Genomic DNA, 85,661 nt, shown 5'->3' with positions numbered 1-85,661 from the left:
GAGGTGCCGGGCGAGGCAAATGCGGTCATGCTGCTGATGCCTGCCTGGGTGCCGGGCGACCATATCGGCGTCAAGATCCTCAATCTGTTTCCGGACAACCATCTCCGGTCGCTTTCCACCATCTTCGGCAGCTATCTCCTGTCATCGGGCAGGACCGGCGAAATGCTGGCGATCGTCGAGGGCGGCGAGCTGACCGCACGGCGCACCGCCGCGACTTCCGCTCTCGCGGCAAGATATCTTGCGCGCGAGGATGCCCAGACCATGCTGATGGTCGGAACCGGGCGCCTGTCGCTCAACCTCATGCAGGCGCATGCGGTCACCCGGCCGCTCAAACATTTCCGCATCTGGGGGCGTCATAAAGAGAAGGCTGAGGAAACCGCACGCGAGGCACGCATGCTCGGGCTCGATGCGGTGGCCGTCGAGGATCTCGCCGATGCCGCCGGGCAGGCGGACATCATTTCCTGCGCGACGCTGTCGAGCGAGCCGCTGATCCGCGGCGAATGGCTGAAGCCGGGCACGCATCTCGATCTGGTCGGCGCCTTCAAGCCGAGCATGCGCGAGAGCGACGACGAGGCGGTGCGGCGCTCATCGGTGTTCGTCGATACGCGTGCGGGGGCGATGAAGGAGGGCGGCGATATCGTGCTGCCGCTGCAAAGCGGTGCGCTGGCGAAGGACGGGATCAAGGCGGAACTTGCCGAACTGGCGCATGGAAAACATCCCGGCCGCACCAGCCCTGAAGAGATCACGCTCTTCAAGTCAGTCGGCGCGGCGCTCGAGGATCTTGCCGGCGCCATACTTGCCTATCGCCATGCGACCGGGCAGGTTTCCAGCCGATGACCGGAACGCAGGAGGCGGGTCCGATCACCAGGAGCCTGCCGAGACTTCCCGTCACCGAAGTGCTGAGCAACATAATGGACGCGCTGGCCGAGGGCACGCGGGCCGTGCTCTCGGCGCCGCCGGGCGCCGGCAAGACGACGCTGGTGCCGCTGGCGCTGCTCGACCAGGCGTGGTGCGCGAGAAAGATCATCCTGCTCGAACCACGTCGGTTGGCGGCACGCGCGGCGGCCTCCCGCATGGCGTCGTTGCTCGGCGAACAGGTGGGCGAGCGGGTCGGATACCGGATGCGGCTCGACAACAGGGCCTCGGCGAGGACCCGGATCGAGGTGGTGACCGAGGGCGTGTTCGCGCGGATGATCCTTGACGATCCGGAGCTTTCCGGCGTCTCGGCCGTCATCTTCGACGAATTCCACGAGCGGTCGCTCGACGCGGATTTCGGCCTGGCGCTGGCGCTCGACGTGCAGTCGGCGCTGCGCGACAATCTGAGGGTCCTCGTCATGTCGGCGACATTGGATGTTGAGCGGGTGGCGGGGCTGCTCGGCGAGCCCCCGGTCATCAAGAGCGAAGGCCGAACATTCCCCATCGACATCCAACATCGCGACCGGGCGCCGAACGAACGGATCGAGGATGCCGTGACGCGGGCGATCGCCGAAGCGCATTCCAACGAAACCGGCTCGATCCTCGCCTTCCTGCCGGGACAGGCGGAAATCCTGCGGACCGCCGAGCGGCTTGCGGGCCGGTTCGGGCCGGAGACCGTGGTGGTGCCGCTTTACGGCAATCTTTCCCAGAAGGAACAGGACCTGGCGATCCGGCCGGCGCCTGCCGGTCAGCGCAAGATCGTGCTGGCCACGTCGATCGCCGAAACCTCGATCACCATAGATGGAGTGAGGATCGTCATCGACAGCGGGCAACAGCGCCTGCCGGTGTTCGAGCCCTCGACCGGGATCACCCGGCTGGAGACGGTGCGTGTTTCCCGCGCCTCGGCGGATCAGCGGGCGGGCCGCGCCGGACGAACCGAGCCGGGCATTGCGATCCGGCTCTGGCATCCAGGGCAGACGGCGGCGCTGCAGGCTTTCACCCCGCCGCAGATTCTGGCGAGCGATCTTTCCGGCCTGGTTCTCGATCTTGCCCATTGGGGCGTACAGGATCCGAGGGGGCTTGCCTTTCTCGATCCGCCGCCCGGGCCGGCCTTCAATGAGGCAAAGGTACTGCTCAGCCACCTCGGCGCGCTCGACCCGCAGGGCGGACTGACGGAAAAGGGCCGGCTGATGCGCGAACTGGCGCTTCCGCCCAGGTTGTCGGCCATGGCGATTTCGGCCGCGGAAGAGGGTTTCGGCAGGCAGGCAAGCCTGCTTGCGGTGCTCCTGACCGAGCAGGGGCTCGGCGGCAGCGACATCGATCTCGACGAGCGGCTGCGGCGGTTCCGCAACGAACGTGGCGACAGGGCCGACGCTGCAAGGAAGCTTGCAGACAGGATCGCGTCGAACCTGCCGAAAAGATCGCAATCGACCGAGACCGTCCCGGCAGGGCGCCTGCTTCTGCATGCCTATCCGGACCGGATCGCGCTGCAGCGCGGCGGGCGGGGGCGGTTCGTGATGGCGAACGGGCGCGGCGCCGAATTGCAGGAGACCGAGCGGCTGGCGGCAGCGCAGATGCTGGTCATCGCCGACCTCACCGGGCGGGCGGCGCAGGCGCGCATTCTCGCCGCTGCGGAAATCAGCCGGGCGGGTGTGGAAGCCGAGCTTTCCGGCGCGATCCGCGAGAGCGACGAATGTTTCTTCGACCGGGCGAGCCGGCAGGTGCGGGCCCGCAAGGTGACGCGGCTCGGCGCCATCATCTTCGAGGAAAGGCCGTTGCCCCGACCGAGCGGCGAACGGGCGGCGCAGGCATTGGCGGACGGCGTGCGGGAGCTGGGGCTCCAGGTCCTGCCGTTCTCCAAGGAAGGCGCGCAATTGCGCGACCGGATCGGCTTCCTGAACCGGTCGATCGGCGCGCCCTGGCCGGATATGAGCGACGAGGCGTTGCTCGCGCGGCTCGACGACTGGTTCGTTCCGTTCCAGGGCAGTGCGTCGGGTATCGACACCATCAATTCCGGCAGTCTTTCGGAAGGGCTGCGGTCGCTCATCCCGCACGAGGTTTCCCAGGACCTCAACAAGCTGGCGCCGACGCATTTCGAGGCGCCGACCGGCGAGCGGCATCCGATCCGCTACGACGGCGAGGAGCCGGTCCTGGCGATCCGGGTGCAGGAACTGTTCGGGCTGAAGAAACATCCGGCGATTGCCGGCGGAAAGCTGCCGCTGCTGCTCGAGCTCAACTCGCCGGCGCATCGGCCGATCCAGACGACACGGGACCTGCCCGGCTTCTGGGCCGGTTCATGGAAGGATGTGCGGGCGGAAATGCGCGGCCGCTATCCCAAACATCCCTGGCCGGAGGACCCGGCCGGAGCTGCGCCGACGACACGTGCCAAACCACGCGGGACGTGACAGAATGCCGCCTGCGACCTGAAGCCGGGCCGGTTTATGAAGGCGGCCTCGGGTCACTTATATAAGGCAAGGTAAAGAGCAGACGGTGAGCGTAGACAGTCCTTCAGTGCGTTTTGCGCAATTCGGCCCCTCCAGCCGGCGGATCCGACTTCAGACGCTGGTGCGGCTGCGCTGGCTCGCGGTCGCCGGCCAGACGATTACCGTGGTCATTGTCGGGCTGCTGCTGCAGTTTCCGTTGCCGCTTCAGGAAGCAGCCATACTGGTCGGCGCGCTTGCGGCCGCAAATCTTGTGTTGTCGGCCTGGTTTCCGCCGACCCACCGGCTTGGCCCGAAATCGGCGCTGGCGCTGCTCGGTTTCGACCTCTTGCAGATGGCCGCGCTCCTGTTCATCACCGGCGGCCTTGCCAATCCCTTTGCGCCGCTGATCTGCGTTCCGGTCATTATCGCGTTTGCTTCTCAGCCACTGCGCCATTCGCTTGTGCTGATCGTTTTTGCGCTGACCTGCACCACGATACTCGCCTTTTCCCCCTACGCGGTTCCCTGGTACGAAGGCGAACCGCTCCGGATCCAGCCGGTCATGCAGCTCGGCGTCTGGTGTTCGATCGCCTCGATGATGATGTTTGCCGCCTTCTATGCCTATCGCGTCAGCCACGAGGCCACGCTGCTCGCCGACGCGCTGGCGGCGACCGAACTGGTCCTGGAGCGGGAAAAGCATCTTTCGCAGCTCGACGGGCTGGCCGCCGCCGCCGCCCATGAGCTGGGCACCCCGCTTGCGACCATCAGCGTCGTCGCCAAGGAAATGGAGCGCGAGCTCGGTCCCGACGATCGATTCCGCGAGGATGTGATGCTGCTGCGAAGCCAGAGCGAGCGCTGCCGCGACATTCTTCGCCGGCTCACCTCGCTTTCCGCTGAGAGCGAGGAACATATGCGCCGGCTGCCTCTTTCCTCCCTGATCGAGGAGGTGATGGCGCCGCATCGGCAATTCGGCATCGAGATCGAACTCGTCGAGAAGAACGACCGAGCCAACGAACCGGTCGGCAACCGCAATGCCGCCATTCTATACGGGCTCGGCAACCTGATCGAAAATGCCGTCGATTACGCCAGGAGCAAGGTGATCGTCACGGTCGAGCATGATGTCGAGCGGGTGGCGATCACCATCGAGGACGACGGGCAGGGTTATGCGCCGGATATTCTTTCGCGGATCGGCGAACCCTATATGACGAAGAGGCCCAGGGAAGACGAGCGGGCCGGTGGACTTGGCCTCGGGCTGTTCATCGCCAAGACGCTGCTCGAACGGTCCGGCGCCTCGATCCGCTTCGGCAACCGCGACAGCGGCGAACCGGGCGCCCGCATCCATATCGAATGGCCCCGCTCGGTAATGGAAGCGCAGGACTTGAAGTGAGCCGGCCGGCCGGCCGATGATAATGAAAAGGCAAGCGGGCCTTTTGAAACCCGCGGAGAAAAAAGAGATGGAAACACACCCGGAACCGACCAAGGTTCATGCCGATCCCGAACTCGGGCCAGACCCGTCGCTGCTGATCGTCGATGACGACGGCCCTTTCCTGCGGCGGCTGGCCCGCGCGATGGAGACCCGCGGCTTCCTGGTCGATACGGCGGAGTCCGTCGCGGAAGGCATCGCCAAGACGAAGGCGCGGCCGCCGAAATATGCGGTGGTGGACCTGCGCCTCGGAGACGGCAACGGGCTCGACGTGATCGAGGCGATCCGCCAGAGCCGTGAAGATACCAAGGTGATCGTGCTGACCGGCTACGGCAATATCGCCACCGCTGTCACGGCCGTGAAGCTCGGTGCGCTCGACTATCTCGCCAAGCCTGCCGATGCCGACGACATTTTCGGGGCGCTGACGCAGCGGCCGGGCGAGCGGGCGGACGTGCCGGAAAACCCGATGTCGGCGGATCGCGTGCGCTGGGAACATATCCAGCGGGTCTATGAGATGTGCGAACGCAACGTGTCCGAGACGGCCCGCCGGCTCAACATGCATCGCCGCACGCTTCAGCGCATCCTCGCCAAGCGCGCCCCGAAATAGTTACAGCTCGTCGAAACTCTTGCCGGTCGCCCATTCCGCCAGCATCAGGCGCTGGGCGGCGGCGCGGGAAAAGTTCAGCGTCATCGCCTTGCGGGTGGCTGGCGGCAGCCTGTGTTCCGGTGCGTCTCGCAGCAGATGCCCGCCATAACCGTCCGAGAGGAATAGCCCGCAATCCTCCGGGAAGATGTCGAGCGGCACATCCTTGTGCGTGGCGAAAAACAGGCGGTCGCAAAAGTGGCGGTATTCCGGCCATTTGCGATCGACGCGGAAATCCTCGATCGACGTCTTGATCTCGACAATCCAGATCTCGCCCTTTTCCGAAATGGTCACCAGGTCGGCGCGCCTTCCGCTCGACAGCACGAGTTCCGGCAATATCGCATGCCGCATGTCATGCAGCAGGATCTGGACGCCCTTGCGCACCAGCATGGCGCGAGCCGACTGGCGGCCATCTATTAATGGATTATTACTGGCGAGGTTGAGTATAGTCATAGAATCCCGAAAACCGCTTCCATGATGTTGCAAAAACGCCATGGCCTTTTTCAATCATGCGCCGGCTCTGTTTTGATGCGCTGCAGCGCTTGCCAAGCGTAGTTTAATCGAAAATAACCCGTCATCAAAGGTGGGCCGGAGGCCCGTCTAAATCGATTCGTTTATCCAAGAGATCTCCATGCGCTTTCGCACTAGCATGCTCGCACTCGGCTTGTTGGCAACTGCTGCCTTGGCCGGTTGCGCCTCCACGGTTCCCGGCGGCGGCACCCAGGTTGCCACGACTTCCTATACCGAACAGATCTTCACCGACTCCTATGGCTCGGTGAGAGACGCGGGCTATACGCTTCCGGCGATCCCGATCAACAAGGTCGACAAGCAGTTCGTCCGCCAGATTGTCAGCTATCAGACCAGCGAAAAGCCGGGCACGATCGTCGTCAACACGCGCGAACGCCATCTCTACTACATCCTGCCGAACGGCAAGGCCATGCGCTACGGCATCGGCGTCGGCAAGCAGGGCTTTGCCTGGTCCGGAACGGCTTACGTCGCCTGGAAACAGGAATGGCCGACCTGGCATCCGCCGAAGGAAATGGCAGGCCGTCGTCCCGACGTTGCCAAATACGTCGAAGACGGCATGGGCCCCGGCCTCAGCAACCCGCTCGGTGCGCGCGCCATGTACCTCTTCAACGAAAAGGGCCAGGATACGCTCTTCCGCCTGCACGGCACGCCGGAATGGAACTCGATCGGCACCGCCGCGTCGTCGGGCTGCATCCGCCTGATCAACCAGGACGTCATCGACCTCTACAGCCGCGTCCGTCCGGGCCGCGAAACCAAGGTCGTCGTGATCCAGTAATCACGACATAGACGAGAATACGAAAAGGCCGCCGGGATATTCCCAGGCGGCCTTTTTCGTTTTGCTATTGGTTTGGCGTTTGCCCCTCACCCTAACCCTCTCCCCGCGCGCGGGGCGAGGGGACGTGGACCATGCAACATTGGGGAAAGATGGAGAGGTCGCGTCTTGCGTCCTTCTCCCCGCGTGCGGGGAGAAGGTGCCGGCAGGCGGATGAGGGGCAGAGGTTAGCTCGCGAGCTTCGCCTTCAGCTCGAGCCGGCGGCGGTGGAGCACCGGCTCGGTATAACCGTTCGGCTGCTCGCGGCCCTTCAGCACCAGGTCGAGCGCCGCCTGAAAGGCGATGGAGCCGTCGAAATCCCTGGCCATCGGCATGTAGAGCGGATCGCCGGCATTCTGGCCGTCGACGACGCCCGCCATGCGCTTCATCGTCTCGACGATCTGCTCCTCCGTAACCAGCTTGTGATAGAGCCAGTTCGCCATGTGCTGGGCGGAGATGCGCAGCGTCGCGCGGTCTTCCATCAGGCCGACATTGTTGATGTCCGGCACCTTGGAGCAGCCGACGCCCTGATCGATCCAGCGGACGACATAACCGAGGATGCCTTGAGCATTGTTGTCGAGCTCGCGCTGGATTTCCTCCGGCGTCCAGTTCGGCCGGACGGCGACCGGCACGGAGAGGATATCCGACAGTTTTGCGCGGGTGCGGCTCTTCAAACCGGCCTGTACGGCGGCAACATCGACCTTGTGATAGTGGGTGGCGTGCAGCGTGGCCGCCGTCGGAGAGGGAACCCAGGCGGTGTTGGCGCCGGCCTTCGGATGGGCGATCTTCTGCTCCAGCATCGCCGCCATCATGTCCGGCATGGCCCACATGCCCTTGCCGATCTGCGCATGGCCTGACAGGCCGCATTCGAGGCCGATATCGACATTCCAGTTCTCGTAGGCCGCGATCCAGGCCGCCTGCTTCATGTCGCCCTTTCGGATCATCGGGCCGGCTTCCATGGAGGTGTGGATCTCGTCGCCGGTGCGGTCGAGGAAGCCGGTATTGATGAACACGACGCGCTCGCGCGCCTCGCGAATGCAGGCCTTGAGGTTGATCGTGGTGCGGCGCTCCTCGTCCATGATGCCCATCTTCATGGAATTGGTCGGCAGGCCGAGCGCCTGTTCGACACGACTGAAGATCTCGCAGGCGAAGGCGACCTCTTCCGGCCCGTGCATCTTCGGCTTCACCACATACATGGAGCCGGCCCGCGAATTCTGGCGGCGTCCGTTGGAGCCGATGTCGTGGATGGCGATCAGCGCCGTCACCATGGCGTCCATGATGCCTTCCGGCACTTCCCTGCCCTCGCTGTCCAGCACCGCCGGATTGGCCATCAGGTGGCCGACATTGCGGATCAGCATCAGCGAGCGGCGCTTGACCGTCACGTCGCCGCCGGCATGCGACTTGAAGGTCGTGTCGGGGTTGAGCTTGCGGATGAAGGACTTGCCGCCCTTGCTCACCTCTTCCTGGAGGTCGCCGTTCATCAGGCCGAGCCAGTTGCGGTAGACGACGACCTTGTCCTCGGCATCGACGGCGGCGATCGAATCCTCGCAGTCCATGATCGCGGTGAGCGCCGATTCCAGCCAGACATCGGAAATCCGGGCCGGATCGTCCTTGCCAATCGCCGTCGTGGCATCGATGTGGATTTCGACATGCAGGCCGTTCTTCTTGAGAAGCAGCTGCGTCGGCGCTGCCGGTTCGCCGAGATAGCCGGCAAACTGGGCCGGATCGGCGAGATTGACCGTCCTGCCGTCCTGGGCCGCGGCCGTCAGCCTGCCATCGGTAACGACGAAGGAGGTGACGTCGGTCCAGCTCGCGCCGGACAGCGGCACCGACTGGTCGAGGAAGTCACGCGCCCAGGCGATGACCTTGGCGCCCCGAACCGGGTTGTAGCCTTTGCCCTTTTCGGCGCCGTCGGTCTCGGGAATGGCGTCGGTGCCGTAAAGCGCATCGTAAAGCGAACCCCACCGGGCATTGGCGGCATTCAGCGCATAACGGGCGTTCATGACCGGAACGACGAGCTGCGGCCCGGCAATCTCGGCAATTTCCGGATCGACCCGGTCGGTCGAGACCGTGAAGTCCGGCCCTTCCGGCAACAGGTAACCGATGTCGCGCAGGAAGGCTTCATAGACCGCCAGATCGCCGGGCGCGCCGTTCTCGCGGTACCAGCCGTCGAGCTTTGCCTGGAAGGCGTCGCGCTTGGCGAGCAGGTCGCGGTTCTTCGGGGCCAGGTCGTGGACGATCTTCGAAAACTCGGAGAAGAACCGGTCGGCATCGACACCCGTGCCCGGCAACGCTTCCTTCACCAGGAAGTCGTGGAGCTTCTCGTCGATCGCGAGACCATTTTTTTCGATTCGAGCCATCGGTTCCTCCGAATTTCCTATGTCGCCGACTGTCTTTGTTCGCGAGCGAAATTGCAATTGCACAGATATTGAATGACTTATGCCGTATTGGAAATAATCCCGGCCGTTAGCGCTATTTCCGGCCCGGATCGGGGGAATGCCGCTCCCAATAAGGTGTCGGCCCATAGAGTTCCGCCAGATATTCGATAAATGCACGGACCCTGGAGGGGAGATGCTGCCGGCTTGGATAGACCGCCGAGACCGAGACATTTCTGGAGCCTTCGTATCCGGGCATTACACTCACCAAACGCCCGTCCTTGAGCTCGTTGCCGATATCCCACGTCGATCGCAAGGCGATACCGAGCCCGGCGATCACCGCTTCGCGGATGACCTCGCTCGAATTGGTGTTCAGTCTCCCGGCCGGCCGATAGACCAATGGACCTTTCGGCCCTTCGAGCCTCCAGGGTTCACCATTATGGGCCGTCAGGCAGTGGTGATTCGCCAGTTCCTCGATGCTTGCCGGCGCGCCATGGCGGGCGACATAGGAGGGCGCGGCACAGAGGATGCGCCGGACCTGGACCAGCTTGCGGGCGACAAGGCTCGAATCCTTCAGTTCGGATATGCGGATCGCCACGTCGAAACCCTGGGCGATGATATCCGTGAACTCGTCCGAAAGGATCAGGTCTATCGACAGATGCGGGTTTGCCTGCATGAATGTCGGGAGATGCGGCGCGATGTGCATCCGCCCGAAAGAGGTCGGCGCTGATATGCGCAGATTGCCGGCGATCTCGGTCGACCGGCCGGAGACGAATTGCTCAGCATCCTCGATCCCGATCAGGACATTGGCGATCCTGTCGTAAAAGCCCTTGCCGGCATCGGTCATTCCGATCTGGCGGGTGGTGCGCTGCAGGAGGCGCGTGCCGAGCTGCTCCTCCAGTCGCTTGATACGCTTCGAAACCACCGCCGGGGAAATGCCAAGGCTCTTTGCCGCCGCCGACATGTTGCCGCTGGCCGCCACTTTGACGAAGATTTCCAGGTCGGCAAGATTGGTGATCACTGTAATTTTTTCCCGGCTGGAATAAATACCAGCCTGTTTACGCCTTTTTGAATAGTCCTTAAAGGTGGTCCACGCCAGGCGTCGAGGAACCCGGGATGGCTAAACCGCCTGGAAAACGGCGATCCTCGGCCTACCGACGGCAACGGCGGTGATCCGCGCCTCGACGAACTTTCGCGAGCCTTCGATTTCCGGCGCATCCAGTTCTTCCGACACCGTCACGATCGCGTCCCCGGCCCCATCCGCTTTCGCCTGAGCGAGCGCGGCGGTGATCGCACGCTCGCGGGCGATGGTCAGCGCTTCCGTTTCGCCGATAACCGAAACGCGCTCGCCCGCTCCGGACCCAATGAATCGACCCTCTTCCGGGGAAGTGACGACAATGGTGACGCTGGCCCGGACCTGGCCGACCACCGCGCCGACCGCGTTCGCGACGTCGGCATCGGCCGGAATGACCGACTGCGCGCCCAGCATATCCGCGACCGCCGGATAATAGACCGGTGCCGAGGCGCCGAGCCCGATCAGCGGGCGATCCAATGCGACAGAAAACCGGGCTATGCCGGGCACCCGTTTCAAAGCCCGATCGACGGCCAGCGAAACCGCTGGATCGATGGCTTCGGCACCGTCCTCGGCGAAACAGGCGGCGAGCACGGCCTCGGAGGACTGCCGTGTCAGCCGGCTCACGATCTTCTGAGCCAAGTCTTCCGGGGAAGCAGCGATCTCGCGCCCCGCCCCGTCCTTGCGCCGGGCGGCGAGTTCCAGTCCCAACCGTGCTGCATCTCCGCGCCATTGGTCTTGGTGGCCGAGCGCATGCAACGCATCGGAAGGGGTGATGCCGCAGAGATGCACCAGCCCTCTTGCGACCAGCCGGTCGAGAACCGCCCTTTGCGAATTCATCGTCAGGAGCTCGTTGAGCGAAACCGGCACCGCAGCGATGCGGGCGAAAAGCGCCTGTTCCGGCGGCTGCAGGCCCTGGGCCATGACATCCGGCACGCCGGTTCGCACCGCAAAGCGGCCGTCGTGTCGTCCGGCATGGCTGGCGCGCAGCTGCCTTTCCAGCATCGACAGAATGACCTCGCCATGCGCCATCGCGGCAAGGCTCAGCGGCAGAAGCCGGCGCGGACCGAGCGTGAGACGGGCTTCGAGGCCGCGGTCGTCGATATGGACCTCGGAATCGCCGCCGAGCCCGTAGGTGCGCAGTGCCACGGCCTCCACCATCGTTCGATGGCCGCCGACCACGGCGCCCTCTTCCGCCAGTTTTGGCCGCCCGCCATCGAGAACCGCGACGTCCGTGGTGGTGCCGCCAATATCGGAGACCACCGCCTGATCGAGCCCAGTCAGGAAATGCGCGCCGACGAGGCTTGCGGCGGGGCCGGACAAGATGGTCTCGATCGGCCGCAGCCGCGCCTCGGCAGCCGAGATCAGCGCACCATCGCCGCGCACCACCATCATCGGCGCCGTAATGCCGCGCGCCGCCAGAAAGCCCTCGCAGGAGCCGACCAGCCGGTCGATGATCGACACCAGCCGGGCGTTCAGAAGCGTGGTCAAGGCACGGCGAGGACCGCCGAGTTTCGACGAAAGCTCATGGCTGCAGGTGACGGGCAGATGCGAAAGCGCGCGGATACGGTCCCTCACCCGGATTTCATGAGCCGGATTCCGGACAGCGAAATAACCGGCGACCGCGAAGGACGAGACCGTTCCGGCGAGCGCCGGCATCGCCGTTTCCAGGGCCGCCATGTCGAGCGGCGTCTCGTTGCCGTGCACGTCATGCCCTCCGGGCAGGAAGACCACCGGATCATTTCCAAGCGCCTCGACAAGCCCGCCCCGCGTCAGATCCTCCGGGACAAAACCGACCATGATCAAGGCGGCACGTCCCCCCTGCCCCTCGACCAGCGCATTGGTGGCAAGCGTGGTCGAGAGCGAAACGAGGCCGATCGCGGAGGTGGGTGCCGCGCTTTTCTCCAGCACCGCATCGACGGCGCCGGCAATACCCACCGCCAGATCATGCCGCGTCGTCAGCGATTTCGCCTTGGCGACGACGCCTTCGCCTTCCCGGAACAGCACGGCATCCGTGTAGGTGCCACCGGTATCGATCCCGAGAAGGAGAGGGCCGGAAGGAGAGGAAAAAGCCACGCGAAAATCCTGAAGATCGGTCCATCGGATCCATAGCGATCAATAGCCTATGGCGGGCCAAGGTCAATTCGCCAGCGGAGACCTCTCATGTCGCGGAGTGACCCGCATCTGCAGGCCATCGCGCGGCTGGGTGGTCAGTTTCTGGACCGGCCAGACCCTGGTCTCCGGCGTAACGTCGAATCGATAGCGGCTCATCAGCACCGCAAGCGCGATCACCGCTTCCTGCAGGGCGAAGGTCGCGCCGATGCAGGTGCGCGGGCCGGCGCCGAAAGGCAGATACTGGAAACGGTTCAGCTTGCCGCGATTTTCGGGCAGAAAACGCTCGGGCATGAAGGCGCGCGGCTTGTCCCAATAAAGTTCGTGTCGGTGCAGCGTCCAGGGCATGACCAGCACGGTCACGCCGGCGTCGATCCTCACCGTCTTGCCTTCCGGACTCGTCCAGCTATCGTCGCTGATCGCTTCGCGGTTGATCGACGGCGCCGGCGGATAGAGCCGCAATGCCTCTTCGAACGCCGCCCGCACCCAGGGCATCAGCTCCAGCCATTCGACCGGATCGGCGCCGGTTGCCAGAACGCGGTCGATCTCTTCTTCCATGTTCTGTCGAACCGGCGGCGACTCCGCGACGCAATAGAGCGTCCAGGCGAGCGCCCGGGCCGTCGTTTCGTGGCCCGCACCAATGAAGGTGAGGATATTGTCCTCGATCTCGCCCATGGTCAGCCCATCGGGACCGGCAAGCTGCAGCAGCAGCGTCAGGAAATCCTGCGGCACATCGTCGGGATGCTTGCGCATCCGCTCCTGCCGCATGACCATGGTTTCGGCAACCACGCCCCGGAACTTGTCGAGGATCCGCCTGCCGCCGATGCGGGTGACGCGCGGCACCCAGGGCGGGGCCCGCAGCATGTCCATCGGGTCGATCCGGCCCATGCGATGCAGGAGCTGGTCGACATCGTCGGCAACGGTCTCCTTGTTCCCGGCAATCTCGCCGGAAAACAGGGTTTCGGCGAGGATGGCATAGGTCAGTTCGGTCATATCGACCGAAATATCGCGGACAGTGCCGGCGTCGCCGGCCTCGGCGTATTTCCTCGAGAACTCTTCGGTCTGGCTCAGCATCTGGCCGGCAAAACCGCGGGAATGCCTTGGCGTGAAAACTGGCGCCATCGCCTTGCGGCAGCGTTTCCAGACCTCGCCTTCCGCAGTCAGCAGGCCGTCCCGGAGGATCGGGCGAAGGACGAGCTGGCGGATCTCCGACATCTCGTAATTGCCGACATTATCCACCAGGACATGCCGGATAAGGCCCGGATGATTGACGATCAGCGTCCGTTCCTTGAAGAACTTCGTCTCGAACCAGGGCAGCGTATAGGAAATCTTGCCCCAGAGCTCCAGCGGATTGCGGAGCGCAGTCCAGATGACCTCGATCGGGTTCAGCAGCCGATCTCGATGCGGAGGTGCCGGCGGAACGAAGGGTTCGGGGCGGATGTCCATGGACAGCCCTCCTCAGGGGTTTCCTATGGAGGGAATATCAGCCGTCAGAGCAGGGATTTCAACTCGGCGAGCTTGTCGTTGACCAGCCAGCCGTAATAATTTTCCTCCGGCAGGCCGCCACGGGCGGCAAGCACTGCGGCGCGCTGCGCCGAACCACCGGTATTGTAGAGCGTCGCGGTGATGCCGGGATTACGGGAGATATCCATGCCGGCGATCGACTTGTAGTCGTCGATCGAGCGGCGGATGTTGGCCGCCATGTAGGCGAGCGACTTGTCCGGGTCCATGATCGCGTCATAGACAGCGGCAGCCTTGTTCTCGTCGAGCTTCGGATAACCGGAATTTTTGGCAACCATGTCCGACAGCATAAGGGCCGTCAGCGGGTTGACCTGGCCGAGGCCGAAAGTCTGGCCGGCATAAAAGGGCTGGAAGAAGACAGCGCTGAAGCGATTGTCCGGAAACGAGGTGCCGCCGACCGAACGGCCACGAAAATTCTTTTCCCAGACGCCTTCGCGGCAGGTCCAGAGCTTGTAGGAATCGGCAAAATCATCGCATTTGCCGAATTCCGGCCGGTCGAGAAACTGCTGGATGGTCTCGTCGCCGTAGCCGAAACGGAAATTGTTTCCGGCATAGGCGGCCGCCTTGACATAGTAGGTCTGCAGCCGGTCATAGGCATCGACATTGTAGGTATGCTCGCCGACGATCGCGCCGATCATGTGGATCGGATCGATGCCGTAATCGGCGGCCGTCGACCTGATCTTGGCAATCAGCTTCCTGTCGGAGGCAAGCAGGTCGCGGATCTTTTCGTATTTATCGTCGAAGGTCGTGCGGCCGGCCCGGGTCCGGCGCACGGAAGCGCCAGGGATCTTCGGCTGTTCCGCGTGCCGATTTCCCTCGGGAACCATCGTGAGGCCGCCTGCGAACGCGGAAGAGGCCGCGGACGTCGCGACAACGAGGATCAATGCCAGGAGGATGCGTTTCAAGATTTGCGTGTCCCAGGACTTCGACTATGCCGATCTCCGGCACCGGATGCTTAAAGCCATTCCAGACCGACTCACTGAAGCGCCGGACATTTCCATGAAAGCGCGCTTCCCTTACGCGAGGCGTAAGGACCGTGTCGAGACGTGGGCGTTCAAAATCCCGTCAGCGCCCGCAAATGAGCAGCCGGACGTTGCCCGGCTGCCACGATTGCCCGCTCAGAGAATGTAGCGGGACAGATCCGTATCGGCGGCGAGATCGCCGACATGCTTCTTGACGTATTCCGCGTCGATCATCACGGTCGTGCCGCCCTGATCCGGCGCGTTGAACGAGATTTCGTCGAGCACCCGTTCCATCACCGTCTGCAGCCGCCGGGCGCCGATATTCTCGACCGAGGAGTTGAGGTGCACGGCGACATCCGCCAGCGCGTCGATCGCATCCTCGGTGAAGTCGAGCACCAGTTCTTCCGTTTCCATCAGCGCCTTGTACTGGCGGATGAGGCTCGCCTCGGTTTCCGTCAGGATACGGCGGAAATCCTCCTTGGTGAGCGGCCGCAGCTCGACGCGGATTGGCAGGCGGCCCTGGAGCTCCGGCAGAAGGTCGGAGGGCTTGGAGACGTGGAAGGCGCCAGACGCGATGAACAGGATGTGATCCGTCTTCACCGGCCCGTATTTGGTCGAGACCGTCGTGCCTTCGACGAGCGGCAGCAGGTCGCGCTGCACGCCCTCGCGGGAAACACCGGCGCCGAGCCCGCCGTCACGCGCGGCGATCTTGTCGATCTCGTCGAGGAAGACGATGCCGTCGTTTTCGACCGAACGGACGGCTTCTCGCTGGATGACCTCGTTGTCGATCAGCTTGTCGGACTCATCGCGGATCAGTTCGCCATAGGATTTCTTGACGGTGGTGCGGACCTTTTTGGTGCGGCCGCCCATCGCCTTGCCGAACATTTCCGACAGGTTCAGCACGCCGATATTGGCGCCGGGCATGCCCGGGATCTCGAAACCGGGCATGCCGGAGCCGCTATCGGCAACCTCGATGTCGATTTCCTTGTCGTCCATTTCGCCGTTGCGCAGCTTCTTGCGGAAGCTTTCGCGGGTGGCCGGCGAAGCCGTCGCGCCGACCAGCGCATCGAGCACGCGTTCCTCGGCGCTCATATGAGCCTTTGCCTGCACGTCGGCGCGCATCTTGTCGCGCACCAGGCCGATGCCGATTTCCACGAGATCGCGGATGATCTGCTCGACGTCGCGGCCGACATAACCGACCTCGGTGAACTTGGTCGCCTCGACCTTGATGAAGGGCGCGCCGGCGAGCTTGGCAAGACGACGGGAGATTTCCGTCTTGCCGACGCCGGTCGGGCCGATCATCAGGATGTTCTTCGGCATCACTTCGTCGCGGAGCGTCTCGTCGAGCTGGTGGCGGCGCCAGCGATTGCGGAGCGCAATCGCCACCGCGCGCTTGGCATCATGCTGGCCGATGATGTGCCGATCCAGCTCGGAGACGATTTCCCGGGGTGAAAAGTTACTCATGTCAAATCCGTTTCTTCTGGTGCGTCCAGCGCCATGAAATGGGCCGGACCGTATATGGATGTCCTGGTGTCGACGTAGCGGAAGCCGGCTTTTTCGTAGGCGCGGATCGCTTGGGCGTTGTCCGGATCCGGATCGATGACGATCCTTTTCGCGCCCTTTTCGAAAAGCTCGGCGACCAGCTGCCTGATGATCGCGCTGCCATGGCCGATCCCGACAAGCCGAGGATTGCCGATCGAGATATCGATGCCAAGCGTGCCCTTCGGCTGATCCTGGTAGGGATGATCCTCTTCAAGATGCGGATCGTAATACTGGAGATAGGCGATCGGCCTGCCGTCCAGTTCCGCGATCAGCGGCCGGGTCTCGGCGCTGGTCATCGAGTACTCGATGCCTGCCAGTTCCTCATCGACCTCACCCCACCATTTCGCGATATGCGGCTCGGCGAGCCACGTCGCCAGAAGAGGAAAATCCTCTGCCGCGACATCACGAAACGTGTAGCGGGGGCCGCCGTCAGCCATCGGCGTCCAGCGTTTCGATGACCAGGTTGTGGTTGGTGTAGACGCAGATATCGGCGGCGATATCGAGCGCCTTGCGGGCGATTTCTTCGGCCGACTTGTCCGAATCCATCATCGCCCGGGCGGCAGCATAGGCGTAGTTGCCGCCGGAGCCGATCGCGATCGTTCCGTGTTCCGGTTCCAGCACGTCGCCATTGCCGGTGATCGCCAGCGTCGTCGATTTGTCGGCGACGAGCATCATCGCCTCGAGATTACGCAGGTACTTGTCCGTGCGCCAGTCCTTGGCGAGCTCGACGGCGGCGCGCATCAGCTGGCCCGGATATTGCTCCAGCTTCTTTTCGAGCCGGTCGAGCAGCGTGAAGGCATCGGCGGTCGCGCCGGCGAAACCGGCGATCACTTCGCCCTTGCCGATGCGGCGCACCTTGCGGGCGTTACCCTTCATCACGGTCTGGCCAAGGCTCACCTGGCCGTCGCCTGCCATGATCACCTTGCCGCCTTTGCGAACAGTAATAATCGTTGTCATAAGGCACCTGTTGGCCCGCCTGGCGGGCATTGGTTTCTGGAGCATTTCGGCCCCGTTCGGCATTTATGTAAGACAGGCCCGGGCGAATGCAATCTCATGACGCGATGCCTGAGCGAGACCCCTGCTTTTGCTGGATATTTGATGTCGTGCCTGATAAGGAGCGCAGATCGATCGCATGGAGCAGACCCAGATGGGTGAGACGACAACCGCACGCGTGGGCAGCATCGCCCGCAAGACCAACGAAACGTCCGTTTCCGTTTCCGTCAATCTCGACGGCACCGGCGCGGCCAGGATTTCGACGGGCGTCGGCTTTTTCGACCACATGCTGGACCAGCTTTCGCGACATTCGCTGATCGACATGGATATCGAGGTCACGGGCGACCTGCATATCGACGACCATCACACCGTGGAAGATACCGGCATCGCGATCGGCCAGGCGATCTCCAGGGCGCTTGGCGACCGTCGCGGCATCACCCGCTACGCCTCGCTCGACCTTGCCATGGACGAAACGATGACCAAGGCGGCGATCGACGTTTCCGGCCGGCCCTTCCTCGTCTGGAACGTCGCGTTCAGCGCCCCGAAGATCGGCACGTTCGACACCGAACTGGTGCGTGAATTTTTTCAGGCGCTGGCGCAGAATGCCGGGATCACCCTGCATATCCTGAACCATTACGGCGCCAACAACCATCATATCGCCGAGACCTGCTTCAAAGCCGTGGCGCGGACGCTTCGCGCCGCCATTGAAATCGATCCGCGGCAGGCCAATCGCGTTCCCTCGACGAAGGGCATGCTGGTCTGACTGCTTGAGGAGACAATCCTTGAGAAGCTATCTCGTTCTGACACCGCCCAACGATCCTCAAAGCGGATCCGACAGGGATCACCAGTCGACCCTCGTCCTGCGGGACGGAGTTTCCTGGCTTGCGCTGCTGTTTCCGTGGATCTGGCTTTTCTGGCACAGGTTGTGGATTGCCGGTATCGTCATTCTTTTCGCCCAGATCGGCAGCGGCATGCTGATGCAGGTACCCGGCTTCTGGGCTGCCGGCCTGCTGTTCGGCTTCGCCATCAGCGTGCTCGTCGCGCTCGAAGGCCGACATTATCACTCCGAAACACTGATCCGGCGCGGCTGGACACTGGAAACGGTGATCTCCGCTCACGACCTGCATACGGCCGAGGAGATCTATTTCTCCGGCCTGCCGCAGCCTGAACAACAACCGATGCCGGTCCCGGCCGAGTGGGCAAAACAGGCAAAGCCGCCCGCCGCCGGATGGCAGGCCCCGCACATGGGCCTTTTCGAACATGGAGGACGCTGATGCGCGTCGCAATCATCGACTACGGGTCCGGCAATCTGCGTTCCGCGACCAAGGCTTTTGAGCGGGCCGCCCGCGAAGCCGGCATCAATGCAGTCATCGACCTGACCGACAAGGCAGAGGCGGTGGCCACCGCCGACCGCATCGTGCTGCCGGGCGTCGGCGCCTATGCGGATTGTTCCGCCGGTCTCGATGCCGTGACAGGCATGCGGGAAGCCATCCTCGACGTCGTAGATCATAAGGGCCGCCCTTTCCTCGGCATCTGCGTCGGCATGCAGCTGATGTCGTCGCGCGGTCTTGAAAAGACGACCACCAACGGGTTCGGCTGGATCGAGGGCGACGTCGTCGAGATGACCCCGCACGATCCCCATCTCAAGATCCCCCAGATCGGCTGGAACACGCTCGATATCCATCACCCGCACCCGCTGTTCGACGGCATTCCGACCGGGCCGGACGGCCTACACGCCTATTTCGTGCATTCCTACCATCTGGCTGCCAAGCACCGCAGCGACGTGATCGCAACCACCGAATACGGTGGGTCGATGACCGCGTTCGTCGGCCGCGACAACGTGGCGGGCTCGCAGTTTCACCCTGAGAAAAGCCAGACACTGGGCCTTGCCCTCATCTCCAATTTCCTGCGCTGGAAGCCCTGAGCTCGCGCGAACGACCAAGGACCGACGACATGATCCTCTTTCCTGCAATCGACCTGAAGGACGGCCAGTGCGTGCGCCTCAAGCTCGGCGACATGGACCAGGCCACCGTCTACAATCCCGACCCGGCAGCCCAGGCCAAGGCCTTCGAGGACCAGGGCTTCGAATGGCTGCACGTGGTTGATCTCAACGGCGCCTTCGCGGGTGAAAGCGTCAACGGCGCTGCCGTCGATGCGATCCTCAAGGCCACGAAGAACCCGGTACAGCTCGGCGGCGGTATCCGCACGCTCGACCATATCGAAAACTGGCTTGCGCGCGGGCTGGCCCGCGTCATACTCGGCACGGTCGCGGTGCGCGATCCGGCTCTGGTCATCGAGGCCTGCAGGCAGTTTCCCGGCAAGGTCGCGGTCGGCATCGACGCCAAGGGCGGCAAGGTTGCGGTCGAAGGCTGGGCGGAAGCGTCCGAGCTTGGCGTGATCGAACTCGCGAAGAAATTCGAAGGTGCCGGCGTTTCGGCGATCATCTATACCGACATCGACCGCGACGGCATCCTGGCCGGCATCAACTGGGCATCGACGCTGGAACTCGCCAATGCCGTCTCCATCCCGGTCATCGCTTCGGGCGGGCTCGCCTCGCTGGATGACATCCGGCGGATGCTCGAGCCGGACGCCGCCCGGCTCGAAGGCGCGATTTCCGGCCGCGCGCTCTATGACGGCCGCATCGATCCCGGGCAAGCACTGGCCCTGATCCGCTCCACACAAGGACGTGCCGCATGACCCTCAAAGCCCGCGTCATTCCCTGCCTGGACGTCAAGGACGGCCGTGTGGTCAAGGGCGTCAACTTCGTCGATCTCATCGATGCCGGCGATCCGGTGGAGGCTGCCAGGGCCTATGACGCCGCCGGTGCCGACGAGCTCTGCTTCCTCGACATCACCGCCTCATCCGACAATCGCGAGACGATCTTCGACGTCGTCGCCCGCACGGCCGAACATTGCTTCATGCCGCTCACCGTCGGCGGCGGCGTGCGTGCCGTCGCCGACATCCGCAAGCTGCTGCTCGCCGGCGCCGACAAGGTGGCGATCAACTCGGCGGCGGTCGCCAATCCGGATTTCGTCGCGGAAGCTGCCGACAAGTTCGGCAACCAGTGCATCGTCGTGTCGATCGACGCCAAGCGGCGGCGCAGCCAGGCGGTCGGCGGCGACAATCTGAGCGCCTGGGAGATCTATACGCATGGCGGCCGCAACGCGACCGGCATCGATGCGGTCGATTTCGCCATCAGGATGGTGGAGCGGGGCGCCGGCGAACTGCTCGTCACCTCCATGGACAAGGACGGTACCAAGAGCGGCTATGATCTGGAACTGACGCGCATGATCGCCGACAGCGTCCGGGCGCCGGTCATCGCGTCGGGCGGCGTCGGCAATCTCGACGACATGGTCGCCGGCATCAAGCAGGGCCATGCGACGGCGGTGCTTGCCGCGTCGATTTTCCACTTCGGGACCTATACGGTCGGCCAGGCGAAGCATTATATGGCTGAGCACGGCATCGCCATGCGGCTCGATTGAGCCATCGGGAAGAATGTTATGAGTGAATTTTCCCTGAGCGATCTCGAAAAGATCGTCGCCGAGCGGGCCAAGGCTTCCCCGGAGGAATCCTGGACGGCGAAGCTTTTTGCCGCCGGCCAGGAAAAGGCCGCCAAGAAGCTCGGCGAGGAAGCGGTCGAAACGGTGATCGCTGCGATCAGCCAAGATCGGAACAATCTCACCGCGGAAAGCGCCGATCTCCTCTATCATCTTTTAGTCGTCTTGAATATTGCGGCGGTGCCGTTGCAGGATGTGCTCGACGAACTCCAGCGGAGGACCGGCCAGTCCGGTCTTCGAGAAAAGGCAAGCCGGCCGACATCATGAGCATCGCTTCCCAGCCCGCCGAGACGCCTGATCCCGATATCGGCCCGAACACGGAATATTACTCGCCCTATCACCGCTTTTCCGCGGAAGAATGGGCGAAATTCCGCGCAGACACACCGATGACCCTGACCGCAGACGAGGTGCAGAGGCTGCGCTCGCTGGACGACCCGATCGATCTCGACGAGGTCCGGCGCATCTATCTCTCGCTGTCGCGTCTTCTGTCGACGCATGTGGAGGCGACGCAAGGCCTCTTCCAGCAGCGCAACCGCTTCCTGAGCCTTTCGGACATCACCAAGACGCCTTTTATCATCGGCATCGCCGGATCGGTCGCAGTCGGCAAATCGACCACCGCACGTATCCTGAAGGAACTGCTCGCCCGCTGGCCGTCGAGCCCGAAAGTGGATCTCATCACCACCGATGGTTTCCTTTATCCGAACGCCGTACTGAGCCGCGAAAACCTGATGGAGCGCAAGGGTTTTCCGGAAAGCTACGACATCGGCACCATCCTGCGCTTTCTCTCGGCGATCAAGGCCGGCGAGCCGAATGTCAGGGCGCCGCGTTATTCGCATCTCACCTATGACGTGCTGCCGGACGAATATACGCTGGTCGACCGGCCGGACATCCTGATCTTCGAAGGCATCAACGTCCTCCAGTCACGGGCGCTGCCGGCCGACGGCAAGATCGTGCCGATCGTTTCCGACTTCTTCGACTTTTCGATCTATATCGATGCCGATGAAGAGCAGATCCACAACTGGTACGTCCAGCGCTTCATGAAGCTGCGCCAGACCGCGTTCCGCGATCCGACCTCCTTCTTCAAGAAATATGCGGCGATCGATGCGGACGCGGCCCGCGCCGTCGCCGAAGGGCTGTGGGAAAACATCAACCTCAAGAACCTCAGGCAGAACATCGTGCCCACCCGGCCACGGGCGGACCTCATCCTGCGCAAGGGCCGCAATCACCTGGTGGAAACGGTCGAACTGCGCAAACTGTAGGCTATCGATCGCCGGCTATTGAATCAAATCGTCATCTATTCACCCGACGAAGCGTCAGGTTGATGCGTCCGCCGTTCTTCAAGAGCGTCGAGGTGCCGGGGTAAATCCGGTCGACGCCGTGGAACGCGAGGCGCCCCTCTCCGCCGAGGACCACGACATCACCGCTCGCCAGCCGGAAAGAGCCGGTCGGATCCTTCCGGTTCACACCGCCGACCCGGAACAGGCAGCTGTTGCCGAGCGAGACGGACAGAACCGGGGCGGCGAGATCGTTCTCGTCCTTGTCCTGATGCAGGCCCATCCTGGCGTCGTCGGAATAGAAGTTGATGAGGCACGCTTCCGGCGGCTTCGGATAGTCGCCAAGCTTTTCCCAGAGATCGAGCAGGTCCTGCGGCATGGCGGGCCAGGGCTTTTTGGTGACCGGATGGAAAGGCTGGTAGCGATAGCCATGGTCCTTGTCCGTTACCCAGCCGAGCGGGCCGCAATTGGTCATCCGCACTGACATCGGTTTGCCGGTGCCCGGCATTTCCGGCGTGTAGAGCGGCGCCTCGGCCACGACCTCGCGGATCAGTTCGACCAGATGCTCCTGCGCCGGTCGGTCCAGATAGTCCGGAAAGTGCCTGATGCCGTTCGCCAGCGTCGCCACATCAATCTCCGCTGTCAGTCGCCGCTTGGCCGGCCGCGCATTTTCTTGACGTCCGAACGGCCGGACTTTTCCTTCAGCCGGCGTTCCACCGAACCCTTGGTGGGCTTGGTCTTCCTGCGCGGCGGCGGCGGTGGTTCGGCGGCCTTGAGGATCAGTTCCTTCAATCGCTCGCGAGCATCTTCCCGGTTACGTTCCTGGCTGCGGAACCGGTTCGCCTCTATCATCAGAACGCCATCTTTCGACACCCGTTTTCCGGCGAGTTTGATGGCGTTTTCCTTCACGCGCTCCGGCAGGGACGGGGTGTTGACGATGTCATAAAAAAGCTGGACGGCCGTCGAGACCTTGTTGACGTTCTGGCCGCCCGGACCGCCGGCCAGCACGAACTGTTCGGTCAGCTCCCATCCGGCGATGGTGATGCGATTGTTGATGACGAGGGGATTGCTGGCCATGACCGCCTGTTTCCCACAAAGCGCGACAAAAGAAAACCATCGGCAACGAGATCGGCGAGGAGCCCTGAACGTCATTCTCGGCCTTGAGCCGAGAAACTGCTGCCGGCTACCGTATCGATACGTAGCAGATCCTCGGCGCAAGGCCGAGGATGACGCCGAGACAGGGAGCTAGGCAAAAGGAAAACCGCCGGCCAGGGTGTTATCCCGGGCCGGCGGTTTCACGTGAATCCTTCTGGATTACTCGGCGGCGGCGAGCATGACCGGAGCGGCGCTTCTCACCTTGCTATCGACGTGGTCTTCATACTGTCCGAAGTTCTGGATGAACATCGAGACGAGTTTCTTGGCATAGGCGTCGAACGCGGCGCCGTCCGCCCAGGTCGAGCGGGGATCGAGGATCGCATTGTCGACGCCTTCAACGGCGACCGGCACCGCGAAACCGAAATTCGGGTCGGTACGGAACTCGGCGTTCTTGAGGCTGCCGTCGAGGGCAGCGCTGAGGAGCGCGCGGGTCGCCTTGATCGGCATGCGGCGGCCGACGCCGTAGGCGCCACCAGTCCAGCCCGTGTTGACGAGCCAGCAATCGACCCCATGACGGGCGATCAGCTCCTTGAGCAGGTTGCCGTATTCGGCCGGGTGGCGCGGCATGAACGGGCCGCCGAAGCAGGTCGAGAACGTTGCTTCCGGCTCTGTGACGCCCTTTTCCGTGCCGGCGACCTTGGCGGTGTAGCCGGAGAGGAAGTGGTACATGGCCTGTTCCGGCGTCAGCTTGGCGATCGGCGGCATGACGCCGAAGGCATCGGCGGTCAGCATGATGATCGACTTCGGCTGCGGCGCCATGCCGGTCTTCGATGCATTCAGGATGAAATGCAAAGGATAGGCACTGCGGGTGTTCTCGGTCAGCGAATCGTCGTTGAAGTCCGGAACCCGATTCTGGTCGAGCACGACGTTTTCGATCACCGTGCCGAAACGGCGGGTGGCGGCATAGATTTCGGGTTCCGCTTCGGCCGAAAGATTGATGGCCTTGGCATAGCAGCCGCCCTCGAAATTGAAGACGCCGTTTTTGCCCCAGCCATGCTCGTCGTCACCGATCAGCGTGCGGTTCGGATCGGCCGACAGCGTGGTCTTGCCGGTGCCGGACAGGCCGAAGAACAATGCGGTATCGCCGTCCGGGCCGACATTGGCCGAGCAGTGCATCGGCATGACGCCCTCTTCCGGCAGGAAGTAGTTGAGCACGGAGAAGACCGACTTCTTGTTCTCGCCGGCATAGGACGTGCCGCCGACCAGGATGAGGCCGTTGGTGAAATCGCAGGCGATCACCGTTTCCGTGCGGCAGCCGTGGCGGGCGGGATCCGCCTTGAAGCTCGGCAGGTTGATGATCGTCAGCTTTTCTTCGAAGCTTTCGAGTGTCGAACGATCCGGACGGATCAGTAGATTACGGATGAACAGGGCGTGCCAGGCGAACTCGCTGACGACGCGGGTCGGGAGGGCGTATTCGGCATCGGCGCCGCCGACCAGATCCTGGACGAACAGCGTCTTGCCCGCCGCATGGGCGAGCATGTCCTTCTTCAGGACTTCGAAGTGCTCGGGCTTCATGGGCTTGTTGTCGGCGCCCCACCAGACCCGGTTCTCGGTACCGGCATCGCGGACGATGAACTTGTCCTTGGGGGAGCGGCCGGTGTGCTGGCCGGTGACGGCGCGCAGAGCCCCATCGATGGTCAGATCGGCTTCACCGCGACGGATCGCTTCTTCGTAAAGCTCGACCTCGGACGAATTGTAATAAACACGCGATACACCGCCGAGACCGATCGCCGCCAAACCCTTGGACGGGTTGTGAAGTCCAAACTCCTCCATGCGCGCACTCCTTCAGCTTGCCGTGGGAACTGCCCGCGAAATTAATGACAGATTCCTAAAAGGGCAATAGGCGTCCTGAAAATTCTTTAATAATATCAATTATTTAATCGATTTAAAAAATTTTATTCCTCTTTAAATCGGTTATATAACTGTTTCAATCCGCGTCCGCCCTATCTTAAGCGTCATTGCCAAAACGCACGATCGTCATCGGCCCCTTTATCTTTGCCACAATTTGTTCCACCTTTATACTCAAGAAGCGCATCGGCTGACGCCGCCTGGCTGGGGTGAATTCCAGGAGATGCGCCTAGATGATGACGGAGATGGAGAGCATGCAGACAATCGCGCTCGTAGACGACGACCGCAATATCCTGACGTCGGTTTCGATTGCACTCGAGGCGGAAGGATACAAGGTCGAAACCTATACGGATGGCGCCTCCGCGCTCGACGGGCTGATCGCCCGCCCTCCGCAGCTGGCGATCTTCGATATCAAGATGCCGCGCATGGACGGCATGGAACTGTTGCGCCGCCTGCGGCAGAAGTCGGACCTGCCGGTGATCTTCCTCACCTCCAAGGATGAAGAGATCGACGAGCTGTTCGGGCTGAAGATGGGCGCCGACGACTTCATCACCAAGCCGTTCTCGCAGCGTCTGCTGGTGGAGCGTGTCAAGGCGATCCTGCGACGCGCCGGCAGCCGTGAGGCACAGGCGGCCGGCGGTGTCGGGGCCAAGACGGCAACCGACCAGCAGACGGCCCGAACGCTCGAACGCGGCCAGCTTGCCATGGACCAGGAACGCCATACCTGCACCTGGAAAGGCGAGCCGGTGACGCTGACGGTGACCGAGTTCCTGATCCTGCATTCCCTGGCCCAGCGGCCAGGCGTCGTCAAAAGCCGCGATGCGCTGATGGACGCCGCCTATGACGAGCAGGTCTATGTGGACGACCGCACCATCGACAGCCATATCAAGCGGCTGCGCAAGAAGTTCAAGATGGTCGACAACGACTTCGATATGATCGAAACGCTTTATGGCGTGGGTTATCGATTCCGCGAGGCGGCTTGATCCTTGCGAAAGGTTAACTTGAGGCCACGGCCGGACCAGCGCTAAGCTGGCCCGGTGGAAGGACTGCAGTGGCAGATCAAACATTCGACAACGATATTGCCCGAATGGAGAAGTCCGGGACACGCCGTGCGCCGCGGCGGTTCTGGTCGCGCCCCTTCACGCTCATTCGACGGGTGTTCGGCCACGCGGTGTTTTCGAGCCTTACCCGCCGCATCCTGTTCTTCAACATCGCCGCGACGGTCGTGCTGGTCGCGGGCATTCTCTATCTCAACCAGTTCCGCGAGGGGCTGATCGACGCACGCGTCGAGAGCCTGCTGACGCAGGGCGAGATCATCGCCGGCGCGATTTCCGCCTCGGCCTCGGTCGATACCAACTCGATCACCATCGATCCCCAGAAACTTCTCGAACTGCAGGCCGGACAGAGCATCACGCCGGTGCCGAACGACGAGGACCTCGATTTCCCGATCGACCCCGAACGCATCGCCCCGGTTCTGAGGCGGCTGATTTCGCCGACCCGCACCCGTGCCCGGATTTTCGATGCGGACGCCAACCTGCTGCTCGATTCACGCCATCTCTATTCGCGCGGACAGGTGCTGCGTTTCGACCTGCCGCCGGTGGAAAACGAATCGCAGACCTGGAGCGACTGGTTCGCTGGCCTCATCAACCGCCTGCTGCAGCCGGGCAACCTGCCGGTCTACAAGGAAGCGCCAGGCGGCGACGGCTCGATCTATCCGGAGGTGATGAATGCGCTGACCGGCGTGCGGGGCGCGCTCGTGCGGGTTACCGACCGCGGTGAGCTGATCGTTTCCGTCGCCGTGCCCGTCCAGCGTTTTCGCGCCGTGCTCGGCGTGCTTCTCCTGTCGACCCAGGCCGGCGACATCGACAAGATCGTGCATGCGGAGCGGCTGGCGATCATGCGCGTCTTCGGCGTCGCGACGCTGGTCAACATCCTGCTCTCGCTGCTGCTCTCCTCGACCATCGCCAATCCGCTGCGGCGGCTGGCGGCGGCGGCGATCCGCGTGCGGCGCGGCGCCAAGCAGCGCGAGGAAATTCCGGACTTCTCCTACCGCCAGGACGAAATCGGCAATCTTTCGATCGCGCTTCGCGAGATGACCAACGCGCTCTACGACCGCATCGATGCGATCGAGAGTTTCGCGGCGGATGTCAGCCACGAACTCAAGAACCCGCTGACCTCGCTTCGCAGCGCCGTCGAGACCCTGCCGCTGGCGAAATCCGAGGAGTCGAAACAGCGCCTGACGGAAATCATCTTCCACGATGTGCGCCGCCTGGACCGGCTGATCAGCGATATTTCCGACGCTTCGCGGCTGGATGCCGAGCTTGCCCGCTCCGATTCGACGCCCGTCGACATGGAAAACCTGCTCGGAAATCTCGTTGATATTTCCCGGCAGATCCGCAGCGGCCGCAAGCCGGTGGAAATCATTCTCACGGTGGACAACAAGGCCGGCAACCGGTCGGCCTTCCTGGTCAACGGCCACGATCTCCGCCTCGGCCAGATCATCACCAACCTCATCGAGAACGCCCGATCCTTCGTGCCCGAGAAGGGCGGCCGCATCAGCATCCGGCTGTCCCACGCCAGGGACCGCGTGATCGTCACGGTGGAGGACAACGGTCCCGGCATCCAGGCAGAGGATATCAACCGCATCTTCGAACGCTTCTATACGGACCGGCCGGACGGCGAAAGTTTCGGCCAGAATTCCGGCCTCGGCCTGTCCATCAGCCGGCAGATCGCCGAGGCTCATGGCGGCTCGCTGAAGGCGGAGAACGTACACGACGCCAAGACCGGTGCGATGACCGGGGCGCGCTTCACGCTGTCGCTGCCGGGCGGCGAAGACCAATGAGCCCGGCGCCGGTCAATATCCACGCGACCGCAATCGTCATCGGCACCAGGGGCCTCCTCTTCACCGGCCCGTCCGGCAGCGGCAAATCCATGCTCGCCTTCACCTGCATCGCCGCTGCCCGGCGCCAGGGCGCTTTCGCGGCCCTGGTGGCCGACGATCAGGTGCTCGTCTCGCGCCACGGCGACCACATGCTCGCCACCCGGCCGGAGCCGATCGCCGGTCTCCTCGAACTGCGCGGCAGCGGCATCGCCCGGGTTGAAAGCCTCTCCGCCGCGGCGCTGGACCTGGCGGTCGCAATCATCTCCCTGCCCGAGGATGAAAGGCTTCCGCCGGAAAACGAACGCTTCCGGATCCCCGGTCTCGGCGACCTTCCCCTCGTGCGGATATGGCGCGGCGCACCGGACCCTTTGGGCATCCTGGCGGCATTGGCGTCCGATTTTCACGGCGAAATGCCGTTTTGATCATCCTGAAGCCCGATTTTTTGACTTGAACTTCGAGTCTACTTGGAGAAGATGGCATCCCACCGCTGGACCGCCTTATTGCAATGCGATATTGGCGCCGAGTTTCCATAGCAGGGGGCAGTTTTCATGATCGGACTAGTGCTTGTCACCCATGGCAAGCTGGCTGAGGAATTTCGTCATGCGGTGGAGCATGTCGTCGGGCCTCAGAAATTCATCGAAACCGTATCGATCGGTCCCGAGGACGACATGGATCAGCGGCGGCAGGATATCGTCAATGCCGTCACCAATGCCGATGAAGGCCATGGCGTCATCATTCTGACCGACATGTTCGGCGGCACGCCCTCCAATCTTTCCATCTCCGTCATGGAAAGCGGCCGGATCGAAGTCATTGCCGGCATGAATCTTCCGATGCTGATCAAGCTTGCCGGTGTGCGCAGCGACAACAACATGGAAAAAGCGCTTGCCGAAGCCTCCGAAGCCGGTCGCAAATACATCAATGTCGCAAGCCGCGTCCTCAGCGGCAAATGAGAACCCAGACCGGATGTCATTGCCCCCTCCCCGTGAATTCCTGATCGTCAACAAGCGCGGACTGCATGCGCGCGCCTCCGCCAAGTTCGTGCAGATGGTGGAAAGCTTCGATGCGCGGATAACCGTTTCCAGGGACGGGACAACCGTCGGCGGCACTTCGATCATGGGCCTGATGATGCTCGCCGCCAGCACCGGCTGCACGATCGAAGTCTCGGCCGAGGGCCGCCAGGCCGAGGAAGCGCTGAACGCGCTGGAAGAACTGGTCGCCAACAAGTTCGGCGAAGAAGCCTGACGCGTCCGCGACTTAGCCTTCCGCTGACATAAACATATAAAGACTTCTTTATATCCCGTTGCCAGCCTGCAGGAAGCCTGCTAAACCGCTGGCCAGTTTCCGCTTGCCCAAAGCGGGTCTTGCCACCTCCGGCGGTACCCCCGCGGGAGAGGGCACCACCGAACATGGAGAGCTTTATGAGCACTGAGAAGGATTATGTCGTCGCGGATATCAATCTTGCCGCCTACGGCCGCAAGGAGCTCGACATCGCAGAAACCGAAATGCCGGGCCTGATGTCGTGCCGCGAAGAATTCGGCACGACGAAGCCGCTGAAGGGCGCCCGTATCTCGGGTTCGCTCCACATGACCATCCAGACGGCCGTTCTGATCGAGACCCTGCGGGAACTCGGCGCGGAAGTCCGTTGGGCGTCCTGCAACATCTTCTCGACCCAGGACCATGCTGCCGCGGCAATCGCCGCCGCCGGCATCCCGGTCTTCGCCGTCAAGGGCGAATCGCTGACCGAGTACTGGGACTATACCGACAAGATCTTCCAGTGGGCCGATGGCGGCCTCTCCAACATGATCCTCGATGACGGCGGCGACGCCACCATGTACATCCTGCTCGGCGCCCGTGCCGAAGCCGGCGAAGACGTTCTTTCGAACCCGACATCGGAAGAAGAAGAAATCCTCATCGCGCAGATCAAGAAGCGCCTCAAGGCATCGCCCGGCTGGTTCACCAAGCAGCGCGACGCGATCAAGGGCGTGACCGAAGAAACCACGACGGGCGTGCATCGTCTGTACGAACTGTCCAAGAAGGGCCTGCTGCCCTTCCCGGCGATCAACGTCAACGACTCGGTCACCAAGTCGAAGTTCGACAACAAGTACGGCTGCAAGGAATCGCTGGTCGACGGCATCCGCCGCGGCACCGACGTGATGATGGCCGGCAAGGTCGCCGTCGTCTGCGGTTACGGCGACGTGGGCAAGGGTTCGGCCGCTTCGCTCGCCGGCGCCGGCGCCCGCGTCAAGGTCACCGAAGTCGATCCGATCTGCGCGCTTCAGGCCGCCATGGACGGTTTCGAAGTCGTCGTCCTCGAGGACGTGGTCTCGTCCGCCGACATCTTCATCACCACGACCGGCAACAAGGACGTCATCCGCATCGACCATATGCGGGCGATGAAGGACATGGCGATCGTCGGCAATATCGGCCACTTCGACAACGAGATCCAGGTCGCGGCGCTCAAGAACCTCAAGTGGACCAACGTCAAGCCGCAGGTCGACATGATCGAGTTCCCGAAGGGCAACCGCATCATCCTTCTGTCGGAAGGCCGCCTGCTCAACCTCGGCAATGCCACCGGCCACCCGTCCTTCGTGATGTCGGCTTCGTTCACGAACCAGACGCTGGCCCAGATCGAGCTCTTCACCAAGCAGGGCGAGTACAAGAACGACGTCTACATCCTGCCGAAGCACCTCGACGAAAAGGTCGCCCGCCTGCATCTCGCCAAGCTCGGCGTGAAGCTGACGGAACTCTCCGACGAGCAGGCAGCCTATATCGGTGTCTCGCAGACGGGTCCGTTCAAGGCCGAACACTACCGCTATTAATCAATAGCCGGTTAATCCACAAGATATGGTAGCCGCAGCCTTGACAAAGGCTGCGGCTTCTTTTTTGGGCGCCGCCCTTCCCGGCGATTCCCTAAGCAAGTATTGTTTTAGAACTTGATTCGCGCCTTCCCTGGAGCGTGATGCCGAAAGCCGCCAGCGGGTTTCGGACATCGTCGCGCTCTCACCATGTGATTGGGAGCCGTCCGGCTACGGGCAAGGCATGATGTGGTATGTCTTGTCGATGAGCGGCAATTGGACGGAGACAGACCGGATATGTCGGTAAAAAAAATGAGCTCGTCAGAACGGGCCGATCCCCTTTGCGGCGGAGCGGACGCTCCGACTTTGCGTCCCGTGTCCGGGTTTCCGGAAGGGAACGTGATGGTTGCAAGGCTTCGCCGTCTGGCGCTGTTCGGCAGTGCTTTCCTCTCGGGTACCGCCCTTTCCGGGCTGGCGACCGCGGCGCTTGCGCAGCAGTCCGGCAATGCGGCCGTGCGCCTGTTTTCCTCCACGGAAGTCATCGTTTCGTCGCTGGTGATGGGCGCGCTCGGCGCCGCCCTGTTTTCCGCCATCTGGCTGGTGCGCCAGCGCGGCAATATGGAAGCCGAATCCCAGGAAATGCGCAGCGCCCTTTCCGACGCGCAGCAGAAGATTTCCAAGTTCGAAGCGCTGATCGCCGACAAGAACCGGCGGATCGTCGTGTGGGAAAGCGGTTCCTCGAAGCCGGAATTCCTCGGCCAGCTGCCGGCGGAAACCGGGGCGCCGCAGCAGGACCGCGAATTTCTCGCATTCGGCCGCTGGATGCGCGGCACGTCGGCCAGCGAACTCGAAAAATCGATCGAGCTGCTGCGGGTCGAAGCCCGTTCCTTCGACATGGTCGTCGAGACCAATCGTGACGAGATCCTGGAAGTGCAGGGCCGGGTTTCGGGCGGCAAGGCTTTTGTGCGCTTCATCGCGCTCAACAACCTGCGGGCCGAACTTGCCGAGCTCAAGATCGAGCGCGAGCGGCTTACCAACTCAATCATGATGTTCCATTCGCTGCTCGACGCCATCGAACACCCGGTCTGGCGACGCGATTCGCAGGGCAAGCTCACCTGGGTGAACCACGCCTATGGCGATGCCGTGGAGGCTCCGACGCCGGCGCAGGCCCTCGAGGACGGCCGCGAATTCCTGGGCTCGATCGCACGCGAGAAGATCAGGTCGGCGGCAACCTCCACCTCGCCTTTCCACGACCGGATATCCACGGTCGTGCATGGAAACAGGACAATGTTCGACGTCGTCGACGTCGTCGCACCCGGCGGTTCGGCAGGCCTGGCGGTCGATGTTTCCGAGGCGGAAGCGGTGCGCGAGGAACTGAAGCGGACGCTGAAGAGCCACGCCGAAACGCTCGACCACCTGGCAACACCTGTCGCCATCTTCGACGGCGAACGCCGGCTGCAGTTCTACAACCAGGCTTTCGTGCAGCTCTGGGGTTTCACTCTGCCCTTCCTGGATTCCAGGCCGGACAACAGCGAGCTGCTCGACAAGCTGCGCAGCGAAGGCAAGTTGCCGGAGCAGCTCAGCTGGCGGAGCTGGAAGGACGCGGCCCTGTCCGTCTATCAATCTCCCACCACCCAGACCGACCTCTGGCACCTGCCGAACGGCCAGACGCTGCGGGTGATCGCCACCGCGCATCCGCAGGGCGGCGCCACCTGGGTGTTCGAAAACCTCACCGAGCAGGTGGATCTGGAAACCCGCTACAACACGCTGGTCCAGGTTCAGGGCGAAACCATCGATCATCTGTCCGAAGGCGTCGCCGTCTTCGGGCCGGATGGGCGTATCCGCCTGTCCAACCCCGCCTTCCGGGCGCTCTGGGGCATCACAGCCGAAGAATCGAAGCCCGGCACCCATATCAAGGCGATCGAGACGGCCTGCGCGCCGTCCTACGACAAGCCGGACGGCTGGCGCCGCTTTGGCCAGATGCTGACCAATTTCGATGACGAGCGCCCCTCGCTGCAGGGAACGTTCGAACTCTATTCCGGCCTGATCCTCGACTACGCGGTGACGCCGCTGCCGAACGCCCAGACGATGCTGACCTTCGTCGACATGACGGCGAGCGCCAGGGCGGAACGGGCGCTCAAGGAGAAGAACGAAGCGCTGCAGAAGGCCGACGAGCTCAAGAACGATTTCGTCCAGCACGTTTCCTACGAACTGCGCTCGCCGCTGACCAATATCATCGGCTTCACCGACCTCCTGAAGACGCCGGGCATCGGCCCGTTGAACGAGCGGCAGTCGGAATATATCGACCATATCTCGACGTCCTCTTCGGTTCTGCTGACGATCGTCAACGACATCCTCGATCTGGCGACCGTCGATGCCGGCATCATGCAGCTCAACTATTCCGAAATGGCGATCGACGACCTGCTCGACGACGTGGCGATGCAGATCGCCGACCGCCTGCACGAAAACGGCGTGACGCTGGCGATCACCGCACCAGCCGGTCTCGGCACCATCGTCGCCGACCAGCAGCGGCTGAAGCAGATCCTCATCAAGCTGCTCACCAACGCCACGAACTTTGCACCGGACGGCTCCGCCATCACGCTCAACTGCTGGCGCACCCATAGCGACGTGTTCTTCTCGGTCACCGACAAGGGGCCGGGCATTCCGGAAGACGTCCTGAAGACCGTGTTCGACCGCTTCTCGGCCAATGCCAAGGGCGGCAAGCGCTCCGGCGCGGGCCTTGGCCTTTCGATCGTCGAGAGTTTCGTGACGCTGCATCACGGCGATGTGGCGATCGACAGCAAGCCCGGCCAGGGAACCACGGTTACGTGCCGCATTCCGAGCGGCACGACGGCGCGGTCCGTCGCCGCCGAATGAGTGGTGAGGCAGCTCTTACCCTGACACTTGCCGACGAGGCCGAAACGATCCGCCTCGGCGAAGACCTGGCATTGGCGCTGAACAAGGGTGACTGGATCGCCCTTTCCGGCGATCTCGGCGCCGGCAAATCGACCTTCGCCCGGGCTTTTTTGCGCGCGCTTGCGGATGATGGCGAGCTCGAGGTGCCGAGCCCGACCTTCACGCTGGTGCAGAGCTACGAGCTGCGCATTCCGGTCTCGCATTTCGATCTCTACCGGCTTGGGGATTCGTCGGAACTGGACGAACTGGGTTTCGACGAGGCGCTCTCCAACGGCATCTGCCTGGTGGAATGGCCGGAAATCGCGGACGACCTGCTGCCGCAGGCCCGCATCCAGCTCAGGCTCGAACAGAGCGGCAGCGGCCGGACAGCGACGATCACGGCGCCTGAAGCCCAGATGCACCGCATCCGCCGCGTGCTGGCGATCCGCGAATTTCTCGACAGGCATGGCTATGCTGGCGCCCGGCGGCGGTTCCTGACCGGCGACGCCTCGACCCGAGCCTACGAGAGCGTAACCATCGCCAACGGTGAAACGCTGATCCTGATGGACTGGCCGCGCCCGGCGGAAGGGCCGCCGGTCCTCGACGGAAAACCCTATCCCAAGGTCGCCCATCTCGCCGAGGATCCCTATCCCTTCGTGGCGATCGACGAATATCTGCGCGAACTGGGTCTGGCGGCACCGGAAGTGCTGCATGTGGATTATGACCAGGGCATCCTGCTGATCGAGAACCTTGGCGAGGAGGGCGCCGTCGATGAGGACGGTAAGCCCATCGAAGAACGCTACCGGGAAAGCATCGTCTGCCTCGCCTTCCTGCACAGCCACGGGATGCGCCAGGACCTGCCGGTCGGCGACGGCCATATCCACCACATCCCCGATTTCGACCCGACCGCGATGAAGATGGAAGCCCGGCTGCTGATCGACTGGCACCTGCCGTGGAAACGCGGCACGCCGGCGACGGTTGAGGAAAGGCAGGAATACCTGGCGATCTGGGACGACCTGATCCGCGAGCTCGACGGCGTCGAGAAGAACCTGCTGCTGCGCGATTTCCATTCGCCCAACATCATCTGGCGGCCGCATGAATCCGGCGTGCGGCGCGTTGGCCTGATCGACTTCCAGGATTCGATGATCGGCCCGACCGCCTATGACCTCGCCTCGATCGTCCAGGACGCGCGGGTGGACATTCCCAAAGCCCTCGCCGACCAGCTGATGCTGGATTACGTGACGCTTCGCCGCGCGCTCGGGGCCTTCGACGAGCCGACATTCCTGAAAGCCTGGGCGATCATGGCGGCGCAGCGCAACTGCAAGCTTGCCGGCCTCTGGGTGCGGCTCTTGCAGCGGGACGGCAAGCCGGGCTATCTGAAGCACATGCCGCGGACGCTCCGCCATCTCGCGACGGCGATGAGCCACGATGTGCTCAGCCCCTTGCGCGATTGGTGCCGTCGGGCTGGAATAGAGCTGCCCGAATCATAAATACGGTTTCCGATGACCACTAAACCAGCCGCCATCAAGCAGGCGATGGTGCTTGCCGCAGGGCTCGGCACCCGCATGCGGCCGATCACCAACACGATGCCGAAGCCGCTGGTGCCGGTCGCCGGCAAGCCGATGATCGATTACGTGCTGGATTCGCTCAGAGAAGCCGGTGTCGAGCGCGCCGTCGTCAACGTGCACCACTTCGCCGACCAGATGGAAGCGCATCTTGCAGCCTACAAGGGCCTCGAAATCCTCGTTTCCGACGAGCGTGACGCGCTGATGAACAATGGCGGCGGCATCGTGAAGGGGCTGAAGCTTCTCGACCGCGGCACTGTCTTCGTCATGAACGCCGACCTCTTCTGGATCGGCGAGACGCCCGGCAAGCCCACCAACCTGCAGCACCTGGCGAACTTCTTCGATCCGGAGCGCATGGACATGGCGATGCTCTGCGTCGATATCGACAACACGACGGGACATAACGGGGTCAACGATTTCGGCATGGATGCAGGTGGCCGCCTGAGGCGATACCGCGACGATCCGTCCAACCCGGTCGTCTACGCCGGCGCCTTCGCGATGAGCCCTTCCTTTCTCGATGACGCGCCGTCCGACGCCTTCAACATCAACACCTATTTCGACAAGGCGATCGCCCGCGGCCGTCTCTACGGCACGATGCTTACCGGCCACTGGATCACCGTCGGCACGCCAGAGGCGCTGCCGGAAGCCGAAGCGGTGATCGCGCGCTATCCGGTGGAGGCATGACCACGCCCCCCGGCCGGAAGCGGGTCTTCTCTATCCCCGCCGGAGCGCCGTTCCTCAAGACCGTGGCCGCCGCCCTCTGCGACGGCCGGCTCGACGAGACATTCCGCTACGATCCGGCCGATCCGCTTTCACTCGCCGACGTGACCATCTACGTGCCGACGCGGCGCTCCGCACGCGTGCTGCGCTCGGAATTCGTCGATCTGCTCGGCGGCCGTTCGGCGATCCTGCCGGTCATCCGCCCGCTTGGCGAAACGGATGACGACAGCGGTTATTTCGATCTCGTGGCGCCGGAGGAGATGGACCTGGCGCTGCCGATCGGCGGTACCGCGCGGCTGCTCGAACTCGGCCGGCTGATCCTCGCCTGGCGCAACCAGCTGCCGAAGATCGTGCTCGACGTGCATTCGGAATCGCCGCTCGTCGCGCCCGCCAGCCCGGCGGATGCCATCTGGCTCGCCCGCGCCCTGGCGGAACTCATCGATGCGGTCGAAACCGAAGAGCGCGATTGGGCCGATCTCAAGAAGCTCGATACCGGCGAACATGCGCTCTGGTGGCAGCTGACCGCCGAGTTCCTGTCGATCGCCAGCGCCTTCTGGCCGGTCCGGCTCGAAGAACTGCGCCGTTCCTCGCCGGCAAAACACCAGGCGGCGATCCTGCGAGGCGAGGCGAGGCGAATTGCATCCCGTGATCACAAGGGTCCGGTGATCGTTGCGGGTTCGACGGGATCCGTGCCGGCCGCCGCCGACCTGATCGCGGCGATCTCCGGCCTGCCGAACGGCACCGTCATCTTGCCGGGACTCGATCTTTCGATGCCGGCGGACCAGTGGGCGATGATCGGCGAAGAGGCTTTCGACGGCCGGCCCGAGCCCGCCAGCCGGAGCCATTCGCAATTCGGCCTGTCGCGGCTGCTCAAAAAGCTCGGCGTCACGCGGGACGACGTGGACGTGCTGGGTGAAGTTCCCGACGATCTCGCCTTCCGTGCCGAAGCACTCTCCCAGGCGCTGGTACCTGCCAGGGCGACCGACCGCTGGAGCACCTGGCGGGACAGCACCGATCCCGGCCAGCTTGCCAAGGCCTTTGCGGATGTCTCGCTGATCGAGACCTCGAACGAGCGCGAAGAGGCGGTCGCGATCGCCATCGCGCTCCGTCTGACGCTGGAACAACCGGGCAAGGACGGCGGCGAGGCTCAGGCGGCATTGATCACGCCCGATCGCGCGCTTGCCCGCCGGGTCACCGCCGAGCTTTCCCGTTTCGGCCTTCTCGCCGACGATTCCGCCGGTTCGCCCTTGTCCGGCACGCCACAGGGCACGTTGACCCAGCTCCTCCTCGAAGCGACGCTTCGGCCCGGCGATCCGGTGGCGATCGTCGCGCTGATCAAACATCCGCTCCTGCGCCTCGGCCTGCCGGCGGCGGACCTGCGTTCCGCCGTCGAAGCACTCGAAATCCTGGCGCTGCGCGGCGGTCTCGGCGACATGGACATTTCGGCGCTGGAGCCGCTGCTGGAGATCCAGCTTGCCGCGCAGCTCGAAGACCGGCATGCGCCGCACTGGCGGCTGGCGCTGCCACCGGATGCTGCGGACAGGGCGCGCGATCTCGCCCGGAGACTGGAGAAGGCCGTCGAGCCGCTCGCTTCCGCCCTTGTCCGCCGCCGGCCGGACGGACGCGGCCTTACCGCGAAGCTTCCGCTGTCCGATTGGGCCGAACGCACGGGTCGCGCCCTCGAAGCGCTCTGCGTGGACGAACGGGGAGACCTCGCCGCGCTCTGGTCCGGGGAAGCCGGCGAACGGCTGGCGGGATTGCTGTCCGAAGTCATGGAGACCGACGGGCAGATGGAGGCGGACGGTCCGCAGTGGATCGACATCGTCATGGCGCTGACGACCGGCGAAGCGGTCAAGCCCCGCTCGCTCAGCCATCCGCGCGTCTTCATCTTCGGCACGCTGGAAGCCCGGTTGCAGAGGGTCGATACGATGATCCTCGGCGGGCTCAATGAAGGTTCCTGGCCGGGCCAGACGGTCAACAACCCGTTCCTGTCCCGCACGATGAAGACCGACATGGGGCTGGAGCCGCCGGAGCGCCGGATCGGCCAGCTTGCCCACGATTTCGAGATGGCCTGCGGCACGCGGCATCTGATCCTGTCGCGCTCGATGCGGCAGGGATCGACGCCGACGGTCGCCTCGCGCTGGCTGCAAAGGCTGCTGGCGCTGGGCGGAAAGCAGTTCGCCGACGAGCTCAAGGCGCGCGGCAACCAGTATCGCGATTGGGCGTCGATGATCGATGCCGGCGAAAACCAGCCGGTCGCCAAACGCCCGGCGCCGAAACCGCCGGCGGATCTGCAGCCGAAAAAATATTCCTTCAGCGAGGTGGGTCGCCTGCGCCGCGACCCCTATTCCATCTATGCCCGCCGCATCCTGAAGCTCGATCCGCTCGACCCGTTCAACCGCGATCCGGGCGCATCGGAACGCGGCACGCTCTATCACGCGATCGTCGACCGCTATACGCGCGAAGGGCACAAGCCCGGCACTCCCGCGGCAAGGGAGGCGATGCGGCGGATCGCCGAGGAGCTGTTCGACGCGGAACAGCTGCCAACCCATATCGACCGTGTCTGGCGGCCGCGATTTGCGGAGGTTGCGCGCGCCTTCCTGGACTGGGAGGCCGAACGCGCACCGGATATCCGCCAGACGATGACGGAGGTCGGCGCGGGCTGGGAGGTCGAGCCGGCCGGCATTCGCGTCACCGGCATTGCCGACCGGATCGACATCAAGGGTTCGGGCCTTGCCGACCTCGTCGACTACAAGACCGGCCTCAGCCCTTCGGTATCCCAGGCGCGGGCGCTGCTCGATCCGCAGCTCGGCCTCGAGGCGGCGGCTCTCAGGGCTGGGGCGTTCAGGGGCGCAGGCCCGCTGACACCCGACAAGCTGCTCTATGTCCGGCTGCGGCCCGGCGACCGGTTCCGGGAAGACAAGGTCAACAACGAGGGTTCGAGCGCGACGGCCAAACGCCAGCCGAAATCGGCGATCGATCTGGCGGACGAAGCGCTCGAACAGCTGACCCGGTTCGTGATCACCCTGCGCAATGGGCAAGCCGGCTTCGCATCGCGGCTCGTGCCGATGGCGCAGACGGATTTCGGCGGCGAATACGATCACCTCGCCCGCGTGGCCGAATGGTCGACGGCCGATGACGAGGAGGCGGAAGTCGATGAGTGACCTGGCCCCCGAAGGCGACGATCCGATCCACTGGATCGACTGGACGACCGTGCAGCAGTCGCTTGCCTCCGATCCCATAAGTTCCGCCTGGGTTTCGGCCAATGCCGGCTCCGGCAAGACGCATGTGCTGACCCAGCGGGTCATCCGGCTGCTGCTCGCCGGCTGCAGGCCGTCGTCCATTCTATGCCTCACCTATACAAAGGCGGCGGCATCGGAAATGTCGAACCGCGTCTTCCAGCGGCTTTCGGAATGGACCGTGCTGTCCGATGACGAGTTGCGCAAGCGGATCGCCGGCATCGAGGGAGCCGAGCCGGGCCAGCTGAAGATCGCCGAAGCGAGGCGGCTGTTCGCCAAGGCGCTGGAAACGCCGGGCGGGCTGAAGATCCAGACCATCCACGCCTTTTGCGAAGCGCTGCTGCACCAGTTTCCGCTCGAAGCGAATGTTGCCGGACATTTTTCGGTGCTCGACGACCGCGCCGCCTCCGCCCTGCTTGCCGACGCACGCCGTTCGCTGCTGACGGCGACGTCTGCGGAGGAAGACCCGGTGCTCGCCGAGGCCTTCGCGCATGTGCTGGATCTCGGCGATGAGTTCGGGCTCGAAACGCTGCTCGGCGATATCATCGCCAACCGTACCGCCATCCGCCGCTTCATAGCCCATGCGGAACGCCACGGCGGCATTGGCGTCGAGCTAAAACGAGCCCTCGGGCTCGGGCCCGCCGACACGGAGGACAGTATCGCTGCCGGCTACTGGCCCCTGCCCGGCCTCTCCGGCCTGACGCTCGATCTCTATCTGGCGTTGGCCGACCAGAAGGGCGGCCAGAAGGTCTTGGACGTGGCCTATGGTCTGCGCGTGGTCGCCAAGGAGCCGGATGTCCTGAAGCGCGCTCAATATCTCGACCAGATTTTCCTCACCCGCGAGGGCAAGCCCAAAGCCGACAGTTCGCTGGTCGCCAAGGCGATGACAACGACCGCGCCGGAACTGGCCGACGCGATCGCCGCCGCCCGCGCCCATGTCGTGGCCTGCCGCGACCGGCTGCGGCTCATTCGGATGTTCCTCGCCACCAAGGCGGCGCTGACGCTGGCACAGCGGCTCAACGACGACTACGAGGACCTGAAAAAGCAGCGCAGCCTGCTCGATTTCGAAGACCTGATCGCCCGTACCGCCGATCTTCTCACCCGCGACGGTGTCGGAGCCTGGGTGCATTACAAGCTGGACCAGGGCATAGACCACATCCTCGTCGACGAGGCGCAGGATACCAGCCCGATCCAGTGGACCGTGATCAAGTCGCTGGCCGAGGATTTCTATTCCGGTGCCAGCGCCCGCGAGACCCGGCGCACCATCTTTGCGGTCGGCGATGAAAAACAGTCGATCTATTCCTTCCAGGGAGCACGCCCGGAGCGGTTTGCCGAGGAAAGAAGCGAGACGGAAAAGCGGGTGCGGGCCAGCGGCCAGGCCTTCCATCCGGTGCGGCTCCCCCTCTCCTTCCGCTCCACGGCCGATGTGCTGGCCGCCGTCGACCAGGTGTTTTCGCTGGAGGAGAATTTTCGCGGCTTGAGCGCGCTCGGCGAGCCGGTGCAGCACCGCTCCAACCGGATCGGTCATCCCGGAGCCGTCGATCTCTGGGACGTCGTGGTGCCGGAAGTCTCGGAGCAGGAGGAGGACTGGACCGCGCCGTTCGATTCGACGCCCGATAAAGCGCCGTCCGCCATTCTCGCCGGCCGGATCGCCAACCGGATCGAGGAGATGATCGGCAAGGAAACGATCATCGAAAAGGGTATCGAACGGCCGATCGAGGCCGGCGATATCCTCGTTCTGGTGCGAAAGCGTGACGCTTTCGTCAACGCGCTGACCCGGGCGCTGAAACGCCGGGACAACATTCCGGTCGCCGGTGCCGACCGGCTGCGGCTGACGAGCCATATCGCCGTGCAGGATCTTCTGGCGCTCGGCCGCTTCCTGCTGTTGCCGCAGGACGATCTTTCGCTGGCGGCACTGCTGAAAAGCCCGCTCTTCAATCTCTCGGAGGAGGACGTCTTCGAAGTCGGGGCTTTGCGGGCCGAGAACACCAGTGCCTGGGCGCAGCTCAACCGTTTGAGCGAGGAACAGCCGCTCCGGTTCCGCGATGCGGCCGACCGGCTTCAGCATCTGCTTGCCCTTTCCCGCCAGCTCAGCCCGCATGACCTGTTTGCCCGGATTCTCGGGGCGCAGGGCGGACGGCGAAAATTCCTTGGCCGGCTCGGCACCGAGGCGGGCGACATCCTCGACGAGTTCCTGACCTTTGCGCTCGACCACGAGACCAGCGGATTGCCCGGCCTGCAGGCCTTCATCTCGACGCTGGAGATCGAAGCGCCGGAGGTGAAACGCGAGCAGGATGGTGGCCGCAACGAGGTGCGGATCATGACCGTGCACGCCTCCAAGGGGCTCGAAGCGCCGGTGGTGTTCCTCGTCGATAGCGGCTCGAAGGCGTTCATCTCCTCGCATGTCCCGAAATTCCGGCTGCTGCGGATCGGCGGCGAGGATGTGCCGGCCTGGGTGCCGGGCCAGATGCTGTCGAATGCGACGACGAGGGCCGACGACGACCGGATCAGGACCTCGACCGAGGAGGAATATCGCCGGCTGCTTTATGTCGGCATGACGCGGGCCGCCGACCGGTTGATCGTCTGCGGTTATCGCGGCAAGATCGACAATCCGGATACCTGGCAGTCGATGATTTCCAGGGCGCTTGCCGCCGACGAGCATCATTGCAGCCCGGCGGAATTTCAAGGGGCGGATGGCGAATGGGGCGGTTTCAGGTGGCGGCTTCCGGCCGCCCCCGGCCAGGCGCCGAAAGCCGCGCAGAAGGAGACGGCACCGGCTGACAGGCAAGCGCTGCCGCAAGCCCTCTCCCGCCCTCTGCCGGCGCAGAAAATCCTGCCGCGACCGCTCAGCCCCTCCGGGGCCGGAACGATGATCGATGACGATGCGGACGATCTGATCATCACCTCGCCGCTGTTTGCAGACCAGACGCAAGGGGCGGGTCTGGCGCTGCAGAAGGGCAAGCTGGTCCACCGCATGCTGCAGATGCTGACGGATTTTCCAGACGCTGAACGGGCCGCCGCCGCACGGCGATATGCGGATCGCGCGGCACGTTTCTGGCCGGCGGCGGAGCGTGAAAAGCTGGTCGCCAGCGTCATGTCGGTGCTTTCGCATGCCGAACTTGGGCCGATCTTTTCCGGGCGAAGCCAGTCGGAAGTGTCGATCATGGGCACCCTGGTGCTGGAGGGACGCGACTACGCCATTTCCGGCCGCATCGACCGGCTGGTGGTGACCGAGGACCGGGTGTTCATCCTCGACTACAAGACCAATCGCGTCACGCCGAAAACTTCGCAGGAGGTGCCGCTCTCGCACCGCGCCCAGCTCGCCATCTATCGCGAGATCCTGAAGCCGCTTTATCCGGCGAAGGATTTCGAATGCGTGCTGGTCTACACCGAGTCGGCGCAGGTGATTTCGCTGCCACTGGGCCTGCTGTCACGTTCGCTTGCAGAACTCAAAACAAAGTGAGATAGCGACCATTGAAAACTCTGAGCGGCAGGCTCACATTTACACCAACAGAGAATCGTGAAGGAGAGCCCTATGGCTACCGTAAAAGTCGATAACAGCAACTTCCAGGCCGAAGTCCTCGACTCCGCCCAGCCGGTGATCGTGGATTTCTGGGCTGAATGGTGCGGCCCCTGCAAAATGATCGGTCCGAGCCTCGAAGAAATTTCGAACGAGCTCGCTGGCAAGGTGAAGGTCGTCAAGCTGAATATCGACGAAAATCCGGAACTGGCCGCCCAGTTCGGCGTGCGTTCAATCCCGACGCTTGCCATGTTCAAGGGCGGCGAAGTTGCCGACATCAAGGTCGGCGCCGCTCCGAAGACCGCCCTTTCGGCCTGGATTTCCAGCGCCGCCTAACTTCCAGTCGCATCCCGCATAAAAAAGCCCGGCTCATCCCTGCAGCCGGGCTTTTTCTGTGTCTATCGCAGCCTTTGCGGTCAGGTCGGCGGGGTGCCGTTGTCGGCAAGCACATTGCCGGCGAAATACAGCGAGCCGCCGATCAGGATGCGCGGCGGCGGGCCGCCCGGTAGCTGGCGGCGGGTGATTTCCTGCAATGCCTCGGCCGCGGAGCCGGCGGGTTCGGCCACCAGCCCGGCATCAAACGCCGCGTGAGCCAGGACCACCGGATCCAGGCCCGATTCGCTGCCGCGGATGCGGACCGTGAAAACGTGTTCGGCGATATCCGCGAAGGCGCGGAAGTAGCCGATCGGATCCTTTGTGTTGATCATGCCGGCGATGATGTAGAGCGGCCGGGCCTGACGTTCCTCGAAAGCCGCCATCGCCTCGGCGATCACCTCGCCGGCGCCGGGATTGTGCCCGCCATCCAGCCAGATTTCGGAGCCTTCCGGCGCGTATCCCAGGAGCTTGCCTTCGGTCAGCTTCTGCAGGCGGGCCGGCCATTCGACCGTCGCCATGGCCTTTTCCATCATCGCCTCGGTGACCGTGAAGCCGGCAGCCTTGACGGCGCGGATGGCGGCAGCGGCATTGGCATACTGGTGGCGGCCCGGCAGGCGCGGCAAGGGCAGGTCGGCAAGGCCGAATTCGTCCTGATAGATCAGCCGGCCGAATTCCTCATGGGCGGAAAATTCCTGGCCGTAGACGGCGGTCGGACAGCCGAGTCGCTCGGCGGTCGATATCAGCACGTCACGGGCCGCTTCGAATTCCTGATGGCCGATGACGACGGGCCGGCCGCGCTTCATGATCCCCGCCTTTTCGGCGGCAATCAGTTCGACCCGATCGCCGAGATAGGCCTGGTGGTCGAGCGAGATCGGCATGATCACCGAAACGGCCGGATCGGTGATGACATTGGTGGCATCGAAACGGCCGCCGAGGCCGACTTCGAGGATGACCGCATCGGCCGGCTGTTCGGAAAACAGCAGGAAAGTCGCGGCGGTCAGGATTTCGAAGACGGTGATCATCTGGCCGTTATTGGCCACCGCGATGCGCCTGAGGGCATCCGCCAGCATCTCGTCGCCGACGATCCTGCTGCGGCCGCCCTTGACGCCGATCCGGTAACGTTCGTGCCAATGGACGAGATGCGGGGACGTGTGGACATGCGTCGCGTAACCACCCGCCTCGAGCAGGGCACGGCAGAAGGCGGTCACCGAGCCCTTGCCATTGGTGCCGGCCACATGAATGACCGGCGGCAGTTTCCTGTGCGGATTGCCCAGCATTTCGAGCAGGCGGGTGATCCGGTCGAGCGACAGGTCAAAACCCTTCGGATGAAGGGTCATCAGCCGCTCAATTTCCCGCTCGGCCGCGCTCACAACGGGCTCGTTCATGGTGGTCATTCCCGCCGCTCCGGATTTCGATGCTCTCTTTCGCTCAGGCGCTCAACGCGACCGGTGCCGGAAGCGCTTCCTGGACGGGCTGCTTCGTCAGCATCTTCAGGATCTTGGCGAGCGTCGAGGGAATATCGTGGCGCTTCACCACCATATCGACCATGCCATGCTCCAACAGGTATTCCGACGTCTGGAAGCCCTCGGGCAACTTTTCGCGCAGTGTCTGCTCGATGACGCGCTTGCCGGCAAAGCCGATCTCGGCGCCCGGCTCGGCGATGTGGACGTCGCCCAGCATCGCGTAGGAGGCGGTGACGCCGCCGGTGGTCGGGTTGGTGAGGACGACGATATAGGGCAGGCCCGCTTCCTTCAGCATGTCGACCGCGACCGTAGTGCGCGGAAGCTGCATCAGCGACAGGATGCCTTCCTGCATGCGCGCTCCGCCGGAGGCGGGGAAGATCACCAGCGGGCACTTTTCCGTCACGGCCCGTTCGCAGGCCCGGACGATCGCCTCGCCGGCCGCCATGCCGAGCGAACCGCCGATGAAATTGAATTCATGAACCACCGCCACGAGCTTCAGGCCCTGGACTTCGCCAAGACCCGCAAGGATCGTATCCTCCTGCTCGGTCTTGATGCGGCTGTCCTTCAGGCGATCGGCATAACGCTTGGAATCACGGAATTTCAGCGGATCCTGGGCGACTTTCGGCTGCGGAAACGCTTCGAAGACACCGCCGTCGAAAAGATCGACGAGGCGGGCCTTGGCGGGCATCTTCATATGGAAACCGGAAGCGGGAATGACCCACTTGTTCTCTTCCAGGTCCTTATGAAAGACCATCTCGCCGGTTTCCGGGCACTTGATCCAGAGATTTTCCGGAACGTCCCGGTTGGGACGACCGAGCATGGAGTTGATGCGCGGCCGGACGTAGTTGGTGATCCAGTTCACTTGGCGTACTCCCGATTAACTCGAGTCTAATGTGGGAAACTATTCGGCGGCAACAAGGCGGGCAGCGCGCACACCGGTTGCAAGGCCCCGAACCAGGGTGGCGACCGCAGCGACGGTATCCGGACCGGCCTTGCCATCCTTGGTGAGGCTGCCGGCGATCTGGCTGACGATCGCCGAACCGACGACGACACCGTCCGCCGCAGCGCCGATCGCCTTGGCATGGTCCGCGGTCTTGACGCCAAAACCGACGCAGACCGGCAGCGCCGTGTGGCTCTTGATGCGCTTGACCGCACCGCCGATCAGCGACGGATCAGGAAGCGCCGAGCCGGTAATGCCGTTCATCGAGACGTAATAGACGAAGCCGGACGTGTTCTTCAGAACGGCCGGAAGGCGTTTGTCGTCGGTGGTTGGCGTGGCAAGCCGGATGAAGTTGACGCCCTTGGCAAGTGCGGGGATGCAGAGTTCGTCATCCATTTCCGGCGGCAGGTCGACGACGATCAGGCCGTCGATACCCGAGGCGATCACGTCATCGAGGAATTTCTCGACGCCGTAGACATAGATTGGGTTGTAGTAGCCCATCATGACGATCGGCGTATCCGCGTCGGTCTCGCGGAACTTGGCCGCAAGCTCGAGCGTCTTTGCAAGCGTCTGGCCGCCCTTGAGGGCGCGCTGGCCGGCCATCTGGACCGCCGGGCCATCGGCCATCGGATCGGAAAACGGCATGCCGAGCTCGATGAGATCGGCGCCGGCACCGGGCAGCGCCTTCATGATGCCGAGCGAGGTTTCGAAATCCGGATCGCCGCCCATGAAATAGGTGATCAGCGCCGGGCGCCCCTCGGCCTTCAGGGCCGCGAAACGTCTGTCCATACGAGCGGTCATATCAAACCTCCATTCCGAGAATCTTGGCGACGGTGAAGATGTCCTTGTCGCCGCGGCCGGAGAGGTTCATCAGGATGATTTCGTCCTTGCCCATCTTGGGCGCGCGCTTGATCACCTCGGCGAGCGCATGGCTCGGCTCCAGCGCCGGAATGATACCTTCGAGACGGGTCAGCACCTGGAAGGCATCGAGCGCTTCCTGGTCCATGATCGGCACGTATTCGGCACGGCCGATCGAATGCAGCCAGCTGTGTTCAGGGCCGATGCCCGGATAATCGAGGCCGGCCGAAACCGAATGACCTTCGAGGATCTGTCCGTCGTGATCCTGCAGCAGATAGGTGCGGTTGCCATGCAGCACGCCCGGCGAACCGGCGGTGATCGAGGCGCAGTGTTCGACGCCCTGGAGGCCGCGGCCACCGGCTTCGACGCCGACGATCCTGACGCTCTGGTCATCGAGGAACGGGTGGAAGATGCCGATCGCATTCGAACCGCCGCCAACGGCCGCGATGACCACGTCGGGCAGCCTGCCTTCGGCTTCCAGCAGCTGGGCGCGGGCTTCGCTGCCGATGACCGACTGGAAGTCGCGGACCATCTCCGGGTAGGGATGCGGACCGGCAGCGGTGCCGATCAGGTAATAGGTGTCATCGACATTGGTGACCCAGTCGCGCAGCGCCTCGTTCATGGCGTCCTTCAGGGTGCCGTTGCCGGCCGTCACCGGAACGACTTCGGCGCCCAGCAGCTTCATGCGGAAAACGTTCGGCGCCTGGCGCTCGACGTCGGTTGCGCCCATGTAGACGACGCAGGGGAAACCGAAACGCGCAGCAACGGTTGCGGAGGCAACGCCATGCTGACCGGCGCCGGTCTCGGCGATGATGCGGGTCTTGCCCATGCGCTTGGCGAGCAGGATCTGGCCGATGCAGTTGTTGATCTTGTGCGAACCGGTATGGTTCAGCTCTTCGCGCTTGAAATAGATCTTTGCGCCGCCGAGATGCTCGGTCAGGCGTTCGGCGAAATAAAGCGGGCTTGGGCGGCCGATATAATGGGCGCCGAGATCAGCCAGTTCCTTCTGGAAGGCCGGATCGTTCTTCGCCTTTTCCCATTCGCCCTGGAGATCCAGGATCAGCGGCATCAGCGTTTCGGCGACGAAGCGCCCGCCGAAAATACCGAAACGGCCATCCTCGTCGGGGCCGGAACGGAACGAATTGGGTTTTGGCGTCTCGTTCACTGTCTACTCCCTCACGCGCTTTTCCGGCCCGCATCCGCGACGGCATCGAAAAACGCATCGATCATTCCAAGGTCCTTGATACCCGGCGCACTTTCGACGCCGGACGATAGATCGATACCGCTTGCCCGCGTCGATTTGAGGGCGAGAACGGCATTATCCTTGTTCAATCCTCCCGAAAGCATGTAATCCACGCCCTCGTCAAGGGAAGCCATCAGGCTCCAGTCAAAGGAAACGCCGTTGCCGCCCGGCAGCTCGGAGCCGGCAGGCGCTTTGGCATCGAAGAGAAAACGGTCGGCAACGCCGATATACGGATCGATCCGGTCAAGATCGCCGGCTTCCTTCACGGAAAATGCCTTCATGACCGGCAGGCCGAAGAGCGCCTTTACCTGCAGAACCCGCTCCGGGCTCTCGTTGCCATGCAGCTGCAGGATGTCCGGCCGCACCATCGAGACGATATCGTCGAGTTCCTCGTCATCGGCATCGACGGTCACCGCAACGAGCTTCACCCGTCCGCGGACCCGATCGGCGAGGTCTCCGGCGAGGTCCGGCTCGACATGGCGCGGGCTCCTGGCAAAGAAGATGAAGCCGATATGCGAGGCGCCCCGCGCCACGGCGCGATCGACTGCCTCGGGGGTCTTCAACCCGCAGATCTTGATATCAGGTTTCATGATGCGCGGATTGACATGAAATTCCGACGGAGTCGAGGCAAATCATAGCGGACGGAGTACGGCCTTGGTGATCGCGGTAATTTTAGTTTCGGCCGGGACACGTCGTGTGCCTCGATTGAAATTTTAATAGTGACACGCGACGTGTCCCGTTCGGTCAGTTTTTCCGCGCAACTCCGGTCCCTCTGCGGCGGCATGGGCTTACATCCTCGCGGATGCCATACCGGGTTGTGTGCGACACACGCACGCCCCGCCTCAAGGCGAGAGGGGGACCATTTTCTGCGCAGCCCCTGACGGCCCACCTGCATGACGGCAGATCATCAAAGCACCGGTCCCGCCTCGCCGGTCATGCGGGCCGGTGTAGCCGAAGCGGGACGGGGGGATTGTAGGCACGGGGTTGAGGAGCGGGGATGAGGATTCTGGTAAGGGGTTGGATTTGTTGAGCCGGGGGTGGATTTGGTCATCGGATGTTGGTGGTCGGTGTTTGCCCCTCACCTTAACCCTCTCCCCGCGGGGGCCAGGGGACCTGGCACACTCAGCGTTGAAAGGGACGGAGACCTAGCGGCATAGGTCCTTCTCCCCGTCAAAACGGGGAGAAGGTGCCGGCAGGCGGATGAGGTGCGGGCCTCTTCCGCAGATTCCTAATTACTCGAAGTCGATCGCATGCAGCTGCGAGCCGTGCTGCTTCAGCCACCTGCGGGCTTCCTCCATGCGCGGGCAGAGTTCTCGGCAGAGCGCCCAGAATTTCGGGCCGTGGTTCATCTCCTTCAGATGCGCCACTTCATGGGCGGCGAGATAGTCGATGATCAGCGGCGGGGCCATGACGATGCGCCAGGAAAAACTCAGGTTGCCGTCCCAGGAGCAGGAACCCCAGCGGCTGCGGGTGTCCTTCATCGATACCGACTTGATCGGCTTGCGGATGGCGGCGGCGTGGCGGGCGACCAGCACTTCGAGGTCCTTGCGCGCTTCCTTTTTGAAAAAGGCGGAAAGCCGGCGGCCCATGTGGTCCTCGAGGCCGCTGACCCTCAGCACCGGTTCGCCGTCGATCAGTACCGCCTCGGTGAGGCCGCGGAGCGTGCCGGTATGTTCGATCCGGTGGGGAAGGCCGCGAAAGGCGATGCGGCCGCCCGGTCGAATGGGATTGTCCGCCGAAAATTTCGCGAGCTTGGTCAGCAGCCAGCCCTGATGGCGGTCGAGGAAATCGTCGATCTCGCGCTTCAGCAGGCCGGCCGGTACCGTGAGATTGAGCGCGCGGCCGCCCGGTTCGATGCGGAGCGTTATGCGGGTGGCGCGGCGGTTTTCCCTGATCGTCAGCGGCATCGCCCGATCGCCGACATCAAGCGTCCGCTTCACCGTTTCGAGCGGTTTCGGTTTGGTACGAACTGGCTTTTTCAGAAGCGCGAACATGATCCCTTTCTAGCCGATTCCTTCACATAAAAAAGCCGGCGTCTCGACGACGCCGGCTCTCACCACGTTTCACGTGAATCCCTGGAGGATCAGAGATCGACTACCGGGTTCTGGCCGGAGGGACGGTTCTGCCGCTCGCGCATGAAGCGATCGAATTCTTCCTGGTCCTTGGCGCGGCGAAGCTCGCGGACATAGTTGTCGAACTCTTCGCGCATCTCGTCGAGCTTGCGGCGCTCTTCCTCGATCCGGTCGATCTCGGTCTTGCGCCAATCGTCGAAGGCGACGTTGCCGGTGGTGAAATGCGTGTTGTAGCGGGATTTCGCCCGGCGGCAGCCGGCGAACATGCGGTCGGCGCGGTCGTTGGCATCGCGCTTGAAGCCGCGGAGCCTTTCGCCAAAAATGATATAGGCAAGCATGGCGAGGCCGAGCGGCCAGAAAACGACGAAACCGAGCACCATGAGAGCGATGGTAGCCGGCGTCCAATCCGGACGAATCAATGCTGACTGGTTCATTGGTCACACCCTGATGTTTCAGCGGGTGGCCACATGCCAGCCCGTCTCATTTCGATTTGGTGAGCCCATGATCCGCCTTCAAGAAGACGGATCATTAAATTCAAGAAGATGCTGAAATAACGAGGAAAAATCGAGGATCCACGACCGGGCGGCGGGACGATCAATCGGCCTTGCCGCCCTTGATGACGCGCTTGACCGGCGTCTTTCTGGCCGCAGCCCTGGCGTGTTTCTGCGTGAAGGCGACGATGCGCGGGGCGATCTCGCGGCGGAAACGCGAACCGTTGAACACGCCGTAATGGCCGACATCCGGCTGCATGTAGTGCATGCGCATGTCATCCGGGATATTGGGGCAGATGGTCTGCGCCGCATTGGTCTGGCCGAGGCCGGAAATATCGTCGTTCTCGCCCTCGATGGTCAGCAGCGCCACCTGGCGGATAAGCTTCGTATCGACCCGAACATTGCGGTGCATCATCTCGCCCTTCGGCAGCGAATGCTTGATGAAGACCGTCTCGACCGTCTGGAGGTAAAATTCCTCCGTCAGGTCCATGACCGCCAGATATTCATCGTAGAATTCCCGATGCTTCTCGGCGGACTCGCCGTCGTTCTTGACGAGGTGCTGGAAAAACTCCTTGTGGGCGGTAACATGCCGGTCGAGGTTCATCGACATGAAGCCGGACAATTGCAGGAAGCCCGGATAAACCCGGCGCATGAACCCGGAAAGCGGCCACGGCACGTTCATGATGACGTTGTCGCGGAACCATTCGATCGGATGTTCTTCCGCAAGCTTGTTGACGGCGGTCGGGTTGATGCGGGTGTCGATCGGGCCGCCCATCAGGATCATCGAGGCCGGCAGCATCTGGTCGCGCTGGGATTCCATCACAGCCACCGCAGCGAGGACCGGGACGGAAGGCTGGCAGACGCCGATCACATGGGCGCCGGGGCCGATCGCGTGCAGCATCTCGATGACGTAGTCGATATAGTCGTCAAGGTCGAAACGGCCATCGGTGATCGGCACGACGCGGGCATCGACCCAGTCGGTGATGTAGACATCGGCGCTCGGCAGAAGCGCTTCCACGGTGCCGCGCAAAAGCGTCGCATAGTGGCCGGACATCGGCGCGACGATCAGGATCTTCTGATCCGGGGCACGGCCGGCGGGAAGATCGCGGCGGAAATGCAGGAGATTGCAGAAGGGCTTGTTCCAGACGATCTCTTCCGTCACCGCGACGGTCTCGCCGTCGACGATCGTGAACGGCAGATCGAAGGACGGCTTGCCGTAGCGGCGCGTGACGCGCTCGAAGACTTCAAGGCCTGCCGACATCGTCCGGCCCATCGTCGTCTGGGAAAACGGATTGAGCGGATTGGAATAGAAGAAGTGCATGGCATCCGCGGCGGCGCGAACCGGCGCCATCGCCGCATGGTTCATCTCGTAGAACTGATAGAACATCGAGGTGCTACCTTTCGTCATTTCCGACAGCGTATTCGACAAAGACATCGAACCGATCGGTTCAGGAGCAGAATGAGGGTAGGCTAACACTTTTCGATTGCGGTGCAACATGTGGGGGATACCGGCTGAATTGGCCAAGAGGAAGGCGAGGATGCAGATCATTCTGCTGTCTTGAGAATGACATGTAAGCCTTAAGGTTCCACCTTCCAAGCCTGGTTAAGGACTCATGTCCGCCGGCGGACATGAGTCCTCCCATCACTTATACGTCAGCGACGAAGGTCTGGCGCTGGGTGCCGAGGCCATCGATGCCGAGTTCGACAACTTCGCCGGCCTTCAGGAAACGCTGCGGTTTCATGCCGAGGCCGACGCCTGGAGGCGTGCCGGTCGAGATGACGTCGCCCGGATGCAAGGACATGAACTGGCTGAGATAGGATACGAGATAACGGACGCCGTAGACCATCGTCCTGGTGGAACCGTCCTGCATCTTCTCGCCGTTGACGGTAAGCCACATGCCGAGGTTCTGCGGGTCGGGGATTTCGTCCTTGGTGACCAGCCAGGGGCCGATCGGACCGAAGGTGTCGCAGGACTTGCCCTTGGTCCACTGGCCGGAGCGCTCGGCCTGGAAGGCGCGTTCGGAGACGTCGTTGGTCAGGCAGTAGCCGGCGACATAATCCATCGCGTCGTCTTCGGAGACGTATTTCGCGGTCTTGCCGATAACGACGCCGAGCTCGACTTCCCAGTCGGTCTTTTCGGAACCACGCGGAATGACCACGTCGTCGTTCGGGCCAACGATGGCGGAGGTCGCCTTCATGAAAATGATCGGTTCCGGGGGAACGGTCGCGCCGGTCTCGGCGGCGTGGTCGGAATAGTTGAGGCCGATGCAGATGAACTTTCCGGTGCCGGCGACGCAGGCGCCGATGCGGGCCGGCTGCAGTTCGGGCAGGCTTTCCGGATCGAGAGCAGCGATCCTGGCAAGGCCTTCCGGGGAAATGGCGGGCCCGGCAATGTCCGCAACGTGGCCGGACAGATCGCGAATCTTGCCCTTGTTGTCAAAAAGTGCCGGCTTTTCATGGCCCGGCTCGCCAATGCGCATCAGTTTCAAAACATGGTCCTCCAATTACCGGGAGGTTTATGGAACATGCGCTGTCGCTTGTCACCCCGTTTTCAGCCGGCCGTTTTTCAGCCGGCCACAAGTCTGTTGCCAAGCCGGCCGGCGGGCCTATTGTTGATCCTTGGATCTATTCACAGCCTGTTATTTCGGAGAATGCCCATGACCAGCAGCAATACCCGCGATTCGGAATTTCCGATCGACGCCTTCTTCCTCGACCGCTGGTCGCCTCGGGCGTTCACCGAGGAAACCATCGACCAGGCGACCATGCTGACGATCCTGGATGCCGCCCACTGGGCACCCTCCTCCGGCAATAACCAGCCCTGGCGTTTCATCTATGCGCTGCGCGGCACGCCGTCATTTCCGGTGCTCGTGGACATTCTTTCGCCGGGTAACCAGCGCTGGGCACAGAACGCCGCGGCGCTGATGATCGTCGTCTCGAAGACATATCGCGTGGCGAGCAACGGCGAACACAAGCTTGCCTATACCCACTCCTACGATACCGGCGCGGCCTGGTTTTCGGTCATCTGCCAGGCGATGAAGCTTGGTTATCACGCCCATGGCATGGAGGGCCTGGACAAGGAAAAGGCCGTCGAGGTGCTGGGGATTCCGGAAGGTTACCGGGTCGAGGCGGCGGCGGCGATCGGCCGGATCGGCGACAGAAGCACGCTTCCCGACGAGCTCGCGCAGCGGGAATTCCCCAGCAAGCGCAAGCCGGTCTCCGAAATCGCCTTCGAAGGGAAGTTTACCGGAGAGGCTTGAGCGCCCCGCCCCGGTTAAGGATTGTTTCACGTGAATCCATATCCACAGGAAAGATTCACGTGAAACATTTTTGAGCTGGACAAATAAAAAGCGGCCCGGGAGCCGCCTTGCTATCTCGTCCGGCGTCATCCTTGGGCTTGAACCCAAGGATCTGCACAGCCTCGATAAGGATTGAAAGCCGCAGATCCTCGGGTCAAGCCCGAGGATGACGAGGCGCAAGACGCGGGCAAACTGCCCCGCGCGCCGCTTTTCGGCTCAAATGTCGAGGTTGGCGACGCTCAGCGCGTTCTCCTGGATGAACTCGCGGCGCGGTTCGACTTCGTCGCCCATCAGGCGCGAGAAGAGGCCGTCGGCGTCGGTGGCATCGTTGACCCTGACCTGCAGCAGCGAGCGGACGTTCGGATCGAGCGTCGTTTCCCAGAGCTGCTCGGCATTCATCTCGCCAAGGCCCTTGTAGCGCTGCATGGAGAGACCCTTGCGGCCGGTCGCGAAGATCGATTCGAGCAGAGCGCGCGGGCCGGACATTTCCTGCTGGCCATCCTTGCGGGTGAGGACCGGCGGGGTGCGGTAGATTTCCTGCAGGCGCGTGGTCATCTGGTCGATATGGCGGGCATCGGCCGAACCGATCAGCGCCACATCGACGGCCGCGACTTCCTTGACGCCGCGCACCATGCGCTCGAAGCGCAGGCCGCCCTCGTCCGTCACATGACCGGACCAGCCGCGTTCGGTCTCCTCGGCGATCATGTCCAGACGGCGCGCGACTTCGTCGGCGGTCTGCTGGGCCCGCTCGCGGTTGTCGGTCAGTTCCGGGTTGAGCGCACCTGCAATCGCGGCCTGTTCGATGATCGAGCGGCTGTAGCGGGAATGGAGGCCTTCGACCAAAGCGCGCAGGCGCAGCGCATCCTGGATAAGTTCGCGAAGATCCTGGCCGGCGCGGACTTCGCCGGACCCGAGCGTCAGGGTCGCTTCTTCGAGACCCATGCCGATCAGGTATTCCTCCAACGCCTTTTCATCCTTCAGGTACTGGACCGACTTGCCGCGGCTCACCTTATAGAGCGGCGGCTGGGCGATATAGATATGGCCGCGCTCGATCAGTTCCGGCATCTGGCGGAAGAAGAAGGTCAGAAGCAGGGTACGGATATGGGCGCCATCGACGTCGGCGTCCGTCATGATGATGATCTTGTGGTAACGCAGCTTGTCGGCGTTGAACTCGTCCTTGCCGATCGACGTGCCGAGCGCGGTGATCAGCGTGCCGATTTCCTGGCTGGACAACATCTTGTCGAAACGGGCGCGCTCCACGTTGAGGATTTTTCCACGCAACGGAAGAATGGCCTGGTTCTCGCGCGAACGTCCCTGCTTGGCGGACCCGCCGGCGCTGTCGCCCTCGACGAGGAAAAGTTCGGACTTGGCCGGGTCGCGCTCGGAGCAGTCGGCAAGCTTGCCGGGCAGCGAGGCGATGTCGAGCACGCCCTTGCGGCGGGTCAGCTCGCGGGCCTTGCGGGCCGCCTCGCGGGCGACGGCCGCTTCCACGACCTTGCCGACGAGGATCTTTGCTTCAGTCGGATGCTCCTCGAACCAGGTGCTCAGGGCTTCGTTCATCAGGCTCTCGACCACCGGCCGAACCTCCGACGAAACCAGCTTGTCCTTGGTCTGCGACGAAAACTTGGGGTCGGGCACCTTGACGGAGAGCACTGCGGTCAGGCCTTCGCGGCAGTCTTCACCCTGCAGCGTGACCTTTTCCTTCTTGGTGATGCCGGAACTGTCCGCATAGGACGTCACCTGGCGGGTCAGGGCGCCGCGGAAGCCGGCCATATGCGTGCCGCCGTCGCGCTGCGGGATGTTGTTGGTGAAGCAGAGCATGTTTTCGTGGTAGCTGTCGTTCCACCACATGGCCACTTCGACCGTCATGCCGTCCTTCTCGCCCTTGATGGCGACGGGCTTTTCGACCAGCGGCTTCTTGGAGCGATCGAGATAACGGACGAAGGCTTCCAGACCTCCGTCATACAACATTTCCTCTTCCTTGACGTCAGGCTTGCGCTTGTCCGTTAGCCGGATTCTGACGCCCGAATTCAGAAACGCCAGCTCGCGCAGACGGTGCTCGAGCGTGCCGTAGTCATATTCGGTCATCGTGAAGGTGTCGGAGCTTGCGAGGAAGGTAACCTCGGTTCCGGAGCGGCCTTCGTATTCGCCGATGACCTTGAGCGGGCCGTCGGCCACGCCGTGGGTAAAGGAAATCTCGTGGAGCTTGCCGTTGCGGCGGATGCGCAGCTTCAGCCAGACGGACAGCGCGTTGACGACCGATACGCCGACGCCGTGCAGGCCGCCCGAGACCTTGTAGGAATTCTGGTCGAACTTGCCGCCCGCGTGGAGCTGGGTCATGATCACTTCGGCGGCCGATACGCCTTCGCCGGTGTGGATGTCGGTCGGGATGCCGCGGCCGTTATCCGTCACGGTGACGGAGCCGTCCGGGTTGAGCGTGACGGTCACCAGGTCGGCATGGCCGGCCAGCGCCTCGTCGATCGCGTTGTCCACGACTTCGTAGACCATGTGATGCAGGCCGGAGCCGTCGTCCGTATCGCCGATATACATGCCGGGCCGCTTGCGAACGGCATCGAGGCCCTTCAGAACCTTGATCGAGTCGGCACCATATTCGGCACTCGCGCCATTTTCGCTGACGGGTGTATCGGTCATCAATTATCTTCCAATTCGTTTGAGATGCCGGTTAAGCGAATCACCGGCCATTCCACCCTCGGAATATAGGGAAATCGGGGCGGTTTCTAAAGGTTGAGCCTCGCCAATACGGCACGAAAGCCGTGGATGCGTGCCGAATTCAGCCCCGCATCCCGGCTTTTTTGAGGAGGGTGTCCATTTCCTCTATCACGTCCGGCGGCAAAGAGCGAATCCGCTGCGCCAGGCGGTTGGCAAAGACCGTGTAGGACGGCGGCAGGCCCGCCGTATCGAGCACGACTTTCGGATGCGACGCCTCGGCCAGCCGGAAAAGCTCCTCCGCCTCATCCCAGATGACGTTGAAATAACCGGCGATCCGCTGCAGCAGTTCGAAGGTCGGGCGGCCACGCTTGCCGTGCTCCAGCGCCGAAAGATAGGCAGGGGTAACGCCGATCGCCGCAGCCAGCTCGCGCTGGGTAATCCCCTTGCGGCGACGCAGCTCTCTCAGCGCATGACCGAAGGGGGTCATTCCCGGTCTCCGCGGCCGCGCGAAAGCCTCACATACATGGCGCCCTCCCCGCCGTGATGGCGCGCCGCCCATTCATAGGAGGAGATCAGAAAACGGAATTCGGCTTTCGAAAACCACAGCGGCACGGCACGGCGCAACGCGCCTTCGCTGCCCATCGAGCTGCCCTTGCCGGTGATCACCAGGACGTGGCGAAGACCGCGTTCATGCGCCCTCAGCAGAAAATCGAGAAGCAGGTCATGCGCCTCGCCCTGGAAAAGCCCATGCAGATCGAGCCGGGCGTCGATCGGCAGGCGTCCCTTGGCGAGTTTCTTCTTGACCGGTTTTTCGAGCGGCTGATGAGAACCGACGGGACGCCTGGGTGGAGCGGGCGCCGGAAGTTCGACCGCATAGCTCTCCTGCCGCGGCGCGGGTTTCGGCTTTGCGGCCTCAACGGCTGCCTCTTCGGCAGCGATCTTCGCGGCCTCGGCTTCCTCGAATTGCAGGATTTCCTTCATCCGGCCGGGCAAGGCCCGGGCGGACTTGGCGACCCTGCCCCACAATATCCGCTCTTCCGGATCGAGTTTGCGCCCGCCCTTCATCCGCCGTACCTGACAGAGGCTGGCTTGGGGATGAGGATATAAAAATCCGCGTCGTTGCGCACCGTCCCGGCAAGCTCGCCGGCTTCGAAACCGGAACCGGTAAAAATGTCGCCGCGTGCCGGGCCGACGATCGCCGAGCCGGTATCGAGCGCCAGCATCAGCCGCGCGAAGGGTTTGCCGCCATCCATATGGGTCAGCGTCTCGGAGCGGATGAAAAAGGGAAAACCGAACGTGTGGATCTGGCGATCGACCGCCAGCGAGCGGCCGGGGATCAGCGGCACCTTGGCGGCGGCGACCGGACCGAGCGACGGATCGGAAACGTCCGCTTCCCGAAAGAAGATGTAGGAGCGATTGTGCCAGAGGACCTCATCAATCTTAGCCGGATTCCCCGCCAGCCAAGCGCGGATGCTCTGCATCGAGATCTTCGCGGGGTCGATCTCGCCGCGGTCGATCAGCAGCTTGCCGACCGGCGAGAACGGATGCCCGGCCTTGGCCGCATAGGTGATCCGCCGGACAGTTCCGTCAGGGTATCTCAGCCTTGCGGCGCCCTGGACATGGATGAAGAAGACATCGACCTTGGATTTCGCATAGGCGATCTCCAGACCGCGGCCTTCGAGAAAACCGCGGTCGATCTCGCCGCGGTCCGGATAGGATACGATCCCTTCCTGCGTCCGCCGGCCGAACATGTAGCCGGAGTCCAATCCGGCCGGCCGGTTGTTGTCATCGAGATCGACGAGATCGTCGGGGCGACAATAAAGGGGATGTGCCCAGATCTCGTCCCGCGTTTCCGAAACCTCGATCTCCGGCTCGTAGAACGCGGTGACGAAACCCCGCCGGCCGTCGTTGCGGGCGATCAGGAAGGGCGTGCAGTGGGTTTCGAAAAAGGCCCGGGCAGAAACGGGATCGCCCGGGACATCCCGGGCGGCTTCGATGAAGGTGGCGAGTTCCTCCGCCGTCAGGCCGAGGGAGCCGGTACGGTATGGCTTGACCTTGCGGATATGCTCCAGCGACGCGCGCATGCCGGCAAACAGCGCGGTCGGATCATCATCGCCCCACCCCGCAAGATCGGAGAAGGATAGCGGCCGGAGGGTATAATCCGCAGAGCCCAGGGTCATTGTTCGGATTCGGTGGCGACCAATCTCCAGTTCGGATCGCGGGAACGGATGTCACGGGCAAAGGTCCAGATATCGGTGACCTCCGCAACGGTCTCCTGGTCGCCGTCGATCAGCGCGCCAGCCTTGTCATAGGTGGCCGAAATCAGCTGGCTGACGATGCGAACCGTGATCTGCTCCTCGGCATCCTTGACTGTCGCGTGGGTGATATCGGCCTTGTCGATGCCGACGAATGTCGATTTCACCACTTCGCCGCGGGACTCGCGGTCGGTGATTGCCGCATCGAAACCTTCGAAGACCTCCTTGGAGAGTAGGCCCTTCAGGGTTTTCCGGTCGCCGTCCGCGAAGGCCATGACGATCATCTCGTAGGCCATGCGGGCACCGTTCAGGAATTCGCGGGGACGGAAGGAAGGATCCGACTTGACCACTTCGCGCAGCGCGGCATTGAGCGGCGTATCGGGCTTGGCGACAGCATCGACATCCGCATAGCGCTGCTCATCGTCCGTGGCGTCCCGACGCGGCAGGGTCACGACCTTGCCGTCGTCGCCGCCCGGGTTCTTCGCGACGTCGCGAGGGCTGTAGGGATCGAACGGCGGCTTCTCGCTTCCCGTCCGGCGTCCGAGCACACTGCGCAGTTGCAGGAAGATCAGAACCGCTGCGACAAGGAAAAAGAGTGTTATAAAGTCGTTGGAGCCCATCTTAACCCGCATTTGGCGTTTAAATGTTCGGTGCAGTTTCTCATATAGTCTGCAAACGCCTATCATTCAAATGGCGAAGACGTTAGCGCTTTACGCGCTACTGGATATCACGACACAGGGAATATCATGCGCTTCTTTCTCGTGCCGCTCTTTCTGATCGGCTGGCCGCTCGCCGAAATCGCGGGCTTCGTGCTGGTCGGCAAAGCAGTCGGCCTCTGGGCGACGCTCGGACTGGTAGTCGGTACCGCGGTCCTCGGAGCCGTTTTGCTGCGCAATCAGGGCACCCAGATGCTGAGGCAGATTTCTGCGGAAAGCCGCGATGGCCGCGCGCCCGGCCGCGCCCTGATCGACGGCGCGATGATCGTCGTCGCCGGCATCCTGCTGCTGCTGCCGGGTTTCCTCACCGATATCATCGGGCTGGCGCTGTTTATTCCGTTCGTGCGCGCCCTGATCTGGTCGGTGATCGGCCGTCGCATCGTCGTCGTCAGTTCGCCCCGCAGCGAAACCTATCGCTACGAAAGCCCAAGGCCTTCGCCTGAGGGCAGGAAAACCGGGCCGGTGGTCGATCTCGACGAGCAGGACTACCATCGCGATCCGGATCCCTCGTCGCCCTGGGCCGGCCCTAAAGGCAAGGAACCTTGAGGGGTCAAGCGGGTTGGCCAGGGTTGTAAGCCCCCAGACGAAATGTTAGAGGGCCTCAACGCTCCAAAGCCTCGAGGAAATCCCAATGGCAGACGATAACAACCAGGCCGAAACGCCGTCCCTCAACATCCTGGCGCAGTATACCAAGGATCTCTCCTTCGAGAACCCGGGCGCTCCGCGTTCGCTGCAGGCACGCGACAAGGCGCCGGCGATCAACATCAATGTCAACGTCAACGCCAATCCGCTTTCGGACGCCGATTTCGATGTTATCCTGACGCTGAACGCCGAAGCCAAGGAAGGCGACAAGATCGTCTTTGCGGCCGAACTGGTCTATGGCGGCGTTTTCCGCATCACCGGTTTCCCGCAGGAGCACATGCTGCCGCTGCTCTTCATCGAATGCCCGCGCCTGTTGTTCCCGTTCGCCCGCCAGATCATCGCGGACGTGACGCGCAACGGCGGTTTCCCGCCGCTGATGATCGATCCGATCGATTTCGCGCAGATGTTCACCCAGCGCATGGCAGAGGAACAGGCCCGTTCCAAGGTTCAGGCGCTCGACAGCTGAGATCGAATTTACCGATTCGACGAAGAGCCCGGGTTTCGCGACCCGGGCTTTTTTATTCGGCCGGCCTGTATTTCAGCCAGACCGCCTTGTCCTTCAGCGACGCGACCATGGCCGCGTGGGCTTCAAGTTCGGCTTCGGTCAGCCGGGGGGTAAGGGGCCGGGGACGACCGGTCACCGCCGCCACAACTTCATCGACCTCGGCTACCGTCGCCGACCGTTCATTGCCCATCAGACCGAGCGCGGTCTGCCGGCCGCCGGTCATCTCGATATAGACCTCAGCCAGGAGTTCGGAGTCGAGAAGCGCGCCGTGCTTGGTGCGGTGGGCGTTGTCGATGCCGTAGCGGCGGCAGAGCGCATCGAGAGAATTCGGACCCATCGGATGTTTGCGGCGGGCCATGGCCAGGGTGTCGATAACCTGGTCGGACATCACGGGCGGCAGGCCGAGACGGCCGAATTCCGCATTCATGAAGCCCATGTCGAAGGTCGCGTTATGGGCGATCCACTTGGCGCCATCGAAAAATTCGATGATCTGTTGCGCGACCTCGCCGAAGCTCGGCTTGTCCTTCAGGAACTCGTCGGTAATGCCATGCACGGCCAGCGCATCCGGATGGACCTTGCGGTCGCCCGGATTGATGTAGAGGTGCAGCGTTCTGCCGGTCGGAAAATTGTTGATCAGCTCGATGCCGCCGATTTCGATCACCCGGTCGGATTTCGATTCGAGGCCGGTGGTTTCCGTATCGAAGATGATCTCACGCATGTGGGTTTTTCCCGCTCGTCTTGCCGGCCTTCAGAGAGGCGATGATCTCGCGCACCTGTCCCCTCGCCGCGTCCAGTCCGAGGCCCGTATCGACGAGGAAATCGGCTCTTTTGCGTTTTTCCTGATCGGGCATCTGGCGGGAGAGAATCATCGCCAATTTTTCCCCTGTCATGCCCGGCCGCGCAAGCACCCTGTCGCGCTGTATCTGTGGATCGCAGGTAACGACGACGATGACGTCGACGCGATCCTCGCCCTTCACTTCAAAGAGAAGCGGGATGTCGAGGAGCACGAGATCAGTGCCTGCCTCTTTGTGGCGGGCCAGGAAATCGACTTCCTGCCGGCGGACCAGCGGATGGACGATCGCTTCAAGGGCCGGGAATTTTTCAGGCGACGCCGAAAGCTGGCGGGACAGTTCCTGGCGATCGACTGCGCCATTCCTGACGGTGCCGGGAAAGGCCTCACCAACGGGTCCCACCGCCTCGGTGCGATAGAGATCGTGGACAACGGCATCGGCATCGTTCACCGGGACGCCTTCATCCGCGAACATCTTGGCGGTGGTGGATTTTCCCATTCCGACGGAGCCGGTGAGGCCGATGACGATCATCTAGTGTCTTTCCATGTCAGAGATGACCAGGTCCCGAAGAGTGTTATCGACGACCGGACGGCGGCCGAACCATTTTTCGAAGCCGGGCACAGCCTGGTGCAGCAGCATGCCGAGCCCGTCCACGGTCACGAAACCCTGTTCCTCAGCCTGGACGAGCAGCGGCGTTTTCAAAGGTACATAGACGATATCGGTTACGATCGCACCGGAGGCCAACGACGAGAAATCGATCCTCAGCGCCTCGCTGCCGTCCATGCCGAGCGATGTGGTGTTCACAAAAAGCCCGGCGCCGGACATCACCTCGTCCAGCGCTTCGACAGGATGGGCGTGAACTTTCGGGCCGAACCGATGGGCAAGTTCCTCGGCGCGTGAAACTGTCCGATTGACGACGTGGATCTCGCCGACGCCGCGATCCCGTATCGACTGGATGACGGCGCGACTTGCGCCGCCGGCGCCCAAAATCACAGCGCGGCCATTCCTGTCCCAGCCGGGATGCCGGTCGTCGAGATTGGCGGTGAAGCCGTAGCCGTCCGTATTGGTGGCGTGCAGCAGACCGTCTTCCATCCAGAGCGTGTTCGACGCTCCGAGTTCGTTTGCCAGATCGTCCGGCCGGTCGGCCAGCTTGAAGGCGATCTCCTTGTGAGGGATGGTGACATTGCCGCCGCGAAAACCGGAGCTTCCGTCTTTCAGCGACTGGATGAAGGCCGGGAAGTCCGCTTCGGTCACGGCCTCGGGCCTGTAGGTCCCGGCAATTTCCAGCTGCTTCAGCCAATAGCCGTGGATCAGCGGGGAGCGGGAATGCTTCACCGGCCAGCCGGTTACGAAAGCGTTAACCAAAAATGTTTCACGTGAATCAGCCATCGATCGCTTCCAGTTCGCGAAGCTTTTCGAGGAGCGGCAGCATGGGCAGGCCGAGAATGGTGAAGTAGTCGCCCTCGATTTTCGAAAACAACTGAATACCCTCGCCTTCCAGCTGATAGGCCCCGACGCTGCCATAAACCTTTTCACCGACCCGGGACAGATAACGATCGACGAAGGTTTCGGTCAGACGCCTGACGGTCAGATCCGCATGGGCGACGTGCTCCCAGACGATTTCACCGTCACGCGCGAACGCGATCGCGCTGTTCAGGCGATGGGTCCTGTCCGAGAGGGAAAGCAGGTTCTCCCTGGCTTCGGCAAGGGTCTTCGGCTTGTGATAAACCCGGCTCCCGAGCGACATGGTCTGGTCCGAACCGATCACCACGGCGCTCGGGAAGTGTCCGCTCACGTCGAGGGCCTTTGCCCTGGCGAGCGTCAGCGCCACCTGGTCCGGGCTTGCACCTTCCAGTCCGGCCTCGATCTTCCGCTCATCGATTTCAGCCGCCCGGCTTTCAAAAGCGAGGCCGGCATTTTCCATCAGCATCCGGCGGAACGGGCTGGAGGAGGCAAGTACGAGGGGCACCGTCACGCAATTCTCCCAAAAGCGGCAAGCGGTTTCGCTTAACGCAGCTTCGGACGCAGTGCAACGATTGCCGCCGCCGTCTCCTCTATCGACCGGCGGGTTACGTCGATGACGGGCCAGTTCTGGCGGGCGCAGAGCGCGCGGGCATATTTCAGCTCCTCGTTAATGGTGGCGCGGTCCGTATAATGGCGCCGGTCGAAACCCTGAGTGACGCCGAGTTCACGGTGTTCACGCACCTGGCTGATCCGGTCGGTAGTCGCGACGAGGCCGACGATCAATGGGCGGGTAGCGCGATAGAGACTGTCCGGCAGATCGACCCCCGGCACGATCGGGATGTTGGCCGTCTTGATGCCGCGGTTGGCGAGATAGATGCTGGTCGGGGTTTTCGAGGTGCGGCTGATGCCGATCAGCACGACATCCGCCTCGTCGTAATCTTCCGGCATCTGGCCGTCGTCGTGGTCCATGGTGAAATTGAGCGCTTCGATACGCTTGAAATAATCCGCATTGAGCGCGTGCTGGGCGCCGACCCGACGGCGGGAGGGCGCACCGAGATAGGCCTGGAACGTCACCATCACCGGCTCGAGGACATTGACGCAGGGAAGACCCATTTCCCGGCAGCGCTGATCGATGAGTTCCGCGAGCTCCTGATCGACAATGGTATAGAGGACGATACCGGGTTCGCGGTCGAGCGCCTCGAGCACCGCGAGCAGCTGCTTGCGGTTACGGATCAGCGGATAGACATGCTCCACCGCCAGCGAAGACTGGAACTGCGCCGATGCAGCCCGGCCGGCGGAAATGAGAGTCTCTCCGGTTGAGTCAGATATGAGGTGCAGATGGAAGAAGTTTTTTCTGTTCTCCACGCTAAACTTAACCCTTTGTTGATAACTCGGGAGAGACCATCAGGCTCTCCCGGGCCCGGACCCGGCCTCGGGAAAACCGCCCAGTTTTCCACATTCGCATATCCTGCGGATGCGGATCGGGCGGTCTTGTGTGTTGCGGGGACAAGCTCCCCGCGCCTGTTTTTACTCCCCAGCTTATCCACAGATAGCGCCGATTGTGTTCCAGCGCCATGCCTCTGAAATAACAGCTGAAATTCTCGTTGTCCCAGCAAACGCGCGCGACATGCTGTTTTCTGTCCTTCGAGCGGCATCAAAGCGGCGGATCGTCGCGTCGGCTGTGTTTTGACTTTAATCCTTGCTACTCACCGACTCTAAGAAATAGAAAACCTTTTAAGATTCATTTCTTTGTTTTTAGGGAGAACCCATTGACCGGCGCATACCGGAAGATCGTCGAGGTGCTGGGAGGCAAGACCCTCAGTCCGCCGCCTGTCTGGCTGATGAGACAGGCAGGGCGTTATCTGCCCGAATACCGGGAGACACGGGCTGCGGCAGGCAGCTTTCTCGATCTCTGTTACACGCCGGACCTGGCTGTCGAGGTGACCTTGCAGCCGATCCGGCGCTACGGTTTCGACGCAGCGATCCTGTTTTCCGATATCCTGGTCATCCCGGATGCTCTTCATCGGAACGTGCGGTTCGTGCAGGGCGAAGGTCCGCAGATGGACCCGATCGATGTCGCCGGTATCCAGGTGCTGAGGAGCGAAGGGGTGATTGCCCATCTCGCTCCTGTCATGGAAACGGTTCGCCGGCTGAGGCGGGAACTGCCTGAGGAAACCACGCTGCTCGGTTTCTGCGGCGCGCCGTGGACGGTTGCCACCTACATGATCGCCGGCCATGGGACGCCCGACCAGGCCCCTGCCCGGCTGTTTGCCTATCGCCACCCGGAAGCCTTCGAGAAACTTCTTTCGCTGCTTGCGGAGATCTCCGCCGAATATCTGATCGCCCAGATCGATGCCGGCGCGGATGCCGTCCAGATCTTCGATTCCTGGGCAGGTGTTCTCGGGGAGAAGGAATTCGAAGCCTATGCGGTAAAGCCGGTCGCGCGGATGATCGAGATCGTTCGCCGCCAGCGGCCGCAGGCGAAGATCATTGCGTTTGCCAAGGGCGCCGGGCTGAACCTCAAGTCCTACCGCCAGCAGACCAGGGCGGACGCGATCGGCCTCGACTGGTCGGTACCGCTTTCGTTTGCCGCCGAGCTGCAGAAGGATGGCCCGGTCCAGGGCAACCTCGATCCGATGCGGGTGGTTGCCGGCGGCAGGTCGCTTGAGGACGGTATCGACGCCATTCTCGACAGGCTCGGGAATGGCCCGCTGATTTTCAATCTCGGCCATGGCATCACGCCCGAAGCCAATCCGGATCACGTGCGCCAGCTGATCGAACGCGTGCGGGGAGCCAACGCGTGAGCGGGGAGGAACTGCAGGCGGGCAAGGCGGCAGGGCGGCGTTCGGCATTGCGGGCGTTCATCGCTCTTGCCGTCTTCGTCGCCATCCTGGTTGCGGTCCGTCTTGCCCAGCCCGATAATTTCATTCTCTACATCAAGGCTTTCCACGTCATCGCCGTGATCTCCTGGATGGCCGGCCTGCTCTACATGCCGCGGCTGTTCATCTATCACAGCGATGCCGAGCCAGGTTCGGCGCAGTCGGAAACCTTCAAGATGATGGAGCAGCGGCTGCTGAAGATCATCATGAACCCGGCGATGATGATCACCTGGGTGCTCGGTCTTTACCTCGCCTGGGACCTCCATGAGTTTCGCGGCGGCTGGCTGCATGCGAAAATCGGGCTTGTGGTGCTGCTCACAATGGTGCATGTGCTGTTTGGTCGCGCGGTGCGCAGCTTTGCGGTCGATGGTCCGCGGAAAGCGCCGCGTTACTGGCGTCTGATGAATGAACTCCCGACCGTTCTGATGATCGGGATCGTCATTCTGGTGATCGTGAAACCCTTCTGAACCCCGGCTTGCTGTTTCTTGGCAAGATTTCCGTCTTGCCCCTTGCGGCGTTCCACGTGAATCGCTATTTTCCTCGCCATCTCATCTCGTGGCATGCGTGTAATTTCCCGTCCTCGCGGTTCATCTTCCGTGGTAGCGAATTTCACCGACACGCCTACATTCCCCCGAAATTCTCAATATGGTCCCCCCTTCATGGCTGAAATGAAGCTTCAAGAACTCAAAAGCAAATCCCCTACCGATTTGCTGACCTTCGCCGAATCACTGGAGGTCGAGAACGCCAGCACGATGCGCAAGCAGGAGCTGATGTTCGCGATCCTCAAGGTTCTGGCGAGCCAGGACGTCGAAATCATCGGCGAAGGCGTGGTCGAGGTCTTGCAGGACGGGTTTGGTTTCCTGCGTTCCGCGAACGCAAACTATCTGCCCGGCCCCGATGATATCTATATCTCTCCCTCCCAGATCCGCCGCTTCTCGCTGAAGACCGGCGACACGGTGGAAGGTCCGATCCGCGGACCGAAGGAAGGCGAGCGGTATTTCGCCCTCCTCAAGGTCAATACGATCAATTTCGACGATCCGGAAAAGATCCGTCACAAGGTCCATTTCGACAACCTGACGCCGCTTTATCCGAACGAGCGGTTCAAGATGGAACTCGAAGTTCCGACCTCCAAGGATCTGTCCGCCCGCGTCATCGACCTGGTGGCGCCGCTCGGCAAGGGCCAGCGCGGCCTGATCGTCGCGCCGCCGCGGACCGGTAAGACCGTTCTCCTGCAGAACATCGCCCACTCGATCACCGCCAATCACCCGGAATGTTACCTGATCGTTCTTCTGATCGACGAACGGCCGGAGGAAGTCACGGACATGCAGCGCTCGGTCAAGGGCGAGGTCGTCTCGTCGACCTTCGACGAACCGGCCGTGCGCCACGTGCAGGTTGCCGAGATGGTCATCGAAAAGGCCAAGCGCCTCGTCGAACACGGCCGTGACGTCGTCATCCTGCTCGATTCGATCACCCGCCTCGGCCGCGCCTACAATACCGTCGTTCCCTCCTCCGGCAAGGTGCTGACGGGCGGCGTGGACGCCAACGCCCTGCAGCGCCCGAAGCGCTTCTTCGGTGCCGCGCGCAACATCGAGGAAGGCGGTTCGCTGACGATCATCGCGACTGCGCTGATCGACACGGGAAGCCGCATGGACGAAGTCATCTTCGAAGAGTTCAAGGGCACCGGCAACTCGGAAATCGTTCTCGACCGCAAGGTCGCCGACAAGCGCATCTTCCCGTCGATGGACATCCTCAAGTCCGGCACCCGTAAGGAAGACCTGCTGGTGCCGCGCCAGGATCTCCAGAAGATCTTCGTGCTTCGTCGCATTCTCGCCCCGATGGGCACCACGGATGCGATCGAGTTCCTGATCGACAAGCTGAAACAGACGAAGACCAACGGCGATTTCTTCGACTCGATGAATACCTGATCCTTAGCCGGATTCATGAAAGCGACGAGCGCTCGGTTCTGCCGGGCGCTTTTCAGTTTGGAGCCGTCTCTGATAGATTGATTCCATGATCCAGGCCGACAACGATACGATCTATGCCCATTCCAGCGGCGCCCTGCCCGCGGGTGTCGCGGTGATCCGTGTAAGCGGCTCACGGGCGTTTGACGCCGCCGTGGTTTTGGCGGGTGAACTGCCGATCGGCAGGAAGGCAGCGCTTCGAACGATTCGGAGCCGCAACGGTCTGGTGATCGACCAGGCCCTTGTCCTTGCCTTTCCAGGCCCGAACTCCTTTACCGGCGAAGACTGCGTCGAGATGCACCTGCATGGCAGTCGCGCGGTGGTTTCCGCCGTCTACCGGGAACTGGAAGCTATAGGGCTGCGCCTGGCTGAGGCGGGCGAGTTTTCCCGCCGGGCATTCGAAAACGGCAAGCTGGACCTGGTTGAGGTCGAGGGGCTGGCGGATCTGATCGCCGCCGAAACCGAGATGCAGCGCCGGATGGCAGTCGAGCAGGGTTTTGGCGGACAGTCCGCCCTCTATAAGGCATGGGCCGAGAGATTGACGCGCTCACGCGCGTTGATCGAAGCGGAACTCGACTTCGCCGATGAGGATGATGTTCCCGGCTCGGTTTCAGACAGGGTCTGGGCGGAGATGGCCGATCTCTATCTCGAGATTGCCGAGCATATCGCTTCGGCAAAAGCCGGTGAGATCATCCGCGACGGATACAAGGTGGTCATCGCCGGAGCGCCCAATGCCGGAAAGTCCAGTCTGCTCAATGCGCTGGCCAGGCGCGATGTTGCGATCGTCACCGAGATCGCCGGTACCACCAGGGACCTTCTGCACGTCGATATCGATATGGAAGGCTATCTGGTGCGTTTCTTTGATACCGCGGGGTTGCGCGACAGCGAGGATCGCGTTGAGCAGGAAGGCGTGCGAAGGGCGCGGATAGCCATCGAACAGGCCGATCTTGTCCTGCAGCTCGAAGATATCGATTCGGACTCGAAACAGATGCTTCCCGGGGTGGCGGGAGAGGTCCTGCGGGTCGGGACAAAGGTGGATATACGCCGGCCTTCGGCAGCGTATGATCTGAACATTTCCAGCGAGACGGGAGAGGGGTTGGATGAACTTCGATCTCTCATTCTTGGAAAACTTCGGGAAACCTGGTCCGGATCGCTGGTTCCCAACCGACAGCGACACCTTCAATACTTGAAAGAGGCTTCCAATTTTATCGAAGAAGCGCTAAACGGCCGGGATCTTGATCTTCGGGCCGAGAGCCTCCGGGCCGCAGCGTCGTCGCTGGGCCGCATCACCGGGCGGGTCGATGTGGAACAGCTCCTTGACGTGATTTTTTCGCAGTTCTGCATCGGCAAGTGATTCACGTGAAACAGGGCGGACTACGCTGTTTCATAGGGTAGGCAAATGGAAACGACATTCGACGTAATCATCATCGGTGGCGGTCATGCCGGTTGCGAGGCAGCAAGCGCGGCCGCGCGCATGGGAGCGAGCACCGCGCTGATAACCCATAGCCGGCAGACTATCGGCGTGATGTCCTGTAATCCTGCGATCGGCGGCCTTGGAAAGGGTCACCTCGTCCGCGAAGTCGATGCCTTCGACGGATTGATGGGACGGGTGGCGGATGCCTCGGGCATCCAGTTCCGGCTTCTCAACCGCAAGAAGGGACCCGCGGTGCGGGGGCCGCGGACCCAGGCCGATCGCAAGCTCTATCGCCTGGCGATGCAGCGTGAGATTCTCGACCATCCTCATCTCACCGTGATCGAGGGGGATGCCTTCGATATCGGGGTCGAGGGCGGCAGGGTGAGTTCGGTTGAACTGAAGGACGGGCGTCGATTCGGATGCGGAACAATTGTATTAACGACCGGCACTTTCCTCCGCGGCCTGATTCACATCGGCGACCAGAAAATCCCCGCGGGCCGCGTTGGCGAAGCCCCGTCGCTGGGATTGTCCCAAGCCCTGGCGCGATTTGACCTGCGGCTCGGTCGGTTGAAGACCGGCACGCCGGCGCGGCTCGACGGCAATACGATCGACTGGAGCCGTGTCGGCTTGCAGGAGGCCGACGACGACCCGGTGCCTTTTTCCTTCATGACCGACAGGATCACCACCCGCCAGATTGCCTGTGGTGTCACGCGTACTACGGGTGCGACGCATAGGATCATCTCGGACAATATTCACCGTTCGGCGATGTATTCAGGTCAGATAGAGGGTGTGGGCCCGCGCTATTGCCCGTCGATCGAGGACAAGATCGTTCGTTTCGGCGAACGGGACGGACACCAGATCTTTCTGGAGCCGGAAGGGTTGGACGACCCGGCCGTCTATCCGAATGGGATTTCCACATCCCTCCCCGCCGACGTCCAGGAAGCGTTCATTCGAACAATTCCGGGCTTGGAGGCGGTGTCGATCATGCAGCCCGGTTACGCGATCGAATATGATCATGTGGATCCCCGCGAATTGACGGCGGCCCTGGAGGTCAAGAAGATCCCGGGCCTCTTCCTCGCCGGACAGATCAACGGCACAACGGGTTATGAGGAAGCGGCAGCGCAGGGTCTGGTTGCGGGATTGAACGCTGCGCGCAAGGCTTCAGGCGCTGAGGCCTATCATTTCAGCCGCGCCGATTCCTATATCGGCGTCATGATCGATGATCTCACCTCACGCGGGGTGATTGAGCCCTATCGGATGTTTACTTCGCGTGCCGAATACCGGTTGTCTCTCAGAGCTGACAACGCGGACGTTCGACTGACGGAGAAGGCCATCGAACTGGGCTGTGTCGGGCCGGAGCGGACCAAGAAGTTGCGGGCCTATACGCAGGCGCTGGACGCGGGCCGGGAATTGCTCCGATCCCGCAACCTCACTCCCAACGAAGCCCATGGTTACGGACTGAAGCTGAACAAGGACGGGCAGCGCAGGACTGCCTATGAGCTGCTGGCTTATCCTGACCAATCGTTGAAGGGCCTCACCGCGATATGGCCTGAATTGGCACAGTTGTCGCCCAAGGTTGGAGAGGCTCTGGAGATTGAGGCGTCCTACTCGGTTTACATGAACCGACAGGCTGCAGATATTCATGCCACTCACCGCGACGAAGCCCGTATTATTCCGCAAGGCTTTGATTTTTCGAAGCTTCCTGGACTTTCCAATGAGCTTAAGCTGAAGCTGACGGCGGCGAATCCGGTGAATCTCGCCCAGGCGAGTAAGGTAGATGGAATGACGCCGGCTGCCCTCGCCCTCATCCTGGCCCTGCTTCGCAAAGAAGATGCCGCGCCCAATCGCCTCAAGCGAGTCATTTAATGCTTCTGAACGGCAAGAGTGTTTCACGTGAAACGCAGGAAAAGCTTGAGCATTTCTCTGCGCTGTTCCAGAAGTGGGCCAAAGCCATCAATCTGGTGGCCCCATCCACCCTGGACGAGTTGTGGCAACGCCATATTGCGGACAGCGCCCAGATTTTCCAGCTCTCTCCGTTGCCGTGTAAATGGCTTGATCTCGGTTCCGGAGGCGGCTTCCCCGGTGTCATAACGGCGATCTTCCTGGCGGAAGCCCAGGATGGATGGGTTCATCTGGTCGAGAGCAACCAAAAGAAGGCAGCATTTCTTCGAGTGGCGCTCAGTGAGACGGGCGCGCGGGGATCCGTCCATCCCCTCCGAATCGAATCGGCCTCCACGGCTCTGCCGGAGTGCGACCGGATTTCCGCCAGAGCTCTTGCCGAGCTTGACCCGCTTCTTTCCTACACATCGGCCTGGATGATCGGCAAAGAAACAAGAGCTTTTTTTCACAAAGGCAGGGATTACGCGGCCGAAGTCGAGAAAGCCCGTGGTCGTTGGCTATTCGATCTGATAAAACATCGGAGTGCCGTCGAGCCGGATTCAGTTATCCTCGAGATAAGCAATTTAAGGCACAAAGAACCCTAGATTTTCAGGTGCCGCATGTTTGACAGAAATCGGGTTATCACCATTGCCAACCAAAAAGGCGGCGTCGGCAAGACGACGACGGCGATCAATTTGGCAACTGCGCTTGCTGCCATCGGCGAGCGTGTCCTGATCGTTGATCTCGATCCGCAGGGCAATGCCAGTACCGGGCTCGGCATAGATCGCCGTGACCGCAAGATTTCCTCCTATGACCTGCTGATGGGGTATAATTCCATCGAGGAAACCGCGCTGGAGACGGCTGTGCCCAACCTCCATATCGTTCCGTCCACCATGGACCTGCTTGGTTTCGAGATGGAAATTTCGCAGGCTCCGGATCGGGCCTTCAAGCTGCGCGGCGCATTGAATGGCGACGATGCGCTGGCTTATTCCTACATCCTGTTGGATTGCCCCCCTTCGTTCAACCTGCTGACAATGAATGCCATGGCGGCGGCCCATTCCATCCTGGTGCCCTTGCAGTGCGAGTTTTTCGCTCTGGAAGGATTGAGCCAGTTGCTGGAAACCGTTGATCAGGTCCGCCGCAGCGTCAATCCCTCGCTCGATATCCAAGGTATTGTGCTGACGATGTTCGATGCGCGAAACAATCTCGCCCAACAGGTCGTCAACGATGTCCGGACTCATCTGGGTGAGAAGGTCTACCATACGTTGATCCCGCGCAATGTTCGCGTATCGGAAGCGCCTTCCTATGGTAAGCCGGCCATCCTTTATGACCTGAAATGTGCCGGGAGCCAGGCCTATCTGCAGCTGGCTTCTGAAGTCATCCAGCGGGAACGCAGGCGCAAGGCGGCCTGAAGCCTTGCAGACAAGTGAGTAGTGAAGATGAACGACGACCTCTCGAAACGGCGCCTTGGGCGCGGTCTTGCAGCTCTTATCGGTGAGATGGACCAGCCGGCCCCTGTCAACAGTGGTGCCCGCAGCGTCAACCCGGATCGGATGGTGCCGATCGAGCATGTGTCGCGCAACCCAAAGAACCCGCGTCGAAGCTTTGATGAGGCGGAGTTGCAGGATCTCGCAAGCTCCATTCGGCAGCATGGTATCGTTCAGCCCGTCGTCGTTCGGCCGCGGGGCACAGATCAGTTTGAGATCATCGCCGGTGAACGGCGCTGGCGCGCGGCCCAACTCGCCGGACTGGTTGAAATTCCGGTCATCGTTCGCGACGTGGATGATCGAACGGCGCTCGAGATCGCCATCGTTGAAAACGTCCAGCGTTCGGATCTCAATCCTCTGGAAGAGGCGCTCGGTTACGATCAGCTGATTGCAGAACACGGGTACACCCAAAACGATCTCGGAGAGATCATCGGCAAAAGCCGGAGCCATGTCGCCAATAGCCTCCGTCTGCTGAAACTGCCCGAGCCGGTACGGGATATGTTGGCAGCAGGCAGTCTTTCGGCGGGTCACGCCCGGGCCCTGATTACGACATCGGACCCGGCTTCGCTGGCGCGTACGATTATCGCCAAGGGCATGTCGGTTCGTGATGCCGAAAAGCTGGCTCAGAACGACATCAAGGCTCAATCGGAGCCGGCAACCGTTTCGAAAGCGGAACAAAAAGATTCCGACACGCTTGCTCTGGAGCGCACCCTCTCCGATTCCCTTGGTCTGGACGTGAAGATCAACCACAAGAACGGTGGCGGGCAGATCAGGATCGGTTACCGGACGCTTGAACAGCTCGAGGAGATCTGCCGCCTTCTGGAACGGCGATAACCTAATCTATTCAGCGATTTGACTGAATAGCCGTCGCCATCAGCGTGTGGAAGGCGATATTCGGTTCGAGGCTCTGCCTCTGCCTCGACATCAGAACTGCGGCCTGCAATCTCTCCGTTTCACGCGCCAGCGCTGGCGAACTCCAGGTTCGCAGCGCTTTTTCCATGATCGGCTTCCGCTTGAAGTGAATATGCCTGCCGAGCGTCATCATGACCTGGGCGGTCTGGAGCTTCTTTTCCTCCATCTCCGCCTTCATCAGATCCAGCAGCTGGAACTGTTTCAGGCAGGATTGCAGGACGAGAAAAACTGGCGTCTTCGAGGAAACGATCTTCTGTATGGCACGATGCAGGCCCGGCAAATCGCCGCCAAGGATCGCGTCGATGGCCTCATCGGCTGAAACTGCGCTGGCATCGCCGATGATTTCGTCGACCTGCGCCTCTTCGATCATGCCTGTGCCCCGGCAGTAGAGCGCGAGCTTGCGAATCTCGTTCCGGGAGGCCACGCGATCTCCCCCAAGCAACTCCAGGAGCCTCTGGCGGGCGCCAGGGCTGATCCTCAGGCGTTCACCCCCCAGTTCGGAATCGATGAGGCTGTTCAAAGCCTTGATATCGTCGGCGTAGCAGGGAATGGTGGCGATGGATCTGGAGGCTTCTGCGATCTTGCGCAGCCCGCTTCCTTTTTTCAGGTCGCCGGCCTCGACGATCAGGACATTGGCTGGAGCCGGAGCGTCGGCCAAAATCTGCATTGCGTCGAGAAGCGGCTTTTCATTGGCGGCGCCCCTTAGCCAGACGAGTTTCGAGCCGCCAAAAAGGCCCATTGAATTCACTTCATCGAGAAGTCGTCCCGGATCGCCTTGCAGGTCCGAAACGTCGAGCTTGAGCATTGCAAACGGATCGTCCTGCGAAATGCCCGTCTTGCTCGCGATCACTGCCGCGCGTTCGGAAACGAGGCCACGATCCGGACCGTAGATCACGAAAATCTTGTAGAGCTCCGCACTCTTCTCGGCAAACCGGTCGAATTCGTGGGACTTTACTTCTGCCATACCGTCTGCGGCTGAGGTTCGCGCGAGAGCGCAATCGCGATCTCGGCGCGGATGAACTCGGCAAGCTCTCTTGCGGCGCGGTTTTCGGCATCGCGAACGGCGCGGAGGCCTGCATAGCCCTGACCGGAGAAGTCGACGAGCGAAACGACCTGACGTTTGCCGGACTTCAGGACCTGCCCGTCGCTGATGCGGGTAATCGTGTAGATACCTTCCACCTGGACGCGGCCGGGGACCGGTACGCCGGTTGGGGAAACGTTGTCGTCGTCCTCGTCATCCTCGTCGTCTATGATGCTCGAGGAGGTACTCTTGGTGGCCAGTTGCACGTTGTAAGCAGGACGGGCCGACTCGCCAGCACCGCCGGAAGTCAGGAAGACCAGATGATTGCGAACAACCTGATCGAGGCGACTATGTGGTTGCTCGAAGCCAACGGCTGCCAGGCGCTCGCCCGTGCCGGAAGCCTCCGAATAAAGCGGGCGGGCCTGGCAGCCGGCAAGCACTGTCAGCATTACCAGGCTGGATACGAACCCGAAACGACGAAGAGAGCGGTCAAACGACAATGTTTACGATCCTCTGTGGGACGACGATGACTTTCTTCGGCGTCCGGCCTTCAAGTGCCGCCTTGACCGCATCCAGCGCCAGAACCGCAGCTTCGACCGCACTTTGATCCGCGTCGCGCGCGATTGTCAATTCGCCGCGCTTCTTGCCGTTGATTTGGACCGGCAGTGTGACTTCGTTCTCGACGACCAGGGCGTCGTCGTACTGGGGCCATGCAGTCAGGGAGAGCAGGTCCTTGTTGCCGAGGACAGCCCAGCATTCCTCGGCCAGATGCGGCGTCATGGGGGCGACGAGCTGAATCAGGATCTCCGAGGCATTGCGGACGGCGGCGCGATAGGCGGCATCGCCCTCGCCGGCCGCGACCCGGCCAAGCGGTGCTGCAAGTGCGTTCACCAGCTCATAGATGCGCGCCACGGCCTTGTTGAACGAGAGCTTGTCGTAATCACCCTGGACCGCCTTCAGTGTCTTGTGAGCGAGCTGGGAGATCGCCAGAGCCTCACCATCCTTAGCCGGCGCAGGATCTACACCGCGCAGGTTTTCGGAGGCTTCGGAAATCAGCCGCCACAGGCGTTGGGTGAAACGATGCGCGCCTTCGACGCCGGCTTCGGACCAGATGACGTCGCGGTCCGGCGGAGAGTCCGACAACACGAAGAAACGCGCCGTATCGGCGCCGTAGGAGGCGATGATATCGTCCGGATCGACGACATTCTTCTTCGACTTCGACATCTTTTCGATCGAGCCGATCGTCACTTCCTCGCCGCCCTTCAGCATCGTGGCGCGGCGTTTGCCATCAACTTCCTCGATCCTGATATCGGCCGGAGCCACCCATTCGCCGTTCGGGCCGGAGCCGCGGCGATAGGTTTCATGCACGACCATGCCCTGGGTGAAGAGGCCCTTGAAGGGCTCCTTGGCATCGACATGGCCGGTTTCGCGCATGGCGCGGGTGAAGAAGCGTGAATAGAGCAGGTGCAGGATCGCGTGCTCGATGCCGCCGATATACTGGTCGACCGGCAGCCAGCGGTTGGCGACGGCCGGATCGGTCGGATCCTTTTCCCAAGGCGCCGTGAAGCGGGTGAAATACCAGCTCGAATCGACGAACGTATCCATCGTGTCCGTCTCACGGCGTGCCTGCTTGCCGCATTGCGGGCAGGCGACGTGGCGCCAGGTCGGATGGCGGTCGAGCGGGTTGCCCGGCAGGTCGAAGGTGACGTCATCCGGCAGTTTGACCGGCAGGTCTGCCTTCGGCACCGGCACGACGCCGCAGTCATCGCAATGGATGACCGGGATCGGGCAGCCCCAGTAGCGCTGACGGGAAATGCCCCAGTCGCGCAGGCGAAAGTTCACCTTGCGCTCGCCCTGCGGCATGTTGCCGACCAGGGTTTCCGACAGGCGGTCCGCGACGATCGCGAAGGCTTCGTCTGTCGTCTTGCCGTCGAGGAAGCGCGAATTGATCATTACGCCGTCATCGACGTAAGCCGTATCGCCGACCGTAAAGGTCGCGGCATCGCCGTCCTTCGGCATGACCACCGGAACGACGGACAGGCCGTATTTCCGGGCGAAATCCAGGTCGCGCTGGTCGCCGGACGGGCAGCCGAAGATCGCGCCCGTACCGTAATCCATCAACACGAAGTTCGCGACATAGACCGGCAGCTCCCAGGAGGGATCGAGCGGGTGCCTGACGCGGATACCCGTGTCGATGCCCTTCTTCTCGGCCGTTTCCAGTGCCGCGAGCGAGGTTCCATGATGGCGGCATTCTTCGGCGAAAGCTTCGATAGCCGGATTCTGCGCCGCGGCCGCCTTGGCCAGCGGATGGTCGGCGGCGATGGCCAGGAAGGAAGCGCCGAACAGCGTGTCGGGGCGGGTCGTGTAGACCACGACTTCGCTCTCGCCGGCGGGTGCCGTCGAGCCGACGATTTCCCAGCGGACCGTCAGGCCCTCGGAGCGGCCGATCCAGTTCTTCTGCATCAGCCGGACCTTTTCCGGCCATTGATCGAGAGTGTCGAGCGAGTCCAGCAGATCCTGGCTGAAATCAGTGATCTTGAAGAACCACTGCACCAGGTCGCGTTGCTCCACCAAGGCACCCGAGCGCCAGCCGCGGCCGTCGATGACCTGTTCGTTGGCGAGAACCGTCTGGTCGACCGGATCCCAGTTGACCTTGGACTGCTTGCGGTAGACCAGGCCCTTTTCCATCATGTCGAGGAAGAGGTGCTGCTGCTGCTGGTAATATTCGACGTCGCAGGTGGCGAACTCGCGTGACCAGTCGAGCGACAGGCCCATGGCCTTCAGCTGCGCCTTCATGGATTCGATGTTCTGGTAGGTCCAGGTCTTCGGATGCACCTTGTTGTCGCGGGCGGCGTTTTCAGCCGGCATGCCGAATGCGTCCCAGCCCATCGGGTGCAGGACGTTGAAGCCGCGGGCGCGCTTGTAGCGGGCCACCACGTCGCCCATGGCGTAGTTGCGCACATGGCCCATGTGGATGCGGCCCGACGGATAGGGAAACATTTCCAGAACGTAGTATTTTTCGCGCGGATCGCTGTTGTCGGTTTCGAAAACCTTGGCATCGTTCCACGTCTGCTGCCAACGGGGCTCGGCATCGCGCGGGTTATAACGTTCAGTCGCCATTTCAATGATATTCCGGGAAAATAAGATCTGAGAGTCGGGCGAGACCTTCACCATGAAACCCCGCAAGCGTCAAGTTTTACGGGGTTGGGAAAGGCCAAGTTTGGGCGAAACACCCTTGGCAGAGCCTTATATGAGGGCTAAGCGCTGAGCTTGCAAGAAAAGCGGAAGGCATGTGGCATGAGCGTTGAAGAACGGCTGCGGGAAGTGAAGGCCCGGATCGGGATGGCGGAGCGCCTGTCGAAGCGGCCGGCGGGGTCGGTGACGCTCGTGGCGGTGTCGAAGACGTTTGATGGGGAAGACATCCGTCCGGTGATCGCCGCCGGGCAGCGGGTCTTCGGTGAAAACCGCGTGCAGGAAAGCCAGGGAAAATGGCCGGAACTGAAGGCCGAGACGCCGGATATCGAACTGCATCTGATCGGGCCGCTGCAATCCAACAAGGCTGCCGATGCCGTGGCGCTGTTCGACGTGATCGAGACGGTGGACCGGGAAAAGATCGCCCGGGCGCTGGCCGACGAGATCAAGAGACAAGGCAAGGCGCCAAAGCTTTATGTACAGGTCAACACCGGACTGGAGCCGCAGAAGGCGGGCATCGAGCCGAAGGAGACCGTCGCTTTCGTGGAGCTTTGCCGCAAGGGGCTCGGGCTTTCGATCGAGGGGCTGATGTGCATTCCGCCGGCCGAGGAAAATCCGGGGCCGCATTTCGCGCTGCTCGCCGAACTCGCCAGGGAATGCGGCGTCGAGAAGCTCTCCATGGGCATGTCCGGCGATTTCGAGACGGCTGTCGAATTCGGCGCGACCAGCGTTCGCGTCGGTTCGGCCATTTTCGGGGCGCGATGAAAATAGTCTTTTGCCAAGTGCCTAGCGCTTTCGTCGGGCTTCCCGGCGCCTCCCGAGCACCCTAGATTGCCATTCCGGGCTGTGCTCATGTGACGGGAGGTGCAGATGCAAAGCCGCTATTTCGACGTGTATGAAGGTTGGCAGAAGGATCCGGAAGGGTTCTGGAAAGCCGCCGCGACCGCCATCGACTGGTTCATTGAGCCAGAGAAGGTCTTCGATGAGGATCAGGGCGTCTACGGCCGCTGGTTCACCGGCGGCGAGACCAATACCTGCTATAACTGCCTCGACCGGCATGTGGCGGCCGGTCGTGGCGGGCTGCGCGCCTTCATCCACGACAGCGCCATGACGGGAAAACAGAAGACTTTCACCTATGCCGAGGTTCTCGACGAGGTGAAGGCGATTGCCGCGGCGATGCGGGATCTCGGCATCGAAAAGGGGGACCGCGTCGTCATCTACATGCCGATGGTGCCGGAAGCGATTTTCTCCATGCTGGCCTGCGCGCGGCTCGGCGCGGTGCATTCTGTCGTGTTCGGCGGGTTTGCGGCGCAGGAACTGGCGGCGCGGCTGAACGATTCGGAAGCGAAACTGGTCGTCGGCGCGAGCTGTGGCCTCGAACCGGGCCGGGTTGTCGCCTACAAGCCGCTGATCGACCAGGCGATCGAGCTTGCGCGGGTGAAGCCGAAACATTGCCTCATCCTGCAGCGCGAGCAGCTCCAGGCGGAGTTGCGGCCGGAGCGGGGGGAACTGGATTTCGGGGAAGTCGTCGAGAAGGCGCGGGGCAGGGATGTGCCATGCGTGCCGGTCAAGGCGACCGATCCGCTCTACATCCTCTACACCTCCGGGACGACGGGCCAGCCGAAGGGCGTCGTGCGCGACAATGGCGGGCACATGGTGGCGCTCTCCTGGAGCATGGAGAACATTTTTGGCATGAAGCCGGGGGAGGTGTTCTGGACGGCGTCCGATATCGGCTGGGTCGTCGGGCATTCGTATATCGTCTATGCGCCGCTGCTGACCGGCAATACCAGCGTGATCTTCGAAGGCAAACCGGTCGGCACGCCCGATGCCGGCACGTTCTGGCGCGTCGTCAGCGATCATGACGTGAAGGTGCTGTTCACTGCGCCGACGGCCTTTCGCGCCATCCGCCGTGACGATCCCGACGGCGAACTGGTGGAGAAATACGACCTGACCGGCATGCGGGCGCTTTTCCTCGCCGGTGAGCGGGCTGATTCGGAGACCCTTAAATGGGCCGAACAGAAGCTGAAGATCCCGGTGATCGATCACTGGTGGCAGACGGAGACCGGCTGGCCGGTCGCCGCCAACACGGTCGGGCTGGGGCTGATGCCGGTCAAGCACGGCTCGCCGACGCGGCCGATGCCCGGTTACGCGCTCGACGTGCTGGACGATGCCGGACATCCGGTGCCGCGCGGCACGCTGGGCAATATCGTCATCAAGCTGCCATTGCCGCCTGCCTGCCTGGTCAGTTTCTGGAATGCCGACCAGCGGTTCCGGGAGGCCTGCCTCGACGAGTTTCCGGGCTACTACAAGACCGCGGATGCCGGGATGATGGACGAGGACGGTTATATCTTCGTGATGGCGCGCACCGACGACATCATCAACTGCGCCGGCCATCGGCTCTCGACCGGGGCGATGGAAGAGGTCTGCGCCAAACATCCCGATGTTGCCGAATGCGCGGTGATCGGTGTGCACGACAAGACCAAGGGGCAGATCCCCTGCGGTTTCCTGGTCCTGAAGAACCATGTTTCACGGGAAACCGCTGAGATCGCAAGGGAAGTCGCCGAACTGGTGCGCAACGAGATCGGGCCGGTCGCGGCGTTCAAGACGGTGATGGTGGTACACAAACTGCCCAAGACCCGATCGGGCAAGATTTTGCGCGGTACGATGCAGAAGATCGCCGACGACATGCCGTGGAAAATGCCGGCGACAATCGAGGATGCGACGGTGCTGGACGAGATCACCGCGATCCTGAAGGCGAACGGTTACGCCCGCGAGGGGAGCGGCCTCAGACAAAGCGCCTGAACGAAAAAAAGCCCCGGAGACGATCCGGGGCTTTTTTTGATGCAATCGAAACAGGTTCGATCAGAAACGTTCGTCTTCCTCGTCGTCGTCGCGACGGGTGGACTTGAGCGACGAGAGCTTGGCGAAAACGGCGTCGGCGTCGATTTCCTTCTCTTCCTCGCGCTCGTTGCGATAGCTGAAGCCGAGGTTTTCGGTTTCAGCCGCCGGCTGCAGGGAAGCGCCGAGTTCGGCGGCGGTCGGCAGCGGACGGCCCTTGGAAGCGCGTTCGACTTCGAGGTCGAGATCGATCTGGCTGCAGAGGCCCAATGTAACCGGATCCATCGGCGTCAGGTTGGTCGAATTCCAGTGGGTGCGCTCGCGGATCTGCTCGATCGTCGATTTGGTGGTGCCGACGAGGCGGGAGATCTGGGCGTCTTTCAGTTCCGGATGGTTGCGGACCAGCCAGAGGATGGCGTTCGGGCGATCCTGGCGCTTGGAGACCGGCGTGTAACGCGGGCCGCGGCGCTTCGATTCGGGCACGCGAACCTTCGGTTCGGAAAGCTTCAGCTTGTAGTTGATGTCCTTTTCGCCGCGTTCGATCTCGTCGCGGGAAAGCTGGCCGGTGGCGATCGGGTCGAGGCCCTTGATGCCCTGCGCCGCTTCGCCGTCCGCAATGGCCTTCACCTCGAGCGGGTGAAGCTTGCAGAAGTTGGCGATCTGATCGAAGGAAAGCGCGGTATTGTCGACCAGCCATACAGCGGTCGCCTTCGGCATGAGCAATTGTTGAGCCATGGGTATAGGTCCTCTGTCCGTCCGCGCCGGTGTCGCGGGCCGTGGGTATCAACCACAATTTCCGGGAATTTACCGCCCTATAATCGAATTGGGACGGAATTGCAAATCTTTGAAGCGAGATCGTCGCACCGAGATGAACCGTTTGTCTAATTGCCGCCCTTGCCTCACCTGTTATGAATGCGGCACATATCGCTGACGGCTCGATGCGTCGTCATGCGTGCCAATTCAGGGAGGTGTTCATGTCCGAAAAAGTCTACCCGGTCCTCAAGTCCGCCAAAGCAAAAGCGCTCATCGACAAGGACAAATACGAAAAGTGGTACGAGGAGAGCGTCGAGGATCCGGACAAGTTCTGGGGCAAGCACGGCAAACGCATCGACTGGTTCAAACCCTACACGAAAGTCAAGAACACCTCCTTCAAGGGCAAGGTCTCGATCAAGTGGTTCGAGGATGGCCTCACCAACGTTTCCTACAATTGCATCGACCGCCACCTGAAGACGCATGGGGAGCGCACGGCGCTGATCTGGGAGGGCGACAACCCCTATATCGACAAGAAGATCACCTATAACCAGCTTTACGACCAGGTCTGCCGGCTGGCCAACGTCCTGAAGAAACACGGCGTCAAGAAGGGCGACCGCGTCACCATCTACATGCCGATGATCCCGGAAGCGGCCTATGCGATGCTCGCCTGCGCCCGTATCGGCGCGGTGCATTCCGTGGTGTTCGGCGGGTTCTCGCCGGAGGCGCTCGCCGGCCGCATCATCGACTGCCAGTCCACCTTCGTCATCACCTGCGACGAGGGCGTGCGCGGCGGCAAGCCGGTGCCGCTCAAGGACAATACCGATACGGCGATCCATATCGCCGCCCGCCAGCACGTGATCGTCAACAAGGTCGTGGTGGTGCGCCGCACCGGCGGCAAGACCGGCTGGGCGCCCGGCCGCGACCTCTGGTACCACCAGGAAATCGCCACCGTGAAGGAACATTGCGAACCGGTGAAGATGAAGGCGGAAGATCCGCTGTTTATCCTCTACACGTCCGGCTCCACCGGCAAGCCGAAGGGCGTGCTGCACACGACCGGCGGTTATCTGGTGTTCGCGGCGATGACCCACGAATACACGTTCGACTACCATGACGGCGACATCTACTGGTGCACGGCGGATGTCGGCTGGGTGACCGGCCATTCCTACATCGTCTACGGGCCGCTCGCCAACTGCGCCACGTCGCTGATGTTCGAAGGCGTGCCGAACTTCCCGGACCAGGGCCGTTTCTGGGAAATCATCGACAAGCACAAGGTCAACATCTTCTACACCGCGCCGACTGCGATCCGTTCGCTGATGGGCGCCGGCGACGAATTCGTGAAGCGTTCCTCGCGTGAGAGCCTGCGGCTGCTCGGCACGGTCGGCGAGCCGATCAACCCGGAAGCCTGGGAATGGTACTACAACGTGGTCGGCGACAAGCGCTGCCCGGTCGTCGATACCTGGTGGCAGACGGAAACCGGCGGCCACATGATCACGCCGCTGCCGGGCGCCACCGACCTCAAACCGGGTTCGGCCACCAAGCCGTTCTTCGGCGTGAAGCCCGAGCTGGTCGATAACGAGGGGAAGGTGCTGGAGGGAGCCGCCGACGGCAATCTGTGCATCACCGATGCCTGGCCGGGCATGATGCGTACGCTCTATGGTGACCATGAGCGGTTCATCCAGGCCTATTTTTCCACCTACAAGGGCAAATATTTCACCGGTGACGGCTGCCGGCGCGACGAGGACGGTTACTACTGGATCACCGGCCGCGTCGATGACGTGCTGAACGTTTCCGGCCACCGGCTGGGCACGGCCGAGGTGGAATCGGCGCTCGTCTCGCACAATCTCGTGTCGGAGGCCGCCGTCGTCGGTTATCCGCACAATATCAAGGGCCAGGGCATCTATTGCTATGTGACCCTGATGGCGGGCCACGAGGGCAATGATGCGCTGCGCCAGGAACTGGTGAAACACGTTCGCCAGGAAATCGGCCCGATTGCCGCACCGGACAAGATCCAGTTCGCACCCGGCCTGCCGAAGACCCGATCGGGCAAGATCATGCGCCGCATCCTGCGTAAGATCGCCGAGGACGATTTCGGTTCGCTGGGCGACATCTCGACGCTCGCCGATCCGGGCGTGGTGGACGATCTGATCGCCAACCGGCAGAACAAGGCGGGTTGAGTTCAAAAAGGCCGCTCGGGAAACCGGGCGGCCCTTGCGGACTGTCAATGCGGGTCGCTAGCCGCGCCTCCGTCATGCTCGGGCCTGCCCTGAGCATCTGCCACGTTGATTTATCGATGCTCGGCAGATCCTCGGCTCAAGGCTGAGGATGACGTCGAGTAAGGAGCGAGGCTTGCGAAACATCTTGACGATCGCCCGCGAACGTCAGTCTGTATTACAGACCTGCTGCGGCTTGCGCCCGCCGTCATAGGTCTGCACCAGGCCTGCCAACAGCAGATCGCCGCCGGCGCTGCGGCCATCGGCCAGAACCACGTCGGCGACGATGCGGCCGAAATATTTGTCGCCAGAAATATGGGTGAGCTGAATTTTGCGTGATCGGGCGGTCAGCGCTTCGAGCGCGCGCTGGGCATCGAGCCCCGCTTCGCGAATCCGCTCGCATTTCGACTTCAGTTCCGGCGCGTCGATGCCGCGGATCCGCACATAGACTTCCATCTTCTGTTGCGGCCAGGGTTGCGCTTCGACCAGCAGCGTATCGCCGTCGATGACCCGCAGGATTTCCGCAGCCACCGGCCCGGAAATCTCGTCACGCGCTTCCGCGTCGGTGACGGACACCGCGATCATGCCGACAAGAATCAGAAGCGCCTTGATCATGGAAAGGAATAAATTCCGATACGCGATCAAAGTCAATAGGAATATTTACTTAGAAATCGATCGCCCGGCCGTTGATTTCCCAGTCGCCGAAACGGGCCGGGTCGGCGCCGCCGCGGCCGCCGAATTCTTCGGGCAGTTCGGCCTTGGCCGCCGCCTGACGGCGTTCCTCGGCTTCCTTCAGGGCGCGCTGGGCGGCCGGGGAAAGAGGCTTCTTTTGGGCCTCTTCGTCCGGTACGATTTCCGAATTGTCGTTATCTGCGCTTTGCATCTTGGGCTTTGCCGGGTCGATTATTGAAAATTCTGGTTGAATTGACCACATCATAGGGCGTTCGCGCCCAGTGGAAAACCCTATAACCGCCTTGGGGCGAAATCGGCAACGGGAGAGATGACGATGAATGTGATGCGCACCGCCATGCTTCTGGCCTTCATGACGGCCCTGTTCATGGGGATCGGCTTCCTGATCGGCGGCACGGGCGGCATGATGATCGCGCTGGTGATCGCTGCCGGCATGAACCTGTTTTCCTACTGGAATTCCGACAAGATGGTGCTTTCAGCCTATCACGCGCAGGAAGTGGATGCGCGCAGCGCTCCGGAATTCTACAACATGATCCGCGATCTTTCGGCCAATGCCGGCCTGCCGATGCCGAAAGTCTATGTCTATGACAATCCGCAGCCGAACGCCTTTGCGACCGGCCGCAATCCGCAGAATGCCGCCGTCGCTGCGTCCACCGGGCTGATGCAGCGCCTGACACATGAAGAAGTGGCGGGCGTGATGGCGCATGAGCTGGCGCATATCCAGAACCGCGACACGCTGACCATGACGATCACCGCGACGCTTGCCGGCGCGATCTCGATGCTCGGCAATTTCGCCTTCTTCTTCGGCGGCAACCGCGAGAACAACAATCCGCTCGGTTTCGTCGGCGTGCTGGTGGCGATGATCGTCGCTCCGTTCGCGGCCATGCTGGTGCAGATGGCGATCAGCCGGACGCGCGAATATTCGGCCGACCGTCGCGGCGCCGAGATCTGCGGCAATCCGCTGTGGCTCGCCTCGGCCCTCGGCAAGATCGCCGGTGCGGCGCATCAGATCCCCAACTACGAGGCCGAACGCAACCCGGCGACGGCGCATATGTTCATCATCAACCCGCTGTCGGGCGAGCGCATGGACAACCTGTTCTCTACCCACCCCGACACCGGCAACCGGATCGCCGCGCTGCAGCAGATGGCTGGCCAGTTCCCCGGTTCTCGGGGTGGTGCCTCGACGGCCGGGTTCCGGGCTGATAGACCGCAGCGCACCGCGCGCTCCGTTCCGAATACCGGCTGGGGCCGCGGCTCGAATGAACCGCGCAAAGGTCCCTGGTCTTGAACGAAGCCAAGAAGAACAAGAAACCACACAAGCCAACGGGCAAGCCAGCCGAACAGCGCAGGAAACCGGCTCACTCGGAGCGGGAAAGCGGCCCCTTCAAGGCGGGTCTCGAAGTTCGGGTCACGGCCGCCAAACTCCTGGCCGCCGTCGTCGATCGGAAGATTTCGCTCGACGGCATGCTCGACTTAGTGCATGGCAATCCGGCCTATCGGGCTCTCGGCGATGCCGACCGGGCGCTGACACGCGCCATTCTCAACACCGCACTCCGTCACCTGCCGCGCATCGAGGCGGCAATCGCTTCGTTGATCGATACGCCGCTGCCGGAAGGTGCGCGGGCGCTCCACCATGTGCTGGTGATCGCCGCCGCCCAGATCCTGCATCTCGACGTGCCGCCGCATGCCGCCGTCGACCTCGCTGTCGAACAGGCCAATCGCGATCCGCGCAATCGCCGTTTCGCCAAGCTGGTGAACGCGGTCCTGCGCCGGATGGACCGGGAGAAGGACGAGATTCTCACCACGACGGCCGCTATTTCTCCGGTGCCGTCGTGGTTCCGCAAGCGCCTGGTCGCTCTCTACGGCGAGGCGGAGGCGG

General features: G+C 62.5%; 77 protein-coding genes (2 of these 77 cut by a window edge). 40 read left to right on the top strand and 37 right to left on the bottom strand.

Going from position 1 to position 85,661, the window contains the following annotated elements:
• From ACSQ8R_RS19885 to ACSQ8R_RS19870, 4 genes are all read left to right on the top strand, one after another.
• On the top strand, positions 1–837 hold the 3' portion of the coding sequence (locus tag ACSQ8R_RS19885) for an ornithine cyclodeaminase family protein (protein ID WP_436254951.1). Its footprint begins 120 nt before the window's first position; the window shows 837 of its 957 coding nt (coding positions 121–957); its start codon lies off the left edge, out of view; it ends in the stop codon at positions 835–837.
• Entirely contained in the window at positions 834–3,320 is a 2,487-nt protein-coding gene (hrpB, locus tag ACSQ8R_RS19880; RefSeq protein ID WP_436254950.1) for an ATP-dependent helicase HrpB, read from the top strand. The genes ACSQ8R_RS19885 and hrpB overlap by 4 nt, the downstream gene beginning before the upstream one ends.
• An 85-nt stretch (positions 3,321–3,405) precedes the next feature.
• Entirely contained in the window at positions 3,406–4,722 is a 1,317-nt protein-coding gene (locus tag ACSQ8R_RS19875) for an ActS/PrrB/RegB family redox-sensitive histidine kinase (RefSeq protein WP_436254949.1), read from the top strand.
• A gap of 67 nt (positions 4,723–4,789) precedes the next feature.
• Entirely contained in the window at positions 4,790–5,365 is a 576-nt protein-coding gene (locus tag ACSQ8R_RS19870; protein WP_038591703.1) for an ActR/PrrA/RegA family redox response regulator transcription factor, read from the top strand.
• Here ACSQ8R_RS19870 and ACSQ8R_RS19865 read toward each other — a convergent pair whose 3' ends face one another.
• Positions 5,366–5,854, bottom strand: coding sequence for an MmcB family DNA repair protein (locus ACSQ8R_RS19865; protein ID WP_436254948.1), 489 nt, complete (start codon positions 5,852–5,854; stop codon positions 5,366–5,368).
• 178 nt (positions 5,855–6,032) lie between these two features.
• On the opposite strand from ACSQ8R_RS19865, the gene ACSQ8R_RS19860 reads away from it, so the two are divergent.
• On the top strand, positions 6,033–6,704 hold the full coding sequence (locus ACSQ8R_RS19860; protein WP_436254947.1) for a L,D-transpeptidase: 672 nt from the start codon (positions 6,033–6,035) through the stop codon (positions 6,702–6,704).
• 224 nt (positions 6,705–6,928) lie between these two features.
• On the opposite strand, the gene ACSQ8R_RS19855 is transcribed toward ACSQ8R_RS19860, so the two are convergent.
• The 8 genes from ACSQ8R_RS19855 to hslV form a co-directional block, all read right to left on the bottom strand.
• Complete coding sequence (locus ACSQ8R_RS19855; RefSeq protein ID WP_436254946.1) at positions 6,929–9,100, bottom strand: malate synthase G; 2,172 nt, start codon at positions 9,098–9,100, stop codon at positions 6,929–6,931.
• 112 nt (positions 9,101–9,212) lie between these two features.
• Positions 9,213–10,133, bottom strand: a complete 921-nt coding sequence (locus ACSQ8R_RS19850) for a LysR family transcriptional regulator (protein WP_436255529.1) — start codon at positions 10,131–10,133, stop codon at positions 9,213–9,215.
• A 102-nt stretch (positions 10,134–10,235) separates the two neighbouring features.
• Positions 10,236–12,263: a hydantoinase/oxoprolinase N-terminal domain-containing protein gene (locus ACSQ8R_RS19845; protein WP_436254945.1), complete on the bottom strand. Its 2,028-nt coding sequence runs from the start codon at positions 12,261–12,263 to the stop codon at positions 10,236–10,238.
• Between the two features lie 63 nt (positions 12,264–12,326).
• Complete coding sequence (locus ACSQ8R_RS19840; RefSeq protein ID WP_436254944.1) at positions 12,327–13,745, bottom strand: cytochrome P450; 1,419 nt, start codon at positions 13,743–13,745, stop codon at positions 12,327–12,329.
• A 44-nt stretch (positions 13,746–13,789) separates the two neighbouring features.
• Complete coding sequence (locus ACSQ8R_RS19835; protein WP_436254943.1) at positions 13,790–14,725, bottom strand: DUF1402 family protein; 936 nt, start codon at positions 14,723–14,725, stop codon at positions 13,790–13,792.
• 213 nt (positions 14,726–14,938) lie between these two features.
• On the bottom strand, positions 14,939–16,246 hold the full coding sequence (gene hslU, locus ACSQ8R_RS19830) for an ATP-dependent protease ATPase subunit HslU (protein WP_436254942.1): 1,308 nt from the start codon (positions 16,244–16,246) through the stop codon (positions 14,939–14,941).
• Positions 16,243–16,761 carry a GNAT family N-acetyltransferase gene (locus ACSQ8R_RS19825; RefSeq protein ID WP_436254941.1) on the bottom strand — a complete coding sequence of 173 codons (519 nt, stop codon included), beginning with the start codon at positions 16,759–16,761 and terminating at the stop codon, positions 16,243–16,245. Before ACSQ8R_RS19825 ends, hslU begins: the two co-directional genes overlap by 4 nt.
• Positions 16,754–17,281: an ATP-dependent protease subunit HslV gene (hslV, locus tag ACSQ8R_RS19820; protein WP_046636669.1), complete on the bottom strand. Its 528-nt coding sequence runs from the start codon at positions 17,279–17,281 to the stop codon at positions 16,754–16,756. Before hslV ends, ACSQ8R_RS19825 begins: the two co-directional genes overlap by 8 nt.
• A gap of 190 nt (positions 17,282–17,471) precedes the next feature.
• Between hslV and hisB the strand changes: the two genes are divergently transcribed.
• The 7 genes from hisB to coaA are packed head-to-tail and all read left to right on the top strand — an operon-like array spanning position 17,472 to position 22,133.
• Positions 17,472–18,080 (top strand): imidazoleglycerol-phosphate dehydratase HisB, encoded by a 609-nt coding sequence (hisB, locus tag ACSQ8R_RS19815; RefSeq protein ID WP_436254940.1) that lies wholly within the window; start codon positions 17,472–17,474, stop codon positions 18,078–18,080.
• 19 nt (positions 18,081–18,099) lie between these two features.
• A complete protein-coding gene (locus ACSQ8R_RS19810; RefSeq protein ID WP_436254939.1) occupies positions 18,100–18,591 on the top strand; it encodes a DUF2628 domain-containing protein in 492 nt (163 codons plus the stop codon).
• Positions 18,591–19,241 (top strand): imidazole glycerol phosphate synthase subunit HisH, encoded by a 651-nt coding sequence (gene hisH, locus ACSQ8R_RS19805; RefSeq protein ID WP_436254938.1) that lies wholly within the window; start codon positions 18,591–18,593, stop codon positions 19,239–19,241. Before ACSQ8R_RS19810 ends, hisH begins: the two co-directional genes overlap by 1 nt.
• A gap of 29 nt (positions 19,242–19,270) precedes the next feature.
• Entirely contained in the window at positions 19,271–20,014 is a 744-nt protein-coding gene (gene hisA, locus ACSQ8R_RS19800; RefSeq protein WP_436254937.1) for a 1-(5-phosphoribosyl)-5-[(5-phosphoribosylamino)methylideneamino]imidazole-4-carboxamide isomerase, read from the top strand.
• Complete coding sequence (gene hisF / locus ACSQ8R_RS19795; protein WP_436254936.1) at positions 20,011–20,799, top strand: imidazole glycerol phosphate synthase subunit HisF; 789 nt, start codon at positions 20,011–20,013, stop codon at positions 20,797–20,799. The genes hisA and hisF overlap by 4 nt, the downstream gene beginning before the upstream one ends.
• An 18-nt stretch (positions 20,800–20,817) precedes the next feature.
• On the top strand, positions 20,818–21,141 hold the full coding sequence (locus ACSQ8R_RS19790; protein ID WP_436254935.1) for a phosphoribosyl-ATP diphosphatase: 324 nt from the start codon (positions 20,818–20,820) through the stop codon (positions 21,139–21,141).
• Positions 21,138–22,133, top strand: coding sequence for a type I pantothenate kinase (gene coaA / locus ACSQ8R_RS19785; protein ID WP_436254934.1), 996 nt, complete (start codon positions 21,138–21,140; stop codon positions 22,131–22,133). The genes ACSQ8R_RS19790 and coaA overlap by 4 nt, the downstream gene beginning before the upstream one ends.
• 31 nt (positions 22,134–22,164) lie before the next feature.
• Here the strand turns inward: coaA and ACSQ8R_RS19780 are convergent, their stop codons facing one another.
• The 3 genes from ACSQ8R_RS19780 to ACSQ8R_RS19770 form a co-directional block, all read right to left on the bottom strand.
• Positions 22,165–22,776: an alpha-ketoglutarate-dependent dioxygenase AlkB gene (locus tag ACSQ8R_RS19780; protein WP_436254933.1), complete on the bottom strand. Its 612-nt coding sequence runs from the start codon at positions 22,774–22,776 to the stop codon at positions 22,165–22,167.
• Between the two features lie 14 nt (positions 22,777–22,790).
• The gene (arfB, locus tag ACSQ8R_RS19775) at positions 22,791–23,225 is read right to left on the bottom strand and encodes an alternative ribosome rescue aminoacyl-tRNA hydrolase ArfB (RefSeq protein ID WP_436254932.1); all 435 of its coding nucleotides are present in this window, start codon (positions 23,223–23,225) and stop codon (positions 22,791–22,793) included.
• Between the two features lie 237 nt (positions 23,226–23,462).
• Positions 23,463–25,076: a phosphoenolpyruvate carboxykinase gene (locus ACSQ8R_RS19770; protein ID WP_436254931.1), complete on the bottom strand. Its 1,614-nt coding sequence runs from the start codon at positions 25,074–25,076 to the stop codon at positions 23,463–23,465.
• 329 nt (positions 25,077–25,405) lie between these two features.
• Between ACSQ8R_RS19770 and chvI the strand changes: the two genes are divergently transcribed.
• The 12 genes from chvI (at position 25,406) to trxA (ending at position 43,102) form a co-directional block, all read left to right on the top strand.
• Positions 25,406–26,134 carry a two-component system response regulator ChvI gene (gene chvI, locus ACSQ8R_RS19765; RefSeq protein ID WP_436255528.1) on the top strand — a complete coding sequence of 243 codons (729 nt, stop codon included), beginning with the start codon at positions 25,406–25,408 and terminating at the stop codon, positions 26,132–26,134.
• Positions 26,135–26,238: 104 nt separating this feature from the next.
• Positions 26,239–27,993, top strand: coding sequence for a stimulus-sensing domain-containing protein (locus ACSQ8R_RS19760; protein ID WP_436255527.1), 1,755 nt, complete (start codon positions 26,239–26,241; stop codon positions 27,991–27,993).
• Positions 27,990–28,454 carry an HPr kinase/phosphorylase gene (locus ACSQ8R_RS19755; protein ID WP_436254930.1) on the top strand — a complete coding sequence of 155 codons (465 nt, stop codon included), beginning with the start codon at positions 27,990–27,992 and terminating at the stop codon, positions 28,452–28,454. Before ACSQ8R_RS19760 ends, ACSQ8R_RS19755 begins: the two co-directional genes overlap by 4 nt.
• A gap of 126 nt (positions 28,455–28,580) precedes the next feature.
• A complete protein-coding gene (locus tag ACSQ8R_RS19750; RefSeq protein ID WP_345930348.1) occupies positions 28,581–28,982 on the top strand; it encodes a PTS sugar transporter subunit IIA in 402 nt (133 codons plus the stop codon).
• A gap of 13 nt (positions 28,983–28,995) precedes the next feature.
• Positions 28,996–29,274, top strand: coding sequence for an HPr family phosphocarrier protein (locus ACSQ8R_RS19745; RefSeq protein WP_436254929.1), 279 nt, complete (start codon positions 28,996–28,998; stop codon positions 29,272–29,274).
• Positions 29,275–29,450: 176 nt separating this feature from the next.
• On the top strand, positions 29,451–30,851 hold the full coding sequence (ahcY, locus tag ACSQ8R_RS19740) for an adenosylhomocysteinase (protein WP_436254928.1): 1,401 nt from the start codon (positions 29,451–29,453) through the stop codon (positions 30,849–30,851).
• A gap of 378 nt (positions 30,852–31,229) precedes the next feature.
• The gene (locus ACSQ8R_RS19735; RefSeq protein ID WP_436255526.1) at positions 31,230–33,704 is read left to right on the top strand and encodes an ATP-binding protein; all 2,475 of its coding nucleotides are present in this window, start codon (positions 31,230–31,232) and stop codon (positions 33,702–33,704) included.
• A complete protein-coding gene (gene tsaE, locus ACSQ8R_RS19730; protein WP_436254927.1) occupies positions 33,701–35,212 on the top strand; it encodes a tRNA (adenosine(37)-N6)-threonylcarbamoyltransferase complex ATPase subunit type 1 TsaE in 1,512 nt (503 codons plus the stop codon). The genes ACSQ8R_RS19735 and tsaE overlap by 4 nt, the downstream gene beginning before the upstream one ends.
• 12 nt (positions 35,213–35,224) lie before the next feature.
• Complete coding sequence (locus ACSQ8R_RS19725; RefSeq protein WP_436254926.1) at positions 35,225–35,971, top strand: nucleotidyltransferase family protein; 747 nt, start codon at positions 35,225–35,227, stop codon at positions 35,969–35,971.
• Positions 35,968–39,171: a double-strand break repair protein AddB gene (gene addB, locus ACSQ8R_RS19720; RefSeq protein ID WP_436254925.1), complete on the top strand. Its 3,204-nt coding sequence runs from the start codon at positions 35,968–35,970 to the stop codon at positions 39,169–39,171. Before ACSQ8R_RS19725 ends, addB begins: the two co-directional genes overlap by 4 nt.
• Entirely contained in the window at positions 39,164–42,709 is a 3,546-nt protein-coding gene (addA, locus tag ACSQ8R_RS19715) for a double-strand break repair helicase AddA (RefSeq protein WP_436254924.1), read from the top strand. The genes addB and addA overlap by 8 nt, the downstream gene beginning before the upstream one ends.
• Positions 42,710–42,781: 72 nt before the next feature.
• On the top strand, positions 42,782–43,102 hold the full coding sequence (gene trxA / locus ACSQ8R_RS19710) for a thioredoxin (protein ID WP_210013523.1): 321 nt from the start codon (positions 42,782–42,784) through the stop codon (positions 43,100–43,102).
• A gap of 80 nt (positions 43,103–43,182) precedes the next feature.
• Here trxA and ACSQ8R_RS19705 read toward each other — a convergent pair whose 3' ends face one another.
• The 9 genes from ACSQ8R_RS19705 to ACSQ8R_RS19665 all read right to left on the bottom strand — a co-directional run bounded on the left by ACSQ8R_RS19705 (position 43,183) and on the right by ACSQ8R_RS19665 (position 52,697).
• Positions 43,183–44,526 carry a bifunctional folylpolyglutamate synthase/dihydrofolate synthase gene (locus ACSQ8R_RS19705; protein ID WP_436254923.1) on the bottom strand — a complete coding sequence of 448 codons (1,344 nt, stop codon included), beginning with the start codon at positions 44,524–44,526 and terminating at the stop codon, positions 43,183–43,185.
• A 43-nt stretch (positions 44,527–44,569) separates the two neighbouring features.
• Positions 44,570–45,466 carry an acetyl-CoA carboxylase, carboxyltransferase subunit beta gene (gene accD / locus ACSQ8R_RS19700; protein WP_436254922.1) on the bottom strand — a complete coding sequence of 299 codons (897 nt, stop codon included), beginning with the start codon at positions 45,464–45,466 and terminating at the stop codon, positions 44,570–44,572.
• 39 nt (positions 45,467–45,505) lie between these two features.
• Positions 45,506–46,345, bottom strand: coding sequence for a tryptophan synthase subunit alpha (gene trpA / locus ACSQ8R_RS19695; protein WP_436254921.1), 840 nt, complete (start codon positions 46,343–46,345; stop codon positions 45,506–45,508).
• A 1-nt stretch (position 46,346) separates the two neighbouring features.
• Complete coding sequence (gene trpB, locus ACSQ8R_RS19690) at positions 46,347–47,567, bottom strand: tryptophan synthase subunit beta (RefSeq protein WP_436254920.1); 1,221 nt, start codon at positions 47,565–47,567, stop codon at positions 46,347–46,349.
• 11 nt (positions 47,568–47,578) lie between these two features.
• Entirely contained in the window at positions 47,579–48,235 is a 657-nt protein-coding gene (locus ACSQ8R_RS19685) for a phosphoribosylanthranilate isomerase (protein WP_436254919.1), read from the bottom strand.
• A 642-nt stretch (positions 48,236–48,877) separates the two neighbouring features.
• A complete protein-coding gene (locus ACSQ8R_RS19680) occupies positions 48,878–49,639 on the bottom strand; it encodes a M48 family metallopeptidase (RefSeq protein ID WP_436254918.1) in 762 nt (253 codons plus the stop codon).
• Positions 49,640–49,728: 89 nt separating this feature from the next.
• Positions 49,729–50,151, bottom strand: a complete 423-nt coding sequence (locus ACSQ8R_RS19675; protein WP_345930377.1) for a DUF2852 domain-containing protein — start codon at positions 50,149–50,151, stop codon at positions 49,729–49,731.
• A gap of 160 nt (positions 50,152–50,311) precedes the next feature.
• On the bottom strand, positions 50,312–51,595 hold the full coding sequence (locus ACSQ8R_RS19670) for a polyhydroxyalkanoate depolymerase (RefSeq protein ID WP_436255525.1): 1,284 nt from the start codon (positions 51,593–51,595) through the stop codon (positions 50,312–50,314).
• A 259-nt stretch (positions 51,596–51,854) separates the two neighbouring features.
• Complete coding sequence (locus tag ACSQ8R_RS19665) at positions 51,855–52,697, bottom strand: fumarylacetoacetate hydrolase family protein (RefSeq protein WP_436254917.1); 843 nt, start codon at positions 52,695–52,697, stop codon at positions 51,855–51,857.
• Positions 52,698–52,865: 168 nt separating this feature from the next.
• Between ACSQ8R_RS19665 and ACSQ8R_RS19660 the strand changes: the two genes are divergently transcribed.
• Positions 52,866–53,465 (top strand): nitroreductase family protein, encoded by a 600-nt coding sequence (locus ACSQ8R_RS19660; RefSeq protein ID WP_436254916.1) that lies wholly within the window; start codon positions 52,866–52,868, stop codon positions 53,463–53,465.
• Between the two features lie 255 nt (positions 53,466–53,720).
• Here ACSQ8R_RS19660 and gyrB read toward each other — a convergent pair whose 3' ends face one another.
• From gyrB to ACSQ8R_RS19635, 5 genes are all read right to left on the bottom strand, one after another.
• Positions 53,721–56,156, bottom strand: a complete 2,436-nt coding sequence (gyrB, locus tag ACSQ8R_RS19655) for a DNA topoisomerase (ATP-hydrolyzing) subunit B (RefSeq protein WP_436254915.1) — start codon at positions 56,154–56,156, stop codon at positions 53,721–53,723.
• 139 nt (positions 56,157–56,295) lie between these two features.
• A complete protein-coding gene (locus ACSQ8R_RS19650) occupies positions 56,296–56,661 on the bottom strand; it encodes a helix-turn-helix domain-containing protein (protein WP_436254914.1) in 366 nt (121 codons plus the stop codon).
• Positions 56,658–57,239 (bottom strand): Smr/MutS family protein, encoded by a 582-nt coding sequence (locus ACSQ8R_RS19645; RefSeq protein WP_210013513.1) that lies wholly within the window; start codon positions 57,237–57,239, stop codon positions 56,658–56,660. The genes ACSQ8R_RS19650 and ACSQ8R_RS19645 overlap by 4 nt, the downstream gene beginning before the upstream one ends.
• On the bottom strand, positions 57,236–58,354 hold the full coding sequence (mltA, locus tag ACSQ8R_RS19640; RefSeq protein WP_436254913.1) for a murein transglycosylase A: 1,119 nt from the start codon (positions 58,352–58,354) through the stop codon (positions 57,236–57,238). Before mltA ends, ACSQ8R_RS19645 begins: the two co-directional genes overlap by 4 nt.
• Positions 58,351–59,049, bottom strand: coding sequence for a Tim44/TimA family putative adaptor protein (locus ACSQ8R_RS19635; protein ID WP_436255524.1), 699 nt, complete (start codon positions 59,047–59,049; stop codon positions 58,351–58,353). The genes mltA and ACSQ8R_RS19635 overlap by 4 nt, the downstream gene beginning before the upstream one ends.
• 126 nt (positions 59,050–59,175) lie before the next feature.
• On the opposite strand from ACSQ8R_RS19635, the gene ACSQ8R_RS19630 reads away from it, so the two are divergent.
• Positions 59,176–59,691 carry an FxsA family protein gene (locus tag ACSQ8R_RS19630; protein ID WP_436254912.1) on the top strand — a complete coding sequence of 172 codons (516 nt, stop codon included), beginning with the start codon at positions 59,176–59,178 and terminating at the stop codon, positions 59,689–59,691.
• Between the two features lie 85 nt (positions 59,692–59,776).
• Complete coding sequence (secB, locus tag ACSQ8R_RS19625; RefSeq protein WP_038591599.1) at positions 59,777–60,253, top strand: protein-export chaperone SecB; 477 nt, start codon at positions 59,777–59,779, stop codon at positions 60,251–60,253.
• A 52-nt stretch (positions 60,254–60,305) separates the two neighbouring features.
• Here the strand turns inward: secB and dnaQ are convergent, their stop codons facing one another.
• Genes dnaQ through ACSQ8R_RS19600 form a run of 5 tightly spaced genes read right to left on the bottom strand, consistent with a single transcriptional unit; the run spans position 60,306 to position 63,912 of the window.
• Positions 60,306–61,010 (bottom strand): DNA polymerase III subunit epsilon, encoded by a 705-nt coding sequence (dnaQ, locus tag ACSQ8R_RS19620; protein ID WP_436254911.1) that lies wholly within the window; start codon positions 61,008–61,010, stop codon positions 60,306–60,308.
• The gene (gene coaE / locus ACSQ8R_RS19615) at positions 61,003–61,614 is read right to left on the bottom strand and encodes a dephospho-CoA kinase (RefSeq protein WP_436254910.1); all 612 of its coding nucleotides are present in this window, start codon (positions 61,612–61,614) and stop codon (positions 61,003–61,005) included. Before coaE ends, dnaQ begins: the two co-directional genes overlap by 8 nt.
• A complete protein-coding gene (locus ACSQ8R_RS19610) occupies positions 61,615–62,472 on the bottom strand; it encodes a shikimate dehydrogenase (protein ID WP_436254909.1) in 858 nt (285 codons plus the stop codon).
• Positions 62,465–63,058, bottom strand: coding sequence for a Maf-like protein (locus ACSQ8R_RS19605; RefSeq protein WP_436254908.1), 594 nt, complete (start codon positions 63,056–63,058; stop codon positions 62,465–62,467). The genes ACSQ8R_RS19610 and ACSQ8R_RS19605 overlap by 8 nt, the downstream gene beginning before the upstream one ends.
• Positions 63,059–63,090: 32 nt before the next feature.
• On the bottom strand, positions 63,091–63,912 hold the full coding sequence (locus tag ACSQ8R_RS19600) for a pyruvate, water dikinase regulatory protein (protein WP_436254907.1): 822 nt from the start codon (positions 63,910–63,912) through the stop codon (positions 63,091–63,093).
• A gap of 404 nt (positions 63,913–64,316) precedes the next feature.
• On the opposite strand from ACSQ8R_RS19600, the gene hemE reads away from it, so the two are divergent.
• The 8 genes from hemE to ACSQ8R_RS19560 all read left to right on the top strand — a co-directional run bounded on the left by hemE (position 64,317) and on the right by ACSQ8R_RS19560 (position 73,000).
• The gene (gene hemE, locus ACSQ8R_RS19595; RefSeq protein WP_436254906.1) at positions 64,317–65,351 is read left to right on the top strand and encodes a uroporphyrinogen decarboxylase; all 1,035 of its coding nucleotides are present in this window, start codon (positions 64,317–64,319) and stop codon (positions 65,349–65,351) included.
• The gene (hemJ, locus tag ACSQ8R_RS19590; protein WP_436254905.1) at positions 65,348–65,893 is read left to right on the top strand and encodes a protoporphyrinogen oxidase HemJ; all 546 of its coding nucleotides are present in this window, start codon (positions 65,348–65,350) and stop codon (positions 65,891–65,893) included. The genes hemE and hemJ overlap by 4 nt, the downstream gene beginning before the upstream one ends.
• 192 nt (positions 65,894–66,085) lie before the next feature.
• Positions 66,086–67,351 (top strand): transcription termination factor Rho, encoded by a 1,266-nt coding sequence (gene rho / locus ACSQ8R_RS19585; protein ID WP_105404823.1) that lies wholly within the window; start codon positions 66,086–66,088, stop codon positions 67,349–67,351.
• Between the two features lie 85 nt (positions 67,352–67,436).
• Positions 67,437–68,741, top strand: a complete 1,305-nt coding sequence (gene mnmE / locus ACSQ8R_RS19580; RefSeq protein ID WP_436254904.1) for a tRNA uridine-5-carboxymethylaminomethyl(34) synthesis GTPase MnmE — start codon at positions 67,437–67,439, stop codon at positions 68,739–68,741.
• Between the two features lie 45 nt (positions 68,742–68,786).
• Complete coding sequence (gene mnmG, locus ACSQ8R_RS19575; RefSeq protein ID WP_436254903.1) at positions 68,787–70,667, top strand: tRNA uridine-5-carboxymethylaminomethyl(34) synthesis enzyme MnmG; 1,881 nt, start codon at positions 68,787–68,789, stop codon at positions 70,665–70,667.
• Positions 70,667–71,284, top strand: coding sequence for a 16S rRNA (guanine(527)-N(7))-methyltransferase RsmG (rsmG, locus tag ACSQ8R_RS19570; protein WP_436254902.1), 618 nt, complete (start codon positions 70,667–70,669; stop codon positions 71,282–71,284). The genes mnmG and rsmG overlap by 1 nt, the downstream gene beginning before the upstream one ends.
• Before the next feature lie 15 nt (positions 71,285–71,299).
• Complete coding sequence (locus tag ACSQ8R_RS19565; protein ID WP_436254901.1) at positions 71,300–72,091, top strand: ParA family protein; 792 nt, start codon at positions 71,300–71,302, stop codon at positions 72,089–72,091.
• Positions 72,092–72,118: 27 nt separating this feature from the next.
• A complete protein-coding gene (locus ACSQ8R_RS19560) occupies positions 72,119–73,000 on the top strand; it encodes a ParB/RepB/Spo0J family partition protein (RefSeq protein WP_436254900.1) in 882 nt (293 codons plus the stop codon).
• 10 nt (positions 73,001–73,010) lie between these two features.
• On the opposite strand, the gene holA is transcribed toward ACSQ8R_RS19560, so the two are convergent.
• The 3 genes from holA to leuS are packed head-to-tail and all read right to left on the bottom strand — an operon-like array spanning position 73,011 to position 77,219.
• Positions 73,011–74,042: a DNA polymerase III subunit delta gene (holA, locus tag ACSQ8R_RS19555; RefSeq protein WP_436254899.1), complete on the bottom strand. Its 1,032-nt coding sequence runs from the start codon at positions 74,040–74,042 to the stop codon at positions 73,011–73,013.
• On the bottom strand, positions 74,030–74,599 hold the full coding sequence (locus ACSQ8R_RS19550) for a hypothetical protein (RefSeq protein WP_436254898.1): 570 nt from the start codon (positions 74,597–74,599) through the stop codon (positions 74,030–74,032). Before ACSQ8R_RS19550 ends, holA begins: the two co-directional genes overlap by 13 nt.
• The gene (gene leuS / locus ACSQ8R_RS19545; RefSeq protein WP_436254897.1) at positions 74,589–77,219 is read right to left on the bottom strand and encodes a leucine--tRNA ligase; all 2,631 of its coding nucleotides are present in this window, start codon (positions 77,217–77,219) and stop codon (positions 74,589–74,591) included. Before leuS ends, ACSQ8R_RS19550 begins: the two co-directional genes overlap by 11 nt.
• A 177-nt stretch (positions 77,220–77,396) precedes the next feature.
• Between leuS and ACSQ8R_RS19540 the strand changes: the two genes are divergently transcribed.
• Positions 77,397–78,056, top strand: a complete 660-nt coding sequence (locus ACSQ8R_RS19540; protein WP_436254896.1) for a YggS family pyridoxal phosphate-dependent enzyme — start codon at positions 77,397–77,399, stop codon at positions 78,054–78,056.
• Between the two features lie 105 nt (positions 78,057–78,161).
• Positions 78,162–80,093 (top strand): propionyl-CoA synthetase, encoded by a 1,932-nt coding sequence (locus ACSQ8R_RS19535; RefSeq protein WP_436254895.1) that lies wholly within the window; start codon positions 78,162–78,164, stop codon positions 80,091–80,093.
• A 60-nt stretch (positions 80,094–80,153) separates the two neighbouring features.
• On the opposite strand, the gene ACSQ8R_RS19530 is transcribed toward ACSQ8R_RS19535, so the two are convergent.
• On the bottom strand, positions 80,154–80,864 hold the full coding sequence (locus ACSQ8R_RS19530; protein WP_436254894.1) for a DUF1013 domain-containing protein: 711 nt from the start codon (positions 80,862–80,864) through the stop codon (positions 80,154–80,156).
• Positions 80,865–81,103: 239 nt separating this feature from the next.
• Here ACSQ8R_RS19530 and acs point away from each other — a divergent pair, with 239 nt between their 5' ends.
• A complete protein-coding gene (gene acs, locus ACSQ8R_RS19525; protein ID WP_436254893.1) occupies positions 81,104–83,056 on the top strand; it encodes an acetate--CoA ligase in 1,953 nt (650 codons plus the stop codon).
• A 204-nt stretch (positions 83,057–83,260) separates the two neighbouring features.
• Here acs and ACSQ8R_RS19520 read toward each other — a convergent pair whose 3' ends face one another.
• Positions 83,261–83,707 carry a thermonuclease family protein gene (locus tag ACSQ8R_RS19520; protein WP_436254892.1) on the bottom strand — a complete coding sequence of 149 codons (447 nt, stop codon included), beginning with the start codon at positions 83,705–83,707 and terminating at the stop codon, positions 83,261–83,263.
• A gap of 49 nt (positions 83,708–83,756) precedes the next feature.
• A complete protein-coding gene (locus ACSQ8R_RS19515) occupies positions 83,757–83,975 on the bottom strand; it encodes a DUF1674 domain-containing protein (protein WP_436254891.1) in 219 nt (72 codons plus the stop codon).
• A 123-nt stretch (positions 83,976–84,098) separates the two neighbouring features.
• Between ACSQ8R_RS19515 and htpX the strand changes: the two genes are divergently transcribed.
• Positions 84,099–85,070 (top strand): zinc metalloprotease HtpX, encoded by a 972-nt coding sequence (htpX, locus tag ACSQ8R_RS19510; protein ID WP_436254890.1) that lies wholly within the window; start codon positions 84,099–84,101, stop codon positions 85,068–85,070.
• Positions 85,061–85,661, top strand: the beginning of a protein-coding gene (locus ACSQ8R_RS19505) for an RsmB/NOP family class I SAM-dependent RNA methyltransferase (protein WP_436255523.1). The gene runs 818 nt beyond the window's last position; the window shows 601 of its 1,419 coding nt (coding positions 1–601); the start codon lies at positions 85,061–85,063; the stop codon falls past the right edge of the window. Before htpX ends, ACSQ8R_RS19505 begins: the two co-directional genes overlap by 10 nt.

This window comes from Neorhizobium sp. LjRoot104, from assembly GCF_964253725.1.
Taxonomy (GTDB): Bacteria; Pseudomonadota; Alphaproteobacteria; order Rhizobiales; family Rhizobiaceae; genus Neorhizobium.
This window is presented reverse-complemented; position numbering and strand designations above follow the sequence as displayed.

Bases quoted from the DNA above. Each gene is read 5' to 3' on its own strand.
- trxA (WP_210013523.1), top strand. From the start codon at position 42,782: ATGGCTACCGTAAAAGTCGATAACAGCAACTTCCAGGCCGAAGTCCTC.
- ACSQ8R_RS19770 (WP_436254931.1), bottom strand. From the start codon at position 25,076: ATGGAGGAGTTTGGACTTCACAACCCGTCCAAGGGTTTGGCGGCGATC.
- ACSQ8R_RS19535 (WP_436254895.1), top strand. From the start codon at position 78,162: ATGCAAAGCCGCTATTTCGACGTGTATGAAGGTTGGCAGAAGGATCCG.
- ACSQ8R_RS19670 (WP_436255525.1), bottom strand. From the start codon at position 51,595: ATGTTCTATCAGTTCTACGAGATGAACCATGCGGCGATGGCGCCGGTT.
- ACSQ8R_RS19860 (WP_436254947.1), top strand. From the start codon at position 6,033: ATGCGCTTTCGCACTAGCATGCTCGCACTCGGCTTGTTGGCAACTGCT.
- htpX (WP_436254890.1), top strand. From the start codon at position 84,099: ATGAATGTGATGCGCACCGCCATGCTTCTGGCCTTCATGACGGCCCTG.
- ACSQ8R_RS19660 (WP_436254916.1), top strand. From the start codon at position 52,866: ATGACCAGCAGCAATACCCGCGATTCGGAATTTCCGATCGACGCCTTC.
- ACSQ8R_RS19520 (WP_436254892.1), bottom strand. From the start codon at position 83,707: ATGATCAAGGCGCTTCTGATTCTTGTCGGCATGATCGCGGTGTCCGTC.
- ACSQ8R_RS19870 (WP_038591703.1), top strand. From the start codon at position 4,790: ATGGAAACACACCCGGAACCGACCAAGGTTCATGCCGATCCCGAACTC.
- ACSQ8R_RS19735 (WP_436255526.1), top strand. From the start codon at position 31,230: ATGGTTGCAAGGCTTCGCCGTCTGGCGCTGTTCGGCAGTGCTTTCCTC.
- ACSQ8R_RS19685 (WP_436254919.1), bottom strand. From the start codon at position 48,235: ATGAAACCTGATATCAAGATCTGCGGGTTGAAGACCCCCGAGGCAGTC.
- dnaQ (WP_436254911.1), bottom strand. From the start codon at position 61,010: ATGCGTGAGATCATCTTCGATACGGAAACCACCGGCCTCGAATCGAAA.
- hslU (WP_436254942.1), bottom strand. From the start codon at position 16,246: ATGAGTAACTTTTCACCCCGGGAAATCGTCTCCGAGCTGGATCGGCAC.
- leuS (WP_436254897.1), bottom strand. From the start codon at position 77,219: ATGGCGACTGAACGTTATAACCCGCGCGATGCCGAGCCCCGTTGGCAG.
- ACSQ8R_RS19610 (WP_436254909.1), bottom strand. From the start codon at position 62,472: ATGGCTGATTCACGTGAAACATTTTTGGTTAACGCTTTCGTAACCGGC.
- ACSQ8R_RS19530 (WP_436254894.1), bottom strand. From the start codon at position 80,864: ATGGCTCAACAATTGCTCATGCCGAAGGCGACCGCTGTATGGCTGGTC.
- ACSQ8R_RS19725 (WP_436254926.1), top strand. From the start codon at position 35,225: ATGACCACTAAACCAGCCGCCATCAAGCAGGCGATGGTGCTTGCCGCA.
- ACSQ8R_RS19515 (WP_436254891.1), bottom strand. From the start codon at position 83,975: ATGCAAAGCGCAGATAACGACAATTCGGAAATCGTACCGGACGAAGAG.
- hisF (WP_436254936.1), top strand. From the start codon at position 20,011: ATGACCCTCAAAGCCCGCGTCATTCCCTGCCTGGACGTCAAGGACGGC.
- trpA (WP_436254921.1), bottom strand. From the start codon at position 46,345: ATGACCGCTCGTATGGACAGACGTTTCGCGGCCCTGAAGGCCGAGGGG.
- gyrB (WP_436254915.1), bottom strand. From the start codon at position 56,156: ATGACCGATACACCCGTCAGCGAAAATGGCGCGAGTGCCGAATATGGT.
- mnmE (WP_436254904.1), top strand. From the start codon at position 67,437: ATGATCCAGGCCGACAACGATACGATCTATGCCCATTCCAGCGGCGCC.
- ahcY (WP_436254928.1), top strand. From the start codon at position 29,451: ATGAGCACTGAGAAGGATTATGTCGTCGCGGATATCAATCTTGCCGCC.
- arfB (WP_436254932.1), bottom strand. From the start codon at position 23,225: ATGGCCAGCAATCCCCTCGTCATCAACAATCGCATCACCATCGCCGGA.
- mltA (WP_436254913.1), bottom strand. From the start codon at position 58,354: ATGACCCTGGGCTCTGCGGATTATACCCTCCGGCCGCTATCCTTCTCC.
- addB (WP_436254925.1), top strand. From the start codon at position 35,968: ATGACCACGCCCCCCGGCCGGAAGCGGGTCTTCTCTATCCCCGCCGGA.
- ACSQ8R_RS19840 (WP_436254944.1), bottom strand. From the start codon at position 13,745: ATGGACATCCGCCCCGAACCCTTCGTTCCGCCGGCACCTCCGCATCGA.
- hisA (WP_436254937.1), top strand. From the start codon at position 19,271: ATGATCCTCTTTCCTGCAATCGACCTGAAGGACGGCCAGTGCGTGCGC.
- hrpB (WP_436254950.1), top strand. From the start codon at position 834: ATGACCGGAACGCAGGAGGCGGGTCCGATCACCAGGAGCCTGCCGAGA.
- ACSQ8R_RS19560 (WP_436254900.1), top strand. From the start codon at position 72,119: ATGAACGACGACCTCTCGAAACGGCGCCTTGGGCGCGGTCTTGCAGCT.
- ACSQ8R_RS19755 (WP_436254930.1), top strand. From the start codon at position 27,990: ATGAGCCCGGCGCCGGTCAATATCCACGCGACCGCAATCGTCATCGGC.
- ACSQ8R_RS19680 (WP_436254918.1), bottom strand. From the start codon at position 49,639: ATGTTCGCGCTTCTGAAAAAGCCAGTTCGTACCAAACCGAAACCGCTC.
- ACSQ8R_RS19565 (WP_436254901.1), top strand. From the start codon at position 71,300: ATGTTTGACAGAAATCGGGTTATCACCATTGCCAACCAAAAAGGCGGC.
- ACSQ8R_RS19865 (WP_436254948.1), bottom strand. From the start codon at position 5,854: ATGACTATACTCAACCTCGCCAGTAATAATCCATTAATAGATGGCCGC.
- hisH (WP_436254938.1), top strand. From the start codon at position 18,591: ATGCGCGTCGCAATCATCGACTACGGGTCCGGCAATCTGCGTTCCGCG.
- ACSQ8R_RS19790 (WP_436254935.1), top strand. From the start codon at position 20,818: ATGAGTGAATTTTCCCTGAGCGATCTCGAAAAGATCGTCGCCGAGCGG.
- ACSQ8R_RS19630 (WP_436254912.1), top strand. From the start codon at position 59,176: ATGCGCTTCTTTCTCGTGCCGCTCTTTCTGATCGGCTGGCCGCTCGCC.
- acs (WP_436254893.1), top strand. From the start codon at position 81,104: ATGTCCGAAAAAGTCTACCCGGTCCTCAAGTCCGCCAAAGCAAAAGCG.
- ACSQ8R_RS19635 (WP_436255524.1), bottom strand. From the start codon at position 59,049: ATGGGCTCCAACGACTTTATAACACTCTTTTTCCTTGTCGCAGCGGTT.
- ACSQ8R_RS19675 (WP_345930377.1), bottom strand. From the start codon at position 50,151: ATGAACCAGTCAGCATTGATTCGTCCGGATTGGACGCCGGCTACCATC.
- ACSQ8R_RS19705 (WP_436254923.1), bottom strand. From the start codon at position 44,526: ATGAACGAGCCCGTTGTGAGCGCGGCCGAGCGGGAAATTGAGCGGCTG.
- ACSQ8R_RS19650 (WP_436254914.1), bottom strand. From the start codon at position 56,661: ATGACCCCCTTCGGTCATGCGCTGAGAGAGCTGCGTCGCCGCAAGGGG.
- ACSQ8R_RS19745 (WP_436254929.1), top strand. From the start codon at position 28,996: ATGTCATTGCCCCCTCCCCGTGAATTCCTGATCGTCAACAAGCGCGGA.
- ACSQ8R_RS19855 (WP_436254946.1), bottom strand. From the start codon at position 9,100: ATGGCTCGAATCGAAAAAAATGGTCTCGCGATCGACGAGAAGCTCCAC.
- coaA (WP_436254934.1), top strand. From the start codon at position 21,138: ATGAGCATCGCTTCCCAGCCCGCCGAGACGCCTGATCCCGATATCGGC.
- tsaE (WP_436254927.1), top strand. From the start codon at position 33,701: ATGAGTGGTGAGGCAGCTCTTACCCTGACACTTGCCGACGAGGCCGAA.
- hisB (WP_436254940.1), top strand. From the start codon at position 17,472: ATGGGTGAGACGACAACCGCACGCGTGGGCAGCATCGCCCGCAAGACC.
- mnmG (WP_436254903.1), top strand. From the start codon at position 68,787: ATGGAAACGACATTCGACGTAATCATCATCGGTGGCGGTCATGCCGGT.
- rsmG (WP_436254902.1), top strand. From the start codon at position 70,667: ATGCTTCTGAACGGCAAGAGTGTTTCACGTGAAACGCAGGAAAAGCTT.
- ACSQ8R_RS19750 (WP_345930348.1), top strand. From the start codon at position 28,581: ATGATCGGACTAGTGCTTGTCACCCATGGCAAGCTGGCTGAGGAATTT.
- ACSQ8R_RS19760 (WP_436255527.1), top strand. From the start codon at position 26,239: ATGGAGAAGTCCGGGACACGCCGTGCGCCGCGGCGGTTCTGGTCGCGC.
- addA (WP_436254924.1), top strand. From the start codon at position 39,164: ATGAGTGACCTGGCCCCCGAAGGCGACGATCCGATCCACTGGATCGAC.
- hslV (WP_046636669.1), bottom strand. From the start codon at position 17,281: ATGACAACGATTATTACTGTTCGCAAAGGCGGCAAGGTGATCATGGCA.
- chvI (WP_436255528.1), top strand. From the start codon at position 25,406: ATGCAGACAATCGCGCTCGTAGACGACGACCGCAATATCCTGACGTCG.
- coaE (WP_436254910.1), bottom strand. From the start codon at position 61,614: ATGATCGTCATCGGCCTCACCGGCTCCGTCGGAATGGGAAAATCCACC.
- rho (WP_105404823.1), top strand. From the start codon at position 66,086: ATGGCTGAAATGAAGCTTCAAGAACTCAAAAGCAAATCCCCTACCGAT.
- ACSQ8R_RS19825 (WP_436254941.1), bottom strand. From the start codon at position 16,761: ATGGCTGACGGCGGCCCCCGCTACACGTTTCGTGATGTCGCGGCAGAG.
- holA (WP_436254899.1), bottom strand. From the start codon at position 74,042: ATGGCAGAAGTAAAGTCCCACGAATTCGACCGGTTTGCCGAGAAGAGT.
- secB (WP_038591599.1), top strand. From the start codon at position 59,777: ATGGCAGACGATAACAACCAGGCCGAAACGCCGTCCCTCAACATCCTG.
- ACSQ8R_RS19645 (WP_210013513.1), bottom strand. From the start codon at position 57,239: ATGAAGGGCGGGCGCAAACTCGATCCGGAAGAGCGGATATTGTGGGGC.
- ACSQ8R_RS19540 (WP_436254896.1), top strand. From the start codon at position 77,397: ATGAGCGTTGAAGAACGGCTGCGGGAAGTGAAGGCCCGGATCGGGATG.